This is a genomic window from Haemophilus haemolyticus (assembly GCF_003352385.1).
Lineage (GTDB): Bacteria > Pseudomonadota > Gammaproteobacteria > Enterobacterales > Pasteurellaceae > Haemophilus > Haemophilus haemolyticus_I.
In genome coordinates this window covers 1219900-1335242 of the sequence record NZ_CP031243.1, presented here as the reverse complement: position 1 = coordinate 1335242, position 115343 = coordinate 1219900, and the positions used below count along the sequence as shown (strand labels likewise).

The 115343-nt window shown below is 36.6% G+C and carries 119 protein-coding genes, 2 tRNA genes and 2 pseudogenes (2 of these 123 only partly in view); 40 read left to right on the top strand and 83 right to left on the bottom strand.

Features of this window, described 5'->3' with window-relative positions:
* Positions 1-804: the 3' end of a threonine--tRNA ligase gene (gene thrS / locus DV428_RS06620; protein WP_114909132.1), read on the top strand. It extends 1128 nt beyond the left edge of the window; 804 of the gene's 1932 nt are visible here — the last part of the coding sequence; its start codon lies beyond the left edge, outside the window; its stop codon occupies positions 802-804.
* Between the two features lie 178 nt (positions 805-982).
* Here thrS and DV428_RS06615 read toward each other — a convergent pair whose 3' ends face one another.
* The 6 genes and pseudogenes from DV428_RS06615 to ttcA form a co-directional block, all read right to left on the bottom strand.
* Complete coding sequence (locus DV428_RS06615) at positions 983-1192, bottom strand: TOBE domain-containing protein (RefSeq protein WP_005631673.1); 210 nt, start codon at positions 1190-1192, stop codon at positions 983-985.
* A gap of 78 nt (positions 1193-1270) precedes the next feature.
* Positions 1271-2295: pseudogene (locus tag DV428_RS06610) on the bottom strand (ABC transporter substrate-binding protein).
* A gap of 10 nt (positions 2296-2305) precedes the next feature.
* On the bottom strand, positions 2306-3094 hold the full coding sequence (locus DV428_RS06605) for an ABC transporter ATP-binding protein (RefSeq protein WP_114909131.1): 789 nt from the start codon (positions 3092-3094) through the stop codon (positions 2306-2308).
* Positions 3094-4080 (bottom strand): FecCD family ABC transporter permease, encoded by a 987-nt coding sequence (locus DV428_RS06600; protein WP_114909130.1) that lies wholly within the window; start codon positions 4078-4080, stop codon positions 3094-3096. Before DV428_RS06600 ends, DV428_RS06605 begins: the two co-directional genes overlap by 1 nt.
* A 142-nt stretch (positions 4081-4222) precedes the next feature.
* On the bottom strand, positions 4223-4552 hold the full coding sequence (locus DV428_RS06595; RefSeq protein ID WP_114909129.1) for a TusE/DsrC/DsvC family sulfur relay protein: 330 nt from the start codon (positions 4550-4552) through the stop codon (positions 4223-4225).
* A 1-nt stretch (position 4553) separates the two neighbouring features.
* Entirely contained in the window at positions 4554-5495 is a 942-nt protein-coding gene (gene ttcA / locus DV428_RS06590) for a tRNA 2-thiocytidine(32) synthetase TtcA (protein ID WP_114909128.1), read from the bottom strand.
* Positions 5496-5644: 149 nt separating this feature from the next.
* On the opposite strand from ttcA, the gene mukF reads away from it, so the two are divergent.
* The 6 genes from mukF to sbcB all read left to right on the top strand — a co-directional run bounded on the left by mukF (position 5645) and on the right by sbcB (position 15692).
* The gene (gene mukF, locus DV428_RS06585; protein WP_114909127.1) at positions 5645-6979 is read left to right on the top strand and encodes a chromosome partition protein MukF; all 1335 of its coding nucleotides are present in this window, start codon (positions 5645-5647) and stop codon (positions 6977-6979) included.
* Between the two features lie 149 nt (positions 6980-7128).
* The gene (gene mukE, locus DV428_RS06580) at positions 7129-7863 is read left to right on the top strand and encodes a chromosome partition protein MukE (RefSeq protein ID WP_114909126.1); all 735 of its coding nucleotides are present in this window, start codon (positions 7129-7131) and stop codon (positions 7861-7863) included.
* On the top strand, positions 7863-12395 hold the full coding sequence (gene mukB / locus DV428_RS06575) for a chromosome partition protein MukB (RefSeq protein WP_114909125.1): 4533 nt from the start codon (positions 7863-7865) through the stop codon (positions 12393-12395). The genes mukE and mukB overlap by 1 nt, the downstream gene beginning before the upstream one ends.
* Positions 12396-12470: 75 nt before the next feature.
* Positions 12471-13379 carry a DUF5655 domain-containing protein gene (locus tag DV428_RS06570; RefSeq protein ID WP_114909124.1) on the top strand — a complete coding sequence of 303 codons (909 nt, stop codon included), beginning with the start codon at positions 12471-12473 and terminating at the stop codon, positions 13377-13379.
* Positions 13380-13382: 3 nt separating this feature from the next.
* Entirely contained in the window at positions 13383-14258 is an 876-nt protein-coding gene (locus DV428_RS06565) for an EamA/RhaT family transporter (protein WP_114909123.1), read from the top strand.
* Between the two features lie 12 nt (positions 14259-14270).
* Entirely contained in the window at positions 14271-15692 is a 1422-nt protein-coding gene (gene sbcB / locus DV428_RS06560) for an exodeoxyribonuclease I (protein WP_114909122.1), read from the top strand.
* A gap of 854 nt (positions 15693-16546) precedes the next feature.
* On the opposite strand, the gene DV428_RS06550 is transcribed toward sbcB, so the two are convergent.
* From DV428_RS06550 to DV428_RS06525, 6 genes are all read right to left on the bottom strand, one after another.
* Positions 16547-16813, bottom strand: a complete 267-nt coding sequence (locus DV428_RS06550) for a DUF6953 family protein (RefSeq protein ID WP_239993698.1) — start codon at positions 16811-16813, stop codon at positions 16547-16549.
* Positions 16800-17021 carry a YodC family protein gene (locus tag DV428_RS06545; RefSeq protein WP_114909121.1) on the bottom strand — a complete coding sequence of 74 codons (222 nt, stop codon included), beginning with the start codon at positions 17019-17021 and terminating at the stop codon, positions 16800-16802. The genes DV428_RS06550 and DV428_RS06545 overlap by 14 nt, the downstream gene beginning before the upstream one ends.
* A gap of 98 nt (positions 17022-17119) precedes the next feature.
* On the bottom strand, positions 17120-17347 hold the full coding sequence (locus tag DV428_RS06540; protein WP_114909120.1) for a hypothetical protein: 228 nt from the start codon (positions 17345-17347) through the stop codon (positions 17120-17122).
* A 110-nt stretch (positions 17348-17457) separates the two neighbouring features.
* A complete protein-coding gene (locus tag DV428_RS06535) occupies positions 17458-17685 on the bottom strand; it encodes a hypothetical protein (RefSeq protein ID WP_114909120.1) in 228 nt (75 codons plus the stop codon).
* A 110-nt stretch (positions 17686-17795) separates the two neighbouring features.
* The gene (locus DV428_RS06530) at positions 17796-18023 is read right to left on the bottom strand and encodes a hypothetical protein (RefSeq protein ID WP_114909120.1); all 228 of its coding nucleotides are present in this window, start codon (positions 18021-18023) and stop codon (positions 17796-17798) included.
* Positions 18024-18133: 110 nt separating this feature from the next.
* Entirely contained in the window at positions 18134-18361 is a 228-nt protein-coding gene (locus DV428_RS06525) for a hypothetical protein (protein ID WP_114909120.1), read from the bottom strand.
* 141 nt (positions 18362-18502) lie between these two features.
* Here DV428_RS06525 and DV428_RS06520 point away from each other — a divergent pair, with 141 nt between their 5' ends.
* The 8 genes and pseudogenes from DV428_RS06520 to DV428_RS06485 all read left to right on the top strand — a co-directional run bounded on the left by DV428_RS06520 (position 18503) and on the right by DV428_RS06485 (position 24730).
* Positions 18503-19657: a phage/plasmid replication protein, II/X family gene (locus DV428_RS06520; protein ID WP_114909119.1), complete on the top strand. Its 1155-nt coding sequence runs from the start codon at positions 18503-18505 to the stop codon at positions 19655-19657.
* A 39-nt stretch (positions 19658-19696) separates the two neighbouring features.
* A complete protein-coding gene (locus DV428_RS06515) occupies positions 19697-20026 on the top strand; it encodes a DNA-binding protein (protein WP_102704449.1) in 330 nt (109 codons plus the stop codon).
* On the top strand, positions 20023-20289 hold the full coding sequence (locus tag DV428_RS06510) for a hypothetical protein (RefSeq protein WP_114909118.1): 267 nt from the start codon (positions 20023-20025) through the stop codon (positions 20287-20289). The genes DV428_RS06515 and DV428_RS06510 overlap by 4 nt, the downstream gene beginning before the upstream one ends.
* Positions 20290-20323: 34 nt before the next feature.
* Positions 20324-20554 (top strand): hypothetical protein, encoded by a 231-nt coding sequence (locus DV428_RS06505; protein WP_114909117.1) that lies wholly within the window; start codon positions 20324-20326, stop codon positions 20552-20554.
* Positions 20544-22244: a hypothetical protein gene (locus DV428_RS06500; RefSeq protein WP_239993697.1), complete on the top strand. Its 1701-nt coding sequence runs from the start codon at positions 20544-20546 to the stop codon at positions 22242-22244. The genes DV428_RS06505 and DV428_RS06500 overlap by 11 nt, the downstream gene beginning before the upstream one ends.
* An 8-nt stretch (positions 22245-22252) precedes the next feature.
* Complete coding sequence (locus DV428_RS06495) at positions 22253-22546, top strand: DUF2523 family protein (RefSeq protein ID WP_114909115.1); 294 nt, start codon at positions 22253-22255, stop codon at positions 22544-22546.
* Between the two features lie 8 nt (positions 22547-22554).
* Positions 22555-23598 carry a zonular occludens toxin family protein gene (locus tag DV428_RS06490; protein WP_114909114.1) on the top strand — a complete coding sequence of 348 codons (1044 nt, stop codon included), beginning with the start codon at positions 22555-22557 and terminating at the stop codon, positions 23596-23598.
* Positions 23595-24730: pseudogene (locus DV428_RS06485) on the top strand (type II secretion system protein GspD). The gene DV428_RS06490 and the pseudogene DV428_RS06485 overlap by 4 nt, the downstream one beginning before the upstream one ends.
* Positions 24731-25254: 524 nt before the next feature.
* Here DV428_RS06485 and DV428_RS06475 read toward each other — a convergent pair.
* Positions 25255-25605 (bottom strand): hypothetical protein, encoded by a 351-nt coding sequence (locus tag DV428_RS06475; protein WP_114909112.1) that lies wholly within the window; start codon positions 25603-25605, stop codon positions 25255-25257.
* 649 nt (positions 25606-26254) lie between these two features.
* Between DV428_RS06475 and ftnA (DV428_RS06470) the strand changes: the two genes are divergently transcribed.
* Entirely contained in the window at positions 26255-26740 is a 486-nt protein-coding gene (gene ftnA / locus DV428_RS06470) for a non-heme ferritin (protein ID WP_114909111.1), read from the top strand.
* Positions 26741-26757: 17 nt separating this feature from the next.
* The gene (gene ftnA, locus DV428_RS06465) at positions 26758-27255 is read left to right on the top strand and encodes a non-heme ferritin (RefSeq protein ID WP_005637808.1); all 498 of its coding nucleotides are present in this window, start codon (positions 26758-26760) and stop codon (positions 27253-27255) included.
* 188 nt (positions 27256-27443) lie between these two features.
* Here the strand turns inward: ftnA (DV428_RS06465) and DV428_RS06460 are convergent.
* Positions 27444-27529, bottom strand: a tRNA-Leu gene (locus DV428_RS06460).
* A 285-nt stretch (positions 27530-27814) separates the two neighbouring features.
* Between DV428_RS06460 and fnr the strand changes: the two genes are divergently transcribed.
* The 6 genes from fnr to trpA all read left to right on the top strand — a co-directional run bounded on the left by fnr (position 27815) and on the right by trpA (position 33603).
* Positions 27815-28588 carry a fumarate/nitrate reduction transcriptional regulator Fnr gene (gene fnr, locus DV428_RS06455; RefSeq protein WP_005644732.1) on the top strand — a complete coding sequence of 258 codons (774 nt, stop codon included), beginning with the start codon at positions 27815-27817 and terminating at the stop codon, positions 28586-28588.
* Positions 28589-28721: 133 nt separating this feature from the next.
* Positions 28722-29651 carry a universal stress protein UspE gene (gene uspE / locus DV428_RS06450; protein ID WP_114909110.1) on the top strand — a complete coding sequence of 310 codons (930 nt, stop codon included), beginning with the start codon at positions 28722-28724 and terminating at the stop codon, positions 29649-29651.
* A gap of 196 nt (positions 29652-29847) precedes the next feature.
* Positions 29848-30684, top strand: coding sequence for a DUF4198 domain-containing protein (locus tag DV428_RS06445; protein WP_114909109.1), 837 nt, complete (start codon positions 29848-29850; stop codon positions 30682-30684).
* Between the two features lie 140 nt (positions 30685-30824).
* On the top strand, positions 30825-31583 hold the full coding sequence (locus DV428_RS06440) for an SDR family oxidoreductase (RefSeq protein ID WP_114909108.1): 759 nt from the start codon (positions 30825-30827) through the stop codon (positions 31581-31583).
* Between the two features lie 17 nt (positions 31584-31600).
* Positions 31601-32797, top strand: coding sequence for a tryptophan synthase subunit beta (gene trpB / locus DV428_RS06435; RefSeq protein ID WP_114909107.1), 1197 nt, complete (start codon positions 31601-31603; stop codon positions 32795-32797).
* A complete protein-coding gene (trpA, locus tag DV428_RS06430; RefSeq protein ID WP_114909106.1) occupies positions 32797-33603 on the top strand; it encodes a tryptophan synthase subunit alpha in 807 nt (268 codons plus the stop codon). The genes trpB and trpA overlap by 1 nt, the downstream gene beginning before the upstream one ends.
* 50 nt (positions 33604-33653) lie before the next feature.
* Here trpA and DV428_RS06425 read toward each other — a convergent pair whose 3' ends face one another.
* On the bottom strand, positions 33654-34010 hold the full coding sequence (locus tag DV428_RS06425) for a DsrE/DsrF/TusD sulfur relay family protein (protein ID WP_065246195.1): 357 nt from the start codon (positions 34008-34010) through the stop codon (positions 33654-33656).
* Positions 34011-34035: 25 nt separating this feature from the next.
* Positions 34036-34989, bottom strand: a complete 954-nt coding sequence (locus DV428_RS06420; RefSeq protein ID WP_114909105.1) for an oxidoreductase — start codon at positions 34987-34989, stop codon at positions 34036-34038.
* A 58-nt stretch (positions 34990-35047) separates the two neighbouring features.
* Here DV428_RS06420 and ybaK point away from each other — a divergent pair, with 58 nt between their 5' ends.
* Complete coding sequence (gene ybaK, locus DV428_RS06415; RefSeq protein ID WP_005631703.1) at positions 35048-35524, top strand: Cys-tRNA(Pro) deacylase; 477 nt, start codon at positions 35048-35050, stop codon at positions 35522-35524.
* 45 nt (positions 35525-35569) lie between these two features.
* On the opposite strand, the gene recD is transcribed toward ybaK, so the two are convergent.
* From recD to DV428_RS06340, 16 genes are all read right to left on the bottom strand, one after another.
* Positions 35570-37492, bottom strand: coding sequence for an exodeoxyribonuclease V subunit alpha (recD, locus tag DV428_RS06410; RefSeq protein ID WP_114909104.1), 1923 nt, complete (start codon positions 37490-37492; stop codon positions 35570-35572).
* Positions 37492-41100 carry an exodeoxyribonuclease V subunit beta gene (gene recB / locus DV428_RS06405; protein WP_114909103.1) on the bottom strand — a complete coding sequence of 1203 codons (3609 nt, stop codon included), beginning with the start codon at positions 41098-41100 and terminating at the stop codon, positions 37492-37494. Before recB ends, recD begins: the two co-directional genes overlap by 1 nt.
* A gap of 93 nt (positions 41101-41193) precedes the next feature.
* Entirely contained in the window at positions 41194-41961 is a 768-nt protein-coding gene (locus DV428_RS06400; protein ID WP_114909102.1) for a tetratricopeptide repeat protein, read from the bottom strand.
* Positions 41962-42298: 337 nt separating this feature from the next.
* Positions 42299-42652, bottom strand: a complete 354-nt coding sequence (rplT, locus tag DV428_RS06395) for a 50S ribosomal protein L20 (RefSeq protein WP_005596075.1) — start codon at positions 42650-42652, stop codon at positions 42299-42301.
* Between the two features lie 65 nt (positions 42653-42717).
* The gene (gene rpmI, locus DV428_RS06390) at positions 42718-42915 is read right to left on the bottom strand and encodes a 50S ribosomal protein L35 (protein ID WP_005596065.1); all 198 of its coding nucleotides are present in this window, start codon (positions 42913-42915) and stop codon (positions 42718-42720) included.
* A gap of 210 nt (positions 42916-43125) precedes the next feature.
* Positions 43126-43587: a translation initiation factor IF-3 gene (gene infC, locus DV428_RS06385; protein ID WP_425269183.1), complete on the bottom strand. Its 462-nt coding sequence runs from the start codon at positions 43585-43587 to the stop codon at positions 43126-43128.
* 213 nt (positions 43588-43800) lie between these two features.
* On the bottom strand, positions 43801-44613 hold the full coding sequence (locus tag DV428_RS06380) for a D-hexose-6-phosphate mutarotase (RefSeq protein WP_114909100.1): 813 nt from the start codon (positions 44611-44613) through the stop codon (positions 43801-43803).
* A gap of 74 nt (positions 44614-44687) precedes the next feature.
* Positions 44688-46133, bottom strand: coding sequence for a sulfatase family protein (locus DV428_RS06375; RefSeq protein ID WP_114909099.1), 1446 nt, complete (start codon positions 46131-46133; stop codon positions 44688-44690).
* Positions 46133-47812 (bottom strand): solute:sodium symporter family transporter, encoded by a 1680-nt coding sequence (locus tag DV428_RS06370; protein ID WP_114909098.1) that lies wholly within the window; start codon positions 47810-47812, stop codon positions 46133-46135. The genes DV428_RS06375 and DV428_RS06370 overlap by 1 nt, the downstream gene beginning before the upstream one ends.
* Before the next feature lie 204 nt (positions 47813-48016).
* Positions 48017-50068 (bottom strand): AAA family ATPase, encoded by a 2052-nt coding sequence (locus DV428_RS06365; protein WP_114909097.1) that lies wholly within the window; start codon positions 50066-50068, stop codon positions 48017-48019.
* A 78-nt stretch (positions 50069-50146) separates the two neighbouring features.
* Positions 50147-52156, bottom strand: a complete 2010-nt coding sequence (locus tag DV428_RS06360) for a DUF262 domain-containing protein (RefSeq protein WP_114909096.1) — start codon at positions 52154-52156, stop codon at positions 50147-50149.
* Positions 52143-53108 carry a DUF7834 domain-containing protein gene (locus DV428_RS06355; protein ID WP_239993704.1) on the bottom strand — a complete coding sequence of 322 codons (966 nt, stop codon included), beginning with the start codon at positions 53106-53108 and terminating at the stop codon, positions 52143-52145. Before DV428_RS06355 ends, DV428_RS06360 begins: the two co-directional genes overlap by 14 nt.
* 71 nt (positions 53109-53179) lie before the next feature.
* Complete coding sequence (locus DV428_RS09745; RefSeq protein WP_239993696.1) at positions 53180-53503, bottom strand: DUF262 domain-containing protein; 324 nt, start codon at positions 53501-53503, stop codon at positions 53180-53182.
* 37 nt (positions 53504-53540) lie between these two features.
* A complete protein-coding gene (locus DV428_RS06350; RefSeq protein WP_114909095.1) occupies positions 53541-54293 on the bottom strand; it encodes a PP2C family protein-serine/threonine phosphatase in 753 nt (250 codons plus the stop codon).
* On the bottom strand, positions 54293-55138 hold the full coding sequence (locus DV428_RS06345) for an SIR2 family NAD-dependent protein deacylase (RefSeq protein ID WP_114909094.1): 846 nt from the start codon (positions 55136-55138) through the stop codon (positions 54293-54295). Before DV428_RS06345 ends, DV428_RS06350 begins: the two co-directional genes overlap by 1 nt.
* Positions 55135-55335, bottom strand: a complete 201-nt coding sequence (locus DV428_RS06340; protein WP_005637831.1) for a DNA translocase FtsK — start codon at positions 55333-55335, stop codon at positions 55135-55137. Before DV428_RS06340 ends, DV428_RS06345 begins: the two co-directional genes overlap by 4 nt.
* Positions 55336-55552: 217 nt before the next feature.
* On the opposite strand from DV428_RS06340, the gene DV428_RS06335 reads away from it, so the two are divergent.
* The gene (locus DV428_RS06335; protein ID WP_114909093.1) at positions 55553-56554 is read left to right on the top strand and encodes a virulence RhuM family protein/type II toxin-antitoxin system death-on-curing family toxin; all 1002 of its coding nucleotides are present in this window, start codon (positions 55553-55555) and stop codon (positions 56552-56554) included.
* 20 nt (positions 56555-56574) lie between these two features.
* Here DV428_RS06335 and DV428_RS06330 read toward each other — a convergent pair whose 3' ends face one another.
* From DV428_RS06330 to DV428_RS06280, 11 genes are all read right to left on the bottom strand, one after another.
* On the bottom strand, positions 56575-57291 hold the full coding sequence (locus DV428_RS06330; RefSeq protein WP_114909092.1) for a hypothetical protein: 717 nt from the start codon (positions 57289-57291) through the stop codon (positions 56575-56577).
* A gap of 10 nt (positions 57292-57301) precedes the next feature.
* Entirely contained in the window at positions 57302-57799 is a 498-nt protein-coding gene (locus DV428_RS06325) for an opioid growth factor receptor-related protein (protein WP_114909091.1), read from the bottom strand.
* Positions 57800-57911: 112 nt separating this feature from the next.
* Entirely contained in the window at positions 57912-58622 is a 711-nt protein-coding gene (locus DV428_RS06320; protein WP_114909090.1) for an SIR2 family NAD-dependent protein deacylase, read from the bottom strand.
* A 3-nt stretch (positions 58623-58625) separates the two neighbouring features.
* Positions 58626-59516: a 5' nucleotidase, NT5C type gene (locus DV428_RS06315; protein WP_114909089.1), complete on the bottom strand. Its 891-nt coding sequence runs from the start codon at positions 59514-59516 to the stop codon at positions 58626-58628.
* A gap of 58 nt (positions 59517-59574) precedes the next feature.
* On the bottom strand, positions 59575-60528 hold the full coding sequence (locus DV428_RS06310; protein ID WP_114909088.1) for a helix-turn-helix transcriptional regulator: 954 nt from the start codon (positions 60526-60528) through the stop codon (positions 59575-59577).
* A 65-nt stretch (positions 60529-60593) separates the two neighbouring features.
* The gene (locus DV428_RS06305; protein WP_114909087.1) at positions 60594-61079 is read right to left on the bottom strand and encodes an NlpC/P60 family protein; all 486 of its coding nucleotides are present in this window, start codon (positions 61077-61079) and stop codon (positions 60594-60596) included.
* A gap of 52 nt (positions 61080-61131) precedes the next feature.
* A complete protein-coding gene (locus DV428_RS06300; RefSeq protein ID WP_114909086.1) occupies positions 61132-61422 on the bottom strand; it encodes an integration host factor subunit alpha in 291 nt (96 codons plus the stop codon).
* A 1-nt stretch (position 61423) separates the two neighbouring features.
* Positions 61424-63811, bottom strand: coding sequence for a phenylalanine--tRNA ligase subunit beta (pheT, locus tag DV428_RS06295; protein ID WP_114909085.1), 2388 nt, complete (start codon positions 63809-63811; stop codon positions 61424-61426).
* Between the two features lie 33 nt (positions 63812-63844).
* The gene (gene pheS / locus DV428_RS06290; protein WP_005640625.1) at positions 63845-64834 is read right to left on the bottom strand and encodes a phenylalanine--tRNA ligase subunit alpha; all 990 of its coding nucleotides are present in this window, start codon (positions 64832-64834) and stop codon (positions 63845-63847) included.
* Between the two features lie 339 nt (positions 64835-65173).
* On the bottom strand, positions 65174-67669 hold the full coding sequence (locus DV428_RS06285) for an autotransporter outer membrane beta-barrel domain-containing protein (RefSeq protein WP_114909084.1): 2496 nt from the start codon (positions 67667-67669) through the stop codon (positions 65174-65176).
* A 308-nt stretch (positions 67670-67977) separates the two neighbouring features.
* Positions 67978-68658: a hypothetical protein gene (locus DV428_RS06280; RefSeq protein ID WP_239989695.1), complete on the bottom strand. Its 681-nt coding sequence runs from the start codon at positions 68656-68658 to the stop codon at positions 67978-67980.
* Positions 68659-68706: 48 nt separating this feature from the next.
* On the opposite strand from DV428_RS06280, the gene yfaE reads away from it, so the two are divergent.
* On the top strand, positions 68707-68955 hold the full coding sequence (yfaE, locus tag DV428_RS06275) for a class I ribonucleotide reductase maintenance protein YfaE (protein WP_044232385.1): 249 nt from the start codon (positions 68707-68709) through the stop codon (positions 68953-68955).
* On the opposite strand, the gene dapB is transcribed toward yfaE, so the two are convergent.
* The 6 genes from dapB to ribH form a co-directional block, all read right to left on the bottom strand.
* The gene (gene dapB, locus DV428_RS06270; protein ID WP_114909082.1) at positions 68950-69762 is read right to left on the bottom strand and encodes a 4-hydroxy-tetrahydrodipicolinate reductase; all 813 of its coding nucleotides are present in this window, start codon (positions 69760-69762) and stop codon (positions 68950-68952) included. The two genes, yfaE and dapB, sit on opposite strands and share 6 nt — an antisense overlap.
* Before the next feature lie 16 nt (positions 69763-69778).
* Complete coding sequence (locus tag DV428_RS06265) at positions 69779-70408, bottom strand: LysE family transporter (RefSeq protein WP_162790789.1); 630 nt, start codon at positions 70406-70408, stop codon at positions 69779-69781.
* Entirely contained in the window at positions 70408-70899 is a 492-nt protein-coding gene (locus DV428_RS06260; RefSeq protein WP_114909080.1) for a phosphatidylglycerophosphatase A family protein, read from the bottom strand. The genes DV428_RS06265 and DV428_RS06260 overlap by 1 nt, the downstream gene beginning before the upstream one ends.
* Positions 70896-71882: a thiamine-phosphate kinase gene (gene thiL, locus DV428_RS06255; protein ID WP_114909079.1), complete on the bottom strand. Its 987-nt coding sequence runs from the start codon at positions 71880-71882 to the stop codon at positions 70896-70898. The genes DV428_RS06260 and thiL overlap by 4 nt, the downstream gene beginning before the upstream one ends.
* Before the next feature lie 66 nt (positions 71883-71948).
* Entirely contained in the window at positions 71949-72383 is a 435-nt protein-coding gene (nusB, locus tag DV428_RS06250) for a transcription antitermination factor NusB (protein ID WP_114909078.1), read from the bottom strand.
* Between the two features lie 3 nt (positions 72384-72386).
* A complete protein-coding gene (gene ribH, locus DV428_RS06245; RefSeq protein WP_114909077.1) occupies positions 72387-72860 on the bottom strand; it encodes a 6,7-dimethyl-8-ribityllumazine synthase in 474 nt (157 codons plus the stop codon).
* A gap of 226 nt (positions 72861-73086) precedes the next feature.
* Between ribH and asnS the strand changes: the two genes are divergently transcribed.
* Positions 73087-74490 (top strand): asparagine--tRNA ligase, encoded by a 1404-nt coding sequence (asnS, locus tag DV428_RS06240; RefSeq protein WP_114909076.1) that lies wholly within the window; start codon positions 73087-73089, stop codon positions 74488-74490.
* Positions 74491-74565: 75 nt separating this feature from the next.
* Positions 74566-75255 carry a carbonate dehydratase gene (gene can / locus DV428_RS06235; RefSeq protein ID WP_114909075.1) on the top strand — a complete coding sequence of 230 codons (690 nt, stop codon included), beginning with the start codon at positions 74566-74568 and terminating at the stop codon, positions 75253-75255.
* Between the two features lie 27 nt (positions 75256-75282).
* Here the strand turns inward: can and DV428_RS06230 are convergent, their stop codons facing one another.
* From DV428_RS06230 to DV428_RS06215, 4 genes are all read right to left on the bottom strand, one after another.
* On the bottom strand, positions 75283-77226 hold the full coding sequence (locus tag DV428_RS06230; protein ID WP_114909074.1) for an ABC transporter ATP-binding protein: 1944 nt from the start codon (positions 77224-77226) through the stop codon (positions 75283-75285).
* A 93-nt stretch (positions 77227-77319) separates the two neighbouring features.
* Positions 77320-78705, bottom strand: a complete 1386-nt coding sequence (locus DV428_RS06225; protein WP_114909073.1) for an anti-phage deoxyguanosine triphosphatase — start codon at positions 78703-78705, stop codon at positions 77320-77322.
* 92 nt (positions 78706-78797) lie between these two features.
* Positions 78798-79493, bottom strand: a complete 696-nt coding sequence (locus DV428_RS06220; protein ID WP_005631777.1) for a CidB/LrgB family autolysis modulator — start codon at positions 79491-79493, stop codon at positions 78798-78800.
* A 19-nt stretch (positions 79494-79512) separates the two neighbouring features.
* A complete protein-coding gene (locus tag DV428_RS06215) occupies positions 79513-79944 on the bottom strand; it encodes a CidA/LrgA family protein (RefSeq protein WP_005628643.1) in 432 nt (143 codons plus the stop codon).
* A 119-nt stretch (positions 79945-80063) separates the two neighbouring features.
* Between DV428_RS06215 and DV428_RS06210 the strand changes: the two genes are divergently transcribed.
* The 5 genes from DV428_RS06210 to queF all read left to right on the top strand — a co-directional run bounded on the left by DV428_RS06210 (position 80064) and on the right by queF (position 83865).
* Complete coding sequence (locus DV428_RS06210) at positions 80064-80558, top strand: thermonuclease family protein (RefSeq protein WP_114909072.1); 495 nt, start codon at positions 80064-80066, stop codon at positions 80556-80558.
* The gene (locus DV428_RS06205) at positions 80548-81747 is read left to right on the top strand and encodes a cysteine desulfurase (RefSeq protein WP_114909071.1); all 1200 of its coding nucleotides are present in this window, start codon (positions 80548-80550) and stop codon (positions 81745-81747) included. Before DV428_RS06210 ends, DV428_RS06205 begins: the two co-directional genes overlap by 11 nt.
* On the top strand, positions 81744-82124 hold the full coding sequence (locus DV428_RS06200; protein ID WP_114909070.1) for a SufE family protein: 381 nt from the start codon (positions 81744-81746) through the stop codon (positions 82122-82124). The genes DV428_RS06205 and DV428_RS06200 overlap by 4 nt, the downstream gene beginning before the upstream one ends.
* Positions 82115-82900: a Zn-ribbon-containing protein gene (locus DV428_RS06195; protein ID WP_114909069.1), complete on the top strand. Its 786-nt coding sequence runs from the start codon at positions 82115-82117 to the stop codon at positions 82898-82900. The genes DV428_RS06200 and DV428_RS06195 overlap by 10 nt, the downstream gene beginning before the upstream one ends.
* A 125-nt stretch (positions 82901-83025) precedes the next feature.
* A complete protein-coding gene (queF, locus tag DV428_RS06190) occupies positions 83026-83865 on the top strand; it encodes an NADPH-dependent 7-cyano-7-deazaguanine reductase QueF (RefSeq protein ID WP_114909068.1) in 840 nt (279 codons plus the stop codon).
* A 49-nt stretch (positions 83866-83914) separates the two neighbouring features.
* Here the strand turns inward: queF and DV428_RS06185 are convergent, their stop codons facing one another.
* On the bottom strand, positions 83915-84166 hold the full coding sequence (locus DV428_RS06185) for a helix-turn-helix domain-containing protein (RefSeq protein WP_053465139.1): 252 nt from the start codon (positions 84164-84166) through the stop codon (positions 83915-83917).
* 137 nt (positions 84167-84303) lie between these two features.
* Between DV428_RS06185 and DV428_RS06180 the strand changes: the two genes are divergently transcribed.
* Entirely contained in the window at positions 84304-85056 is a 753-nt protein-coding gene (locus tag DV428_RS06180; RefSeq protein ID WP_114909067.1) for a YaaW family protein, read from the top strand.
* A gap of 34 nt (positions 85057-85090) precedes the next feature.
* On the opposite strand, the gene tyrA is transcribed toward DV428_RS06180, so the two are convergent.
* From tyrA to DV428_RS06135, 9 genes are all read right to left on the bottom strand, one after another.
* A complete protein-coding gene (gene tyrA / locus DV428_RS06175; protein WP_162790788.1) occupies positions 85091-86215 on the bottom strand; it encodes a bifunctional chorismate mutase/prephenate dehydrogenase in 1125 nt (374 codons plus the stop codon).
* Between the two features lie 89 nt (positions 86216-86304).
* Positions 86305-87225 (bottom strand): tRNA pseudouridine(55) synthase TruB, encoded by a 921-nt coding sequence (gene truB / locus DV428_RS06170; protein ID WP_114909066.1) that lies wholly within the window; start codon positions 87223-87225, stop codon positions 86305-86307.
* Positions 87225-87611, bottom strand: a complete 387-nt coding sequence (gene rbfA / locus DV428_RS06165) for a 30S ribosome-binding factor RbfA (protein WP_005628626.1) — start codon at positions 87609-87611, stop codon at positions 87225-87227. Before rbfA ends, truB begins: the two co-directional genes overlap by 1 nt.
* Positions 87612-87822: 211 nt before the next feature.
* Positions 87823-90357, bottom strand: a complete 2535-nt coding sequence (gene infB / locus DV428_RS06160) for a translation initiation factor IF-2 (protein WP_114909065.1) — start codon at positions 90355-90357, stop codon at positions 87823-87825.
* An 11-nt stretch (positions 90358-90368) separates the two neighbouring features.
* Entirely contained in the window at positions 90369-91856 is a 1488-nt protein-coding gene (gene nusA / locus DV428_RS06155) for a transcription termination factor NusA (protein ID WP_005645077.1), read from the bottom strand.
* 17 nt (positions 91857-91873) lie between these two features.
* Complete coding sequence (gene rimP, locus DV428_RS06150) at positions 91874-92329, bottom strand: ribosome maturation factor RimP (protein WP_114909064.1); 456 nt, start codon at positions 92327-92329, stop codon at positions 91874-91876.
* Positions 92330-92516: 187 nt separating this feature from the next.
* Positions 92517-92593, bottom strand: a tRNA-Met gene (locus DV428_RS06145).
* A gap of 103 nt (positions 92594-92696) precedes the next feature.
* Entirely contained in the window at positions 92697-92831 is a 135-nt protein-coding gene (locus DV428_RS09785) for a hypothetical protein (protein WP_275045336.1), read from the bottom strand.
* Complete coding sequence (locus DV428_RS06135; RefSeq protein WP_114909062.1) at positions 92831-93553, bottom strand: BUD32 family EKC/KEOPS complex subunit; 723 nt, start codon at positions 93551-93553, stop codon at positions 92831-92833. The genes DV428_RS09785 and DV428_RS06135 overlap by 1 nt, the downstream gene beginning before the upstream one ends.
* 73 nt (positions 93554-93626) lie before the next feature.
* On the opposite strand from DV428_RS06135, the gene DV428_RS06130 reads away from it, so the two are divergent.
* A complete protein-coding gene (locus DV428_RS06130; RefSeq protein WP_114909061.1) occupies positions 93627-94190 on the top strand; it encodes a YceB family lipoprotein in 564 nt (187 codons plus the stop codon).
* 111 nt (positions 94191-94301) lie between these two features.
* On the opposite strand, the gene fabA is transcribed toward DV428_RS06130, so the two are convergent.
* Together fabA and DV428_RS06120 are read right to left on the bottom strand one after the other, a co-directional pair.
* Positions 94302-94835 (bottom strand): bifunctional 3-hydroxydecanoyl-ACP dehydratase/trans-2-decenoyl-ACP isomerase, encoded by a 534-nt coding sequence (fabA, locus tag DV428_RS06125; RefSeq protein ID WP_005631615.1) that lies wholly within the window; start codon positions 94833-94835, stop codon positions 94302-94304.
* 169 nt (positions 94836-95004) lie between these two features.
* Complete coding sequence (locus tag DV428_RS06120) at positions 95005-96780, bottom strand: AAA family ATPase (RefSeq protein ID WP_162790787.1); 1776 nt, start codon at positions 96778-96780, stop codon at positions 95005-95007.
* A gap of 126 nt (positions 96781-96906) precedes the next feature.
* On the opposite strand from DV428_RS06120, the gene matP reads away from it, so the two are divergent.
* A complete protein-coding gene (gene matP, locus DV428_RS06115; RefSeq protein WP_005671410.1) occupies positions 96907-97353 on the top strand; it encodes a macrodomain Ter protein MatP in 447 nt (148 codons plus the stop codon).
* A 68-nt stretch (positions 97354-97421) separates the two neighbouring features.
* Here the strand turns inward: matP and cspD are convergent, their stop codons facing one another.
* From cspD to thiI, 5 genes are all read right to left on the bottom strand, one after another.
* On the bottom strand, positions 97422-97640 hold the full coding sequence (gene cspD / locus DV428_RS06110; RefSeq protein ID WP_005628872.1) for a cold shock domain-containing protein CspD: 219 nt from the start codon (positions 97638-97640) through the stop codon (positions 97422-97424).
* A 144-nt stretch (positions 97641-97784) separates the two neighbouring features.
* Entirely contained in the window at positions 97785-97943 is a 159-nt protein-coding gene (locus DV428_RS06105; RefSeq protein ID WP_005628875.1) for a YoaH family protein, read from the bottom strand.
* Complete coding sequence (gene truC, locus DV428_RS06100; protein ID WP_114909059.1) at positions 97936-98655, bottom strand: tRNA pseudouridine(65) synthase TruC; 720 nt, start codon at positions 98653-98655, stop codon at positions 97936-97938. Before truC ends, DV428_RS06105 begins: the two co-directional genes overlap by 8 nt.
* Entirely contained in the window at positions 98649-98969 is a 321-nt protein-coding gene (locus tag DV428_RS06095) for a YqcC family protein (RefSeq protein ID WP_114909058.1), read from the bottom strand. The genes truC and DV428_RS06095 overlap by 7 nt, the downstream gene beginning before the upstream one ends.
* Positions 98970-98983: 14 nt before the next feature.
* On the bottom strand, positions 98984-100441 hold the full coding sequence (gene thiI, locus DV428_RS06090; RefSeq protein ID WP_114909057.1) for a tRNA uracil 4-sulfurtransferase ThiI: 1458 nt from the start codon (positions 100439-100441) through the stop codon (positions 98984-98986).
* Positions 100442-100599: 158 nt separating this feature from the next.
* Here thiI and xseB point away from each other — a divergent pair, with 158 nt between their 5' ends.
* From xseB to dxs, 3 genes are read left to right on the top strand one after another with little or no spacing between them, the layout of a single operon-like run.
* A complete protein-coding gene (gene xseB, locus DV428_RS06085) occupies positions 100600-100854 on the top strand; it encodes an exodeoxyribonuclease VII small subunit (RefSeq protein WP_005656614.1) in 255 nt (84 codons plus the stop codon).
* Positions 100854-101744, top strand: coding sequence for a (2E,6E)-farnesyl diphosphate synthase (ispA, locus tag DV428_RS06080; RefSeq protein ID WP_114909056.1), 891 nt, complete (start codon positions 100854-100856; stop codon positions 101742-101744). The genes xseB and ispA overlap by 1 nt, the downstream gene beginning before the upstream one ends.
* Positions 101745-101798: 54 nt before the next feature.
* Entirely contained in the window at positions 101799-103676 is a 1878-nt protein-coding gene (gene dxs, locus DV428_RS06075) for a 1-deoxy-D-xylulose-5-phosphate synthase (RefSeq protein ID WP_114909055.1), read from the top strand.
* Positions 103677-103711: 35 nt separating this feature from the next.
* Here the strand turns inward: dxs and DV428_RS06070 are convergent, their stop codons facing one another.
* From DV428_RS06070 to rplM, 4 genes are all read right to left on the bottom strand, one after another.
* Complete coding sequence (locus tag DV428_RS06070; protein WP_114909054.1) at positions 103712-104164, bottom strand: ClpXP protease specificity-enhancing factor; 453 nt, start codon at positions 104162-104164, stop codon at positions 103712-103714.
* Positions 104164-104802 carry a stringent starvation protein SspA gene (gene sspA, locus DV428_RS06065; protein ID WP_053465567.1) on the bottom strand — a complete coding sequence of 213 codons (639 nt, stop codon included), beginning with the start codon at positions 104800-104802 and terminating at the stop codon, positions 104164-104166. Before sspA ends, DV428_RS06070 begins: the two co-directional genes overlap by 1 nt.
* A 173-nt stretch (positions 104803-104975) precedes the next feature.
* Positions 104976-105368, bottom strand: coding sequence for a 30S ribosomal protein S9 (rpsI, locus tag DV428_RS06060; RefSeq protein WP_005631594.1), 393 nt, complete (start codon positions 105366-105368; stop codon positions 104976-104978).
* 16 nt (positions 105369-105384) lie between these two features.
* The gene (gene rplM / locus DV428_RS06055; protein WP_005628896.1) at positions 105385-105813 is read right to left on the bottom strand and encodes a 50S ribosomal protein L13; all 429 of its coding nucleotides are present in this window, start codon (positions 105811-105813) and stop codon (positions 105385-105387) included.
* A gap of 310 nt (positions 105814-106123) precedes the next feature.
* On the opposite strand from rplM, the gene metF reads away from it, so the two are divergent.
* Complete coding sequence (metF, locus tag DV428_RS06050) at positions 106124-107005, top strand: methylenetetrahydrofolate reductase (RefSeq protein WP_114909053.1); 882 nt, start codon at positions 106124-106126, stop codon at positions 107003-107005.
* 75 nt (positions 107006-107080) lie between these two features.
* Here the strand turns inward: metF and bioD are convergent, their stop codons facing one another.
* From bioD to ftsH, 9 genes are all read right to left on the bottom strand, one after another.
* Positions 107081-107809, bottom strand: a complete 729-nt coding sequence (gene bioD, locus DV428_RS06045) for a dethiobiotin synthase (protein WP_005631588.1) — start codon at positions 107807-107809, stop codon at positions 107081-107083.
* Positions 107810-107910: 101 nt separating this feature from the next.
* Positions 107911-108177: a YcgL domain-containing protein gene (locus tag DV428_RS06040; protein WP_114909052.1), complete on the bottom strand. Its 267-nt coding sequence runs from the start codon at positions 108175-108177 to the stop codon at positions 107911-107913.
* A 75-nt stretch (positions 108178-108252) separates the two neighbouring features.
* Entirely contained in the window at positions 108253-108543 is a 291-nt protein-coding gene (locus DV428_RS06035) for a hypothetical protein (protein WP_114909051.1), read from the bottom strand.
* Positions 108544-108763: 220 nt separating this feature from the next.
* A complete protein-coding gene (sixA, locus tag DV428_RS06030; RefSeq protein ID WP_114909050.1) occupies positions 108764-109261 on the bottom strand; it encodes a phosphohistidine phosphatase SixA in 498 nt (165 codons plus the stop codon).
* A gap of 58 nt (positions 109262-109319) precedes the next feature.
* Positions 109320-110654, bottom strand: a complete 1335-nt coding sequence (glmM, locus tag DV428_RS06025; protein ID WP_114909049.1) for a phosphoglucosamine mutase — start codon at positions 110652-110654, stop codon at positions 109320-109322.
* A gap of 37 nt (positions 110655-110691) precedes the next feature.
* Positions 110692-111534, bottom strand: coding sequence for a dihydropteroate synthase (folP, locus tag DV428_RS06020; protein ID WP_114909048.1), 843 nt, complete (start codon positions 111532-111534; stop codon positions 110692-110694).
* Between the two features lie 144 nt (positions 111535-111678).
* The gene (locus tag DV428_RS06015) at positions 111679-114306 is read right to left on the bottom strand and encodes an autotransporter outer membrane beta-barrel domain-containing protein (RefSeq protein WP_162790786.1); all 2628 of its coding nucleotides are present in this window, start codon (positions 114304-114306) and stop codon (positions 111679-111681) included.
* On the bottom strand, positions 114270-115202 hold the full coding sequence (locus DV428_RS06010; protein ID WP_114909046.1) for a hypothetical protein: 933 nt from the start codon (positions 115200-115202) through the stop codon (positions 114270-114272). The genes DV428_RS06015 and DV428_RS06010 overlap by 37 nt, the downstream gene beginning before the upstream one ends.
* 134 nt (positions 115203-115336) lie before the next feature.
* Positions 115337-115343, bottom strand: the 3' end of a protein-coding gene (ftsH, locus tag DV428_RS06005) for an ATP-dependent zinc metalloprotease FtsH (protein WP_114909045.1). It continues 1901 nt past the right edge of the window; only the last 7 of its 1908 coding nucleotides appear in the window; the start codon falls outside the window, past its right edge; the stop codon is at positions 115337-115339.

Genomic DNA, 115343 nt, shown 5'->3' with positions numbered 1-115343 from the left:
CGAGGCTTTACTCAAGATGATGCACACATTTTCTGTACTGAAGATCAAATTGAGAGCGAAGTAACTAGCTGTATCAAAATGGTGTACGACATTTATAGCACCTTTGGTTTCACTAATATTGCAGTAAAACTTTCTACTCGTCCTGAAAATCGTATCGGTTCAGATGAAATGTGGGATCGTGCGGAATCAGGTCTTGCAGCTGCATTAGCACATAACGGCTTGGAATATGAAATCCAAGAAGGCGAAGGCGCATTCTATGGTCCAAAAATTGAGTTTGCACTACGCGATTGTTTAGGTCGTGAATGGCAATGTGGTACTGTTCAATTAGACTTCGCGTTACCAGGTCGTTTAGATGCAACTTATGTAGCAGAAGACAATAGCCGTAAAACCCCTGTAATGATTCATCGTGCGATTTTAGGCTCAATTGAGCGTTTCATTGGTATCATTACTGAAGAATATGCTGGTTTCTTCCCTGCATGGTTAGCGCCAACCCAAGCAGTTGTAATGAATATCACCGATAGCCAAGCCGACTACGTACAAAAAGTCGCGAAACAGCTTTCTGATGTAGGTTTACGCGTGAAAACCGATTTACGTAACGAAAAAGTGGGTTTCAAAATTCGTGAACATACTTTACGCCGTGTGCCTTATATGCTTGTTTGCGGTGATAAAGAAATCGCAGAAGGCAAAGTGGCAGTACGTACCCGTAAAGGTGCTGATTTAGGTACATTTACTGTGGAAGAATTTGCGGAAATCTTGAAAAATCAAGTAAGAAGTCGAGAATTAAAGTTATTGAATGAAGAGTAATACTTCTCGAAAATAACCAATATAATTTACTATTTAAACAGTGAGTTCAATTTAACGGTGATCGTTTAAGCGATTGCCGTTATTTTTTATCTAAAAATGTGTTGATTGGAAAAATAAGGCATAAAAAAACCGCACTTTAAAAGTGCGGTTATATTCAATTCTGTTTTTATGGAAGAAATTATTCTACGCCAACCATTACAGAAGTTGCTTTGATGATTGCGTACGCTTCTTTACCAACTTCTAAGTTTAATTCTTTAACTGCTGCTAAAGAAACAGTAGAAGAAAGCACGTTACCGCCACCGATATCGATGTGAACGATCGCATTTACTGAACCGTTTTCGATTGAAACAACTTTACCTTTTAATTGGTTTCTTGCACTAATTTTCATAACATTTCCTTGTTAGTTAGGGTTTAAAAGAGCGCACATTCTATCTATTTTTACAGAAAATACAAGAAAAACTTAATATTACTTCAACGGAGGCAATCCTTTTAGCATTTGTTGTGCATTTTCTGTGCTTAAATCATAGTGATAGTATTTTTTATAAAAAGATTTGGCTTTAGATACCATATCAACATCTTTAAATTGTGCTGGATGGAATAATTTTGCTGCCCATAAAACTTGTAAAGCTTCTTCAGCGCTATAGCGATCCCAAGGGAAAGTACCAGTTGGATTAACAAAAACACGGCTATTTTTTACCGCACTTACAGATTGCCAACTTGGATCTCGTTTAATTTTTTCTACTCCTTCTGGTGCATTGGTTCCGCCGATAATAATCACTTCAGGATTAATTTTTACCACTTCTTCCTGACTAATTTCGACAAGATTTGCTTGTTCTGGAAATGCATTTTTACCCCCAGCTTTATTAATCCAATCACCAATAATGGATTTTCCACCATCAATTTTGAGTAAATTTTTTCCATCAGCAATATGCAATACAGTTGGTTTGTCTTTTTCTTGGATTGATTTTGTTCTTGCTTCAACTAATGAAATGTTGTTTTCTAACTCTTTGATGTATTCCTTAGCTATATTGGGCGCGTTATCTCCAATCACTTCAGCAGTGATTAGAACTGTTTTTTTCAAGCCTTCAAAATCTTGGAAGCTCACTTTCACCCCAGTTAATCCTGCTTGTTTTAGTTCAGTCAACATGTTGTCATTGGAAAGTAAAGTCACTTGCGGATTACGTTGTAATAATTCTTCCATTTGGATCGTTTGACCATTAGTGAGTGCAGGCACTTTTTAATGTTTGGATAAACTTCACTAAACCACGGATTTTTTTGAATAACAGTGGTTGTTGCCACTAATTTATCTGCACCGCCAACTAATAAGACGATTTGGTTGTTGGCATGCCATAAATCGGCAATACGTTCTACATGGTTTGGGATTTCAATTTGATTGCCTTTTACATCTTCAATCATTTTTCCTTGGGCAGAAAAACTGAAACAAGAAATGAAAGCTAAGGCAACTGCGCCTTTTTTAAGGTTTTTCAACATAATTAACTCCTTATAGATGAGTGATAGCACAAATTTGACGTTGTAATTCTGGCACTTCAAGCAATCGGAGATCCGTATGATAAAGTGCGGTTAAATTTTCTTGAGTAATAATTTCAGGGGCGAAACCTGTTTGTAATCGGCCGTGCTCATTTAAAATTGCTACTCGGCTATTTGGTAAACTGCTATGTAACAACATGGGATGATCTGGATTGTGAGTTGTCATCACAATAGTAAAACCTTGTAAAGAAAGCTCTTTTATTAAACTCAAGGTTTTAAATACGTTACCGTAATCTAAGGCTGAAGTTGGTTCATCAAATAGAATAAGCGGAGGCTGTTGTACTAAAATCCGAGCAAGATTAACTAACTGTTTTTCACCACCGCTCATCTGCATATAAATCTTTTCTGCAAAATGACTAATTCCCAGTTTATCCAAAGCTTGATCGACCAATTCAAAATCGGTCTCACTTGGTTTATCAAACATTCCTAAATGTGCTGCTCGACCTAGCACAACATAATCCCGAACTTTATATTGATAAGTTTGCGGGCTTTGTTGTGAGACATAAGCTATCTTTTGTGCGATTTGTTTTGATGAAAGAGACGCTAGATTTTCATTTTGTAATAAAATTTGACCGCTCTTTGGTGCCAGTAAACCCGCTAAACAGTTCAATAAGGTTGATTTTCCACGGCCATTAGCGCCCAAAATCGTGAGTAATTCCCCTTGCTTAAGTGTTAAATCCACACCATTTAGCAGTGAATTTTCTACATTGTGCCAATAATAAAGATTCTTTACTTGCAACATTAGTCCACCACCTTTTGCTTAATTAATACCCATGCAAAGAATGGGGCACCGATAAAACCCGTGATAATACCGAGCGGAATTTCTTGAATGTAAAGATTGCGTGCCAATGTATCCACAAGCAGCAAGAAAATTGCACCAATTAGCGCAGAGAGCGGTAAACTTTTGACATTATTATCGCCTATAAATAGACGGGCTAAATGAGGAATCACTAAACCTAGCCAACCTATTGTTCCGCTTAGACAGGCTGCCGAAGCTGTCAATAAGGTCGCGGAACAGACCATTACGCCGCGTTCTAAACGAATATTTGCGCCAATTAATTTGGCTTCTCGATCGCCTAATGACAACACATTAATACGCCAACGCATAGCCAATAAGATGCCAGTGGTAATTAAGATGATTGGTGAGAGTAAAAGAAGATTGTTGTAGCTGGATTTGGTGAGACTGCCTAATTGCCAATATACAATATCTGCAAGTTCAGTTTCAGGATCGGCAAGGTATTTGATTAAACCTAATGTCGCCATCATAAAACCCGATACGATAATGCCTGAAAGCACTAAGACTATTGTTGAATCTCGTTGAATTAAGCGGGGGAGATTCATGGTAAGCAATACGGCAATTAATCCACCGAAAAATGCAAAAGTTTGAATCCCAAGCATGCTCGAGCCAAGCAAAATGGCGACAGCTGCCCCCACACAAGCACCATTTGATACGCCTAAAATGTCTGGTGAAACAAGGGGATTACGGAAAATGCCTTGATATACAGTACCCGCGACCGATAAGGCTGAACCAACTAAAATTGCAGCTAAGATGCGTGGTAAACGTAAATTGAAAATAACATTGTGTTGAATTTCATTTTGGCTTTGTCCGAAAAGTACATCTAACACATTCGTTAAAGGAATAGAAAATCTACCCCACGAAAGAGAAAACCAACTCAATCCAATAAGAAGCAAAAAAAGAAAAGGGATTAATAAATTTTTTTTCATCATTCCTTGAGAAAAATACGGTCATTTCTAGGTTAAATCATTATATATAAAAATATATTAAGATCTAGAGCTTCTTTCTTAAAAAGAAAAACGCTCAATCTAGAAAGACTAAGCGTTTAAAACTTTCAAAAAATTGACCGCACTTTTATAGGCATTTTGCAGGTTTCGGCAAGCCTGCTAATTTTGTGGCTTGTTTTGCCGGGCCTTCGGGAAATAAGCGTTGCAAATAACGACTATTACCTTTATCTGCGCCCAGTTTTTCAGCCATGGCTTTTACCAACATACGGATGGCAGGGGATGTGTTATATTCTTGGTAAAAGTCTCGCACAAAGTAAATCACTTCCCAATGTGCATCAGTTAATTCAATACTTTCTACCTGAGCAATAGCTCGAGCGACATCTTCGTTCCATTGTTGACTATTAAGCAAATAGCCATCTTTGTCAGTTTCAACTTCAATTCCATTGATATTCAACATATTAATTTACTTCTTTAAAGTTAATCATTTCGTTGTTTGAAAAATCAGTTTGATCTTCGTCTTCAAATTGCATTGGCGTGATTCGTTCTTCATCAAATGCTGTATCGCCTTCAATGCCATTAATTAGTTGCCCATGTTTGATGCCTTTGAAATCAAATAATTTTGGATCACACATATGTGACAATGTAATGTTTTGCATTGCGCTGAACATGGTTTCTAAGCGCCCTGGATATTGGCGATCCCAAGTATTAAGCATTTCTTTTACCACTTGGCGTTGAAGATTTGGTTGTGAGCCACATAGATTACAAGGAATAATCGGAAATTCTTTCGCGATGGCATATTTCTCAATATCTTTTTCTTTGCAGTAAGTAAGCGGACGAATCACAATTTGTTTGCCATCGTCAGAAATTAATTTAGGTGGCATGGATTTCATTTTGCCGCCATAAAACATATTTAAAAATAGTGTTGCTAACATATCGTCTCGGTGGTGTCCTAAAGCGATTTTGGTTGCACCAAGTTCTGTGGCAGTACGATATAAAATTCCACGGCGTAGGCGAGAGCAGAGCGAACAAGTCGTTTTTCCCTCTGGAATTTTTTCTTTCACAATGCCGTAAGTATTTTCTTGTACAATTTTGTAATCTACGCCAATACTTTCTAAATATTCAGGCAATACGTGCTCTGGAAACCCTGGTTGTTTTTGATCGAGGTTCACTGCCACGATATCAAATTTAATTGGTGCACTTTGCTGTAAATTCAACAAAATATCGAGAAGCGTATAACTGTCTTTGCCTCCGGATAAACACACCATGACTTTATCGCCATCTTCGATCATTCCAAAATCTGCAATGGCATTACCTACGTTACGGCGAAGACGTTTTTGTAATTTATTGAAATTATAGGTTTGTTTTTTTTCTTGTTGGGCTAAGTGGGTTAATTCGCTCATTCTATTATCTTTAGTTATTCATGAAAGGCGCACATTATACGTGAAAAATAGGAAAAGTGCGGTCAATTCAAAAGAAGATTTTTAAGATCCGCAAAAAATCCTGTATAATCTTTCCAATTTTTTGTTCAATTTTAACGCTTTGCAATTCAATGATTGAAACATCCCAAACTATTCCCGAACTCGTCTCTTGGGCAAAAGATCGCGAGTTTTCTTTGAATTTACCTACCGAACGCTTGGTTTTCCTGCTGGCGATTGCAATTTATAACAACGAACGTTTAGACGGCGAAATGTTAGAAGCCGATCTTGTAGATATTTTCCGCCACACGATGAATGCTTTTGAGCAATCCACCGATGTCATTGCAACACGAGCAAATAATGCAATTAATGAATTAGTGAAACAACGTTTATTAAATCGTTTTAGTAGCGAATTTACTGAGGGTTTGGCGATTTATCGTTTAACGCCATTAGGTGTTGGCGTGTCTGATTATTACATTCGTCAGCGTGAATTTTCCGCATTGCGTCTTTCAGTGCAACTTTCCATTGTGGCAGATGAAATTCAACGCGCTTCTGATTCTGCGGAAGAGGGTGTGGAGAATAATGAAAGTGAACATTATTGGCGTCGTAATGTGTTTGCGCCATTAAAATATTCCGTTGCAGAGATTTTTGATAGCATCGATCTTTCACAACGCATTATGGATGAAAACCAGCAAAGTATTAAAGATGAAATTGCAGAGCTTCTTACTAAAGATTGGCAAGCGGCGATTTCAAGCTGTGAACGTTTATTAGATGAAACATCTGGTAACTTACGTGAATTGCAAGATACGCTAAATGCCGCGGGGGATAAACTTCAGGCGCAATTATTGCGTATTCAAGATTGTGTGATCGGGCGTGATGATTTGTATTTTATCGATCAATTAATTACCGATTTACAATCAAAACTTGACCGAATTATTAGTTGGGGACAACAAGCCATAGACTTATGGATTGGTTACGACCGCCATGTACATAAATTTATTCGTACTGCCATTGATATGGATAAAAATCGCGTGTTTTCACAACGTTTACGTAATTCTATTCATCATTATTTTGATCATCCTTGGTTCTTATGGACCGCACAAGCTGAGCGTTTAGTCGATCTGCGCGATGAAGAAATGGTGTTGCGTGAAGATGATGCTTTAGGTGAATTGCCGGAAGAATTGCAATACGAATCCCTTTCTGATTTACATGATCAAATTGTAGAGCATATGCAAGGCTTACTGATTGCTTATCGTGAAAATAACCGTCCGATTGATTTGAGTTTAGTGTTAAAAGAACAACTGGAAAATTATCCACTTTCTCGTCATTTTGATGTGGCTCGAATCATTGTTGATCAAGCTGTGCGCCTTGGTATGGCAAATGATGATTTATCGGGTATTTATCCAGATTGGCAAGCAATTAATGAACGTGGCGCAGAAGTGCAAGCGCATATGATTGATAAGTATTGATTTTAAGATAATTTAAAAGCTAATTTCGACGGAATTACTTCTGTTAAATATGCCCAAACCTCTTTTTAGCAAAGAGGGGCTAGGGGAGATTTGGCAATAATGATTAACGAAGAAAGTAACTGAATAAAGTTTTAATAGAGAAATAACCTATGACAGACAACCTTCAAGATGTAATTTCCCCAAAACTCGCTGTGGCGATTGCAAATCCAATATTTCCAGCGGTGGATAGTCTATTGCGCTCAGGTCGCCATATCAGCACGGAGCATTTAGATAATCATGCCTTTTTAATGGATTTCCAAAATGAATTGGACGGCTTTTATCGTCGCTATAACGTGGAACTAATTCGTGCGCCAGAAGGATTTTTCTATCTTCGCCCGAAAGCAACGACATTAATTGCGCGTTCAGTACTTTCTGAGTTGGAAATGCTTGTTGGTAAAGTGCTTTGTTATCTTTATTTAAGCCCAGAACGTTTAGCCCAACAAGGCATTTTTAGCACGCAAGAAGTGTATGATGCATTATTAAATCTTGCCGATGAAGGAAAATTATTAAAAGCAGTTAATCAGCGTTCAAGTGGTTCTGACCTAGATAAACAAAAATTGGCAGAAAAAGTGCGGGCTGCAATTGGTCGTTTACGTCGTTTAGGTATGATTCAAACTGTTGGCGAACAAAATAGTGGGAAATTTACGATTTCTGAATCTGTATTTCGTTTTGGTGCGGAAGTGCGTAGCGGAGATGATCCATTAGAGGCACAAGCTCGACTCATTCGTGATGGGGAAGCGGCAACACCAGAATCCTTAGAGTTGGAAAAACAAGCGCAATTAATGGAAAACGATGCAGAAAGTGCGGATGAAATTGATGAAGAATTTGACGGAGAACAAGAATAATGTCTGATGTTTTTGAGTTAGAAAATGAAATCGAATTAGAGAACGATGAAGTCATTATGGAAAATGAAAACGTCGAAGAAATTGTTGAAGCACCTATGCCTTTTAGCATGACGGCACACAATGGTGTAGAGCGTGGTAAATTCCGTTCTTTAACCTTAATTAACTGGAATGGTTTTTTTGCCCGTACTTTCGATTTAGATGAATTAGTTACCACACTTTCTGGTGGTAACGGTGCAGGTAAATCAACCACAATGGCTGGATTTGTGACAGCATTAATTCCTGATTTGACCCTTTTACATTTCCGTAATACAACAGAAGCTGGCTCTACAGGCGGTTCTCGCGATAAAGGTTTACATGGTAAATTGCGTCCGGGTGTTTGTTACGCGGTATTAGATACCATTAACTCACGTCATCAACGTATTCTTGTCGGTGTGCGTCTGCAACAAATTGCGGGTCGTGATAAAAAAGTTGATTTAAAAACTTTCTCAATTCAAGGTGTTGAATTATCTCAAAATCCAACCGCACTTTTCACTGAAACCGTGGGTGAACGTCAAGCACGCGTCCTTAATTTAAACGAACTCAAAGATAAAATTGAAAATATCGGTGCGCAATTTAAACAATATCATTCCATTACCGATTATCACGGCATGATGTTCGATTTAGGTATTATTCCGAAACGTTTACGTTCAGCATCAGATCGAAGCAAATTCTATAAACTTATCGAAGCGTCTTTATACGGTGGTATTTCCAGCGCAATCACACGTTCTTTACGTGACTATTTATTGCCAGAAAATTTAGGTGTACGCAAAGCTTTCCAAGATATGGAAAGTGCATTGCGTGAAAACCGTATGACTTTAGAGGCGATTAAGGTCACGCAATCAGATCGCGATTTATTCAAACATTTAATTACTGAAACCACCAATTATGTTGCTTCGGATTATATGCGTAATGCGAATGAACGCCGTGGCAATATTGAAGCTGCATTAGAATCTCGTCGTGAGTGGTATAAAGCAAAAGCAGAGCAGAATTTATCTCAACATCGTTTGGTTGATTTAAGTCGAGAAGCGGCTGAATTAGCAGAAAGTGAACGTACTTTAGAAGTTGATCACCAAAGTGCGGTTGATCATCTTAACTTAGTGTTAAACGCTTTGCGTCACCAAGAAAAAATTACGCGTTATCAAGAAGATATTGCGGAACTCACCGAGCGTTTAGAAGAACAAAAAATGGTGGTTGAAGATGCGAATGATGCATTAGAAGAAAGCCAAGCCCAATTTGAGCAAACTGAAATTGAAATTGACGCTGTTCGAGCCCAATTAGCAGATTATCAACAAGCATTAGATGCCCAACAAACTCGCGCACTTCAATATCAACAAGCCATTGCTGCTCTTGAAAAAGCGAAAACATTATGCGGTTTAGAGGATTTAAGTGTTAAAAATGTAGAAGATTATCATGCAGAATTTGAAGCTCATGCAGAAAGTTTGACGGAAACCGTACTTGAGCTTGAGCACAAAATGTCTATTTCTGAAGCAGCGAAATCTCAGTTCGATAAAGCGTACCAATTGGTATGTAAAATTGCGGGTGAAATGCCTCGTTCTGCGGCATGGGAAAGTGCGAAAGAATTATTACGTGAATATCCAAGCCAAAAATTGCAGGCACAACAAACGCCACAACTTCGCACAAAATTACATGAACTTGAGCAACGTTATGCACAACAACAAAGTGCGGTCAAATTACTTAATGATTTTAATCAACGTGCTAATTTAAGTTTACAAACGGCAGAAGAATTAGAGGATTATCACGCCGAGCAAGAAGCATTAATTGAAGATATTTCTGCTGAACTTTCAGAACAAGTGGAAAACCGTTCTACGCTTCGTCAAAAACGTGAAAATTTAACCGCACTTTATGATGAAAATGCGCGTAAAGCCCCAGCATGGCTGACGGCTCAAGCTGCATTAGAACGTTTAGAGCAACAAAGTGGCGAGACGTTTGAACATAGCCAAGATGTGATGAATTTTATGCAATCACAACTTGTGAAAGAACGTGAACTCACGATGCAGCGTGATCAACTTGAACAAAAACGTTTGCATTTAGATGAACAAATTTCTCGTTTAAGTCAGCCTGATGGTTCAGAAGATCCTCGTTTAAATATGCTGGCAGAACGTTTTGGTGGTGTGCTGCTTTCAGAGCTTTACGATGATGTAACAATTGAAGATGCGCCTTATTTCTCCGCACTTTACGGGCCTGCACGTCATGCTATTGTTGTGCGTGATCTCAATGCTGTGCGTGAGCAACTTGCGCAATTAGAAGATTGCCCTGATGATTTGTATTTAATTGAAGGTGATCCTACCGCATTTGATGACAGCGTATTATCCGCGCAAGAACTTGAGCTGGGTGTTGTCGTGCAAGTTTCAGATCGTGAATTACGCTATTCAAGATTTCCTGAGATCCCGTTATTTGGGCGTGCAGCACGTGAAAAACGTTTAGAAGAATTACAAATTGAACGTGATGAAGTGGCCGAACAACATGCCCAAATTGCGTTTGATGTACAAAAATGCCAACGTTTACACGAACATTTCAGCCAATTTGTTGGATTGCATTTGGCGCTTGCGTTCCAGCCAAATCCAGAAGAGTTAATGTCTGAAATTAATCGCGAACGCAATGAAATTGATCGTGAATTAAACCAATTTAATAACGGCGAACAACAATTACGCATTCAATTAGATAATGCAAAAGAAAAACTGCAATTACTCAATAAGTTGATTCCACAACTCAATGTATTAGCCGATGAGGATTTAATTAATCGTATTAAAGAATGTCGTGAGCAATTAGATATTGCAGAGCAAGATGAATATTTTATTCGTCAGTATGGCGTAACGTTGTCACAATTAGAGCCTATAGCCAATAGTTTACAAAGTGATCCGGAAAATTACGAAGGCTTAAAAAATGAATTAACTCAAGCGGTTGAACGTCAAAAACAAGTACAGCAACGTGTATTTGCATTAGCTGATGTTGTACAACGTAAACAGCATTTTGGTTATGAAGATGCAGGGCAGGCTGAAACTTCTGAACTTAATGAAAAACTTCGCCAACGTTTAGAACAAATGCAGGCACAGCGAGATACGCAACGTGAGCAAGTTCGTCAAAAACAAAGTCAATTTGCTGAATATAATCGCGTATTGATTCAGTTACAAAGTTCTTACGATAGTAAATATCAGCTCTTAAATGAGTTGATTGGTGAAATTAGCGATCTTGGCGTGAGAGCTGATGATGGTGCTGAAGAACGTGCCCGTATCCGTCGTGATGAATTACATCAACAACTTTCAACGAGCCGTCAGCGTCGTTCTTATGTGGAAAAACAACTGACATTAATTGAAAGCGAAGCGGACAACTTAAATCGTCTAATCCGCAAAACTGAACGTGATTACAAAACTCAACGTGAATTAGTTGTGGCTGCTAAAGTGAGTTGGTGTGTGGTTTTACGTTTATCACGAAATTCCGATATGGAAAAACGCCTCAATCGTCGAGAGCTCGCTTATTTATCTGCAGATGAGTTACGTTCAATGTCAGATAAAGCATTAGGTGCGTTGCGTACAGCAGTGGCGGATAATGAATATCTACGTGATAGCCTAAGAGTGTCGGAAGATAGTCGCAAACCTGAAAATAAAGTGCGGTTCTTTATTGCGGTGTATCAGCACCTACGTGAACGCATTCGTCAAGACATTATTAAAACGGATGATCCAATTGATGCCATTGAACAAATGGAGATTGAGCTTTCTCGTTTAACCGCTGAATTAACTGGCCGTGAGAAAAAATTGGCGATCAGTTCTGAAAGTGTGGCAAATATTATGCGTAAAACGATTCAGCGCGAACAAAATCGTATTCGTATGCTCAACCAAGGCTTACAAAACATTGCGTTTGGTCAGGTGAAATCTGTTCGTTTGGTAGTGAATATTCGTGATACCCATGCCATGTTGTTGGACGCACTTTCTGGTCAGCAAGATGAATATCAAGATTTATTCAACGATAACCGTATCACCTTCTCGGAAGCCATGGCGAAGCTCTATCAACGCATCAATCCACATATTGATATGGGACAACGCACAGCGCAAACAATTGGTGAAGAATTGTTAGATTACCGTAATTATCTTGAGCTTGAAGTGGAAGTATTCCGTGGTGCTGATGGTTGGTTACGTGCAGAAAGTGGCGCACTTTCTACTGGTGAAGCTATCGGTACAGGTATGTCAATTCTCTTAATGGTTGTTCAAAGCTGGGAAGAAGAAAGCCGTCGAATTCGTGGTAAAGATATTGTGCCTTGTCGCTTGTTGTTCTTAGATGAAGCTGCGCGTTTAGACGGTAAATCTATTTCTACCTTATTCGAGCTTTGCGAACGTTTGGATATGCAGTTACTTATTGCTGCGCCAGAAAATATTAGTCCAGAAAAAGGTACAACCTATAAACTCGTGCGTAAAATCGCAGGCAACCAAGAGCACGTACATGTTGTTGGTTTACGCGGATTCGGTGCGACAGAATAAGAATATAAAGACCAGAGAAGTGTGGTTGAAAACTTCGGTGTTTTTGACCGCACTTAAGCCTTTAAGGAAGGAATAATGAAAATCTTTACATCCAAAAAAGGACAATTATCACAACTGAAGCAGCAAAAATTTAAGCTGGAAAAGGATATTCAGCGTTTATTTGAAGAAAATCTTACCTTATTAAGTGGCTATATTTTTATTCGCTCGGAATTTTCTATTAAAAATTCACGTATTGATACCTTAGCTTTTGATCCTGAAACTCAAGCCTTTGTCATTATTGAATATAAAAGACAACAAAATTCTAGTGTGGTTGATCAAGGGGTTTCTTATCTTAATTTGATGCTTGAATACAAAGCTGATTTTATTGTGGAATATAATGAAAAGCAAAAATTCCCACTTAAAAGAAATGATGTGGATTGGTCACAATCTAAGGTGATTTTTGTTTCACCTGCTTTTAATGATTTCCAAATTCAAGCCACGAATTTTAAAGATTTACCTATTGAATTATGGGAAGTTAATCGCTTTGATAATGATATTATTACGCTCAATATTATTAATAAATCAAAATCAGCATCGAATATTAAAGCTGTTTCTATTGAAAAAAATGAAGAATTTTCTACATTAAAAGAAATAAAAGTTTATCAAGAATCTGATCACTTAAGTGATAAATCAGATTTTATTCAAGAACTATACGAAGATTTTAAACAAGGCATTTTAAATTTAGATCCTGATATCGAAATTAATACCAGAAAACTTTACATTGCATTCAAAAAAGATCGAAATATTGCAGATATTCGTATCCAACAAAAGAATTTAAAAATTTGGATTAATCTTCCTTATGGAGAGTTAGATGATCCTAAAAATTTAGCAAAAAATGTATCTAATACTGGTCACTGGGGGAATGGAGATTATGAAATCACCATTGAAAGCACCCAATATCTTGAATACATTATGAGTTTAATTAAACAAGCTATTAAGGATTAATAAATGCACAATCTTATTCTTGCCATTCTTTGCAGCGTAGCGGTTTCAGTCTTGCTTAAAATAGCTCGTAAAAAAAATATCATTATTGAACAAGCTATCGCATTCAACTACATTACAGCCATCACTTTCAGTTATTTTTTACTCAAACCTGATTTTAAAGGTTTAGAATTTATTGATTACATCGTACAAAGCGAAAACTCACCCATTTTTTTAGCGCTAGGTTTATTGTTACCTAGTGTGTTTATTATTATGTCAAAAGCGGTGGAGTTTGCTGGAATTGTACGTTCAGATGCAGCACAACGTCTTTCGTTATTTCTTCCCATTTTAGCAGCGTTTTTAATTTTTCATGAAACACTAAGCCAATCTAAAATCATTGGCGTTGTATTAGCCTTTATTGGTTTATTTTGTTTATTAACTAAGCCAACCCAAGGGCAAAGTGCGGTCAATTTTAAAGGTGTTTTAGGATTAATCGGCGTGTGGTTTGGGTATGGCATTATTGATATTTTATTCAAACAAGTTGCGAAAAGCGGTGGTGCATTCCCTGCAACATTGTTTATTTCCTTCTCGCTTGCAGCTTGCGTTATGTTTATCTATTTATTCTTAAAACGTGTCCAATGGACAGCATCAAGTGTAATTGGTGGCATCGTTTTAGGTGTATTGAATTTCTTTAATATTTTATTCTACATAAAAGCCCATCAAAGTTTTGCTGGAAATCCGACGCTTGTTTTCGCGGGAATGAACATTGGCGTAATTTGCTTAGGTACGATAACAGGCGCATTAGCTTTTAAAGAAAAAATCAGTAAGCTAAATTGGCTAGGTATTATTTTTAGTTTATCGGCTATTTTCTGCCTATATTATTTAGATAAAATTATCGCGTAAAAGAGAGTAGTCATGGCAAAAGATTTCAGCTTTTTTATTTACGATTATGAAAGTTTTGGTGTAAATCCAGCAACAGATCGCCCTGCGCAATTTGCAGGTATTCGCACAGATGCTGATTTTAATATCATTGGTAAACCAATAATGTTTTATTGTAAACAAACCAATGATTATTTACCGGCTCCTGAAGCCGTAATGGTGACGAGAATTACACCACAAGAATGTAATGAAAAGGGGCTTTCTGAGCCTGAATTCGCCGCAAATATCTTAGCAGAATTTTCCCAACCCAATACTTGTGTCATGGGCTATAACAATATTCGCTACGATGATGAAATGACGCGTTATACGTTTTATCGTAATTTTATTGATCCTTATGAATACAGTTGGAAAAACGGGAATTCACGCTGGGATTTGTTAGATTTAGTACGAGCTTGTTATGCCTTGCGTCCAGAAGGGATTAATTGGGCTTATGACGATGATGGAATGCCAAGTTTCCGTTTAGAAAAACTCACTAAAGCAAATGGTATTGAGCATGAAAATGCTCACGATGCTATGGCGGATGTATATGCAACTATTGCTATGGCGAAATTAATTAAAGAAAAACAGCCTAAATTATTCCAATATTTCTTTGAAAACCGAGGTAAGAAAGAAATCGAAAAATTGGTTGATACAGGTGCAATGGCGCCTTTAGTGCATGTTTCTGGGATGTTAGGGAATTATCGTGGAAATTGCACTTGGGTTGCACCTTTAGCTTGGCATCCGACAAATCAAAACGCACTCATTGTTTGTGATTTAACTGGCGATATCGATAATTTATTAGCCAAAAGTGCGGATGAATTACGGACAGATTTATATACCAAAAAATCTGAATTAGAAGAAAGAGGAGTTTCATCTGTTCCGTTAAAGCTTGTGCATATCAATAAATGTCCTATTTTAGCGCCAGCCAAAACCTTGTTACCAGAAACAGCAAATCGATTGGGTATTGATCGTCAATTATGCTTGGATAATCTTGCAAAATTACGAGCATCTTTTGATATTAGAGAAAAAGTGACGGATATTTTTAATGAAGAACGCCAATTTGAATTGAATGATAACGTAGAAACTGAGCTATACAATGGCTTTTTCAGCAATGCTGATAAAAATAATATGTCTATTTTACGTAGTTTACCTGCAGAAAAATTAGCTGAACATGGTTTAGCTTTTGAAGATAAACGTATCCCTGAACTATTGTTCCATTATCGCGCTCGTCATTTTTATAAAACCCTCACACGCGCTGAACAAATTAAATGGCAAAAATACCGACAGAATAAACTTGAAAAAAGCACGGTAGATTTTGAATCAAGTTTACAACGTTTAGCAGAGGAACATTCAGATAATCCTGAAAAACTATCTTTATTACAACAAGTATATGAATACGGTATAAAATTACTAGGTTAGTCGATACGTTGTCACTTTTTATCTAAAGAGTATGTTTTAAGAAAAACGTGCTTTTTTTTGTGTTTTTTTCTGGGAAATTATCCCCAAAATTATTCAGATTTTACGTAGCGTAATCACATAGATTTAGTTTATTTTACCTTTACATTGTCTTTACATTTAAATTCATCCATTCAATAACTCTATAAAATAACGCGTTACAACGTGTTATTTAGCCTTATTTTGTCTTGTTTTGCTAGTACCTGTGACTTGTGCATAACTATGTGATTTATTTAGTTCGTAGCTTTCGCTAACCTGATAACTAATTTCGCATAATGGTTTTTCGGATTATGTTACAATTCGAAGCGCGGTATAATAGCGCACGCACCGCGCAAGAATTTACACATAATCCGCTATTATGCGAAATTGGTTATCTTTATTAAAATTTGTACACTTTTTTCAAAATCCGTGCACCTTTATGAAAATCTGTGCACCTTTATATTTAAACATTTGATTTTATGGCAAATATTATATTGAAAGATATAACACCTATACACTTTCTAAACGCAGTTAGGTTACTAAAGGCTGATGATTATAGAGTTTATTGCACGTTAGATACGATAGAGATCAGATTTGATACAAAACGATTTTATACGCCCGAAGAAACTCAAGCTAGGTTTGATCTTTGTGAGCATTTGGCTGCATTTTTGAAAGAGTTGAAGAATTCCACTGTGCCAATAGATAAAGATGAATTTATTAAGGTTTTTAGCCCTGTGGCATCAAGGCAATTTTATAGAAGGTGATAACCGGCAAATTGTCATTGCCGGTTATTTTTTATGATAGAATTTAATTTTATTTTTTATGAAATAGTCTAATATTTAACCTCTAGCTATACGCCCTGATTCATCTTCAGGTACTCTCCATCTCCAATAGAACCCACTTCTTACCCAAACAACATCATTTTTCGAGCATTTCTTAAATTCTTCTAACAATTCTCGATTAAGAACTAGATTTCCTTCGCTATTCTCAACTAGATATTGTTCAAAGCTATTTTTTACTAAATAATCAACAACATCATCTTGGTACAAACAGGTCTCTCTTTCTAGCTTAGAAAGCATCCACGAAATTATATTATTTATTGACACCTTCCAAAGACTCCTCAGGAAATCGCCCTTTTTCCAATTTTTTTCCGGCAAACCATTGACAGGTGTAATACCCACTGAATTCTCTTGATGCATCAATAGCTAAACTTGAGGAGCTTTTTTCGACAGCTTGCACAGTCATATCAGGTCCTCCTGATTTTAATTTGACAATATCACCGACATTAAAAAGATTTTTTTGTTTTTTAGTCATATTATATCTCCATATGTACTGTTCAAATAATGCTCTATGTAAGTTCGGGAGTTCTGTAACACCCGAACTTTGGTATCAAACTTGATACTTTTTTATATTTATTCTCTTTCTCTATATATAGCTCTTGAAATAAAAGCCTCTTTAGAATTTGGAGCAAGTTTTCCTATCATATCTAGCTTTGCTTCATTAAGATAGTTTTCTATCATAAAGTTAACAACGTCAGTCCATTTGGTCACTTTACCTGTTTTAGCGGTGATTTCAACTGCCACTCTTTCAATTCTCATATGTGTTTCGGCAGGAACACCTAGATTTTTTCGTTTATTCATACTTTTATTCACTCAAATAATGCATCTGTGATTCTATATCATAGCTCACAAAAATATTTTTTTCATTGTAACACCCGAACTTTGGTATCAAACTTGATACTTTTTTATATTTATTCTCTTTCTCTATATATAGCTCTTGAAATAAAAGCCTCTTTAGAATTTGGAGCAAGTTTTCCTATCATATCTAGCTTTGCTTCATTAAGATAGTTTTCTATCATAAAGTTAACAACGTCAGTCCATTTGGTCACTTTACCTGTTTTAGCGGTGATTTCAACTGCCACTCTTTCAATTCTCATATGTGTTTCGGCAGGAACACCTAGATTTTTTCGTTTATTCATACTTTTATTCACTCAAATAATGCATCTGTGATTCTATATCATAGCTCACAAAAATATTTTTTTCATTGTAACACCCGAACTTTGGTATCAAACTTGATACTTTTTTATATTTATTCTCTTTCTCTATATATAGCTCTTGAAATAAAAGCCTCTTTAGAATTTGGAGCAAGTTTTCCTATCATATCTAGCTTTGCTTCATTAAGATAGTTTTCTATCATAAAGTTAACAACGTCAGTCCATTTGGTCACTTTACCTGTTTTAGCGGTGATTTCAACTGCCACTCTTTCAATTCTCATATGTGTTTCGGCAGGAACACCTAGATTTTTTCGTTTATTCATACTTTTATTCACTCAAATAATGCATCTGTGATTCTATATCATAGCTCACAAAAATATTTTTTTCATTGTAACACCCGAACTTTGGTATCAAACTTGATACTTTTTTATATTTATTCTCTTTCTCTATATATAGCTCTTGAAATAAAAGCCTCTTTAGAATTTGGAGCAAGTTTTCCTATCATATCTAGCTTTGCTTCATTAAGATAGTTTTCTATCATAAAGTTAACAACGTCAGTCCATTTGGTCACTTTACCTGTTTTAGCGGTGATTTCAACTGCCACTCTTTCAATTCTCATATGTGTTTCGGCAGGAACACCTAGATTTTTTCGTTTATTCATACTTTTATTCACTCAAATAATGCATCTGTGATTCTATATCATAGCTCACAAAAATATTTTTTTCATTGTGATACATTTCACTTGCTCACAAATGATTTTTGATTTATTTTATTATCACTTGTGATACTGTGAGCGTGTGTAATGAATTTCTTTATTGACTGGTTAGAAATAGAACAAGACTTTGGAATTAATATTCCTAATGAAGTCTTACTTTCTATTTTTGATTTTGGTTTAGTGGGAATTCATTTAGATACAGGGGAAATGCAAAGTGGTATTAAGACTGGGACATATCATCATAAGGGCAGTTATTGCGACGAAGTAAGTTTAAAAATTTCAGGTTCAGTTATTCGTATGGCTGGCAATCCAAGTAGATGGGGGCGAGTAGAAAATGTTTTTGGTTTTGATACTGTAGATAGCTGCGTTTCCTGTTTTAATTCAATTCTTTCCTCTCTTAAATTACCAATCTTTACTCGCTGCACTGAAATTTTTTATCGCCAAGGAGAAGATGGTTCTAAGGTCTCAAAATTTTCTAATGGCGCAATCATTAAACGTTTAGATATTACTACTAATAAAGCTGTTGGTAAGGGTAATGAGCGTACATTTCTAAAAGCCTTATCACAGATGCGTTATAGAAATTCTATTGGCAGACTTCATACAAATGGTTGCACCACGGATTGGCTTAGTGAAAAAGGAAATGCCAATTTAATTTATCCAAGTTGTTATATAAAACACGAAGAAATGCAAGTTCATTCTTATGACAAGATTAAGCGTAAATTTGGTGAAGAATCACAAGAGTTTAGATATTTCAAAAATGTTTATGAATATTGTAAAGAAAATGGCGTAGTACGTTTTGAGCAGAAACTAAAAGCGAGATATTTACAGCGTGAAAATTTATGTTATTGGGGTATTAGTGATTTTTCTAAGCTAGAAACAATACATCAAGGGTTTATTGATATGTATAAAAAATTAAATGTTAGCGAAATTAAATTAGAAACAATAGCAGAGCAATTAGTATCAAATGGAGTTGTTGATTCTTTAAGAAAAGCTAACACATCAGCTTTTTATGCTATGCGTTGGTCTTCAGGTGAAGATTTGAGTAATTTGTCTTCCGCAACATTCAAGCGTCATCGAGCAAATCTTAGAAAAATCGGAATTGATATTGCAAATCCATGTGATATTGAGAAATTTCAGGCTGTTCGAGTTATATCTTGTGAAAATATCATTGTAAGACCATTTAAAGCCCCTGATTTTTATCAATTTCCAAGTAACGCTCCTCAGTTACGTTTTGTTGTTTAATAAATAAGTCTTTTCATCATTAATTAGGAGAAATTAATTATGCGTACCGGATTTTATATTGTAGGTATCTTAAAAGGTTATAAATCTTCATCTTTCACTAATCGAGAGACTGGAGAAGTAAAAGATCGTCATAACATGGGGGTTCAATTACAAGAACCTGATGGTTATGGCGGTTATAACACATCAATTCAAGAAATTAAGATTGATGATCGCTCTATGAATGATGCGTTAAGAAATACGATTAATCGCTTAAAGGATAAAGTGGTTATGGTACTTGTTTATCCTCGTGAATGGGCTATGGAAAATGGTCGTAAAGGTATTACTTATAATTTTGATGAAAGTTCGCTTATTGAAGAATTAAAACAATGAGCGATGAAATAGAAATTACAACTAAGTTTTGTCACCCTTATATGAATTTCGGTGGAGATGGTTGTAATGATGTGATTTTGAAAGTGCCAAAGATAGAGGCAGTAAAACTTCAATCCGTGGCACTTTCAGGAAATGAAAATCAAGACTTTTCAGTTGGTGATTTTATTCATCATACTGATAGTTTTGGCTTTTCATTTGGTATTGTGCTTATTTTTTACTTAATCGCTAAATCTGTAGGGGCAGTGATAGCAATTTTTAAATAAGCGCATCATTTTAACTCAATATAAGGAGTTTCTTATGTCAGATTTAAAAAAATATCTCATTGCTGCTGTAGCTTTTGGATCTTCCGTTGGTGCTTTTGCTGGTAGTGAATCGGCACAAAAAGTACAAATCGATGTTTCCGGTATGCTTAATCAAGTTGATTTTTCAACGGTGATTGCTGGAATTATCGCAGCAGGAGGTGTATTAATTGGGCCACGTATTGCAAAAATGGGCATTCGCTTTATTTTAGGGCTATTTGGAAAATAATAATAAGGGGATTGATATCCCCTTTATTCTTTGGATTGCGTATGTTATGGGATTTAGCTTATTTTCTACTGGGTGTCATATGCGGTTGGGTTGTGGTAATTGGATTAAACGATTAATTATTTTAAGTTTGATTCTTAATATTTTGTATTTCCCTTATCAGGTGTATGCGAATCCCGCGCTTGCTGCTCGAGTTATTACTCAAGTTTTTGAACGTGTTATAGCAAGACGAGCAGCTGTATCGATTGCGGGCGAAGCTGCCGCAAATGATGCTGCTTTTTTAGCAGCAAATGAGGCAGCAATAGGCATGCGCGCTGCACAAACTTATCGAGCATTAGGCACTGTTGCTGCAAATGATTCAACATTTGCGATAAGTGCTACATCAACATTGCGTCATGCAAAAGATATTTCTTGGGTTGCTTTGGCTTTAACATCTGGGGCGATTACTCTTAGTGATTTAAACGTAGAAAGCAATAGTAAAATTGGGGTCACTTTTGAACCCTCTGCTGTTCTTTTATCAGATGGGCGTTATGCAATAAATGTTAATGGAGAAACAAAAATTGTAAAGGCTATGCCTAGTTCCAAATCCCCTGTAATTTATCAGTATTCTAAAGATAAGGTACAGATTTCAGAGGGTAAAGATGATATACATAAATCCGATATATTAGATAATCACTATAAATATTATTACGAGTTAAAAACAGGGGAATATGCTCAATCAAATTCAATTTCGCTATTATCAGAATATGGTGTTCAAGAAGATTCTAGTGTTAAAAGTGAGGATAAATATACAGAGATAAGCATTGAAGGTAGTAAATATAGTTATTTAGAATCTCAAACAATTGTAGAAAATAAATATCTAAGACATAAATTAATTGGGAATACCATTTATGCAGATGTACGTAATACATGGACTTATAAATCTTTATCTTCAAATTTTAATCCTGTTTTAGAAGGAAACACAGGAACGAACACTATTTATTCTTTCAATCAACCTAAGCCATCAGATTATGAGGAGTTTACAAGAACAGATTCAAAATCTATTACAATTGAAATTAATAATAATTTTACTGGTGATACATCAACGGCATTAAAAGAAAAAGAATTAGGTTCAATTAGTGAATTAGATTTAAATCTCTATACTACTCCTTTAACAGCGACACAATTGGCACAGTTATATAACGCATTATTAATGTCAGCAGCGATGCAACCTGATTATTCAGGCATTCCATTTGCCTCATCCTATCCAATTACAGCAGCTGAAGTACAACAGGTTTTAAATAAGCTTGGCATTACTCCGACTTATGCAGATCTTTTTACTAAAGCAGGTAAAGGAAATCAAATAGATTTTCCAATGTCCTCTCCTAAACAATTACCTAATCCATCACATAATATACGACCTGATAAGAATGACGATGACGCTGAAGGGGAGCCTGAATATCCTGAACTTGAAGCACCTACCGCAATGCAAATTTTAGAGCCATTTAATCAGTTTTTTCCGCAGCTCAAGAATTTTCATTTAGCCGATCGTGCTGTGCAGTGTCCAACGTGGGAAGGGCATATTGATTATTTAAATATTGATGTTCGATTAGATAAGCATTGCCAATATGTAGAGCAAAATAAAGCCGTGATTACTTCCTTGATGCTGCTTATTTGGGGAATTGTCGCATTAAGAATTTTATTGAGTGCATAAGGAATAAAATGGGTAGCTTAATTTTACGTTTATTTAGTGGTTTTCTTGGGTTTGCTTTTAAAGGTATTGTTGCAAAATTTTTTGTTTTTTTCGCACTTTTCTTTATTACAACGGAATTTATTCCTGTGGTGATTGAGTTATTTTTGCCAAAAGAGATACCAAATTTAAATGCGTTATTTAGTGGTTTACCTGATTCTATTTGGTATTTTCTATCAATATTGCAAATTCCAACAGGAACAACATTGGTTATTTCGGCAATGTTGGCCCGTTTTATTATTCGTCGTTTACCGATTATTGGCTAGGGGGCATTATGGCTATTTCGGCTTATGTGGGGTTACCTGGACACGGCAAATCTTATGAAGTGGTGAAGTCTGTCATCATTCCCGCCATTGCTTCGGGGCGTAGGGTAGTTTCAAATATTTACGGATTAAACAAACAATTAATTGAAGAATATTGCCTATCAAAAGATAAAAAATTGTCGCCTGATAACTTAGGTGAATTGGTTGTTGTCGATAATGATTTATGCTTAGGTGTTGATTTTTACCCTTACAAGAACGCAATAGATAATAATATTGAAACCTTTTGTAAAGCAGGAGATTTAATCATTATTGATGAAGTGTGGCGATTTTTCCCAAAGAAAGAAAAAATCAATGATAACCACTTTTCATTTTTATCAGAACACCGACATTTTACGGATAGTAACGGCATTTCTTGTGATTTTGTCATTTTGAATCAAGATTTAACCAATTTACAAAAAGAGCTTGTAGAGCGAATTGAAACGACATTTAAAATGACAAAATTGGTTGCCGCTGGATTAAAAAACCGCTATAGAGTTGATGTATTTTCAGGTAATAAATGTTGGAAAACCGCAAAGACGGCAAGTTATCAGGAAAAGTATGACAAGGCTATTTTCCCACTTTATAAAAGCTATGAAACCGATAATGGACGGGAATTAGTCACAGATAAACGGCAAAATGCACTGAATAAATCTAGTATTAAATATTTTGCTGTGTTTGCCTTACTAATTGTCGGCTTTTCGTTATATAAGCTCATTCGATTTTTTACCCCACCTGAACAGAATGCACCCAAAGTAGAGCAGACATTAAGTGAAAACAAGGAAGTCGAAGCGATCCCCTTAAATAATCAGCCACAACTTCAAATGACGTCGCCGTTATCAACGCAATGGCGAATAACAGGGGAGTTACAAAAATCAGGAAAAGCCTTTGTGATTTTGGCTGATAACCAAGGCAATTTACGGCTGGAGCCGCGTTCTAATTTTAATTTCACGGGTCGAATGCTGGAAGGACTTATTGATAATCAACGGGTTAATTATTATTCTGGAGTAAAACAATGAAATTACAACGTAACATTTTATGTTTTGTTTTATGTTTTCTGCATGGCGTGGCGCAGGCAAAAAATGTTGATTTCAAGCTTGAAGCAGTGCCATTACCTAAAGCTGTTGGTATGATTTATGATGAAGTATTGGAAAAGCCTTATATGCTTGATCCAAAATTGGCGGCAGATACACGGTTAATTAGCTTCCATACTACGGAAAACCAAGATTTTAACCAGTTTATTACGCGCTATTTTGATAACATGAACATCAAAGTTTATGAGAAAAATGGCGTAGTTTATCTTGCGCATATTGAGCCAAAACCGCTCAAAATTATCAAACACAGTTTTGTTTATAATCCTGTTCATCGTGATACAGAATATCTTGCGCAGTTTTTACAAGGAGAGGGGCAAGTCTCGGCAAGTGGTGATAAGCTCGTTTATTATGGAACAGCGGAAGATATTGCAAGAATTAAATCGGTTTTAAAATCGGTTGATACGCCAAGCCGTGAAGTCGTTGTAACGGGTTATGTTTTTGAAGTACAGGACATTGCCAAAGAAGGAAGCGGAATTAATTTATTGGCAAAATTGCTATCGGGAAAACTGGGTATCGACATTGGTTATAAACAAAACTATGAAAATTTTATTACAGTTAATGCAGGGAATTTGGATGCAATGATTGAGTTATTTCGCACTGATGAACGCTTTCAAGTCGTTAGTAGCCCAACGTTGCGTGTGAAATCAGGTTCAAAGGGGAATTTTTCAGTAGGTTCTGATGTGCCTGTTTTATCAAACGTTACCTATCAGGACGGCAGACCTATTCAATCTATTGAATATCGTTCTTCTGGTGTGATCTTTGATATACAACCAACGATTAAAAGTAATGCGATAGACTTAAAAATCAATCAACAACTTTCTAATTTTGTGAAGACGGATACGGGCGTAAATCAATCGCCAACACTAATTAAACGCGATATTGTTACTGATGTTACGCTTAAAAGTGGTGATGTTGTGGTTTTAGGCGGACTGGCTGAAAACAAATTAACAGAGGGTGAAACAGGTTTTTCATTCTTGCGAAAGGCTTCTTGACGGGAAAATCTAAATCAAACACTAAGACAGACATTGTAATTTTATTGCAAGTTAAAATGATCTAATTGAATTTCATAAAGTAAAAGCCACAAAGGGTAAAGGAGTTATACTCCTGCGCTTTGTGGCTTTTACTTTATTATGTTTTACTTGAAGAACTAGCTAGACAAGAGTCATTATATTTCTTCAAAAATAAACTGCTCCCATTCATCAATAACAGGCAATTTTGAAAGCTTAGTTTTCTGAATCCTATCAGATAAAGATAATCTACTATATGAAGTATTTGCGGAACATTGCTTTAATTGAGAAGAGTTTAGTTGGCAATCTGTTTTTTTAAGTATTTCAGTGGTTATAGCAGCATTCATTGTTATAGCACCGTTAGGGTGGGGGTGTTGGGGGGAAATGCTGTGCATTTTCCCCTGACGGTAGGCGCAGCGGCTGCAGCGCCGGTATCAGCGATATTGATTTGAAAAAATGAACATCTTGCGCGTGCTATTTTTCAAAAAATCACCACATTAAATTCGCCCCTGTAAATAACAAAGAGATAGTGAATTACTTACAGGACTTAATGCGAAACGCTCGAATACATATTTTATTTAGGCATTTTTCTATAGAACATCACTTTTTTTCTTGCATCAGGGCTTCTGACATAAATAAGCAAAATGTACATAGATAAAATAAACAGAATAAATGCAAGAATGCCAAAAAGGCTAAAGCCTGCAGATCCACTTAGATTTTGTATAGACGTAAAAATATGTTCACCCAAGAAACGTAAGGTGAAATAAGCACCTATAACGCTGATAATTAATGAGATGATGAAATAAGGTATTAAACTTTCACCATACTTAACTGTAGCTTGGCAACCTCTGCAAACCTTAATACCTCTTTCTGATTCTGTAAAACAGAATGGGCATTTAATAATTTCATTTTTATTATCAGTCATGCTGACTCCTTTCTATCTAACTAAGTTGGAATTATATATAAATGTAGGTTTTTCTATCAAGTTACAAGCTCAGGCTTGAACATAGATAATCTTTACATTTCATTGACATTTTAACCTAACCATTCAATAAAACGATAAAGTATCGCGTTACAACGTGTTATCTAGCCTTATTTTGTCTTGTTTTACTAGTATCCGTGACTTGTGCATAACTGTGTGATTTATTTAATCCGTAGTTTTCGCTAACCTAATAACTAATTTCGCATAATGTATATTATGTTAAATTATATAAGTATAAAAGTAACTTTTGTGATGTGGTCAAAAAGGGATACTCTGCTTCTTCTCTATTCAAAAGTTAAAGCAATAATATTTAACTCTGAATTTGGATTGCGCTATGTGAAATCTGAATAAATTGATAGAAGATTTGCTAGTAGATTTAACATCTTTAGTTTTAATTGTGACATTGTAATTATTTTATGCGCCTAAGATTACTCAAATGAGAATAATTACCTTTAAATTTTCTTTTTAAAATTAATTGGTTATATGAATTTTATTTTAATAAAAAACTTGCAATTCTCATTTGTAAGCTTAAAATGAGAATTGCAAGTCAAGTTTTATTGCACTTTATCAATCAAATGGAAAGGAATTAGTTATGCTTAATCAAATCATCACAAACAAGCTGAATGACCAAATAAATTTAGAGTTCTACTCTTCTAATGTATATTTACAAATGAGTGCATGGTGCTCAATTCATGGCTATGAAGGTGCAGCAGCATTTTTACTTCGTCATGCAGATGAAGAATTAGAACATATGCAAAAATTGTTCAATTATGTAAGTGAAACTAGCGGTATGCCGCTTCTAGGAAAAATCGATGCACCTAAACACGATTATTCTTCATTAAAAGAAGTATTTGAAACAACTTTAGAACATGAAAAATTAGTAACTTCCAAAATCAATGAATTAGTTGAAGTTACTTTTGAAAATAAAGACTACTCTACTTTTAACTTCTTACAATGGTACGTAGCAGAACAGCACGAAGAAGAAAAATTATTTAGTGGAATTATTGATAGATTTAACCTTGTTGGCGAAGATGGTAAAGCATTGTTCTTTATTGATCGTGAGTTAGCAACTTTATAATAGATAGGAGAAATAAAATGTTATCAGCAAATGTAGTAAAACTATTAAACGACCAAATGAACTTGGAATTTTATTCTTCTAATTTATATCTACAAATGAGTGCTTGGTGCGAGCAAAAAGGTTTTGAAGGTGCTGCAAAATTTTTATCAGCTCATGCTGCTGAAGAAATGCAACACATGCGTAAATTATTCACTTATTTAAATGAGACAGGCTCAGTTGCTCTAATTTCTGCAATTGAAGCTCCATCACACGAATATAAGTCATTAAAAGAAGTGATTGAAATTACTTATGAACATGAGAAATTGATTACCAGTAAAATCAATGAATTAGTAGGTAAAACTTTTGAAGAAAAAGACTACTCTGCATTTAATTTCCTACAATGGTATGTAGCAGAACAACATGAAGAAGAAAAATTATTCAGCGGTATCTTGGATAAATTGAATCTTCTTGGCGAAGATGGTAAAGGTTTATTCTTAGTTGATAAAGATTTAGGTAATCTTGCTACTGAAGCTTAGTCTAAGAACATAAAATATTTATGAGCCTAGTATTACACTAGGCTTATTTTTATACGTCAAATTTACGTCAAAGTCATCATTTGATACGTCAAATGTCATTGCAGAAAATGACAAAGTTAGCAAAAAAAGCACAAATAAAAAAGCCGTAAACCATTGATTCCCCTCGTGATTTACGACTTCATTTACATTGGTGCCTAGGGTCGGACTCGAACCGACACGTTTATTCAACGGCGGATTTTGAATCCGCTGCGTCTACCAATTTCGCCACCCAGGCTTAATGGTGTTGAATTATACGTATATATAAATGTGTGACAAGTAAAATTTATTAGAAACAATTCATTTGTTTTAAAAATGAGCAAGGATTTTCTGGTTTTTTAAAAATATCGCCAAACAAATGCAATAACTAAAATACATAACATGATTAAAATCTGAATCAGTCTTTTTTTTGTTAATTTTTCTGCTGCCATAATGCTTTACTCTTCTTAAAATGACTATTTAGTGGTATAATTATTGAGTTAGATCAATTTTACACTAATTTTTCGAAATATTTGAGGCTTACATGAAAAATTTCGTTACAGAAACCAAGGCAGGACGCCGGGTTCAATCGGGAGGTTGTGCTATTCATTGCCAGGATTGCAGTATTAGTCAACTTTGTATTCCTTTTACGCTGAACGAACATGAATTAGATCAGCTTGATAATATTATCGAACGAAAGAAACCTATCCAAAAATCACAAGTTCTTTTTAAAGCAGGTGATTCCCTCAATTCAATTTATGCAATTCGCTCTGGTACGATCAAAAGCTACACTATTAGCGAATCTGGCGAAGAACAAATCACTTCATTTCATTTACCTGGTGATTTAGTTGGCTTTGATGCAATTACTCAAATGCAACATCCTAGTTTTGCTCAAGCTTTAGAAACCGCAATGGTATGTGAAATTCCTTATGATATTTTGGATGATTTAGCAGGTAAAATGCCAAAATTGCGCCAACAAATTCTGCGCTTAATGAGTAATGAAATTAAAAGTGATCAAGAAATGATTTTATTACTGTCTAAAATGAATGCTGAAGAACGTTTGGCTGCTTTTATTCATAATCTTTCTAAACGATACTCTGCTCGTGGTTTTTCAGCTAAAGAATTCCGTTTAACGATGACGCGTGGTGATATCGGCAACTATCTAGGGTTAACAGTTGAAACTATCAGTCGATTATTGGGACGCTTTCAAAAACTAGGCGTTCTTACAGTGCAAGGAAAATATATTACAATTAATGATCTCAATGCTTTAATTGAATTAACTGGCACGAATAAAACCAAAATAACATTAGTTGAATAATTTTTGAGGCGTGAATTTTACGCCTTTTTTGTATTCATTAAAAATAAATTTTGCACTAGATCACCTTTTTGAAAATCGCACCTTGCCATTCAAAAGATTCTTTCTTATTCTATGGTGAATTTTGGAGGTTGTTATGAAATTTAAAAATATCCTGGTTGTTCTCAATCCTGAAAATGAAAAACAATATGCTCTTGCGCGTGCCGTGCGTTTGGTGAAAGAACAAAAAAATGAAACTAAGGTAAAAATCACCGCACTTTTATCTGTATATGACTTATCTTATGAAATGTCGGCTTTACTTTCTTCTGAAGAACGTTCAGAAATGCATCAACAAGTAATCGAAAAACATCGCAATGCGGTTCAATATTACTTAGATAAATATGCAGATCCGGAAATTGAATTGCAATCTCACATTGTTTGGAATAGCAATGAAGCTGAGGCGATTAAAGAAGAAGTCGAAAGTCACAATTATGATCTTGTGGTGAAATATACTAAAGATGAGGAAAGTTTTACCTCACTTATTTTCACACCAGTGGATTGGCAGCTTCTTCGTAAATGCCCTGTTCCTGTTTTGATGGTTCGCGATGGCGATTGGAAACATCAACGCCGTATTCTTGTGGCAGTAAATGTTTCAGGTGAGCAAGACTATCAAGATGAATTTAATCAAGAATTAGTGGAAACAGGCATGTCACTTGCTGAAAATCTAAATCGTGGTAATGTTCACTTAGTTGCAGCTTACCCTTCTGCTCCAATCAATATGGCGATTGATTTACCAGAATTTAATACTTCAGGCTATGAAAATGGTATTCGTGGTCAACATCTCATTAATATGAAAGCATTGCGTCAAAAATTTGGTATTAGTGAAGACCATACTCATGTGCGTGAAGGTTTTCCAGAAGAAGTGATTCCTGAAGTCGCAAAAGAAATTGAAGCTGAGTTAGTGATTTTAGGTACAGTTGGTCGTACAGGTTTGTCAGCTGCATTATTGGGAAATACTGCGGAACATGTGATTAGTAAATTAAGTTGTAATTTATTAGGTATTAAGCCATCTAAAAAAGACGAGTAATAACAGCCATCTACATTTAGAAATTCCCTAAGTACTAAGTTTTTAGGGAATTTTTTTATGCGTTATACAAATGTTTTGTGATCTTGATCACAAATTTGAAATTTTCTCTAAACCACTATTTAAATGATAGTTATTTTCATTTAATATTTGCGCTCATTTTATAAATGCTCACCTCTATTTTTTATTAAGGAAAGGTATGAAAAAAACATTAATTGCAAGTTTATTGGTTTTAGCTGGTGCAGCGCAAGCTCATGAAGTTTGGGTTCAAGCGCCTGCAAAATTGGCATCTGGTTCTGTATTAAAAGCAGAATTAGCTTATGGGGACTACCCTTACGTAGAAAAAATTCCTGAAGCACGTTTGAAAATTTTTGCACCAATGGAAATTATTCGTCAAGATGGTGAAAAACAAACCTTAGTTCAAAAAGGTGAAAACTATCAATATCAATCAGAGAAAGCATTGTCTGATGGTTCTTATTGGGTGACGGCGACTTACAAACCAACTTTTTGGTCACAAAATGCTGAAGGTTGGAAAATGGATAATTTGAAAGGATTAGAAAATCCAACTTATTGCGAACAAACTCAAATGTTTGGTAAAAGTCTTGTTACAGTTGGTAAAAAGCCATTAAATGCAGAAATGGCAATGACAAGAGTAGGTTTACCGCTTGAAATTGTTCCTCTGCGTGATCCAAGCAAAGCGAAATCAGGTGAACCGTTCCCTGTTCAAATTTTCTACCAAGATCAGCCATTAGCAGGCGAAACTGTAATTGCAACCGCTGATACTATTGTCGTGAAAGATCTTGAAGCAAGTACAAGCCATCGTGAACCACAAGGTTTTTCAGGTAAAACAGATAGTCAAGGACGTGTGAATATCATTCCATTAATTGATGGTATTTGGAAAATTAAAGTCATTCACAAAACACCATTTGCAGATCAACAAATTTGTCAGCAATCTGCAAGCTATAGCACATTAATTTTACCAGTTGGTAAAGGATTGGCTAAACTCCCACCAAAACCAGAACACCATCATCATTAATTTTGAAAGTGCGGTGGAATTTCACCGCACTTTTTTGCTTTTATTTTCCTGTCTTTTTCTTCAAATTTCTTCAGAAACTCCTATATTTTTTTGTACTAGCGTAGTAGTATAAAGATATCGTAAATAAAAAGGAGAGAATGATGTCTAAAATTGCCCTTATTACTGGTGCTACCGCAGGATTTGGTACTGCAATCTGTAGAACGCTTATTCAAGCTGGATATTTTGTAATTGGTACTGGCCGTCGTACCGAACGTTTAACTTTACTAAAAGCTGAATTGGGTGAAAAATTTCTTCCTCTTGCTTTCGATATATCTGATCGACTAGCCACTGAAGAAGCAATTAAATCTTTACCTACACAATGGAAAAATATTGATTTACTCGTTAATAATGCAGGATTGGCTCTTGGCTTAGAATCTGCCGATAAAGCGAATCTTGATGATTGGGAACAAATGATTGATACCAATATTAAAGGATTGGTGAATATTACTCGATTCGTTTTGCCTCAAATGGTAGAAAGAAATACGGGCCATATTATTAATTTAAGTTCAATTGCAGGTACCTACCCTTACCCAGGCGGTAACGTATATGGTGGTACAAAGGCTTTTGTGACACAGTTCAGCTTAAATTTACGTGCAGATTTGGCGGGTAAAAATATCCGTGTTACTAGCGTAGAACCAGGGCTTTGTGGCGGAACAGAATTTTCTAATGTGCGTTTTAAGGGCGATGATGATCGCGCGGCAAAAGTCTATGAAAACGTACAGTTCGTCACACCACAAGATATTGCAAATATGGTTTTATGGCTCAATCAGCAACCAGAACACGTTAATATTAATCGCATTGAAGTGATGCCAACAGCACAAACTTTTGCACCACTTAATGTGGCAAGAAATTCAAATTAAAATAATAAGGAAACACAATGTCAGAAACTCTTTTAAATCCCTATTTTGGTGAGTTTGGTGGTATGTATGTACCAGAAATACTCGTGCCAGTGCTTAAACAGCTTGAGAAAGCCTTTGTCGAAGCGAAAGACAATCCTGAATTCCAACGTGAATTTCAAGATTTACTCAAAAATTATGCCGGAAGACCGACCGCACTTACCCTTTGTCGTAACCTAACAAAAGGTACTAAAGCGAAAATCTATCTTAAACGTGAAGATTTATTACACGGTGGCGCTCATAAAACCAATCAAGTTTTAGGACAAATATTATTGGCTAAACGTATGGGCAAAACGCGTATTATTGCCGAAACAGGTGCGGGTCAGCATGGTGTTGCTACTGCCCTTGCTTGTGCTATGTTAGATATGCCATGCCGTATTTATATGGGCGCAAAAGATGTTGAGCGTCAATCGCCAAATGTATTTCGTATGCGTTTAATGGGTGCGGAAGTGATTCCTGTACAAAAAGGCTCTTGCTCTTTAAAAGACGCTTGTTGTGAAGCTATGCGTGATTGGTCAGCAAACTATGAAACCACCCATTATTTACTTGGAACCGCTGCAGGCCCTCACCCCTTCCCGACGATTGTGAGAGAATTTCAAAAAATGATTGGGATTGAGACTAAACGCCAAATTCTCGAACGAGAAGGTCGTTTACCTGATGCGGTAATTGCTGCTGTTGGCGGTGGTTCGAATGCAATTGGCATGTTTACTGACTTTATTGATGAACCAAATGTACGTTTGATTGGCGTTGAACCTGCTGGGAAAGGTATTGAAAGCGGTGAACATGGCGCACCATTAGGTCATGCAAAAGTTGGCATTTATTTCGGGATGAAATCCCCTTTAATGCAAACGGAAGATGGTCAAGTTGAGGAATCCTACTCTGTTTCAGCCGGGTTAGACTTCCCTTCTGTTGGGCCTCAACATGCTTATTTACAAAGTATTGGACGAGCAGAATATCCAAGTATTACCGATGATGAAGCATTGAATGCTTTCCAAGAGTTAGCTAAACATGAAGGCATTATTCCTGCATTAGAAAGCTCACACGCTCTTGCTCAAGCCTTAAAAATGATTCATCAAGAACCTAACAAAGAACAAATTTTAGTCGTGAATCTATCTGGCCGTGGCGATAAAGATATTTTCACCGTAGATAAAATTTTGACAGAAAAAGGAATGAAATAATGAGCCGTTTTGAAACTCAATTTGCTGCGCTTAAAGCAAAAAATGAAGGAGCATTTGTTCCTTTCGTCACCTTATGTGACCCTACTTTTGACCGCTCTTTTGAGATTATTTGTACGCTTGTAGATAACGGTGCGGATGCTTTAGAGCTTGGTTTTCCTTTTTCAGATCCGCTACTTGATGGCCCGGTGATCCAAGCTGCGAATAATCGTGCTTTAACTGCGGGTCATAGCACTGAAGATAGCTTTAAGTTATTAGAAAAAGTGCGGTCAAAATATCCAGAAATTCCGATTAGCTTATTACTTTGTGCCAATTTAATTTTTGCTAAAGGTTTAGATGCTTTTTATCAACGCTGTGCAGAAGTTGGTGTTGATGCTGTGCTTGTAGCAGATATTCCGTTACTGGCAAAAGAAGATTATGTGCAAGCAGCTAAAAAACACGGCATTCAATCAGTATTTATTTGCCCGCCAAATGCAGACGAAAAAACGATCCAAGGTGTAGCCGAAAATAGCGAGGGCTATACTTATCTAGTCTCACGCGCAGGCGTAACCAGTGCTGAAAATCAAGCTCACGCAGCAAATTTAGATACCCTTGTAGAACAGCTTAAGGCGCATAATGCCCCGCCAATTTTACAAGGCTTCGGCATTGCTCAACCAGAGCAAGTGAAAGAAGCGTTGTCTTTGGGGGCTGCGGGTGCGATTTCAGGTTCGGCAACGGTGAAAATTATTGAGCGAAATTTAGATAATCACGAGCAATGTTTAGCTGAATTAGCTGAATTTGTTCAAACAATGAAAGCTGCAACAAAATAAGCAAAAAAGAACCCGCACTTGTGGCGGGTTTCCTTTATCTATCGAGAAAATTAAAAATTTAATACTTTATCGGCTTCCATTGTCCAGTCTGCCAGCTCTGCTAACGTGCCGATTTCCACGCCCTCCGCCAACGGCAATTCAGTGATACCACGAGCATTTGTACAGGTTTTACAAAGTTTAATTGTTGCCCCTTGTGCCGTTAAAATTTCCAACATTTGTTGTAAATGATACCCTTCTGCTGGATTTTGTTTTGCTAAACCGCCAGTTACCGCATCAGACATTAAAAATACTTTTAAATTAACCGCACTTTTATGCTGCTCTTGCAACTGTAACGCCAAACGTAATGCACTAAAAAAATGTTCATCACCATAAGGGGATGAATGGATAATAAATAGAATATTTTGCATACTCTTCTCCTTAATTTTCTTGGTATTAATAACCTTGCTGATAAATTCCTTCCAACAATTTCACTGAAAGTAAGGCGAGATTAAAGTGTTGTTCATCTGCCACAGACCAAAATTCTACGCCATTTTCTACCGCACTTATTTGGCTTAAATGAAGTTTTACTGATTCTTCGCCATTTTCTTGTTCTCCATTAAGTACAGGCGTAATTAAGGTTTCTTCTAAAGCAATAAGCTCGCTATTTTGAGGCTGATAGTCGAAATCATAATCTGAAAGTGCGGTGACTTTTTGTGCCAATCCATAAAATACAGGTACTTGGATTGCATGGAATGTGGCACGCTCTAATTGCGGAAAAATTCGTTGTAATTGATTCGATAAACTAGGTGCTTGATACGGATAAACATCAAATGCTAAGCGCGTTTCTTCTTCGTCTAATGGAATACCATTTAATAAACGGGCTGTTTGTCCCGCAAGTTTCGTCACGGTTTCAGCATCCGTATAAGAAGCCGGCAATAAAGAAGTGACAAACACTTGATTAAGATTCGTCTCTTGTAAAATCGGGGCAAGGGTTAAAGCAAGTTGGCTTACTTGTGGATCAGGCAAGCTAACAATGTTACGTTGTCTCAGTTCAAATAATTGTGATTCATTTACCGTTGGGACAACAACGGGCACATCCGAAAGCGCGCTGCAAACGCCTAACATATCAATGACAATACAGCCTTGCTCTGCTGCTTGCGCAATATGGGCAACTTGCTCAAGTTTTCCTGCAAAAAAGACATAATTAAAATCAGCCCACTCAACTTCATTTGGAGAAAGTTGTTCAACGCCTTTATTGCGAAAACGAATATTTTGTTCTTCTTCAAAAGGTATCATTTCAACAATAGAAATTTTACTAATTTCAAGCGCACTTTGTTCTAAACGCTCTACAATTTTTTCACTTAATTCAAATTCTGCTGCTATCGCAATATTTAAGGTTGCGTCCATTTTTCTCTCCGCTGTAAAATAATCGGCATTATTTTACACCAAAACCAGGAACGAAATAATGACACCTGCAATTGATTTACTTAAAAAACAAAAAATTCCTTTTATCTTGCATACTTATGATCATGATCCAAACAATCAACATTTTGGTGATGAAGCGGCAGAAAAATTAGGCATTGATCCTAACCGCTCTTTTAAAACCTTACTTGTAGCGGAAAATGGCGATCAGAAAAAACTCGCTTGCTTTGTGCTTGCAACGGCCAATATGCTGAATTTAAAGAAAGCAGCAAAATCTATCGGTGTGAAAAAAGTGGAAATGGCGGATAAAGATGCGGCGCAAAAAAGTACAGGTTATCTTGTGGGGGGGATTAGCCCTCTCGGTCAAAAGAAACGCGTTAAAACCGTGATAAATTCAACCGCACTTGAGTTTGAAACGATTTATGTTTCAGGCGGAAAACGTGGGTTAAGTGTAGAAATTGCGCCACAAGATTTAGCAAAAGTATTAGGTGCAGAATTTACTGATATTGTTGATGAATAACTGATGGATTTATAAATTTAAAGGCGGATTCATTCCGCCTTTTGACTACTTTAACTCTTCCAATAATTTACCCAATCCACTCTGGCGTTTTACGGTCTGGCGAATTGCTGTTTTCCATATTTTTTCATCGGCAAATACAGTGAGTTCTTTTTTCGCACGAGTGACACCCGTGAAAACTAATTCTCTCGATAATACTGGATTTACTTCTGTTGGAAGCACCATGACGGTATGTTCAAATTCGGAACCTTGAGATTTATGAATCGTCATCATAAAAGCGGGTTCATGTGCTGGAATTCGGCTTGTCAGCACTTCTCGATTGCCAAACCATACTTTGCCATTTGCCAAGCACAGTCCAATATCGCCGTTATAAAGGCGAACATTATGATCGTTTTCAGTAATCATAATTGGCTTGCCGATATACCAATCTTGTTCATTACGGAACCAAAGCAATTTTTCCTCTCGCAACGCTAATGCGATTTCTTTATTGAGATTTTCAACACCTAAATCGCTATTACGAAGTGCGGTTAAAAATCTCACAGAATTAAATTGCGCTTGAATAGCTTCGGCATAGGAAATGCCTTGTTCATTTTTAGCGTTAGGAGCAATTTTTTGTTTACGTAAATCATCCAACATTTTTAAGAAAGTGCGGTAATTTTTCACCGCACTTTTCACCACTTGATTGACCGCATCGCGTTCATCATTTAAGGCATTAAAGTGCAATTCTTGAGGATAATGTTCAAATAACCCAAGGCTATCGTCTGCTTTGCCTTTTTGAATGAATTCAGCCAACTTGCCAATACCTGAATCTTTATCAAAACGGCGACTTTCTGTTAGATGGCATAAACAATCACGTATTAGATTTGAACAATCAGAACCTTTTACTTCGTATCCTGTCGTCGCTTGCAAATACGTAGCTTGTTCATGACTATAAGGTTGAGTAACAAATTGAGCTAATTCTCCCAATACTGCCCCCGCCTCAACAGAGGCTAATTGCGCCTGATCGCCTAATAAAATTAATCGAGTTTCAGGCTTTAAGGCATTGATAAGTTTTGCCATCATTGGCAAATCAATCATTGATGTTTCATCAACAACTAATACATCCAACTGCAAAGGGTTATGACTGTTATAGCGCGTGTAATCATTAAAAGCATTCACACCCAGTAAACTATGCAAAGTACTGGCTTTTTGTGGGATCGCATTGAAAAGTGAATCGGATAAATTCATTTTTTCTTGCATAAAACCTAACGCATTTTTAATCGACTCTTCCAAACGAGAGGCGGCTTTGCCAGTCGGTGCAACCAATTTGATGTGTAATTTACAATCAAATAATTCTTGTAGAACGAGCAATAAACGCGTAACTGTCGTGGTTTTTCCTGTTCCTGGGCCGCCTGTAACAATCGAAAATGGACTTTTAATCGCTGTTGCCACCGCCACTTTTTGCCAATCTATTTTTTCCTGTTTTTCAGGGAAATATTTATCTAATTTTTGACGAATTTCATCATAAGAAAAGGCTAAAGTGCGGTGTTTTTTTAAAGTGTTTTTTATATATTGCGCGATACGATATTCATCTTGCCAAGCGCGATAGAAATACAACGCGCCAAATTGAAATGCCATTGGCGCAATTTGATTGACGGGATCTTGCGTAAATGCCATATGCCCGCACAACGCATTTTGCCAATCTTCCACAGGTAAATAACCAATTTTTTTGCGAATTTCAGCTAAATAATCTTCTTCCGTTGTACGATAAGCCAAGCCAAATAAATTATGTTCTAAATAGCGATCTAATTGGCTGCAAGTATTTCCCTGCGTATAACGCCAGCTACAAAGTGCGGCTAATAATATGGCTAAATTTTTGACTGGTTCCGCATAATCCGTATGACATTGTTTATCAGCTATCAACTTAGCAAAATAATAATCACCTTGAGAAAGAATGCCCTGCTCTTTAAGTTTGTATAATACAGATAACATTAAAACACCCCGTCTAATTCTGTGATTAATTCAACGCTTGGACGATCGTAAAATACGCCAGATTGTGGCTCACCATTCATTCCACGTAAGAAAAGATAAAATACCCCGCCGAAATCTCGCGCATAATCGTAATGAGGCACAACGCTTTGCAAATAACGATGTAATGCCAGCGTATAAATTAAATATTGCCAATCATAGTGACTGTGTAACATTTCTTTTTTCAATGCCTCTTGATTGTAATCAGTAAGGCTTGAACCTAAGAAATTAGATTTATAATCAACAAGATAATATTTCCCATTATGACGGAAAACTAAGTCAATCGAACCTCGCACCATGCCTTGAATTTGTTCAAATTGAAGTGGATCGCTTGGCAAATGATGATGGGCTTTCAACGTGCGATTAAACGCATCAACATCAAAATGTTCCCGAATAGCCAGATAAAATGGCATTTCTTTAATGCAATCTTTATTTACCAAATCAGCTAATGCTATTCCTATTTCATGAGAAAGTGGCGTATGTGAAATCTGTTGTAGCCAATTTTGTAGCGGTTCTGTAAGGGTTTCATCTAACTGTAAGGATTGTCTTAATTTGTCAATTTCTTCTGTATTTGCTAAATCAGAAAAATAGCAATTTTCAAAATGGCGATGCAATGCAGTCCCGACTTGTTTACCTCGTGGCAAATCTAAAATGTTTGATTCATTTTCGTTTAAAAGCGCGGTTGAAATTTCAATAGCATTTTGGCTATCGTAATCTTTTACGTCATCAAAAACAGCGTGTTTTTTACCCGCACTTTCAGCGAAATAATTTTGTCGACGATGACCTTGTTCAATTGAAGTAAAACTGATTATTCGCCAATCTTGCTCAATATTACCCGTAAATTCTGCGGCTTTAAGATCATCATTTTTTGTATTAATTGATAAAGCCGTCAAAGCCTCTAAATTTGGCTTAGTGCAGATTTCCACATTATCTTGCATTTTTTCTTTAAAGGTTTGCAACAACGTCTCGGTATTTTTAGAATCTGACAAATTTATTTCTTTGCCTATTTCGCCTTGGCTTAATACATAATGTAAGGCATTCCATTTTTTATCAAATTGCGTAGGCAAAGCGAATGCCATTTGATATTTGGCACGGGTTAAAGCCACATAAAGTAAACGTAACTCTTCCGCAAAAGTTTCTTCATAAAGTGCGGTCAAATTACGATTTTCCATATCCCATAAGGTTTCATCTCGTTCTTTAGAATAATAAATATTGATGTCTTTTTTACTTGGATCTTTGCTCGGCACCGCTAAAAATGGTAGCCAAACTAAATCATATTCTAAGCCTTTAGATTTATGGATTGTTACTATTTTTACCAACTGGCGTTCACTTTCTAAACGAATTTGAGCCTCTTGACGACCTTCGCCTTGAATTTGTTTTTCAAACCAACTGAGCAATGCCGCTTCACTTTCGTGTAGCGTGGCAGCTTGTTGTAAAATTTCTGCCAAATGTAGGAAATCCGTTAAATCTCGCTCGCCCGTGGCTTGGCTTAATAATCGCTCTGAAATGCCTTGCTCCAATAAAATTTGGTGGAGCATGACCAATATTCCTTGGCGTTGCCAAGTTTGTTGGTATTGAGTAAAGCTATCTGCCCAACGTTGCCAGTCTGCCTCATTTTGCTGAATTTGATGAATATCCGCTGCATTTAAGCCAAAAAGTGCGGTCGCAATTGCGTTCAAAATTGGACGTTCTGCCACATTCAAACAGGCTTTAAGCACCCAAGCTAATTCTTTCGCAACATTGCTATCAAATACGCTATTTTGATCAGAAAGATAAACTGACGCGATCCCCAATTTTTGCAATTCATTTTTTACTAAAGCCGCTTCATTTTTATCACGCACCAACACGGCAATATTCGCCGCTTGCAATGTTTTACAAGTATCTTCGTTTTGAAAAACTGCCTGATTTTCTGCCGCACTTTTTAGCCAATGTTGAATAGAAATAGCACATATTTTTGCCATTTCAGTTTTATTCACTTTGTCACTTTCTGTCAGATAAAAACGATAAGCTGGTTCGGCTTTGCCATTTAAATAAAATCGAAGATGATCATCACGAGAATCAACAGCAGTAAAGTTAATATTTTGATAAATAAATGGCGATTGAGGAAAATCAAACAACGCATTGACGCCATCAACCAGATTCTTCTCTGAACGATAATTTTTAGTGAGTTCAAAGCGAGATTGGGCTTCATCCGATGCTTTTAGATAAGTAAAAATATCTGCGCCACGGAAACGATAAATCGCCTGCTTCGGATCACCAATCATAATAAAACCAGTATTTTTTTCGGGATTATCACGATAAATTTTTGAAAAAATAGCGTACTGTTGTGAATCCGTATCCTGAAATTCATCAATCATCGCAAAAGGATATTGGAAACGAATCATTTCCGCTAATTCATCTCCTTGCGCACCTTGCAAGGCTTCATAAAGCAAACGCAATAAATCATCAAAGGATTTTTCTTGGTGATTAAGTTTATAGTCTAAAAGTTTTTGTTGTAAGCCTTGTCGATAATGATAAAGAATAACTCGACGAAGTAAATCTGGAGACATTAAAGCATTTGCACGATCTTCTAATTCAGTAAAAATCGGGGCAATAAAGGGGGATGCGCCCTCCTCACCTTTTTCACCTAAAGCTGATTGAGTGAAATACGATATCAAGGTTTCATTCAGTACATAATCACGGGGATCATTTGCCCAGGCGTTTACTTGATCAATCCATTTCGCTAAACGTGATGTATTATAACTTCGACGGCTTAAGGATTTAGGCTCGCCTTTTGCATAATCTTTATTCAATTCTTCTGTAATTAATTCAGAAATTTTACCCGCACTTTCTAACCAAAAGCGTTTTAGTGCCTTGATATCTTTAAAATACTCACCAAGATATTGGTGTAAAAATTCTGTGATAGAAATAGATAATGCCTGTTGGTTCTCCAAATCAACAATTAAATTTTTGCCTAAATCAGATTTTAATAGGGATAACACGTAATCTGGTGAACCTAGTTCATTCGCAATAAAGTCAGCCATTTCAAAAGGCAATGGATAAAAATGTTCTCGCCAAAATTCATTAGCAAAACGAACCAACAAGTCCGATTGATCTTTAATTAATTCTAAATTGAAGTGAATGCCAGAATGGAAAGCATATTGCATCAACATACGGCGACAAAAACCGTGAATGGTATAAATCGCCGCCAAATCCATATTTTGTTCAGCTAACTTTAAGCGATGAATTGCCTCAAAAATGTTCAAATTATCACAAAGTGCGGTAAGAAATTCATCATTTTTAAATGCGGATTTATCTTGGGTTTCTGCAAAGGCAATGAGTTTATCAATCGCATCTGTTATACGCTCACGAATTTTTTTCTTGAGTTCTTCTGTCGCCATTTCCGTAAAAGTTACCACCAGAATTTCTTCCACATTTAACGGACGAGAAAAGTTATTTTCCCCCGCCTTTAATAAAAGTCGGAGATATAAAGAACCAATAGTGTAGGTTTTCCCCGTACCAGCAGATGCTTCGATTAAGCTAATTTGATTTAAAGGCAACGTGATAGGATTCAGTGGGATTGTTTCGGTCATAGATTTTAACAGATGAGAACTAATGGCATTATTTTACAAAATTTGAAGCCATAAATGCAAAAAAGGACGCTTTTCAGCGTCCTAATTTAAAAACTATTTCTCTAACTTCCTTAAATCATCACAAGCATATTGAGAACCGTTATCACAAGCCTTACGGAACCATTCTTTAGCTTTAGAAAGGTCTTCTTTTATAACATCAACAGAGAATGTTCCACTATAAAAAAGCCCCATAGCATGTTGAGCCGTTGCAGAGCCTTGTTCAGCTGCTTTGCGATACCATTTCACCGCTTCTGCATCATTTTGTTTGACCCCTATTCCAGAAAGATATACTTCCCCCATTGCATTTTGAGCATCAATATTTCCTTGTTCAGCCGCTTTGCGATACCATTTTTCCGCTTCAGAACGATCTTTTTTTACGCCTTTTCCAAGGGTATACATCACACCCAAACGAAATTGAGCATCTGCATCACCTTGTTCAGCCGCTTTGCGATTCCATTTAGCCGCTTCCGTATAATCTTGTTTTACGCCATATCCCTTGGAATACATCAACCCTAAATCAAATTGAGCATCTGCATCACCTTGTTCAGCCGCTTTGCGATACCATTTCACCGCTTCAGCATCATCTTGTTTGACACCTTCTCCCCTGCGATACATCTGACCCAAATTATATTGAGCAGTTGCATTGCCTTGTTCAGCCAATGGCAGCAAAAGTTTGAAGGCTGTTTGATAATCACGTTTATTGTAGGATTCAACGACTTGTTGAAACTGCTGTTCTGGCGTATCTGCCCAAGCAGTAGATTGAAAAGAAAAAATTGAAGTAGCTAATAATGCGCTAGTGAGAAGTGTTTTTGTCAGTTTCATAACATACCTATTAATTAACCTTAATTGAAATACCAAATTTTTTTGTTTAGCAAGATGTTTTGTTGTTATCTCTGTAAAGAGATAACAACACCCAGTATACTGGGTGCGAAAAGGTTAAAAATTAAACTTTAAATAACTAACAAAAATGCTTTTTTCTTATTTATATTTAATCATTTAAAAAATAGAAATAGGCTAAAAAACACACACTGGTTTTAGGAGGACAATTTAGCGAAATTATCAATTTAGAATGTATAGAAAAGATAGACTTATCTATCATAATAATGAAAAAAGGACGCTTTTCAGCGTCCTAATTCTTCTTTATCTAAACTTTAAAAAATTAAAGTGCAGATTTTGCTTTTTCAACTAATGCAGCGAACGCTACTTTGTCGAATACAGCGATATCAGCAAGAATCTTACGGTCGATTTCAACAGATGCTTTTTTCAAGCCGTTGATGAATTTGCTGTAAGATAAACCATTTTGACGCGCTGCAGCGTTGATACGTGCAATCCATAATTGACGGAATTGACGTTTACGTTGACGACGGTCACGATATGCGTATTGACCAGCTTTGATCACCGCTTGGAAAGCAACGCGATACACGCGTGAACGTGCACCATAATAACCTTTAGCAGCCTTAAGAACTTTCTTATGGCGTGCTCTTGCAATAACACCACGTTTTACACGAGCCATTATTTAATCTCCTATGTAATATTTTTCTAAAATGAACTAATCGTACGTTTTGCTTAAATAACGGCTTATGCGTATGGTAAGCAAGCTACTACTAAAACTTGGTCTGCTTTCGCAACCATTGATTTATGACGTAAATGACGTTTACGTTTAGTTGTTTTTTTAGTCAAAATATGACGTAAGTGAGATTGTTTACGCTTGAAACCACCAGAAGCAGTTTTTTTGAAGCGCTTCGCTGCGCCGCGTACTGTTTTGATTTTAGGCATTGTTAAAATAACTCCGCATTTTTCGTTTAAAACAACATAATCAGGCGAACTTAAAAAGTTACTTGGAAGCACTGATCATTTCCATCATAAGGCAAATTAAATTGCCTTTTCAAAAGCAGTTAGGCTGCGTAGTGTGCCCAACGTGCAGTTGTCTTTTCATTTAAGTCAAACTTAAACAAAAAGATTTGCTGAGAAATCTCAGCAAAATTCTTATTTTTTCTTCGGTGCTAACACCATTACAGCCTGACGGCCTTCTAATTTACCCGGTGCAGATTCAACGACAGAAATTTCAGCTAAATCATTTTTTACGCGCTCCAACACATCAAAGCCAATGTCTTGGTGAGCCATTTCACGACCGCGGAAACGCACGGTAATTTTTGCTTTGTCACCGTCTTCTAAGAAACGGATTAAGCTGCGTAATTTAACTTGATAGTCACCTTCGTCTGTGCCTGGACGGAATTTAATTTCCTTAACTTGCACAACTTTTTGTTTTTTCTTTTGTTCTTTAGCGGTTTTACTTTTCTCGTAAAGGAATTTACCGTAGTTCATAATGCGACAAACCGGCGGCTCTGCATTTGGGCTAATTTCAACAAGATCAAGCTCTGCTTGCTCTGACATTTCTAGGGCTTGTTGAATAGAAACAATTCCTGCTTGTTCACCATCTTGGTCAATTAAACGAACTTCTTTTACACGAATCTCTTCATTGATACGGTTTGGGCGATTTACTGCCGGCGCTTTTTTTACGGTTTTAATAATCGTATTCCTTCTATTGGTTAATAGTAAAAATCTTTTCGCTAAAAATAAAAGATTTCAAATTTGTTGCCCGTAAGGAACGGGAAAAATCCCGCGAATTCTATAGTATTCACACCACTTATGCAACAAAATTTAGCCTTTAAGCGAAATTTCTACGCTTAAACTTTCGCCAAATTCAAGCAAGTGATGGATACGCGCAGTTTCCAAGCACAACATCGTTTGATAGCCAGTTTCACTCATTCCACTAGTCTTTTTATGCCAAGGATTCCAAAGAACAAATTGACTTGCATTATGATGATGCAGTGCAATTGTACGATTGAAACTTTTATCTACGATTTGATTCTGCATTTTTTCTGCGGAATAAATGCAATCAACATTTTCAGAAATGTGACGCGGTGACGGGGCTTCTTCTTGTTGTTGGGTTAAGCTATTAAAACAAGTTTCAGGTAAACCTTGTACTTCCACTTGATTAATATCCCCAATATTGAAATAGGTATGCAACGCTGCTTGTGCAGGTTCTTCGCCATAATGTGTGAAAGTTAAATGACATTTGTCTGTGAACACCATTACAATTTTAGCTTCGATAATATTTAAATCAGAAAACAACTCAAATTCTAACCGCACTTTATGGGCTGAAATATCATAATGACTTAACTGCCATAAACGAATACGAGCTGTACCGTGCGCAGGTTGTTTTACGCCACCAAACCAAGGATAACAAATCGGTACGCCACCACGAATAGCATTGCCATTTTCGAATAATTCAACTTCACTTAACCATAATACATCTTGAGCTGTGCCTTGTGGTTGCCAGCTAAGAAGTTGTGCGCCTTGTAAAGCGATTTTTGCTGTGCCAACAGCGTGTTTTAGATGAAGAACTGGAATATCATTATGTTGAATAAGATGAAGTTCTGGTGTCAGTATTTTTAGTAATGTTATTTTCATATTTATTCCTATAATTTTAAAGGTTCAGAGATAACAAAGGGCGTATTAGATACGCCCTTAATCTACGACTTTGGTTAAATTTCGTCAATAATTCGATAAACCCAATTTTCCAGTGGGTCATTCAGACGTTTCATCTCAGCGCGCATTTCTTCTAACATCTCTTTTTTGATGCTGTTATATTGTGAATCATAAAATAAATTGTGCATTTCTTCCGGATCGTTACGGATGTCATAAAGTTCACACACATCGGTCGCATTAAATACGAGTTTGTAATCTTTACGACGCCACATACGTTGTTCAAAATACACAAAATGCCCCGCAAGCTGACCAAGTACACCTTTTCGTTGGTTATCTTGGTGCTGGCGCATAATCGGAAGAACGCTCTGCCCTTCAAAACTTTCTGGCACTTTTTGATTGGCTAAATCGAACACCGTTGAAGTTAAATCGTGAAGATAAACAAGGTTATCATCTTCTTGATTGACGCGGTCTGAATTTGGATCTTTGATAATCATCGGAATGTTGTAGGTGGCATCAAACATAAACTCCCCTTTTTCAATCATTCGATGTGCGCCCATTGCATCGCCGTGATCTGCTGTAGCCACCAAGAAAGTGCGGTCATAAAGACCGTTTTTTTCTAAGTAATCAAATAATTCACCGATTGCATCATCAATTAAGGTGATATAACCCCAGAATTTTGTGATGACTTCTTTCCAATGATCTTCGCTTGCTTCCCACATTCCCCACATTTTTGAAATTGTGCGGAAATGACCTGGTTTGCCCTCTAATGGTTTAAAGAAACTTTTATCCAGTACCACATCTTCTTTTCGATACATGGAATAATAAGGTTCTGGCACAATACAAGGCGTGTGCGGCCCCCAGAAGTTTATCCATGCAAAGAACGGTTTGCCTTCATCTAATGATTCTTGAATATATTTTTTCGCTTCATCAATGATGAAATAAGGAATCGTTTGATCTTTCGTACCTGAAAGTAAACCGCAAAGTTCTTGTACTCGTAAATGTGGGTTATCACCAAAGTAGGCACGGCTTACTTCTGGGATTTCATATCCCTTTTCTTCTAACCATTCTTTATAACGATTGGAATGTGTTGGCGGTTGGTTGAAGACTAAATTTTTATATACTCCACTGCCAGGATAGCCATAACCATCAAAGTTATGGCCTTTAATCCCGTAATCTTCGGGGACAGATTTAGTACCTACGTGCCACTTCCCTACAACATAAGTATTATAGCCAGCCAATTTACCAATATTCGGTTTTTCTTGGCTAATTTCACCTGTACCGCCTTTTTCCCCATTTTTAATAATGCCGTGAGAAGACGGCATTAATCCAGTAAAAAGTGAAGTACGTGCAGGACCGCAAACAGACGCTGGAGTGAAGGCGTTATTAAAGCGAACGCCATCTTTTGCCAAACGATCTAAATTCGGGGTTTTCACAATTTGGTGACCATAAGGCCCCAACATATCTTTACGAATTTGATCCAGTAGAATATAAATAATGTTCATTATTTAGCCTCTTTATCTCGTACAACAAATAACACGATAATTTGTAACACCGCCCATACGCCAAGCACCATTGATGGATTGCCATATTCTGATGCCATACCAAGTGGTGAAAGGAAAGTGTAAAGCGCAAGTAAACCTAAGATTAAAGACACGCTGGTTACTTTTAAGTATTTCCAGTTAGTTAAATCTACGTTACCTAAGTTTTCTTTGTTTTCAATGTAAGGTTCGCGGCGTAAGAATTGTCCTAAGATGAGCATTAATACGACATCAAATACGAATAATCCGCCCATAACATACACAAAGTTGATTTTGACATTAAACACCCAAACGATGCAGAAGTACAAGATAACGTGAGCAAGTAAAGCAATACGTGCTGCTTTGCCAGATACCGTTTTGTTAAACATACCTACGGCAAATAAAGCAACGATTGGAATATTCACAAATCCTGCGAAACGTTTAGTAATTAAGAAAATACCATCTGTACCAAACATGAGTAGCGGTGCGAAAATCATAGTGACAATCGCCATAATGGTAGAAACTTTTTTCGCGTAAGAAATTAATTCTTCTTCTGACCGAACTTTTTTGCTGATAGAAGGCAATAAGTCTTTACAGTAAATGGTTGCTGCTGAATTTAAGAATGAGTTAAAGGTACTTAAAATTGCGCCAAATAGTGCAGCAATAAAGAAACCTTGTAACCAAGTTGGCAATACTTTGTTTACTAATAATGGATAAGACGCATCAATTGGATTTACGCCTTCACCTAAAATATGGAAACTCAATAAACCAGGAAGGTTTAAAATGATCGGTAAAGTTAATAAGAATAATGCCGCAATCAAAATACCTTTTTGACCTGATTGTAAATCTTTCGCACCTAAGCAACGTTGTACGATAGCTTGGTTAGTTGTCCAATAGAAAAAGTGAACAACCATAATACCGGTGAAAATCGTTGGCCAAGGTGTGGCATCTGTTTCGCTACCAATCGCATTCCATTTTTCAATGTGCGTTGTTGTGATTGTGTGTAAACCTTCAGAGAAACTGCCATCGCCTAAATACATCAAGGCAAAGAATGGAACAAGCAATGCACCAATGACTAAAATCACTGCATTGATCGTATCTGATACCGCTACTGCTTTCAAACCACCGAAAATGGCATAAATCGCACCGACTACACCGATGGCAATCACCGTGTAAGTAATCGCTGCACCATAGCTTAAGCCGAATGCCGTTTCAAGGTTGAAGATTTTATTGAAGGCGATTGCACCAGTGTAAAGTGCGGTTGGAATTACGATGAAGAGATAAAACACCAAGAATAATGTTGACATAATCAAGCGTGTTTGACGGTCAAAACGGCTTTCAAAAAACTCTGGCACTGTTGTGTAACCGTTACGCAAATATTTCGGCAACATATAAAGTGCCAAGAAACAAAGCGGAATAACCGTTGGAACTGTCCAAGCAATCACAGAGAAATTACCTTTATAAGACACCGCATTGACACCGATTAGTTGTTCAGTTGAAAGCGATGTGAGCACCATTGAGCAGCCAATTACTAAACCGCTTAATCCGCGACCTGCCAAAAAATACCCTTTTGAAGATTTTAAATCATCCCCTTTTGTTTTTAACCAAGAAACATACGCAACCACACCAGTTACAATGAGGAAGCTGAGTATCGTCATAAGCATATATTGTTCTCCTATATCGACTAATACAGAGTAAAGATAATATAACGCTCTCTAAAGGGTTATGATAATTGTCATATTAAGATTGTGAGGTGGATCACAGAAATCATAATTGAAGATAAATTCAATGTTTTTTATTTTCTGTCAGTTGAAAAACTAATAAAAAAATGCGGTCAAAAAAACATAAAAATTTTGACCGCACTTTGATTAGAATCCTATTCGTCTTGTTGTTGCAGAAAACACTGGTTTCACTTCACATTCACCTTGTAATGCGTTCAGCCAATCTTGCACCTTTTGAAAAGTGGAAAATTGGTGACGACGAGCCACTGCAGCAAAATCGCCTGGAGTCAGCAAATTAAGCGATTCAATTTGTGTAAAATCCTCTTCCGATAACAACGGCAATCCTAAAATTTCCGACTGTTGTTTAGCAAAATCTAAGCGTTGTTTGAGCGTTAAATAATCAAACTTCAATTTTAAATCAAAACGGCGTAAGGCTGCTGGATCGAGTACTTCAATTAAATTTGTTGATACCACCATCAAGCCCTCAAAGCGTTCAATTTGTGTCAACATCTCATTCACTTGAGAACGTTCCCAGCTTCGATTGGCGCCTTCTCGAGAAAATAAGAACGTATCCACTTCATCTAACACTAATAATGCGTTATCGGCTTTCGCTTGTTCAAAGGCTTGAGCAATATTTTGTTCTGTACCACCCACATAAGGATTAAGTAAATCTGAGCCTTGTCTTAGCAACAACGGCATATCCAACTGTTCCGCAAGCCATGCTGCCCAAGCTGTTTTCCCTGTTCCTGGCGGACCATAGCAACAAATTCGTCCTTTTTTCGACTGTTTTAACCCTTCACTAATACGATGAATATTGTCATTACAAGCCACATAATTCAAGTTGTAGTCGGCTTTGCCTAAAACAAGCGGTTCAATTTTCGGTTTATTTTGCGATTTTAACGTTTGATTAAACATCATGAGCAAAGTCTCAGCAAAATTTGATGTATTGAGTTCCTTTGCCACCCGAATTGTGCGGCTTAAAATCGCCGGCGTTAATGACCGCACTTTAGCAAAATGCTGCACATAGGCTGGACTTAATTTTCCCTCAGTCAGTTGCGTAATCAGTGCCGACTTATTTTTCAACGGTAAATCTGGCATTTCTAAAATAAGATCAAAGCGGCGTAAAAAAGCAGGATCTATGCCCGAAACAGAATTCGATAACCAAATCATCGGCACGTTATTGTTTTCCAATAACTGATTCATCCAAGCTTTATTTTTCTGCGCTACTGAACGTTCAAAAAAACCGGCACGAAAAACATCTTCTATTTCATCAAAAATCAATAACGAAGATTGCCCTTCTAACACCTTTTGCGCAAAGCGACATTTATTCAAACGATCTTCAGCGCTAATCACATCCCCATCTTCATCCATGTAGGTAATATTATTTACCGAAACGCTCAACACTTTCCCCAACAAAGTGGCCAACTCCGTTTTGCCTGTACCTGGCGCACCATAAATTAAAATATTCGCCCCCTTTCTATGAGTAGCAAATGAGGACTGAAGATAATCCAGCATCATTGTTTTCATCTCGTTTAAATAAGCAAAATCTTCTAAACTCAAACTAGGCTCAATAGCTGGTTTTGTACAAACTTTTAATAACACCTGTTCATTTAATGGTTCTGAGATGAATTCATCAAAATCTAACATTTTTCCCCAATCCAAATAGTCATGGAACCTATCTGGATTATAGTTTCGTTCAAGCAAGCCATAACCTAATAGTTTTCCCTTATCTTTTAAGGCAGAAATAATGTCCGATTTTGGCAAACCAAATAAATTTGATAATAACTCACTTACCCCTACCAAATTAGATTTTGGTAATGCCTCGCTCAATTTTTTCAACGGCTCATCTAAGCGTAGCTGAACCGATAAACGGAAAAGCGTCTGCTCAGTAGTATTCAATGATAATAATTGGGTCAGCGTATCAATATTTTGTTGAATAATTGGATTCTCGTTTACGCAAAGAGTGGTCAATTTTGGCAACGTTTTATTTCGTGCTTGTAATAATTTTTTTACTTTCGAACGAAAATCATCGCAATGCTCCATTTCACTCGGTAAACCTAAAGCCGCTGCAATATCGTCATAGTGCCAAACATTTTCATTAAAAACCTCTGCAAATCCTCGATATTCTAATAAAAGTTGCAACATTAATTTTTCGGTATAAGGGGAAACTGATGGTGGGTTAAGTTTGAATTTAGACATAATCATTACTCCAATAAAAAATGCTCAAACCTAATAGGTTTGAGCATAGTTTAAGAAGTATAGCGACAGATTGTGTCGTTAGGAATCTGCTTTGGATAAAGGTTGATTTAGAATTTCGATCATTTTTTCTCCATGTTCTTTTATCTCCCTTTCAGTCCACTCATTATAGTTCATCATGATAGCTTGTTTCAGACTATCGTATTCATTATTACGATAATGCTTTTTTTTCTCTTCAGGAGAAGAATTACCTAAGCTAGAATTTTTACTTTGAGAAAGTAGATACAAATTACCAAAATCATTTAATCCTGACTCTAATTCATCTCCAACACTAGGATGCTGTGGATAATGATGCTCTACTGAACTTCTAAAGGTAAATCTAAACTTTTTCCAAATAGCATCTTTAGTATTATCAGTTAACCACTCATCATTCTTTAACAAATTTTTTACTTTTTCATTAGGCAGTTCCCATAATTGATAATCTAGTCGATTAAATACAAAGTTAGGAACATTTACCCCTCTATCCCAATATTTTTTATATTCCGAACTTTCTTTACTTCCTAAGTTAAATTTAAATTCCACTTCTACTTTATCTAATATAATCTCTGTAATATCCTTCCCTTGACAGTTATTACCAAAATAGAATTTATCACAAAGATCTTTTAGAAAATTAACATAGTTACCGTAAGTTATATTATCCTTATTATTAAATAACCAACGTAATACAGCATACAACCAGTTTTTATAAATACGAGATGGGTTAGAAACATGGAACATTGAAAGTAACATCACGGCTTTTTTTGTAGGATCTGCATCATTAAGTGCTTCATCATCATTTTTATCTAAGCTATTGTCGACAGACACATTTTTATAAATACCAAATGCATTTTTATAGTAATAACCTGATTTTCCTTTAACTATTTTCCATAACGACCAGTTTTCATAATCAGTTCGAATCATATTAGATTTAATCACATATAAATCAAATAAATAACGACAAACCAATAATGTATAAATAAATATTCTAACTTTTTTAGGTTTTCCTTCAAACTTACCTTCAAATGATTTTAATAGTAACTTTTCATCTAATGACACATTGCATGGATCATTTTGGGTAGAATATTTACACTTATCAAATCTTTCTAAATAAATTCTTAAAACATGCATTAAGAAATTAGGAAAATCAATTACTGAAGTAAATTCGCCATCATATTTATCCTGTGATTGTTCTTCAATTTTTTCTATTTTTACCTTGGGATCATCAATAAGTTTTACGATACTATTTTCAGGTTCTTCAGAATTTTCAGGTTCTTCAGAATTTTCAGGTTCTTCAGAATTTTCATTCAAAATACTCTTAAAAAATCCACGTACTTTTCTCCAATCACCAGCTAAAATGACTTTTCTTAATTCAGAATCCAATCCCATCACAACATAACGACTCATATCTGAGCATGCATCCCAGATTTTTGCAAATAATGATTGCTCAATAGCTGTTGGCAACTCCTTCATCAAACGAGCTTTTAGAATTTCATGCTTTTCAAGCTGCTCTCCACGGGTATTCATAATTTCGAAATAATGGTTTAAATCTGTGCCTTCTGGCACTTCAGTTCGGATAATTTCAACGTTATCCAAAAGGAATTTTACAATTTCATCTTTATTATTCCCCCATCCATCAATTACTTTTTTAATTGTTTTTAATGCTTGTGAAAAATTACTTGGTAATTTTTCAGAATTAAGATTGGATAATGCTTGTTCAGATTCATCTCGATGTTCAAAACAAACATTTCTAAAAACTAATTTGTCAAGATGATGCATTATTAACGTAAGTGTTGTTAGTCTTTGCTGGCCATCAATCACTTCAAAATCATCATTTTCTCGGCGATAGACAACTAAGCTTCCAATATAATAATTTTTATCTTGTTCTTTATTTTTTTCACAAGTATTTTTTATATCTTGAAGTAATGAACTAACTTCATCGTCACCCCAAGCATAATTACGTTGGTAGATTGGAATAATATAGTTACATTTATTCTCATTATCAAATAAATCGGATACGGTTAATGTCTTTACATATTCTTTAGCGTTGCCCATTGTTCACTCCAAAAACTTCCCTTATTTTATTGTCTATGTTATTAAACTTATCTTCACGTATTGCTGAGGTATATCTCAGCACTTGTATTGGTGTAGAAGATTTCTCTATATGATTAAACAATCCATTTTTTGAGTGAGCCTCATCTTCTACAGTTTTGAAAGTAATACGCTGATATTCAAAACGAATTCGGTAAACCCATAAAAATGCTTTATTTATAAATTCATCTAAATGTACTTCACCAAACTTATCAAAATAGAATAACACTATGCATTCAAATAAATTTTTTAAATACTTATCCCCTACTCTATAACAATAATCTTGATTATTAAGAAAAGTATTTACGCCTTTTCCTATATCTTTATTGTTAATTTTTTTCACTTTATCAACAAGCCCACTTCCTTCTTTAAATAATTTTTCATAGATTTCAACATAATACTGAACATAATCAAAAAATTGCTCACCATTTATTAACGTTTGTATCGTTTGAAAACTTGTTCTCACAAATCTTGGATGATAAAACATAGGATTTTGTTGTGCTAATTTCTCTACAACCTTTGTTGCAAACAGAGGACTAAGATAAGGATAGTTAGTACTTTCTGATACGCCTTTAAATGTCTCTAGCTCGTCCGATGTAAAAACCTCTCCGCTTTCTTGATAGTGCCATCGGCGTAATCTAAAAAGAATATAGTTGATAATTTTATCTAAATTATTGATTTCTTGAGAAAGTGCAGATTTCTCCCAACGTTCAACACAATGATGAATAATCTCTTTGGGTTTATCATTCATTTCTCTTAAATGATACGCTTTAAGCAAATCATAAGACTCTAAAGGCTTCCCTTTTGAATTTTGCGAGTCAAAAAATTGGAAGGCTTCGTCTAAATCATCTAATTCAACATAAACCATCTCACAAGTTTCTAAAATATAGTTTTTAAATTCTTCCTTATGGGAAATAGAATAATTTTTAATAAAATTATAATTATTAATTATATTACTCTTGCTAAGAGTATGTGCTACACTCTCATCTAATAAAGCCTTATCCGTGAATTTTTTTCATTATTCAAATAATAAAGTAATAATGAAAGCGTAATTAAACGTTGCTGACCATCAACAATATCTAACTTTTCTTCAATTTTTTTAGTTTCTTTGTTTTCTTCATTATATTTATGTATTACCACTGTTCCAATTCGATAAACTTGTTGTTGATTACGGAAATGCGTCAGTAAATCATCAAGTAATTGTTGAACGTGCTTTATTGTCCATTTATATGGTCTTTGATAATCTGGAATACTCAAATTTAATTTTAATACATCATCAATCTTGAGTATTTTTGCTTTTTCTTCGCTCATAATAATTAAGGTTCCTTAGAATATTTCTAAACATAAATCAAAACATACAAATTATAACCGATAAATCATCATAAAACCCTTGTCTCGCAATTAATTTACGACACACCGTCAATCTTGATTTATCATTATCATATTGTTTCCAAATCTTTTCTCTTACTTCAGCAGAAAGTCCATCTGTTAATCCATCAGAACACAGTAATAAACTTTCCCCTTGTTGAATTTCAATTTCTTGATAAAAAATTTTATCTTGGAATTCGGAATAATCGGCGACTAAACAAGAAGAAACGCCGCCATAAATCGTGGCAAAATCTTCTTCTTTTTTATCGGGAAAATCAGCCAACAATTCAGAAAGAATAGAATGATCTTGGGTAATCTGTTGCCATTTACCCTGAGCATCAATTAAATAAGCACGGCTATCGCCTACGCTGAGAATTTTGGCTTTACGAGTTATTTGGTCAATCTCAGCTGCCACAAACGTGGTTGCTGAGCCAAAATAATCCTCTGCCAATTCTGCTGATAAACTGGGTTGTAAATCGTAGATCGTTTGACGGTTTATGCTTTCCATTTGGCTTAGTAATTGCATTGCCAACTTGCTCGCTTTTTCAGGTCGATTGCTATTGGAAATACCATCTGCCACGCCCACAATAAAGTGCGGTCGGGTTTCAAGGCGTTTTTCAGCCGTTTTGAGTTTATATTGAAACACAGTCTCGCCATTAAAAAGGGCATCTTGGTTGTGTCGCTTGTTGCTGCCAATTTGTTGGCAAAAGGTAATTTCGCAAAAATTTTCCATTATTCAACCGCTTGTTGAGAAGGATTTAGAAGACAATCAATCGCTTTTAGCGCATCTAACGCCTTCATTTCTAGACTTAAAAAGTGCATTTTCGGCACGCCTGCATCTTGTGGGTTAATACGGATAAATCCCCCTTTTTTTGCTTTCGCCGTACGTTCAGAAAAGCGACGCACAGTTGGAATGGCTTTCCCCGCTCCCAGTTCAATGACGACGAGATTTTGCACTTCTTTTAACCACGATTCTAACCGCACTTTTTTAAAATCCTGATATTGACTTGCATAACTCCAATCATTAAACATTAGTACATTTTGACGAGCAAAGCCCCCACAATAAGGACAATGTGGTTTTTCACTGGTTAAACATAAGTTTTCATTATCCACGACAGGTTGAAAACTTGATGCAGACCAACTTAATCCTCGACAATTATTGACACACTGAAGACGCTCCAAAGTACCGTGTACTTCATAAACATGGCTATCATCAAAACCAGCCTTTTGAAAATGCCCATCAACATTACTGGTAAAAACAAAATATCCATGAGGTTTATCTCCCGCCCAGCGTTTTAAAATCTGATACCCTTCGTGAGGAAGAGTATTTCGGTATTGAACTAATCGATGTCCATAAAACCAATAGGCAAGTTCCTGATTATGCTTATAAGCTAGTGGCGTCACGATGTCTTCAAAAGATATATTATGTTCTTTAAACATAGGATAAGCATTCCAAAATCCGCCAACGCTGCGAAAATCGGGCAACCCAGAATCCACGCTCATACCCGCACCAGCTGTAATTAAAATACCATCCGCTTTGCGAATAAGCTCCACTGCATAATTCAAATCATTTTTCATAATACTTTTCTCTGTCCATTTTTCATTGATGAAATAATACCCGCTTGTTCCAACTGTTCTAAAATTTGTCCAGCTCGATTAAAACCTAACATAAATCTGCGTTGAATCATCGAACAAGATGCAACTTTTTGTTGTTGCACAAATTTTTTTACATCCTCAAAAAGTGGATCTCTTGCCATAATTACTTTCATTGCCATTATTTGCTCCTTTTATTAATTAAAGGCTTGATAGATATGTAAGAAGTAAAAAATCTCCCTTTATGGAAAAATTATATGAAAGGAAGCGACAACTTGTGTCGTTTGAGAATATTGAAAGTGGTTATTTTTAGAAGATTTTTTGCAAATAAGATTATCTGTATTGCAATATGCATATTTATCTGGTTATATATACATGCAAATTATTAAGGAAAATAATATGAATAACCAAAACCCGATTGAAATTTACCAAGCTCAAGATGGCACAACGCAAGTGGAAGTGAGATTTGAAAATGACACCGTTTGGCTTTCCCAAGCGCAGATGGCCATGTTATTTGATAAAGATATTCGCACCATCAATGAGCACATTACCAATATATTTGATGATGAAGAACTTGAGAAAGAATCAACTATCCGGAAATTCCGGATAGTTCGCCAAGAAGGTAAACGCCAAGTCAATCGTGAAATTGAGCATTATGATTTAGATATGATTATCTCTGTTGGTTATAGAGTAAAATCTAAACAAGGCATTAGTTTCCGCCGTTGGGCAACTGCACGTTTAAAAGAATATCTGACTCAAGGCTATACTATTAACCAAAAACGTTTACAGCAAAATGCTCACGAATTAGAACAAGCACTTGCGCTTATTCAAAAAACGGCAAATTCATCGGAATTAACGCTAGAAAGTGGTCGTGGATTAGTGGATATTGTCAGCCGTTATACACATACGTTTTTATGGCTACAACAATATGATGAAGGTTTACTTACCGAACCACAAACACAGCAAGGCGGTACATTACCGACTTATGCAGAGGCTTGTTCTGCACTAGCAGAGTTAAAATTACAGCTAATGGAAAAAGGTGAAGCAAGTGATCTGTTTGGACGTGAACGAGATAAAGGCTTATCTGCGATTCTAGGTAATTTAGATCAAAGTGTATTTGGTGAACCTGCTTATCCAAGCATCGAAGCAAAAGCGGCGCATTTACTTTATTTTGTCGTCAAGAACCATCCTTTTTCAGATGGTAATAAACGTAGCGGTGCATTTTTATTTGTGGATTTCTTACATAGAAATGGGCGTTTGTTTGATCATAATGGGCATCCAGTTATCAATGATACGGGGCTTGCAGCGCTCACTTTATTAGTTGCAGAATCTGATCCGAAACAAAAAGAAACGCTTATTAGGCTTATTATGCACATGCTTAAATATAAGCAAGATAAGTAATGATAAACTTAATAAAAAAATTATTTACATAATTCTTTTACTGACTCTACTAATGCTTCCATTTTGTCGTAAGAATTAATGCCACTTGGGCCACCAAAAAATGGGCAAACACAAATTAAAGTATCATTGTACTTGCGATAGAAGATATTAAATTCTTTCAACGCTTTAGTTTCATATACGGCTTCTCCAGTAAAAAACTTAAAGAAGTTATCTTTTTCTGTGACTCCCGTACAAATAATCACTTTAGGATTACATTCATCTATAAGTTGACGATAAAAAGCACCACGATTTTCAACACACCATTCTCTATATTCATCGAATGTTTCAAATCCTGTCATCTTAATGAATTGTTCATTCCATTGAATTGATGCTCTATTTTTGAAATTGATTGGTAACATATTTAGTTTAAAACCAATACCCTGTGGATAAAGCACATTATAAGTACTAACAAAATACTCATAGCTTTCACCACTTTTCCAATCTAAATTATAGTAATACCACAAAAACCAACATAATTTTTGATTATATTGCGTAGTCCAACTACCATCAAAATCGTCCTCTAACCAAGAGTGCGGTATTAATTTAGGGCTTAAACTAAATTTCTTATAAAAATCATCAGGAGAAGCTTCATCACCAATCCCCCATTCTAACCCACAAAACCAAACATCTGAGTTAGGATTTCCGCCATCTCCTCCAGCGAAGGATACTGCCACTTTTTTAAAATCTTCTGTTACCATCATTTTATCCTTATTGTTTAAGTAGATTTGCCCAAATTTCCATTGTTTCTTCTTGAATTCCGCCTTTTTCTTGACCTAATTTTATTGCCAGTTGCTGTAAACTTTTAGCCAACTCAGGATGACCGCAATAATTTAAACTACGAATGATGCGGGAAATCTTCTTACTTTCATGCCCGATATTACGTAGCCAAACTTTACGTTCACTCAATTCTGTTTTTGGGAATATTTTATTATCTTCACGATATAAACAGAAGTAATCCAGAATAATATCAATAGAATGTAAATATTTATTTTGAATTACTTCATCTCCAATAAAAATAGCTAGATCTTCTTCGTTAAAAACCGGTACTGAACGATTCCATTTGGAACTTTCAGTAACAGGTAAAAGCCAAGGAATATAAAAATAAGCATCGCCAATCATTCTTTTGGGCATCGCCCAAACATCTTGCAAAGATAAATTATATTGGTTTTTTCTTTGCTCTAAATAAAATTCAATTACGGGGTGCATACATTTCTCGTTAATTCATAAACAATAAAATAGCACAGCATAGCAACAATTCGTGTCGTTAAAAAATAACAACATAAAAGTCGCTATTTGTTTAAAAAGTGCGGTCATTTTTCTATGTGTTTTTAACGTTCTCCAATAACTCAGCGACCACTTTCGGAACGCCCTCACCCGCTTTTTCTTTTATTGCGATAACTTGCTTACGAACAAATCCTGTATTGGGATTAGGATCGATCAAATAGATAAGTGAACCGTATGGAGCTAGATTTACCAATTCATTAGCTGGATAAACTTGTAATGAAGTGCCAATAACAATCACAATATCTGCCTTTTTCACTAACTTTTCTGCTTTAGGAAACATGGGTACATTTTCCCCAAAAAAGACTATATGTGGACGCATTGGATGACCGTGATTATCCTTATCCTCTAGTAGTTGATCACCCAAACATGGAACAATGTAATCGGTATTAAAACTGCTGCGAGCTTTATTCAATTCTCCATGTAAATGGAGTACGTTAGTACTTCCCGCTCTCTCATGTAAATCATCCACATTTTGAGTGATTATATGAACTTCATAAAATTCTTCCAGTTCAACTAAAGCCAAGTGTGCTGCATTAGTCTCTGCAGCTTGAGCATTACGACGTCGTTCATTATAAAACTCTAATACTTTTGCACGGTTTTTCTTTAAGGCTTCGGGCGTACAAACTTCTTCTATTTTATGCCCTGCCCACAATCCATCTTCAGCTCTAAAAGTAGGAATACCACTTTCAGCACTAATGCCAGCACCGGTTAATACTACGCAAATTGGTTTCTTTTCCAAAATCATTTTTCAGGCTCCTTTTTGTCCTAAAATTTCATCAATCTGTCTATCTCTCGCCATCATGCCAAATATATTCCCTGCTTTATAAAGCGGTTGATAAGTATAGGTTTCAATGTGCAAGAATGGCTTATCTGAAAGGCGTTGGAAATATTGCTTTAGCTGTGATTTTGAGCGTAATAACACTTCATATTCCGCTTGAATATGAGCGCACATGGCATCAATACGCAATTTAAATTCATCACTGTGATAAGGGCTGATAATTAAATAGACAGTTTTCTGTTCGGTTGTTGTTTCATCCGCATAAACACATGCCAAATTAAACACTTGCCATTTATAGCGATCTGCAAAAGCACCAATGACTCGGCTTTGCTCCTCATTTTCAACTTGCACAAGGGCGGCTGGCTTCTTCAAACAATCTTGCAAAATATCACTTGGTGTAAAAGTCCCGCAGCCTAAGTAAGATAATACACAATTCCAATTAGCAAACTGTTCTGTACCAAAATGAACATGTTCGCCTTGAAATTTGCCATCACCATTTTTAGTGCGATCATCAATTAAATAATCGCCTTGGTTAAGATTTTTATGATGGGATAAAATCAATCGTTTGTATAAGGCTGAACCTTTTTCTTCACCGAAATAATGTTGAATCCATTTTACTTTATCACTCCAAGCGGAAGGATTATGCCAAGGCGCAGTAGAAAGCACATAAATATGATATTTCTTCATCAATTTATGAACGGCAGAAATCGCGTTTGGCATTGGTTCCATTAAGCTAAAAATGCCCTCGACTTCATCATATCGACCTTCATATTCTCGCTTGGTTTTATCATCTAGTTTTGCAATACCTGATGGAAAATCTACCATCACATTATCCATATCAATGTACACAATCTGTTTCATTTGAATGTCCTCTCTTCAGATAGATTTATCATAAAGCGCAAAGCGACAATTTATGTCGTTATACTGTTTCTTCTAAATATACACGCTCAATTTCTTGATAATATTCACCAAAGTGAGCTATCCACCACTCCAGCATTTGACTTTCGATCACCGTTGCTGAAATTTCATAATCATCCCCAGAATCTTTTACTGTTTGATCTGTTGATAGTGGTGTTTCTGTTAAAAATCCACCAATATCTTTATTAATGCGGAAAGTTAATCGAATTTTTCGACCATAGGTAAAACCAAACTTTTGGCTTTCTACATAAGATTTCAAATTGAAATTAGGGCGTTCAAATATCATTGTACTCACTGTTACCTTAAGCAAACGATGCAAAGCCAAGTGTAAAATATCGCCATTCTCATATTGTGCGACTAAATAGCTACTTGGCCCTTGTTGTACCAAAGCCAATGGCTTGACCTGTGCCTTATGTTCTTTACCGTGAATACTCCGATAATGCACCTGTAAAAATCGATTTTGATAAAGTGCGGTACTAATTTGAGAAAAAATTTCTGGATTGATTTTGGCAGGTAATAACGGCTGACTAGTTGGCGCAATAGCAACTTTATTAAGCCATTCTGCCCCTGATTTTTTATGGCTGTCATAAACCAAATTATATTCGGCCTGTTGAAAGAACGCCTCCATTGAGCTCATAATACTAGAAGGCAAAATGCCATTGAGATATTGTTTAGCAAGCATAAGCACAAGTGATTGCTGTTCATTTAGAATCGGTAAATCCAAGCCTTTAGCATTTGATTTCCATCGGTAGCCATAAGGTTTATCACGCATATCACGTTCAATTTCAAACTGTTGAGATAAGCTTTCTAGCTGGCGTTGGATTGAACGAATATCACGTTGAACGCCAATATCAGCAAGTTTTTGTAAGATTTCTTCTGCAGTGATAAAACGTGTTTTTGGAATAAGGCGTAAAATTTCAAGTTGAATTTGAAGTGCGGTTAAGTTTGAGGACATTTTATCTCCCAAATTTGAAAAAAATCATGATAAAAAAATGCTGGAAAATTCCAGCATTATACTTTCTAAATTCGTCTGACTTGCCAGAAGGCTTTCGACCAATAAGGGTTATTCATTGAAGAATAAACAACGCCCCCTCTGGTGGAAGCATGAAGGAATTTGTCTTCTTTTACATAAATTCCTACATGATAACCATTAGGACCTCGGCCAGTTTTAAAGAAAATTAAATCACCCGTTTGAATATCTTCTTTGCGGACATGTTTACCATAATTGGCTTGTTCTATTGTACTTCTTGGCAAACGAAGATTAAAACGATCGAAGAAAGTTTTCTGCACAAAACCGGAACAATCTATGCCACGACGAGAAACACCGCCGAGCACATAAGGTGTACCTGCCCATTCATGTTGTTGTTCGCTCAACATGGCTATGGCCATAATAGGATCGCCGATTTGACCTTTATAGTTCATCGCATAATCATCATTTTGAAAACTAGAACAAGCGAATAAAAACAACGAAGCAGTAGCGATTAAAAATGATTTATATACTTTCATACCTTTTCATATGAAAAGTGCGGTAGAAATTCACCGCACTTTTTGTTGCTTACTATTTAGTTTTTTCCACACGAGCACGTAACTTTTGCCCTGGTTTAAATGTCACCACCCGGCGCGCAGAAACTGGCACAACATCACCTGTTTTTGGGTTACGCCCTGGGCGAGATGACTTATCTCGTAGTTCAAAATTACCAAATCCTGATAATTTCACATCATGACCAGATTCTAGCGATGAACGAATCTCTTCTAAAAAGTTCTCCACCACATTTTTAGTATCGTGTTTAGATAACTGATATTTATCACTTAAATATTGAATAATATCAATTTTGGTTATCGTAGCCATATTAATCCCTTAATTCAGCATTAAAGCGTTGTTTTACCTCCGCTAATACTGCTGAAATCACTGCATTAATTTCTTCATCTTCAAGTGTTTTTTCATTATCTTGGACAGTCAAGCTAATCGCTAAACTCTTATAGCCTTCAGAGACGCCCACACCTTGATATACATCGAACAAATTCACTTGCACCAATTTTTCACCGCCAGCTTGTTTACAGGCTGCGATTAATTCCCCTGCTGGTACTCTATCCGCGACAACTAAAGCTAAATCACGACGGTTTGCTGGGAATTTAGAAATTTCTTTTGCTTGCACCACATTACGTGCCGCAATTGCATTCCAAAGAATTTCAAATACAAAAGTTTTGCCATTTAAGCCAAGTTTTTGGCTAATAGATGGGTGAATTGAACCAATAAAACCAATTTCTTGACCATCTAATTCAATAGCGGCAGATTGTCCAGGGTGTAATGCATCAAATTGTTTTGCAACAAAACGAACTCTATTACCACCTTCTGTTAAAGAAAGTACTGATTCTAAATCACCTTTAAGATCAAAGAAATCAACAGACTCTGCTTTACCAGCCCAATGTTCCGATTTTGCCGTTCCAGTAATCACCGCACTTAAAACAAATTCTTGACGCACACCAAATTCCGCATTGACATCTGGCACAAAACGCAATCCAGTTTCAAATAAACGAACACGAGATTGTTGGCGATTTTGGTTATAAAGTACAGCACCTAACAAACCACTCATTAAAGACACGCGCATTGCTGACATTTCCACAGAAATTGGGTTTGGCAATACAAGTGCTTCTTGCTGTGGATGTAATAAACTTTGAATTTTTGGATCCACAAAGCTATAAGTAATGGCTTCTTGATAATCTGCATCCACAAGTGCGGTCTTAATTCGAGCTAAATCTAAATCAGATTCTTTATGCTCACGCATGCGGAGATGCGCTAATGGCACATTGTTTGGAATGCTGTTATAGCCATAAATACGCGCCACTTCCTCAATTAAATCTTCTTCGATTTCAATATCAAAACGCCAGCTTGCAGAAGTTACCGTCCAAATATCATTTGCATAAGTAACATCGAAACCAAGACGATAGAAAATTTCTGTTACGCTTTCTGTTTCAATATGATGACCTAAAAGTGCATCTAATTTACTACGGCGAAGTTGAACTGTATTGACTTTAGGAAGATGAGTTTCACTGCTTGCTTCACAAATCTCACCCGCTTCACCACCACAGATTTCAAGCAGTAATGAGGTTGCTCGTTCCATGGCTTTACGGGCTAATTCAAAATCCACACCACGTTCAAAACGGTGTGATGCATCCGTATGTAAACCATATTGTCTTGCTCGCCCTGCAATCGCTAATGGAGCGAAAAATGCGGATTCTAAAATCACATCTTTCGTTTCACTATTCACGCCACTTGCAGCACCACCAAAAATCCCAGCCATTGCTAAAGGCCCATTTTGGTCGGCGATTAATAAAGTATTAGATTGAAGTTTTGCCGTTGAACCATCTAATAATACTAATTCTTCACCCTCTTTCGCTAAGCGAACTTGAACCGGTTGTGCAACTTTAGCCGCATCAAACGCATGCATTGGCTGACCAAGCTCAAGCAAAATATAGTTAGTAATATCAACAATAGGATCAATAGAACGAATGCCACAACGACGCAATTTTTCTTGCATCCACATTGGCGATTGCGCCTTCACATTAACGTTTTTCACCACACGTAATAAATAACGTGGGCACGCTTCTGGCGCTTGTAAATCAATTTGAACTTTATCAGAAATTGTTGCTGGCACCGCTTCAAAGTGCGGTTGATTTACCGGCTGTTTATTTACCACGCCAATTTCACGCGCAATACCCGCAATGCTCAAACAATCCGCACGGTTTGGCGTTAAGCTAATTTCGATGGCATTATCATTTAAACCTAAATATTCACGTAAATCAGTACCGATTGGTGCATCAAGTGGCAATTCAATAATACCATCCGTTTCAACATCAATACCTAATTCAGAAAATGAACAAAGCATCCCTTCTGATGGTTGACCACGTAATTTCGTTTTCTTAATTTTGAAATCGCCAGGTAATACAGCACCTTCTGTTGCGCAAGCCACTTTTAAGCCTTGACGACAATTTGGTGCGCCACACACGATATCCAATAAACGATCACCGCCTACGTTCACTTTAGTTACACGTAATTTATCTGCATCTGGATGTTGTGCACATTCCACCACTTCACCCACAACGACACCATTAAATGTACCCGCAACGGCTTCTACACCATCCACTTCTAAGCCAAGCATGGTAATTTGCTCGCATAATTGCTCGGTTGAAACGGATGGATTCACCCATTCTCTTACCCACTGTTCACTAAATTTCATTTGTTGTTATCCTTTTAATTCAAATCCGAGAAATTACTTAAATTGTTTTAAGAAACGTAAGTCATTTTCAAAGAACGAACGTAAATCTGTTACGTTATAACGTAACATTGTTAAACGCTCAACGCCCATTCCCACTGCAAAACCAGAATATTCATTTGGATCAATACCAACGTTACGCAACACATTTGGGTGCACCATACCGCAGCCCAACACTTCTAACCATTTACCGTTTTTACCCATCACATCCACTTCGGCTGAAGGTTCGGTGAATGGGAAATAAGATGGACGAAAACGAACTTGTAAATCTTCTTCAAAGAAAGCGCGTAAGAAATCGTGTAATAAGCCTTTCAATTCTGTAAAATTTGCTTTTTTATCCACATAAAGCAATTCAATTTGGTGGAACATTGGCGTGTGCGTTTGATCGTAGTCATTACGATATACACGTCCTGGAGCCATAATGCGAATTGGTGGCTGCATTTTTTCCATAGTACGAATTTGCACGCCAGAAGTTTGAGTGCGAAGTAATAATTCTGGATTAAACCAAAAAGTATCGTGATCGGCACGCGCGGGGTGATGTTTAGGAATATTTAAAGCATCGAAGTTGTAATAATCACTTTCAATTTCAGGACCATTTTCAACTGAAAAGCCAAGTTCTGAGAAAAATTTTGTTACACGATTAATCGTCATGGTAACTGGGTGTAAGCCACCTGTTTCAACTTTGCGACCAGGTAAACTGACATCTACACGTTCTTTTTCTAATTTTGCGTTAAGTTCAGCCTGTTCCCACTCCGCTTTTTTTGCATTTAAAAATTCTAACGCAGCTTGTTTTGCTTCGTTAATTTTTGCACCCATAGCCGGACGTTCTTCTGCTGACACATTACGCAATTCTTGCATTAATTGAGTAAAATGCCCTTTCTTACCAAAATATTCGACACGGATTTCATCCAAAGCCGTTAAACTTTTATCCTGAATGGATTCAATCGCTAATTTCGCTTTCTCAACAAGCTCGTTCAGATGTTGCATAGTTTCCCCTGCTTCTCTTTTCTCTATAAAATAAAAAACCGAGTAATGATAATACCAAGTACTTAAAAAGTAAAAGAATAATATGAAAAATCATTGGTTTATCGCAGTAACCGAGCAAATGTTGCCCTGAGGAAATTTTGCTTTTGATTATACCTTCTAGGATCTGCTAAGTCATTGAAAAAAGCAAAAGCTATTCATACTTCCTCAAAATACAGTATTAGGTGGAATTAATGGGAGCTTGCCCTAGATTTCTGATAAGGAGGAATGGAAAAAAGCGGTGAATTTCACCGCTTAGATTACAAGATTGTGACGATTTACTCGGGTTTTTAGCTCGAATGATTAAAACTCAAATTTCAAGCCCATTTGACCTTGTTTATTTTTGTCACGATGTTTGCCTGATTGCGTAGCGAATGAAGCCCAAAGTTTAACCTTATCTTCCAGTTTAACATCGGCACCCATTTCAAACTCAAACGCTTTCTTATTATTATCAATCAATCGTTTTTCGCCGTCCATTGATACGCCAAAACCTTTGTTTTGGTAGAGGCTATTTATCGCCACAAAAGGCGCAACTTCGATATGATTCATAAATTTAGCGTCTAAATACGCTTTAATTCCAGCCCGACTTTGTAAATTATCTTGTCCGAGTGGTTTTATTTGCGTACCGTTTTGCTCGACATGCTGACCTTTTACTGCCATATAGCGCGTTTGCAATTGAGGCTGAATATAAACGCGATATTGGTTACCGTTTGTCGCAGTTTTATCTAATACTAAGAAATTATAACCTGCTTCAATGGAGGCAGTGAGACCGCGGCTACCATATTCTTCGCGGAATTTATTGCCCGAAACACGGTTTTTAAACCAATTGTAGTTTAACCAGCTATCGACATAAGCACCCGTGTGGTTTTCATTATTTTGATACCAAGTGCCATATACACCAAGACTATAACCTTTCACTTGACCGTTTGCCACGATATCGGTTTCATGATTAACTGCCGTTGATTGATATTTGGCATAGCCTGCCATTAATCCCGCTAACACATTGCCGTGAGGCGTTTGTTTGTGGTAGAGATTGCCACCAAGTTGCACACCATTCCGCGCGCCTTGAAGCGTACTTTCTCCACCGATGAGTTGTTGGTCATGGGTTGAGCGAATTGTACGAAGCCAGACTGCTTGGCTTTTACTAGGTTGCATAAATACATTGCCGAGACGGTCATGTAAACGCAGAGTAAACATGTTATTTGCTGCCTCTGAATTTGCCGCATAAACCACACTTTCTGTACGTGGTTTTACGTAAGTACACCACCCTGTTGGGCATTTACGCAATACTAATTCCTCAACGCCTTTTAAGTGGCGACGATAGAAAGTGGCATGGGCATCATTGTTTTGAGGGATATTAATAAGTTGTTTGCCATTTGCTTTTTTAAAGGAGCCATCGCCCACATCATAGATTTCAACTTCAAAATTCCCCTCCCAGCCTTTTTGAAATGTAAGGGTGTTTTTGGCTAGATTAACATCATCCGTGCTTAAATCTGCATAAAGCCCAAATATTCCATTGCCACTGACTTTATCTATAACTTTTAATCCTGCTCCTTTTTCTGCAAAGTAAACTTTACCCTCATTTAAGATTATTTTTTTTACTGAATTTTGTCCTATACTCCCCTTGACTTCCCATTCTGAGTGAGATTCTAAGCGAAAACTAAAATTCGGAATTATATTTGCAATATGAGATATACTACCAGAAAATTTACTCTTATTTTTACCGATAAATCCATAATTTTTTGGATGTGAATTACTACGATTTATATATTTGGCTTTATCTGTCATTTTAGTATTGTTTAGCTCAATCACCCTTTCGAAATCTTTTAGGGGAACTGCATCAACAACATTAGATTCGTCCTCTAACAGGGATTCGGTATCAATAATAGAGTCATTGATAGTTACTTTAGATGGCCGCGTGTTGTTCTGAAGAGTATCGTTGCGTGTGCCTGCAGTCCATAGAAAAGATGACATAATAGCAGAACCATTTCCTCTCATAATTGAGCGATTAATATTTATGTCTGTATTATATTCATTCACCCGAACAATAGTCGGATGTGTTTTTGAGGAGTTATTTTCTAGTACTGAATCGTTAATAGTAAGCCGACCCCTCGTTTCATTTGTTAAACTATCGGAACCAGTAAGTAAGATAAGCGAAAGAGCTTCAGGAGAAATTAGCTTTGCATTGTTAATCGTAAAATCAAGTTTACCTACTCCGTGAAACACGGTCTTACGTCCTCCTATATAGGTTCCTCCATTAATTTCACCTTTAACAACTCGAATCACTCCGCCTTCTTTACTTTCAAGGACATGATCTTTATCGTTTTTAATAAAAACGCTTACTTTTTCTTTATTCTTATAATCAATTAATTGACCTTTTGATGTAATAGATACGTTGTTTAAGTGTAGCTCATGAGATTCATCACTCGTTGCTGAGAAGATAGCCTTAGTTTTGTCTTGTTCTTCACTAGTTAAGTGATAGTTTTCAATTTTAACGATGGATTTATTATCACCGAAAATCACTTGATCTGAACCATCAGCAAAGTTGATACGACCGGGTGCTGTTTTTTCTGCCTTTAATTCCAGCGTACCCCCATTTAAGCGGGCTAAATGCTCATTTGCGCCTAAATCTATATCAGACGCGCCATTAACAACCGCTGATTTTCCACTTTCTATCTTGAAAAGCGGATCATCTGCGTTATCTTGTCTTGATTTATGAATTGCCGCGTGCTCACCTTCAGTAATTTGAGGGATTTGCGATGCGAAAGAATAATTGGGGGATATTGCAAGAAAAGCCATTGCAACGGGTGAAAGTTTAATTAAAATTTGCTTGCTTGCTTGCTTGCTTGCTTGCTTGCTTGCTTGCTTGCTTGCTTGCTTGCTTGTCAAATTGTCTCATTTTTTCTTCTTTTGTCTAGTGTTAAAAGGGACTTAATTCTAATCCTATTTTACACGGAATGCAAATACTTATGACTGCCGGTAAAGGGGTAATCTGTACATAAGCATTTCTTTTTTGTTTAGATTAATTTTGACATGCCTATTCTAAGTGAGAATCTCTCACTTTTTATTATAATTTGTCAGATTAGATCTGATCTTCTACATAAGCTCTATAACCAACAAAATCGTTCATTCACAAAATTTTCCGACCGCTCTTTTTGCCATTTTTCTTTATTTTTTGGATTAGCAAAAAAACGTGCTTGTTCCTGTAAACGTTGAACTAATTTTTCTTCTGCTTCTTTTAACGCTTTTTGACGATCTGCAAATTTTGCGGGTAATGCTGGTAAGAAAATGACTTCATAAGGATGTGTAATTGTCCATTTCACCGCATTTTCGGCTGCAAGACTCTGTTTATCAAAATTGCAAAACGCATAAGCATTAACAAACTGCTCTACAACATGACTGAACCCTGTATTATCCTGCACCGTTTGTTTTGGTAGATCCAACACATAAAGTGCGGTGATCAAGCGATTTTGCCCACGATAAAACCAAGTAACAGCTTCATCTCTTAAGCCAAAATCGTAAGCCCGAGCGGCTAACGTGAACATCGTAATTGGTGAAATACGAGCCGGATTTTCTTCTACAAATTTCACCGCACTTTCATAACCTTTTATCGTATTTTCACGTAGCATAGGATCAATTTCTTTATGTACAAATACATTTCCTGCTTTTCCATTTTCCGCAGAATAATAAGGTTTGATATAAACATCCACCGTCTTCACTGGTTCTTTGCTAATAGAACTACAAGCCGTAATAAAAAGTGCGATTATAAAACACAGTATTTTTAACATATGGATTTTCCTTATATAATGCCCAGCAAATTTCACTGCATTGTTATTATGAAAATTCATCTAATCTACAGTAAAACCACATTAGAATTCAATAATGAAACAAGTTTACTTGATCATCTCGAGAAAAATAATATTCACCATGAATATCAATGCCGTAGTGGCTATTGTGGTTCTTGTCGTGTGAAAATCAAAAAAGGCAAGGTATCCTATAAAGATACGCCCCTTGCCTTTATTCAACCTGATGAAATTTTATTATGCTGTTGTCACGTAGAAAGTGACATTGAAATTGATTTATAAATTATTTAAATCTAATACATCGGTCATATCAAATAAGCCATTCGCCTTATTTTCTAACCATTTACCAGCACGCACTGCACCATTAGCGAAAGTCATACGACTTGATGCTTTATGGGAAATTTCTACACGTTCGCCAATATCTGCAAACCAAACCGTGTGTTCCCCTACTACATCCGAAGCACGAATAGTTGAAAAACCAATTTCATCGCGTTTACGTTCGCCTGTGATTCCTTCACGGCAGAAGACCCCATGAGTTTTTAAATCGCGACCTAAGGTTTTCGCGATATGTTCCCCCATAGAAAGTGCGGTGCCAGATGGCGCATCGACTTTATGACGGTGATGTGCTTCGATCACTTCAATGTCGCAATAATCCCCCATCACTTTTGCCGCTTTTTCTAAAAGCTTGAAGACTAAATTCACGCCAACACTGAAATTTGATGCAAACACAATAGAAATTTTATCTGAAGCTGCTTTAATCGCTGCTTTACCATTTTCATCAAAACCTGTTGTACCGATCACCATTTTTTTATTATTCGCTACGCAAAATGCAATATGTTCAAGAGTGCCTTCTGGTCGAGTGAAATCGATTAATAAATCGAATTTATCTTTTTGGCTTTCAAGATCGCCCGAAACTGTTACACCAATTTGTCCAATTCCTGCCAATTCTCCCGCATCCGTCCCGACCAAAGATGATCCTTTGCGTTCAAACGCCGCACCTAGCTCTATGTCTTCCGCTGAATGAACCGCTTGAATTAATTGCCGCCCCATTCTTCCGCCAGCACCCGCGATTGCAATTTTTAATGTCATGTTACTTCCTTTTTTATTAATGAATTATTTCGTTGATGCCGTTATAAACAAGCACACAACCAAAAAATAAAAATACAATGCCTGCCATATTATCAATATAGCGGCTGTATTGACTGTATAAACGCTTGGCAATATTACGTGAAAAAATCAATGAAATCACATAAAAATAACAAAATGTTTCTACCACAATCACCATAAAAGCCAATATAATTTGCCACATTTCAGTGATATTTACCAAGACAAGCGACATCACGCTACTAAAATACACCACGACTTTTGCATTGGATAAATTCACTAAAAGCCCTTTCATAATTTCTTTTTTAATCGTGGTTTGTTGATTAAATTCAGTATCAGCGTGCGGTTCAAATTGAGCGTGTTTTTTGCTGCGGGCCATTAAAAAACCGATATATGCTAGGTAACTACCGCCTAGCAACATAATAACGCCATGTAATGCTGGGATAGTGACAAATAACACCGCTAATCCCAACATAGAAAGCATTCCCCAAAAGGCGATGCCAAGCGTTATACCTAAAATGCCACAAACTGTATTACGACGAGAGTTACTTGCCGCCATTCGGCTTACATAGAAGAAATCAGGCCCAGGCGTCATTAAGCCAAATAAATGCACAATGATTAAATTCAGCATCACAACATCCAATACTGAATAGCAAATATGACAATCACTGCATAAATTGCCGCTAATACATCATCGACCATAATGCCAAAACCACTTTCGAGTTTTTCATCAAAATAACGAATTGGGAACGGTTTTAAAATATCAAAAAAGCGGAATAACGCAAAAGCAGCCAAAATCCATTGCCAAGATAATGATGGGATCGCCGCTAATACAATAAATACACCGACAAATTCATCCCAGACGATAGAACCATGATCATGCACGCCCATATCTGCTGTGGTTTTTTGACAAAGGTAGCAGCCGAGTAGAAAACAAAGTGCGGTAAAAATCAAAAAGGTTTTTACACCTAACAAAGAAAGCAAAATCACGCCTAACATTGTTCCAGCCAAGCTACCCCAAGTACCGGGAGCAGGATGAATTAAGCCCGAGCCAAAACCAACGGCAAGCAAATGAATAGGATTTAAAAGAGAGATTTTTTTAAGAGGATTATTTTCTGTCATTTTGATTCCTTAAAATGATCGAAACCGCTTGAAAATGTAATATTCACAAGCTTTCCATCCCGTAAAAAACGGGGCGAAAAGTCGCCGCACTTTTCATTAATTTTACCAATACAAGTGCAAGGCACGTTCAGTTTTTTCAAGCGTAATTCTAATTCATCTTTATATTCGGGCGGTATGGTAAAACAAAGTTCATAGTCTTCGCCACCACTTAAGGCAAATTGTTCCGCTTGAGTGCGATCATATTTATTTAAAATCGATGATGAAAGAGGTAATGCAGTAAGTTCAACTTCAGCACTACATTGGCTTCGCTCAAGAATATGCCCTAAATCAGAAATTAACCCATCGGAAAGATCAATGGCTGCATGAGCGATGCCAATTAACGCCCGCCCAAGTTCAATTCTAGGCGTAGGTCTAAGATGTCGTTGTTGCAAAAAAACATCATCAGAATCAACCGCACTTTTGCCCGATAAAATTTGTGTTAAACCAGCCGCACTATCGCCTAAAGTGCCTGAAACATAAATTAAATCGCCTATTTGTGCTTTATGCCTACAAATCCCTTTACCTTTTTCGACAAAACCTTGTGCCGTAATGGTAATAGATAAATTGCCTTTTGTAGTATCGCCACCAATTAATGTGACGTTGTATTGTTTTAACGTGTGTAATAAACTTTGGCTAAATGTTGAAATCCAATTTTCATCTACATTTGGCAAAGTTAATGCCAGTGAAACCCATTTGGGCCGAGCCCCCATTGCAGCAAGATCACTTAAATTTGTTGCAATGGTCTTATAAGCTAAATCTTCAGGTGAAATAGTTGGTAAAAAATGCGTATTTTCCACCATTGTATCCGTCGTAATGGCAAGCTGATAATTCTCTGGCACGGAAACCAGCGCACAATCGTCGCCAATAGATAATTGAACGGAATCATCAACTAATATTTGTTGCTGAAAATATCGTTTAATTAAATCAAATTCACCCATTGCCATTTTTCACCTATCTTATAAAAGAAAAGGCACGCGTTAAAAACGCGCGCCATTTTCAGTTTAAAAGGATTATTTACGCCCTAATGCTGGTGCGATTTTATCAAGTACGCCATTGATATATTTATGGCTTTCGTCTGCACCGAATACTTTTGCCACTTCAATCGCTTCATTGATAACCACTTTATATGGTACATCTAACTCGAAGCGCAATTCATAAACGGCCAAACGCAAAATTGCAGTTTCAATAGGATCAAGCTCATCAAAAGCGCGGTCAATATAAGGCGAAATTGAAAAATCAACGGTTTCAATATTTTCTACTGTTTGACGAAATAATTTACGGAAGTAAGGTTTATCTACGCCATCCATATCTTGATCTAACACAAAGGATAATTCCACTTGTTCTGCAGTATTGCCAGATACCGCCCAAGAATACAAGGCTTGAACGGTACATTCACGCGCACGACGACGAGCAGAAGGCTTTTTAACTTGTTTTTGTTCTGTCATGATTTATGCCGCATCAATTTGTTGAATAAGATTAACCATTTCAAGTGCGGTTAAGGCTGCTTCTGCACCTTTATTTCCTGCTTTAGTACCAGCACGTTCAATCGCCTGTTCAATATTTTCTGTGGTTAATACACCAAAAGCGACCGGGATTTCAGCATCCATTGCAACTTTTCCTAAACCACTGCTTGCTTCCCCTGCTACATATTCAAAGTGCGCAGTACCACCGCGGATAACTGTACCTAATGCCACAATCGCATCAAATTTTTTACTTTCAGCTAAACGACGAGCAACTAATGGCAACTCATACGCACCCGGAGCACGCACAATAGTGATATTTTCATCTTTCACTTGGCCGATACGTTTTAATGCATCAATTGTACCTTCTAATAAACTTTCATTAATAAAACTGTTAAAACGAGCAATTGCTACTGCAACTTTTGCATTAGGTGCTGCGACCGAGCCTTCTAAAACTTTCATATTTTTTCCTATTATTAGCCATAATGATTTTGGCCCGAGATTTTAGCATAAAATCGCGTATATTCAATATTAATAAGGCTTTACCCTATTTTATTTAGGGCTCATTTTTAAGGCGATTTTATTGTTCATAACCCGCACCAACACTATATTTTTATGGAAAATTTCCTTCATTAAGGTAAACTATCGGCAATTTTATGTGAATTACATTCAGTTACAGAGGTTTAATATGTCTAAAGTGGCATCAATTGTTGATGTATTACAAGGAAAAGTGGCGATTGGTGAAACCGTCACTGTGCGTGGTTGGGTACGTACCCGTCGCGATTCTAAAGCAGGTTTATCTTTCTTAGCGGTTTATGACGGTTCTTGCTTTAATCCAATTCAAGCAATTATTAATAACGATATTGAAAATTACGAAAGCGAAATTTTACGTTTAACAACAGGCTGTTCTGTGATTGTAACGGGTAAAGTCGTTGAATCACCTGCAGAAGGACAAGCCGTTGAATTACAAGCAGAAAAAGTAGAAGTGACAGGGTTTGTTGAAGATCCAGATACTTACCCAATGGCCGCAAAACGCCACTCCATTGAATATTTACGCGAAGTGGCTCACTTACGCCCTCGTACCAATATTATTGGTGCAGTCGCACGTGTTCGCCATTGCTTATCTCAAGCAATTCACCGTTTCTTCCATGAGCAAGGTTTCTACTGGGTGGCAACCCCATTAATTACTGCATCAGATACTGAAGGCGCGGGTGAAATGTTCCGTGTTTCTACACTTGATTTAGAAAATCTTCCACGTGGTGAAAATGGAAAAGTGGATTTCAGCCAAGATTTCTTCGGTAAAGAATCATTTTTAACGGTTTCAGGTCAGTTAAACGGCGAAACCTATGCTTGTGCATTAAGCAAAATTTATACTTTCGGCCCAACATTCCGTGCAGAAAACTCGAATACTACCCGTCACTTAGCTGAATTCTGGATGGTTGAACCTGAAGTTGCATTTGCAACGTTAGCGGATAACGCAAAACTTGCAGAAGATATGTTGAAATACGTATTCCGTGCAGTATTAGCAGAGCGCAAAGACGACTTACAATTCTTTGAAAAACATGTAGATAAAGATGTTATTACGCGTCTAGAAAACTTTGTAAACTCAGATTTTGCGCAAATTGACTATACTGATGCCATTGATGTGTTATTAAAATCTGGTAAGAAATTTGAATTCCCTGTTTCTTGGGGTATCGATCTTTCTTCTGAACACGAACGTTTCTTAGCGGAAGAATATTTCAAATCACCAGTTGTGGTGAAAAACTATCCAAAAGACATTAAAGCATTCTATATGCGTTTAAATGATGATGGAAAAACAGTGGCAGCAATGGACGTGTTAGCTCCAGGAATTGGTGAAATCATCGGTGGTTCACAACGTGAAGAACGTTTAGACGTGCTTGATAAACGTATGGAAGAAATGGGATTAAATCCAGATGATTATTGGTGGTATCGCGATCTTCGTAAATACGGTAGCGTTCCACATTCTGGTTTTGGTCTTGGTTTTGAACGCTTAATCGTCTATGTAACTGGCGTGCAAAATATTCGTGATGTAATTCCATTCCCACGCGCGCCAAGAAATGCGAATTTCTAATTCAATTTAACTTTAATATTGACCGCACTTACGCTAAAGTGCGGTTAATTTTTTAAAAATTTTAAGGAAAGCAAAATGGATAAAATTAAACAACTCTTTGCCAACAATTACAGTTGGGCGCAAAGAATGAAGGAAGAAAATTCAACTTACTTCAAAGAACTTGCAGATCATCAAACACCACATTACCTTTGGATTGGTTGCTCTGATAGCCGTGTACCTGCTGAGAAATTGACGAATCTTGAACCAGGTGAATTATTTGTTCATCGTAATGTTGCTAACCAAGTAATTCACACAGATTTTAATTGCCTTTCTGTTGTGCAATATGCCGTCGATGTACTTAAAATTGAACATATTATTATCTGTGGACACACCAACTGTGGTGGTATTCATGCGGCGATGGCAGATAAAGATTTAGGGCTTATCAACAACTGGCTTCTTCATATTCGTGATATTTGGTTTAAACACGGTCATCTTCTCGGTAAACTTTCTCCAGAAAAACGTGCCGATATGCTGACGAAAATTAACGTAGCGGAACAGGTTTACAATCTAGGTCGCACGTCCATTGTGAAAAGTGCTTGGGAACGCGGACAAAAACTCTCATTGCACGGCTGGGTATATGACGTAAATGATGGATTTTTAGTGGATCAAGGCGTAATGGCAACCAGCAGAGAAACCCTTGAAATTTCCTATCGAAACGCTATCGCTCGTTTATCAATACTTGATGAAGAAAATATTTTGAAAAAAGATCATTTTGAAAATACATAAAAAAAACGCCCTTTCGGGCGTTATTTTTTAAGCTTTACCGTCAGACAAATTTTTCTTTTCTTCTAATTCTTCCCAGCGTAAAAATGCTGTTTCTAATTCGGCTTCAGTATCCGCCAATGCTTTTAATTTAGCATCGGTAATATCATGAGCCTGTTGGAAAAATACTGGATCGGTAATTTCAGCTTGCAGTACGGTGATTTTAGTTTCCAACTCTTCCAATAGTTGTGGCAGCTGTTCTAACTCACGTTGTTCTTTATAAGAAAGTTTTACGGATTTCGGCTTAGAAGTGCGGTCACTTTTTACCGAATTTTCTTCTTTTAGTGATTCAGTTTTCTTCGCTTTAGCCTGTTCTTCCACTGCTTTGCTTGCCCAGAAATTGGCTTGTTGCTGTTTAGCATCAAAGAATCCACCCACATACTTATTCAAACGCCCTTCACCTTCGAATAAATAACATTCTGTGGCAGTATTATCGATAAATTGACGGTCGTGGCTCACAATTAACAATGTGCCTTGATAATCAGTCAAAATTTCTTCTAAAAGCTCTAATGTTTCTACATCAAGATCATTGGTCGGTTCGTCAAGAATCAATAAATTATTTGGTTTAAGCAGCAATTTGGCGAGCAATAAACGATTTCGCTCTCCCCCCGATAAGGCTTTAACTGGTGTCATTGCTCGTTTTGGCGGGAATAAGAAATCTTGCAAATACCCTAGCACGTGGCGTTTTACACCATTGATTTCAATATCTTGTTTACCATCTGCCACATTATCCATTACGGTTTTTTCGGGATCTAAATCAGCACGATATTGGTCAAAATAAGCAATATCTAATTTGGTACCACAACGAATTTTTCCTGATGTTGGCTGAATTTCACCCAACAATAATTTAATGAACGTGGTTTTTCCACAGCCATTTGGCCCAACAAGCGCAATTTTGTCTCCACGTAAAATCGTTGTTGAAAAATCTTTTAACAAGGTTTTTCCTGCGATTTCATAGCTCACGTTTTCCATTTCAAAGACAATTTTGCCTGAACGACTTGAGGTATCTAACTGTAATTTGGCTGTTCCCATTACGTCACGGCGTTGGCGGCGTTCCTCACGCATCGCTTTTAATGCTCGCACTCGCCCTTCATTTCTTATTCGACGAGCCTTGATACCTTGGCGAATCCAGACTTCTTCCTGTGCAAGGCGTTTATCAAATAATTCATTCTGCAAGGCTTCAACGCGTAGATTTTCTTCTTTTGTTGTTAAATATAAATCGTAATTGCCAGGATAAGACACCAATTGACCGCGATCTAAATCCACAATGCGTGTTGCCATTTTTCGAATAAAAGAACGGTCATGGGAAATAAATACAATGCTACCTTGGAAATCCAATAAGAAATTTTCCAACCATTCAATAGCTTCCACATCCAAGTGGTTAGTTGGTTCATCAAGTAATAACACATCAGGATCGCACACTAATGCGCGTGCTAATGCTGCTTTACGCAACCAACCGCCCGAAAGTGCGGATAATTTTGTGTTTGGATTCAAGCCTAGTTTTAACAACACTTCATTGATTTTATTTTCAAATCGCCAGCCATCATCGTGTTCTAATTTAGCCTGAACTTGCTCTAATTGACTTAAAATTTGATCACTGTAATTTTCTTCCAATTGAACAGAAATATGATGATATTCTTTCAATAAATCCGTTAAATGCCCTACACCTTCCGCGACATAATCAAAAATATTGCCTTGCGCATTACGCGGTGGGTCTTGTTCTAAACGAGAAACCACAAGATCTTTTTCGTATTGGATTTTGCCATCATCCATGAGCACATCGCCTGCGATGATTTTCAATAAAGTTGATTTACCTGCGCCGTTACGCCCAACTAAACAAACACGTTCATTCGGTTCAATATGTAGTTCTGCGTGATCTAACAAAGGTGCATCGCTAAAGGAAAGATATCCATTGGTTAAACTAATTAATGCCACAACTGCCCCATAAAAATTCAGTGAAAATTAACCGCACTATTCTATACGGTTTGCATAAAAAATCCCATCAATTCGATGGGATTCTCTCTTAAATCAAAGTTGTTGATATACCCGCAGTGCGTGTGCATCTGACATGCCTGCAATATAATCGCAAATAATCCGTTTTTTCCCTTCTTCTGGTGCATTACGCCAACGATTTGCAGTATTTCGCGGTAATAAACGCTCCGGATCAGATTCAAAAATCTGGAACATTTCTGTCAACATTCTCTGCCCTTTATATTCGATTCGTTGAGTATCCACATTACGAATAACATAATCCCAAACGAATTTTTTAAATACACCAAGTGCAACAATCACTTCTGGTGGCAACTCTGCGTTATAACGTAACAACGGTTCATCAAAATTTGCCGTTAATTTCCACCGCACATTGGTAATAAAAAAGTTCACCAATGCGCCAATAGCTTGTTTGCGTTCAAAATGTTTATCAGAGAAAAGTCGTTGGCTAATTGAATCAATATTTTCATGCAACCAAGCTGACGGAATTTGTTTTAATGCAGAATGAGCCGCTTGCCATTGATGAGGATTTACCACGCCAGTCACAATGGCATCTTCTAAATCATGCACGCCATAGGCAATATCATCCGCCAATTCCATAATGCTGCAATCCAGCGATTTAAACCGAGTATGTAAAGATTCAGCTGGATTTTCCCGCACTTTTTTAAATTGACAGAATAAAGTGCGGTCATTTTCAGAAAGATTTTCCAGCAACCAATTAAACATTTTTAAATCATCGCGGAAAATGCCTTTTCCTGGAATCCAATCGTGAATACGCACAAAGCGAGGATCAATGTTGCGAGAAAAATTAAATTCTGAATACTGAGGTGAGGCCACATCTAACAACGCGGGATATTTCACTACACCCAATAGAGTTCGACGCGTTAGATTCATCCCTGCATTTTCAGTATAAGGCTCAAGTTTTGTTAAAATTCTAAAGGTTTGTGCATTGCCTTCAAAACCGCCCTGCTCTGCCATCATATAATTTAATGCCGTTTCGCCACCATGCCCAAAAGGCGGATGCCCAATATCATGAGCAAAACACAAACTCTCAATAAGATCATTACTTGGCAATAAAGGTTTTAATTGTTTTTGCAACTCGTTTTTATCAATATTTAATGTTTGCGAAAGGCTTTCAAAGGTTTCTAAAAATTTAAGCTGTGCAACGAGACTACTGCCAATCTGGGCGACTTCCAAAGAGTGAGTTAAGCGAGTGCGATAAAAATCATTTTCGCCAATTGCGTGAATTTGAGTTTTCGCTTGCAAGCAACGAAAAGCGGCAGAATGTAGAATCCGCCCACGATCACGACGAAATGGTGGGCGATTATCTTTTTCGCGTGGAGGATCGGGGAGAAAACGTTCTGTCCAAGAAGAATCAATGATAAGTGGTTTCATATCGCTTTGTTTTATTTCGTTTTTCTGCATTATCTAATCATTTAGCGCAAAAAACAACCGCACTTTATCAGGAACAAACAAAATCTAGAATGAATAAAGTGCGGTTTAATTTTTATTGATATTTAAACAAAGAAATAAATGAGCTTAAATACAAATGGCGCGAGAATAGAGCTAATAATCCCACAAAGCACGAGAGAAATAGAACTGTAACTGCCTGCTGTTGGATTAGTTTCCATACAGCTTACTGTGCCAAGTGCGTGGGATACCGCTCCGACAGATAATCCAATCGCTTCTTGATGTTTAACGCGTAATTTTTTCAACACTAAATAACCAAATACAGAGCCTTGCAAACCTGCAACAACGACGCCAACTGCCGTGACGGCAGGGATTCCCCCTAGATTATGCGAAACTTCCATCGCGATTGGTGTGGTGATTGATTTTGGTAATACCGTCGCCACCATTTCAGGCGATGCACCAAGTATGAGCGCTAAGACCGCTCCGCTTAGCATCGAGAAAAAAGACGCGATCACCACAATAGATAAAATAATCTTCCATTGTTTGGCAATTTGGCGAAGTTGTTCATAAAGAGGTAATGCAAGAGCGACGATACTCAAGCCAAGTAGATTATTAATAGGCGCATTTCCTGCCATATAATCATCATAAGGAATCTTGCCTATCACTAAAATCACAACCAAAATTAATACCGTTAAAATAAAAGTATTAAAAATCATTGATTTCCAACGTTTGCTAATTTGCAGTGCGAGCCAAAATCCGAAAATTGTCAAAAATGTATAAAGATAAATAATGTACTGCTGCATATAAAATTTTCCCACTATATTAAGCTGATTCATTCATTTGTTTGGCTTGATTCTCACGGCGTTTAATCACTTTTTTACGCTTGTGTGTAAAAGATTGTAAATGGAATAAATGATTCCCTAACAAACCCATGACGACCAAAGTTACGCAAGTGCTGACAACATTAGGAATCAGTAAAATATTCACTTGTTCTATTAATAAATCTGAATATTTAATGATTCCAACACTTACCGGCACAAAAAGCACCGCCATAAAACGAATCAATAAGCTCGCGCCTAAATAAATCCAATCTAAATGAATTAATCGTGTCGTTAAACCTAAAAAGAGCAATAACAATCCCCAAATACTTCCAGGTACGCCGGCTGGCACATAATGAGCGATGAGATTTCCGAGATATAACATAATGTACAAAATGACCAACGAACGGGCCAATAAAAATGATTTTTGAATCATATACAACCTTTTTTTTCAACTTTTTTCATAATGTTTCAAAATTATTTTACGCTTTTTTTTTCTGAATTGACCAGTTTTTTTCGGTAAAATAACCAGACTTAGATCAAGAACCTTGCAAAATGATAAATCAAAAAATACTATCGACGAGTTTATTACTCATTTTCACCGCTCTTTCTGCTTGTTCTCGCGAAAAAAATACGTGTCGTGTGGTTAAAATTAGTGATGGCGATACGCTTACCTGTCTTGCTAAAAATAATCGACAAATCAAAGTACGACTAGCCGAAATTGATGCACCAGAGAAAAAACAAGCTTTTGGACAAAAATCTAAAAAAGCGTTGTCTGATATGGTCTATCTTCGTGATGTGCATCTTTCTTTAAAAGGTCAAGATCGCTATCAACGCACATTGGCGATTGTTTATTATCAAGATAAAAATATTAATTTAGAAATGGTTAAACAAGGTATGGCATGGGCTTATAAGCAATATTCCCATGATCCGATTTATCTTCAAGCGCAAGAAAATGCACAAGCCAAAGGAATTGGTCTTTGGGCGGACAATAATCCGATTGAACCAAGTCAATGGCGCAGACAGGAGAAAAATCAATATGGCTTTTGATTATCAAACTTTCCGTCAAGAATTTCCCTATTTCCAACGTGAAGATGCGGTTGTTTATTTAGATAACGCCGCCACCACGTTGAAACCTCAAGTGTTAATTGATCGCACCGCCGAATTTTATGCGTCTGCAGGTTCGGTGCATCGTAGCCAATATGATGCTGTGCAAACGGTGCAATATGAGCAGGCTCGCACACAGGTTAAAGAATGGGTTAATGCAGAAGATAAATGCGCTGTTATTTGGACTTCAGGTACAACTCACGCGATTAACTTAGTGGCAAATGGATTGCTACCGCAATTAAATGCAGAAGATGAAGTTCTGATTAGCCAAGCAGATCATCATGCTAATTTTGTCACTTGGCATGAAACGGCGAAAAAGTGCGGTGCAAAAATTCGAGTTTTACCGATTTTAGATAATTGGCTAATTGATGAAAATGCGCTTATTTCTGCCCTTTCTGAAAAAACAAAACTGGTTGCACTAAATTTTGTTTCAAATGTCACTGGCACAGAACAGCCGATTAAACGACTAATTCAACTTATTAGAAAACATAGTCATGCGTTGGTTTTAGTGGACGCTGCACAAGCGATTAGTCATATTAAAATCGATTTACAAGATTTAGATGCCGATTTTCTCGCATTTTCTGCCCATAAAATTTATGGCCCAAATGGGCTTGGCGTTTTAACAGGAAAATTAACCGCACTTTCTCAACTTCAACCGCTCTTTTTTGGCGGAAAAATGGTTGATCGTGTATCAAATGATCGTATTACTTTTGCCGAATTGCCTTATCGTTTAGAAGCTGGCACACCCAATATAGCTGGGGTTATTGGCTTTAATGCCATATTGGATTGGCTACAAAAATGGGATTTTACCGCAGCAGAACAGTACGCTATATCTTTGGCTGAATCCGTCAAAGTGCGGTTAAAATCTTACGAAAATTGCCGATTATTCAATTCCCCTCAACCAAGCACCGTTGTTTGCTTTGTATTTGACGGCATTGACTGTTCCGATCTTTCTACACTTTTGAGCGAACAAAATATTGCGCTCCGTGTGGGCGAACATTGTGCCCAGCCTTATTTAGCACGCTTAGGCGAACGCACCACATTACGCCTTTCTTTTGCGCCTTATAATACGCAGGAAGATGTAGAGGCATTTTTTACCGCCTTAGATAAAGCACTGGATTTATTACAATGAGAGAACAATTAAAACAAGCTAAAAATTGGGAAGATCGCTATCGCCTGATTATTCAAGCTGGCAAAAATTTATCTCGCCCAAGCGATGATGAACTTGCTCAAATGCAACCCATTACTGGCTGCGAAGCACAAATGTGGTTTCAAATTATTCCTAAAAATAACCGCACTTTTCAATTCAACGGATTTAGCGAAGCCAGAATTATGAATGGCTTGCTTTGGATTTTACTCAATCAAATCAATGGTAAAACAGCGGATGAATTGAATACATTTGATATTACTGTATTTTTTAGCGAACTCGGCATTTCACAACGTTTAAGCGAAACACGTTTAAACGGCTTAAACCAAATCGGACAGCAATTAAAAAATTTATGTATTTAATCGAAACCTATTTTCGCCTGACTGCCCTTGAAAATAATATTGAATCACAAAGTCGTTTACTTAATGCAGTAATCGATCAATGGCGGTATAACGGGCAAATTATCGGACGTGAAATTCCTTTATATTTAGCGGAGGAAGATAGTGCACAAGGCTTTGCTATGCGTGTCATTTGTCCTGAGCAAGATAGTCTTTTCCCGCAAAATAATAACGTAGAAGTGAATCGAGCATTACAAGAAGCCGAAAAGTGCGGTGTAATTTTTGATGGTTTTCAACTTGTGGGCGATGATTTCAATTCAGATCAAACTGCAGAAAATGCATCGCCAGCTTGGCAAGTGCTTTACACAACTCATTTACAAAGCTGCTCGCCGATTCATAGCGGAGAAAATTTCGCACCAATTCCGTTGTATAAACAGTTGAAAAATCAACCGCACTTAAGCCAAGATCTGATTAAATGGCAAGAAAATTGGCAAGCCTGTGATCAACTACAAATGAATGGTTCTGTATTAGAACAACAATCTTTGGCAGAAATTTCTGAGCATCAAAGCACGCTTTCAAAACACGGACGATATTTAGCTCAAGAAATAGAAAAAGAAACGGGCATACCGACTTACTATTATTTATATCGTGTAGGTGGACAATCTTTAGAATCTGAAAAATCCCGTTGCTGCCCTTCTTGTGGTGCAAATTGGGCGTTAAAATACGCGATTTTTGATACCTTTCATTTTAAATGCGATACCTGTCGATTAGTTTCGAATCTATCGTGGAATTTTTTGTAATTTAAGTCTATGGCTCAACTCTCTGTTGGAATGATAAAGTCTTAGCCCCCTTCCGACGCTTCGCGCCACCTTCCCCCGCAAGCAGGGGAAGGCAAATTATTGTTTAACATATAAAGGAAAAATAAATGAATTACCAAGACAACAGCTTAAAATCCTTAAAACTCGGTCAAAAAACAGAATACGCCTCTCAATATGACCGCACTTTATTACAGCCTGTGCCACGCGCGTTAAATCGCGATGGGTTGGGAATTACTCAAAACCAACCATTTACTATCGGCGCCGATATTTGGACGGCTTATGAAATCTCTTGGCTCAACGAAAAAGGCTTGCCACAAGTGGCTATCGCAGACATTTATCTGGATTATCAAAGCCAAAATTTGATTGAATCAAAAAGTTTTAAACTTTATTTAAATAGCTTTAACCAAAGCAAATTTGCCGACTTCAACACCGTTCAACAAACTATGCAACGCGATTTAAGCGAATGTGCACAAGGCGATGTAAAAGTGCGGTTAAATCCAGTGGCAGTTTATGATGCTCAAAAAATTGAGCATTTACAAGGCGATTGCATTGATGAACAAGATATTGAAATTAGTAGCTACGAATTTAACGCTGATTGGCTGAAAGATTGCGTATCGGATGAAATTGTCGAAGAAAAATTAGTCACCCATTTATTGAAATCTAACTGCCTCATTACCAATCAACCAGACTGGGGAACGTTACAGATTCACTATATTGGTAAAAAAATCAATCACGAAAAATTATTGCGTTACGTTGTATCGTTCCGTCAACACAATGAATTTCACGAACAATGTGTCGAGCGCATTTTCTGCGATTTAATGCACTACGCAAAACCAGAAAAACTCACTGTTTACGCGCGCTATACTCGTCGTGGCGGATTAGACATTAATCCATTCCGCTCTAATTTTGAGAATTTACCTGAAAATTTAAGATTAGCGAGACAGTAAATATAAAAATCTCCTAATGGTGAGGGATACCTCGCCATTAAATTCATAACTATAAGAAATTTTTATCAAATTCTTCTTTTAATAATTCAAATAGTTCAATTTCTAGCGTATCTGCTATTTTACCCATTATATCTATTGATACAGCTCTCTCGCCTCTTTCAACTTCTCCGATATACGTTCTACTAACACCTGCTGTTAAAGCCAATGTTTCTTGAGATATATCTTTCCAGCGACGAACCTTTCTCATATTTTTAGCAAAAATATAACGCTGTTTATGTGCTGATTGTTTTACATTATTCATTTTTTTAGTTTGTAAAATTCGGCAACAAACAACAACAAACTAAAAACGAATAAAAGATAACTATAATTGACTTTTATATTTACATAATATAGGATTTGACTATTAAAAACATCATTAATTATATAAGGAAAATAATTATGGCTTATAGATATGATTCAGATCTTGAATTTTTATCTAAATGTACAGATGAAGATCTTAATGATCTTGTGTATTGTCTAACACACGATAAAGATGGTAGTAAAAGACTAACTGAGGAATTAACATTAAGTAATGCATATAAAACGCATTATCCTTTTCATAGTCTATATTGGGAGGAAATTGCCGCAGAAATTCAATGTTTTGGTGGAAATACTTTCGTAACTATGTTGTGTGGTGGTAAAGGAGTGCTTTATAAAAAAGTACTCTGCGATGTATGCGATAAAATGAAAGTTAATTACAACAAAAATTCTCCTGTTGAGAGAATAGAAAATGCACTTCTATCAAAAGTATTGGAGGATGCATTGGAAAGAATGTCTCCTGATGAAATAAAACAACTTGCTGAAGGAATCGGAATCCAACATATAAACATCACTAAACAAGTTTTACTCGGTTCATTCCAAGCTATTTTTAAAGCTGGTGGGTTCAAATCTTACCAATTAACTGTCATTGTCGCAAATGCAGTTTTAAAAGCATTAATTGGAAAAGGGTTATCTTTTGCTGGAAATGCTGCAATAACAAAAGCTTTTGCTGTATTAAGTGGCCCTATTGGATGGGTTATTACTGGATTATGGACTGCGTTTGATATTGCTGGCCCAGCATATCGAGTCACTATTCCTGCTGTTATACAAGTAGCTGCTTTAAGACAAAAAATATTATACGCTAATACAGCTAACGAAATTTCCTTTAAATAAACAGAAAACTGCGGTGAGATTTCACCGCATTTTACTACCCTTGCTTCAAATCATTTGCCTGCTGCAATAGCTGACGGCTTTCTCTTAAGAATTGTTCTGAATAATCGCCAAACCAGTCACGCACCTTATGGAAAGCATCAATAAAACCTTGACGATCATTATTTTCAAAGAAAGTTAAAGCTTCTTCGTAAGTTTTTTTTAGCGTTTCGATTACCACTAAATTTTCTGGCTTATCCATAATAATATCGGCGTAAAGCTCTGCATCTTGCGCAAATAAACGACCAATCATCGCAAGTTCTAAGCGATAAATAGGAGAAGAAAGCGCCAATAAATTAGCAAGATTAACAGGCTGTTTGGAAAGGTGTAAACCATTCGCGAAAGTTGAAAAATGGCGCAAGGCTTGTATATAAGTCATATTGTGATCGTGTTCTGTGGCATCTATTTGATAAATCTTTGCGCCCCAAATTTGAATTTGCTCAAGTAACCATTCGTAACGTTCAGGAAAACGTCCATCACAACGCACAACCACTTGTTTTGCCATACTTGCAATGTCTGCACCAAACATTGGATGTAAACCTAAAACAGCACCAGAATGAACTTCAAGCATTTTCGCTAGCGGTTCACGCTTAACAGAGGTTAAATCTGCAAGTAGCATGTTTTCCGTTAAATAAGGTTTTAAGCGTTCAATTGTTTCTAAGGTGAGATTAATAGGGACAGACACGAGCACGACATCAGCATTCGCTAAAATACTTTCAGCTACCGCCCAATCTTCGCGATCCAAGATAGAAATTGGGTAACCAGATGCACGTAAATAACGGGCAAATAAGCCACCTAATTTACCATAGCCACCCACGATAACAATTTTGTGAATATCAAGATTGATGGTTTTAAAGCCAAATTGGTTTTCATTGGCATAGGATTCGCGCATAAAACGGCGTAGAACATCTTCAATCAAATCGGCTGAAATGCCTGCTTTTTCAGCTTCTAAACGACGCGCTTGGAGCATTGCTATTTCACGCTCAGGCGCATAAATAGGTAATCCATGTTGATGTTTAACTTCACCGACTTGAGAAACCAACTCAAGACGTTTAGCAAAAAGTTGGATAAGTTCGCGATCAAGCGAATCAATTTCAGAACGTAAATCCTTAAGGGCTTCCATAAAACTCACCTGCAAAATTTAATTTACATATATTGTAAAAAATTAATTACAGATGAGATTACTAGAATTTTATAGGAAAGGCAATGAAGTTATGCGGATTGCGTAATTAACCGTTGTGGGCGAATAATATTTCCATCGATCAATGCCACGCCTAAGAATAAATTCTCCACTGAAAATAACCGCACTTGGCCAGTTAATTGCTGATCGTTAGCAAATTTCACTCGCTGACCAAAACCAATGGCTTTACTCTGCTCTGCATCTAAATACAAAGCGGGCAATTTACTTACTGCGGTATCGGTTGGCAGTAATAGACGATCTAATTCACTTAATGGGAAACTTTCAGCGAGCACTTGTAGCTCATCGATTGGCATCATTTCTGCTACAGGATAATCCGCTACGGCTGTACGGCGTAACATTGTCACATGCGCGCCACAACCTAGCACTTCACCCAAATCATCTACTAAGGTGCGAATATAAGTACCTTTTGAACAATGCACTTCTAAGGTTAAATAAGGCGCATTATATTCAATAAAATTAAGTTCAAAAATCGTAATTGGACGTGCCTCACGCTCAACTGTAATACCTTGTCGAGCATATTCATAAAGCGGTTTACCGTTATGTTTTAGTGCAGAAAACATGGTTGGCACTTGCAAAATATCACCACGAAATTGTTCAAGTGCGGTCAAAATTTGCTGAGTTTCAACATGAACTTCACGCATTTCCACGACTTGCCCTTCCGCATCGGAAGTATCGGTACGTTCGCCTAATTTTGCCGTAACAAGATAACGCTTATCTGCATCAAGCAAAAATTGTGAAAACTTAGTTGCTTCACCCAAACAAATCGGCAACATTCCCGTAGCCAACGGATCGAGTGCGCCAGTATGCCCGGCTTTGTTCGCTTGAAATAAACGCTTCACCTTTTGCATGATGTCATTTGATGACATGCCTTGTGGCTTATCCAACAAAAACACCCCATCAACATCACGCCAGCGTTTACGAGGTCTAGACATTAGTTGCTTTCCTCAACGTGTTTTTTCTCATCTTCACGCACAACATTTGTCACAAGATTTGACATCCGCATCCCTTCCACTAAAGATTGATCGTAAATAAAGCGAATCTCTGGCACGATACGTAAACGCATCGCTTTGCCTAGTAATGAGCGAATATAAGGCGATGCTTTTTCTAAGCCTTTCATGCCTTGCTCAATTGCCGTTTCATCGTGATCGAATAAAAAAGTCACGAAGATTTTTGCGTAAGATAAATCACTCGACACTTCCACATCAGAAACGGTTACCATCCCAATACGGGGATCTTTCACTTCGCGTTGTAAAATGACTGCTATTTCTTTTTGTATTTCTTGAGCGACGCGATCGCTACGTTTAAATTCTCTTGCCATAGTTATTCCTTATTTATAAAATCGCCTCATTCTACTGGAATTCATTGAATTTAGCACGCAAAAATCCCTTTCGACCTGATACTGTTTGTAAAGAAATTGAATATAACTATAAGAGATACTTTTATCGAAAATAAGATTATTTCATAAGGCGGATACAAAAAGGGCGGTTAAAAACCAGATGATTTTTAACCGCCCTTTATTTTGTTAAAAGTTATATTGAACGTTTAACTTCAACCACTTCAAACACCTCGATTTGGTCGCCGACTTTTACATCGTTGTAGTTTTTCACGCCGATACCACATTCCATACCGTTACGAACTTCAGATACGTCGTCTTTGAAACGGCGAAGAGACTCTAATTCCCCTTCAAAGATAACGACGTTGTCACGTAATACACGGATTGGGTTGTTACGTTTCACTACACCTTCGGTTACCATACAACCTGCGATTGCACCAAATTTCGGATGACGGAATACATCACGAACTTCAGCTAAGCCAATAATTTCTTGTTTAAATTCAGGCTCTAACATACCGCTCATTGCTGCTTTAATTTCATTCAACAATTCATAGATGATTGAGTAGTAGCGTAAATCAATGTTTTCAGCTTCAATGACACGACGCGCAGATGCATCAGCACGAACGTTAAAGCCAACAATGATGGCATTAGATGCTGCAGCTAAAGTTGCATCAGTTTCAGTAATACCACCTACACCAGAACCAACCACTTTAACTTTTACTTCATTGGTAGAAAGTTCATTTAACGCTTGAACAATCGCTTCTACAGAGCCTTGTACGTCTGCTTTCACAATGACGTTCAATTCAGCCACATCGCCTTCAGACATATTGCTAAACATATTTTCAAGTTTTGCTTTTTGCTGGCGAGCTAATTTCACTTCACGGAATTTACCTTGACGATATAACGCCACTTCACGTGCTTTTTTCTCATCACGTACAACGGTTGCTTCATCACCCGCTGCCGGAACGCCTGAAAGACCTAATAATTCAACTGGAATTGAAGGACCTGCTTCATCAACTTCTTTCCCGTTTTCATCACGCATTGCGCGCACACGGCCATATTCAAAACCACAAAGTACGATATCGCCTTTACGTAGGGTACCTGATTGAACCAAGATAGTTGCCACAGGGCCACGACCTTTATCCAAGTAAGATTCAATGACTACACCACTTGCCATGCCGTCTTTTACAGCGGTCAATTCAAGCACTTCAGATTGAAGTAGGATAGCATCTAATAAATCATCAACCCCTGTACCTTTCTTCGCAGATACTGGAACGAATTGCACATCACCACCGAATTTTTCAGAAATTACATCATGTTGTAATAATTCTTGCTCAACACGGTCTGGATTGGCTTCTGGTTTATCGATTTTATTTACTGCAACCACTAAAGGTGCCCCTGCTGCTTTTGCGTGTTGAATCGCTTCGATAGTTTGAGGCATCACACCATCATCGGCAGCAACAACAAGAACAACGATATCTGTTGCTTTTGCACCACGTGCACGCATAGAAGTAAACGCAGCATGCCCTGGAGTATCCAAGAAGGTGATCATTTTGCCATCATCCATTTCTACGTGATACGCACCGATATGTTGGGTAATACCACCCGCTTCACCTGCTGCAACTTTCGCTTTACGAATATAGTCAAGTAAGGAAGTTTTACCATGGTCAACGTGTCCCATGATGGTTACAACTGGGGCACGCGTTACTTTTTCTGCGTTTACATCGCGATCACCTAATACCGCTTCTTCAAGCTCATTTTCATTGCGAAGAATTACTTTATGACCAAGTTCTTCCGCTACTAATTGAGCGGTTTCTTGGTCGATAACTTGGTTGATAGTCACCATTTCGCCCATCTTCATCATCGTTTTGATGATTTCAGTCGCTTTTACAGCCATCTTGTTCGCTAATTCAGCTACGGTGATGGTTTCACCAATGACAACATCCGCTTTTACAGCTTGAACTGGTTTAGTAAAGGCTTGTTGAAGTGTGGCACCTTTTTTGCCGTTTTTACCTTTACCAAACTTAGCGTCTTTTTGATTTTTACGATTAGATTCGCGCTCGTTTTTCGAGTTTTTGCTATTTTCATCGTCGCGACCGCCTTTTTTCGCTTTCGCTACTTTATTTTTGCCACGGCCACGATTTTCGTTACGACGATCTTCTTCATCTTCTGCTTCAAGTGCATATCTTGAACTTAAGTTGTAATCAGAATAGTCTTCTGAAGAAGATTCATTGTCTGAATCATCAGCTTCAGCATAACGTTTCGCTTCTTCTGCTGCACGGCGAGCTTGTTCTTCTGCTTTTTGACGAGCTAATTCTTCAGCTTTACGACGAAGTTCTGCTTCTTCTGCTTTACGTTTCTCTTTTTCAGGATCAACAGATTTAGCTTTAGAATCTACCGCACTTTTTGCTGGCTTAGCAGTTTCAGGTTTCGCTTTTTCAGCTTTTGCTTTTTCATCAGCTTCTTTCTTAGCTGCCACTTTTTCAGCTTCTAAACGAGCTTTCTCTTCTGCCGCTTTTTGTTCAGCAATTTTTTTCGCTTCCGCTTCTTGCTGTGCTTTTAATTTTGCTTCTTCTTGTTGAGCAATATCAGTTTTTACTGTGCGTTTTTTACGTACTTCTACTTGAACTTCTTTGCTTTTACCGCCAGTTGTGGTACTGCTCACTGTTGTTTTTGTTCTGCGTTGAATGCTTAATTTTTTTGGTGCATCAGCCTTAACATCTTCAGTCATTACTGCTCTCCTTATTCTTCGCCAAACCAACAGATATTACGTGCAGCCATAATTAAATCTGCTGCCTGTTCTGCTGTTAATTCTTCAATATCTGCTAAATCATCTACACCCTGTTCGGCGAGTTCTTCGAGAGTAGTAATTTGTTTTTCAGCTAATTTGAATGCCACATGGCGATTCATGCCATCTAAATTCAATAAGCGATCTTCAATATTCGCTTTTTTCAATGCTTCTTCTTCAGCAACCGCTGCGGCTGTAATCGCATTTTTAGCACGAGTTTGAAGCTCTTCTACAAGATCTTCATCTTCTAAACCATCAATTGCTGTCAATTCATTCATTGGCACATAGGCAATTTCTTCTAAACTTGTGAAGCCTTCTTCTACAAGGATTTGTGCAAATTCTTCATCAAGTTCTAATGCATTCATAAATAAGTTTAAAACTTTGTTATCTTCTGCTTGATGTTTTGCATTTAAGTCATCAGTAGTCATTACGTTTAGTGTCCAACCTGTTAATTGTGTTGCTAAACGCACGTTTTGACCATTACGACCAATTGCTTGCGCAAGATTAGCTGCTTCAACGGCAATATCCATAGAATGATTATCTTCATCAACGATGATAGAAGACACATCAGCTGGTGCCATTGCATTGATCACGAATTGTGCTGGATTATCATCCCAAAGCACGATATCTACGCGCTCACCACCAAGTTCATTGGTAATGGCTTGAACACGCGCACCACGCATCCCCACACAAGCACCAACTGGATCAATTCTCTTATCGTTTGATTTCACTGCAATTTTAGCGCGAGAGCCGGGATCACGAGCCGCACCACGAATTTCAATCATTTCCTCGCCAATTTCAGGCACTTCAATACGGAATAATTCGATCAACATTTCTGGTTTAGAACGTGTCACAAATAATTGTGCAGTTTTGCCTTCAGGATTTACTTTATAAAGCACACCACGCACACGGTCACCTGGACGGAAATTTTCACGTGGCAACATGTCTTCACGAGCAATCATCGCTTCTGCTTTATTGCCAAGATCTAAGATGATGCTGTCACGACTTACTTTTTTCACAGTACCCGTTACAATTTTGCCTTCTTCAGCGCGGAACTGTTCTACAACTTTTGCACGCTCAGCCTCACGGATTTTGGTGCTGATTACTTGGCGTACAGTTTGCATTGCAATACGGTCAAATGCGATAGATTCGATTTGATCTTCTACATAATCGCCTAGTTGAAGATTTGGATCTTCAAATTGTGCCGCTTCTAAAGTGATTTCTTTCGTTGGCACTTTGACTTCATCAACAATTAACCAACGACGGAAAGTATCAAAATCCCCTGTTTTTGGGTTGATTGATACACGAATATCAGTTTCGTATTCGTATTTTTTCTTGGTAGAAAGCGCAATTGCACTTTCTAATGCTTCAAAAATTTTCTCACGTGGTAATAACTTTTCATTGGATACGGCTTCTGCCGCCAGTAAAATCTCTTTACTCATTTTTTCTTTTACTCCTTTTAAAATTTTGCAACAACATTCGCTTTTTGAATGTTACCAAAGACTAAAACTTGTTCCTGTCCATCAACGATTAAAGTCACCATATCGTTTTCAATACGCGCTAACTTACCTTGCCATTTACGGCGTTCAATCACTGGAATTCGCAAATGCACTGCGATATCTTGCCCAATATAGCGTTCAAATTGCGGCAAGGTAAATAGTGGACGATCTAAACCTGGTGACGACACTTCTAGATTGTATTTATCCGCAATTGGATCTTCTACGTCTAAAATTGCGCTCACTTGGCGACTTACATCTGCACAATCATCGACAGTTACACCACCTTCTTTATCTATAAATAAACGCACTGTCATAAAACGACCCGCGCGCTGACATTCAATGCCCCACAGTTCACAGCCTAAATCTTCTACTGCGCCTTGTAGCATTTGTTGTAAATTTTGTTCTAATGTAGCCAATTTCTACTCCTATACTGTACTGTCAGTTTTTAGTCAAAATAACTTCTTTTAATTAATCTAAAAACTTCTACAAAAAATTTTAGGCATAAAAAAAAGGGTTAGGTTCACAGGAACCTAAGCCCAGTTTTTATTAAATTTCTTATAGAAAAAAACCCCAATACTGGGGTTCTTTTACTGAACTTATTATTGGTTGCGGGGGCCGGATTTGAACCGACGGCCTTCGGGTTATGAGCCCGACGAGCTACCAAGCTGCTCCACCCCGCGTCCGAAATATGGGGTGCATTATAGTGATAAAAATTTAAAATGCAAGAAGTTTTACTAGGTTCCTTAAAAACTTTGCTAAAACTTACCGCACTTTTCATCATCACTAGAATCGAATACCTGAACCAATCCCTAGTCCTAATCCAACACCGTTGCTTCCGCCACCAGCGCTGACGCCGCCACCTACAGTACAAGCAGCTAATATGCTTGATAATACAATAATAAAAAATGTTTTCTTCATCATTTTTCCTTTATTAATAAAATTTCAAATAAGCGATAAACTGCAATTAAATCTGTCTTTGCAATAGGTTTAAAAGGTAATAAAAGATAGTAAATCCAGCGAAAACGCTTCAAGTATACAATCATATTATGCCAATTTTGTACCTCACAATGTGCTTTATAATACAATGCCACTTTTTGAATAAAATCATCTGAAATATCTTCTTCTCGACATAAACTATCAAAGAAAAATAGCATATCTCGAACAATTAACCAATTTTGATTTTGGCTACTTGAACGAGATTCAAAATCAAGAAAAGTAACCTTTCCCTTATCCCAAGTGATATCTCTAATAGCAGGACGACCATGCACCAAATTTTTAGCATGTAAATTAATCAAAGCAAAACAAACGTCATAAATAATCGAAAATTTTTGCTGATTATCGATATCCTTATTACATAGCCATTGCGATGAAGTGATTCCCGCATCTTCTAAAACAAAAAAATCCTCATCATAATAAGAGACTATTGGAACAGGTGCATTTTTTTCAGTAAGATTCAATAAAGTTTGTAATTCATTTTTAAAAGATTGCTTAGGTCTAGGTTTTAATAATAGCCAAATCCCTTTCAATTTTTCAGGTTGCTTCAACCAAAATTTCTTGCCTTCATATTGAAAAGGATAAATTCGTTCATCACGATGCTCTATAACTAATTGATTAACATATTCTTTAAACTCAGGGCTCATTACGACATCACTCCATTGCTATTTATGGTATATTAATCCACCATTTTGCTTTTAATTTAACTAAAAATTAGATATGAAAAAAATTAAATTATTATTTCTTACGTTAACGTCTATTTTAGGGGTATCCCCTAATATATCGGCCTCACCTTTTTCAATAACTGAATCTCAAATCAATCAATATCTACAAGAGAAAGGTGCTATTGCGGATAAATTTGGCTTACCAGGATTATTTTTTCTTGATTATCAAGTAAGAAATTTGAGTACCCAAATTGGGCAAACTAATGATAAACGCGTAGAAATGAGCGGTACTTTAGAGGGTTTATTTCAATTTGGCAATAAAAAATTGCCTGGAAAATTAAATCTGACCTTCGATACAATTCCTTATTATAATCCCGAAGAAGGCGCCGTTTATTTAAAGAAAATGCGTATTTTACGTTGGTCAGGAGAACCACAGCAATATATGCAACAAATGCAAACAATCATGCCTTTTTTAAATGAAAATGTCGCTAGATTACTGGAAAATATTCCTGTTTATACATTAGATAAAAACAATATGCGTGATGTGCTTATAAAAAAATTTGCTAAAGAAATCCGTATAGAAAAAGGACAACTTTCCTTAGACACTAGCATGTTCTAATAACATTTATATGATGTAATTGAACGTTGCTTATTGATAGAAGGATAAAAAGAGCGGTGAAAATCTAAGAAAATTTTTCACCACTCTTTTGTATGAATTAATAAAGAAAAATTAAAATGCAGAGGTATCTTGGAATAGTCCAACTTTTAAATCTGTTGCTGTATAAATAACTCGGCCATCTACTTCAACTTCACCATCAGCCATTCCCATCACTAGTTTACGATTAATAACTCGTTTCATATGGATTCGGTACACCACTTTTTTAGCCGTCGGCAAAATTTGCCCTGTAAATTTTACTTCGCCAACCCCTAATGCTCGCCCTTTTCCTTTGCCACCAATCCAGCCTAAATAAAACCCAACAAGCTGCCACATAGCATCCAATCCCAAACAACCTGGCATTACTGGATCGCCAATGAAATGACAACCAAAGAACGGCAATTCAGGTTTAATATCAAGTTCAGCTTCAATATACCCTTTGCTAAAAGCACCTGTTTCCTCATTCATTTCAATAATGCGATCCATCATCAACATGGTCGGAGCAGGTAATTGTGGCCCTTCTTTACCGAATAATTCGCCGCGACCTGACGCGAGCAAATCATCATAAGAATAGCTACTTTTTTTATTAGGTGTACAAGTGTTTTGCATTTTAGGTTCCTTTATATATGATAAATTCAGTTTTAAACTGATATAAAACATTCTAAATAGAACATAGCAAAGTGTAAATAGCTAACACTTGTTCGCAAAACTTGTCGGAGCAGTCACTTTGATAGATTATAGAAAAAAGAAAAGCGAACAAATGTTCGCTTTTTATCTATTAAGGATGGAAGAAATTCCAAAAACCTTTTCTTTCTGAGTCAGCTCTCCCCTCAATTCGACGTTGAATGAGACGAGATAAAGGCTCAGTTTTTTCTGTATAATCTTTGCTTTCATCTAGCAAATCACGATTAAATAATAATTCGCAAGCTTGATAAATATCTTCCACAGGATAAATAAAAAATTCACTATTTTTTACCGCACTTTTCACTTCATCAGACAAACTCAGTTGCTGAATAGTCGTCATTGGGATGATTACACCTTGTTTTCCGGTCAAACCACGACGTTGGCAAATAGTAAAAAAGCCTTCAATCTTATCATTTACCCCACCAACAGAATGAACAAGTCCAAATTGATCAATCGATCCTGTAATTGCGATATTTTGAGGCAAAGGCAAGTCGGCCAAAGCACTTGCTAGCACACAGAAAATCGCCAAAGATGCACTATCACCATCAATTTCACCATAAGACTGTTCAAACACTAATGAGGCAGAAAATGGCAATTGCGATGGCAAATCTAATATATTGGAAAGACAAGCTTGCGCAATCATCATGCCTTTACCATGAATATTTCCCGCTAGTTCATTTTTTCTTTCAACGTCGATCACTTCCCCTTCGCCAAATTGCACAATGCAACTAATACGCGAAGGTTCACCAAAACATACGGGCGTACCTGGATATTCAATCACCGAAAGGCCATTAATTTGCCCAATAATTTCACCTTGAGTTTCAACATAAACTTGCTCATTTAAAATATCGGCATAAGTTTGTTCTTTTAGGAAACCATATTGCGCCAATTTTTGTTGAAAAATATCCTCAAAATCCTCCGCACTTAATGTTGTTTTTTCAGCAAAAGTTGAAGCATCCTGTAATGTTTCTTTTAATTTTAGAGGAGAGGCATTAATTAAAAAGCGATCTTCACTTTCACGAACTAATAATTGATAGAGTTTATTTAAAGCAGGAAAATCTAGCTCAATATTTTGCTCTTGAGCCATTTGTTGTACATAACCTGCCCAAATTTTTTGTTCTTCCACTTCAGCTACAGAAATATAACTTTCAATTTCAGCATAATCGGCGAAAGAATAAAGGTTTTCTTCTAACTCAGCCAAAGTAGCTAATTCAGTACGATTACCAAGTACAATCACTTTTAAGTTCAGCGCATAGCTTGGTATATCACAAGGTAAATTTTTAAATGGATGGGCGGAATACCAATCAAAAGTTTGGGTTTGCAGAATTTGTTTTAATCGCCCCCATAAATCAAATTGAGATAACAATGTTGCCGCACTTAAAATCAAAACACCACCATTGGCTTTATGCACTAATCCTGGTACTAATTGAATATCTTGTGAACTTGGATGAATCCGAAAACTACCAAAAAGCTGGAATTGATCGCAATACAATGCACTCAACGCCTCCCCTTGACTGGCAAAATTATCATCTAAAGATTTTGCTGGCTCAGTATAAACATGAGGAAAAGAAAAAGAGTCGCCTTGCTCTATCACATAATTCACACCGAAAATTGACCGCACTTTATGATGTTTTTGCGATATAAAATTTTGTAATAACTCCGCATATTCAACCGGCTCACCGACTTTCATCATCAATAAGGAACGCGTTGGATGGCGTAAAAATAAATCGATAGCCTGTGTGGCATTCGGTTGTAATGCCCAGAAATCCACTGGTTCTAAAGGAAAATCTTGAATGGCCAAATCAGGTTGTAATGCCTGCCAATTTAAAGATTGCTCAATAGCTTGTTGTTGAGAAAATAATGAACTCACGGCTGGTCTCTTTCTAGTAAAATTGACTATATTATCGCATATTTAATAGCCTTGTGAAAATCTACTAGAAAATCAGCATAAAAACACGTATATTAATGCAGTTACCACGTCACTCAATGATAAAAAATGAAATACCAAAAACTCGAAAATCAAGAAGCTAATTGGAAATGGATTTACCTAATTCGTAAACATCGCGAAGGGGAAAATATCACGCGTTATGAAGAACGCAGTTTGCAAGAAGCTAAAGCCCAAGAATTATTAGAATCCCAAAATTATCCAGAAAAAATTGAAGAATGGATTAAGAATCATCTTTCTCCTACTCTACCAATTAAGCTTGATCAAGCCATTCGTGCACGCCGTAAACGCTTTTTTAATGGTGAAAAACAACATACCAAGAAAAAATCCATTGATTTGGAATATGCTGTTTGGCTACGTCTTTCTAAATATTCTCGAAAAATGAAGATGACGCTTTCAGAAACAATTACCTATATGATTGACGAAAGAGAAAGCAAAGCACAATTTGAAAATCAAATGGCGGCAATGAAAACCAGTTTAAAGAATTTATTAAAATAAAAAAGACAAGCTGCAATTCTTGTCTTTTTGAGTTAGGACTAATAGAGAAAAAATTTAGAGTATTCGCATTACTCTTGATTATCCACAAGTGGAATTATTTTCGTGGCATGAGATCCTTTGTCTCCGTGGATAACTTCAAATTGCACCTTTTGACCTGCTTTTAATGAACGATAACCGTCCATTTCAATCACTGAATAATGTGCAAAGATATCGGCATCCACGCCTTCTGCGGAAATGAAACCAAATCCTTTTGCATTATTGAACCATTTCACAACACCAATTTCCATAAAAGACCTCTCTAGGCTTCGCCTACTAAAACAATAAATCAATAAGACTATCGCCTTATCACCTCGTATGGACGTTATATTCAAATATTTTGATCGGTTATGCAATGAGCAATATTCAAAAATGATAAGTAGATCACAAAAAATTTAATTTTCTGGAGTTTTTTTATCATTTTTATGAATTTCTCGTAGTGCTTTCGCCACTATTTGAATCGCTTCTCCGCTACTAATCCCTTTTGCCATAAGTTCTTGAATTTGTTCAACTGCTTTTTGTTGCTGTTCATGTGTTAAGTTAATATCAAACATTTTCCCACCCAAATTGATTCATTAATTGATGCCATTGTTCATCTAAACCTGCTGTAATTGTTATTTGCTCTTTCATTATTGGATGAATAAAAGACAAACTATTAGAATGTAAAAATAATCGAGAACAGCAAAGATGCAACGTTAATGCACGATTTTGATGCAAATCACCATATTGCGTATCCCCTAAAATTGGGTGAAAAATATGTTTCATATGGCGACGTAATTGGTGTTTTCTGCCTGTATGAGGGATTAATTTAACTAAAGAATAACGCGCCGTTTGATAACGCCCAGCAGGATAAGGCATTTCGACTATTTTTAATCCTTCATAATCAGTAATCGCTTCTTGAGGCTCTTTATCTTCTTGAGAAAATTTATCTGCGATTTTATCCAATTGAATTTTTAGTGGATAATCTATCCGCTCTTTTCCCTGTAGATACCCTCGTACTACAGCCAAATAAGATTTCTGAACGCACTTTTGTTCAAACTGTTCACACATTAGATTCGCAATTTCACTGCTCAATGCAAATAACAACACGCCAGATGTTGGTCGATCTAAACGATGAATAGGAAATACATGTTGGCCAATTTGATCTCGCAAAGTTTGCATCACAAATTGAGTTTCGTGAGGATCTAACCAACTGCGATGAACTAACATACCAGCAGGCTTATTCACCGCAACTAGAAACTCATCCTGATATAAAATTTCTAACATTCTTTCTTGTTCAGAAGTTCTTCTAAAGCAACCAAAGGAGTTAATAGTTGTTGTAACTCATCAAATTCCTTCATTGCTTCTTCAATATAAGGAGAAATAGCAATTTTATTTGGTAAAGTAGCACCGCTTTCTAACAATGCCTGCATGCGTGGAATAAATACCCACTGTAGCCACTCTTCTGCAGACATCGTATCAATTGAAAAAGGCTCCTCACTTAAAAAAGCCTCTGCAGCAGGGGGGATCGTTTGCCATAGATTAAGCTGCTGCATTGTAATTTGAAGCTGTTCAAGATGCTGTTTAGTTTGATTACGCATATTTTATGTCCTAATTAATGAATGTTTTTTGCAAATACACGCACATTTGAAAAACCATTTTCTTTCAAATATAAGGCCTGTAATTTGCTCATCACACCACGTTCACAATACAACACGTAATTTTTACTTTGATCAAGGCTACCAAATTGAGAGGAAAGTTTGTAGAACGGTATTTGAATGACTTCATGTGTATCCGATTCAAATGGATTTTCATCCGTTTCTTCTGGGCTACGAATATCCAAAATCACTTCATTTTTACCTAATACAGAAATTGCCTCAACTTCTACGACTTCTTTTTCTGTTTCTTCTGCGATCTGGCGAATATCTAAATATTTCGCATTTTGTACCGCACTTTCAAGAATCTCAAAATTAAAATGCCCTTCTTCTTCAAGAATCTTTTCACGAACAGCTTTGATCGTAGGATTTTTTGAAATCACCCCACAAAATTCAGGCATAGATTTTGCAATATCGTCAGTACCAATTTCTTTCGCCATCGCGATAATTTGTTCTTTATCGTGCGTAATTAACGGGCGTAATACTAAGGCATCAGCGGCCTCATCAATCAAGCGTAAATTGGTTAAAGTTTGGCTAGAAACTTGTCCTAATGCCTCCCCTGTCACAATCGCTTCAATATTAAAACGTTGAGCGACTTTACTTGCTGCTCGCACCATCATCCGTTTTAATACAACGCCCATTTGGCCGTTATCGACTTTCTCTAAAATCTCACCGACAACCCCTTCAAAGTTAATCGCAATAAAGCGTACTTTATGTGAAGCGCTATAGCGTTGCCAAATATGATAAGCCATTTGTTTAACGCCAATTTCATGGGCTGCGCCACCAAGATTAAAGAAGCAATAATGAACTCGGGAACCACGACGAATCAACATGTAACTCGATACGCCCGAATCAAATCCCCCCGAAATCAAAGAAAGCACATCCTCTTGCGTCCCGATCGGATAACCGCCAATGCCTGCATGACGTGCTTTAACTAACATCATTTTGTCATCTTCAATATCAATACGAACTGTCACATCTGGATTTTTCAACTGCACTTTTGCGCTTTCAATATGTTGATTTAATCCACCGCCGATATAACGTTCTGCTTCAATCGAACTAAATTTATGTTTTCCCTTACGTTTTACTCTAACGCAAAAGGTTTTGCCTTGAAGTTGTTGTGCGACATCAGCAAGCGTCAATTCAAAAATATGATGTAAATCGGTAAACGGTTTTTCTTCAACTTCTAAAAAATGATGAATACCAGGAATACGTTGTAACAAGGCAATTAATTCTTCACGATTTTCTTCATTTTTTGACCGCACTTCAATGTAATCCCAGTGACGCACAACTGCAGTTTCTTCATCATATTTCTGTAAAATATTGCGGATATTAGAAGTTAAAATTTTTGCGAAACGTTTACGAACAGTTTCGCTCTTAATCATAATTTCAGGAAAAAGTTTAACGATAAATTTCATATAAATAGCTTAGGTATTTCTTGGGTATTTAAAGTGGCGAGTATTTTACGCAAAGATAGTGAAAAGTCCACTGGTCCTAGCTTGAAATAAATTTTTAACAACTCAAGTAAAATACAGTACAATGGCAAGCAATTTTTACCGTGAAAAAGGACGATTAAATGGCGCGTAAACCTGCATCTTCACAAGATTTTGAAACAACGTTAGCGCAGTTAGAAAATATTGTTACACATTTAGAAAATGGCGATTTACCGTTAGAAGAAGCGTTAAAAGAATTTGAACAAGGTGTGCAACTCGCTAAGTTAGGACAAGAACGTTTACAACAAGCAGAACAACGTATTCAGATCTTATTGCAAAAAACAGAAGATGCCCCACTGAATGATTATAAAGGGAATGATTATGAAGGGAATGCTTAATGGGTCACTTTTCTGAAGAATTACAACAGGTTCAAAATCGTATTAATCGCTTTTTAGAAGCTCAATTTGAGGGCATTGAAAGTCATAATGCACCTTTGCTTGACGCGATGAAATACGCATTATTACTTGGTGGTAAACGGGTTAGACCTTTCTTAGTTTACGCAACAGGTCAAATGCTTGGCGCAGAGAAACAAACCTTAGATTACGCCGCTGCCGCTATTGAAGCCATTCATGCATATTCCTTAATTCACGATGATTTACCAGCAATGGATAATGACAATTTGCGTCGTGGGCATCCTACTTGTCACATCCAATTTGATGAAGCTACGGCTATTCTTGCGGGCGATGCCCTTCAAAGTTTTGCTTTTGAAATGTTAACTAAAACGCCAAATATTTCTTCTGAACAAAAACTGGCTTTAGTTCAAATTTTAGCGCAAGGCGCTGGCGTACAAGGAATGTGTTTAGGGCAAAGTTTAGATCTTATTTCTGAGCATAAACAAATTAGTTTAAGCGAATTAGAATTAATCCATCGTAACAAAACGGGCGCATTGCTGATTGCTGCATTAAAATTAGGTTTTATTTGTTCTCCGCATTTTGCCGACAAAACGTTAGAACAATCCTTAACACAATATGCGGAAGCCATTGGCTTAGCCTTTCAAGTTCAAGACGATATTTTAGATATTGAGGGTGATAGCGCAGAAATTGGCAAACAAGTCGGCGCCGATCTTGATTTAGATAAAAGTACATATCCCAAATTACTTGGGTTAAGCGGCGCAAAACAAAAAGCGCAAGACCTATATCAAAGTGCTTTGTCTGAATTAGAAAAAATTCCTTTTGATACGACCGCACTTCGTGCATTAGCTGAATTCATTATTACTAGAAAAAGTTAATACCGACCGCATCAATGCTCACAAAGTGCGGTCAAAAATTATAACGTTTTTAAAATGACTAACAATATGAACAATTACCCCTTATTATCTTTGATTAATTCACCAGAAGATTTGCGTCTTTTAAATAAAGATCAGCTGCCACAACTCTGCCAAGAATTACGCGGTTATCTTTTAGAATCTGTTAGTCAAACTAGCGGGCATTTAGCATCAGGTTTAGGCACCGTAGAGCTAACCGTTGCACTACATTACGTGTATAAAACCCCATTTGATCAGTTAATTTGGGATGTTGGACATCAAGCTTATCCCCACAAAATTTTAACGGGTCGTCGAGATAAAATGTCCACAATTCGCCAAAAAGACGGTATTCATCCTTTCCCTTGGCGTGAAGAAAGTGAATTTGACGTATTAAGCGTTGGCCACTCCTCTACTTCTATTAGTGCTGGATTAGGTATTGCTGTCGCCGCAGAACGAGAAAATGCAGGTAGAAAAACGGTATGCGTAATCGGTGACGGTGCAATTACTGCAGGAATGGCTTTTGAAGCGCTGAATCACGCAGGTTCCGTTCACACTGATATGTTGGTCATTTTAAATGACAATGAAATGTCTATTTCAGAAAATGTTGGCGCGTTAAATAATCACCTTGCTCGTATTTTCTCTGGTTCTATCTACTCCACATTACGAGATGGAAGTAAAAAAATTCTCGATAAAGTTCCACCTGTAAAAAACTTTATGAAAAAAACCGAAGAACATATGAAAGGAGTGATGTTTTCGCCAGAAAGTACATTATTTGAAGAACTCGGTTTTAATTATATTGGCCCGGTGGATGGGCATAATATTGACGAATTAGTGGCAACACTTACGAATATGCGTAATCTGAAGGGACCACAATTCTTACATATCAAAACGAAAAAAGGTAAAGGATACGCTCCAGCAGAAAAAGATCCAATTGGTTTCCACGGCGTACCCAAATTTGACCCAATCAGTGGTGAATTGCCTAAACACAATACCAAGCCAACTTATTCGAAAATTTTTGGTGATTGGCTATGCGAAATGGCAGAAAAAGATTCCAAAATTATTGGTATCACACCAGCAATGCGCGAAGGTTCTGGCATGGTGGAGTTTTCTCAACGTTTCCCAGAACAATATTTTGATGTAGCGATTGCTGAACAACACGCCGTCACGTTTGCCACTGGACTTGCTATTGGCGGATATAAACCTGTAGTCGCGATTTACTCGACATTTCTACAACGTGCTTACGACCAATTGATTCACGATGTTGCCATTCAAAATCTGCCTGTATTATTTGCGATTGATCGAGCGGGTATCGTAGGCGCTGATGGCCCAACACACCAAGGAGCATTTGATCTCAGCTTTATGCGTTGTATTCCAAATATGATCATCATGACACCAAGTGATGAAAATGAATGCCGTCAAATGCTCTATACAGGTTATCAATGTGGAAAACCAGCGGCAGTGCGCTATCCTCGCGGAAATGCCATTGGTGTTGAACTAACACCTTTAGAAATGCTTCCTATCGGTAAATCACGTTTAATTCGAGAAGGTCAAAAAATTGCGATTTTAAATTTTGGTACCCTTTTACCGTCCGCTTTAGAGGCAGCAGAAAAACTCAATGCAACAGTTGTCGATATGCGTTTTGTGAAACCGATTGATATTGAAATGATTAATGTGCTTACACAAACTCATGATTATTTAGTCACATTAGAAGAAAATGCAATTCAAGGTGGAGCAGGATCTGCGGTTGCTGAAGTACTAAATTCATCTGGAAAATCAACCGCACTTTTACAGCTTGGTTTGCCCGATTATTTTATTCCACAAGCAACACAGCAAGAGGCATTAAAAGATTTGGGATTAGATTCAAAAGGAATTGAAGAAAAAATTCTCCACTTTATTGAAAAGCAAGGTGATTTATAAAAATAAACGCGATGATAACTTCATCGCGTTTTTTCTTAATCAACAATTCTTAAATGAGAAACTGATTTTGTTTTCTTTTTTTCTTCTCGTTTTCTAGGGCTATCTACAGCCTCATGAAAACCAGTTGGTTGTTCAGTATCTGGCTCAGAATTAAGTTCATCGTAAACCTCTTCTGGCTCAAACATCACGCCATCACCATTTTCACGAGCATAGATCGCAAGCGCTGCGCCCATTGGAATATACAGTTCACGAGAGACACCTTTAAATCGGGCATTAAACTGGATGAAATCATTTGTAAGCTGTAAATTACCCGTAGCATTGGCAGATAAGTTCAATACAATCTGCCCATCTTTTACATATTCGACAGGAACATTCACACCTAAGTAAGTCGCATCAACAACTAAATAAGGCGTAAAACTATTATCTACGAGCCAATCATAATAGGCGCGTAATAAATAAGGGCGCTTAGGGGAAGCTTTGTATTCCATTACTTATCATCCATTAAATTTTTTGGTGCAGCCTCACCTACAGACTGCAAGAATGAATCTCGACTAAATACACGATCCATATATCCCTTAATCGGTTTACTACCTGGACCTGTAAATTCTACGCCTAAATGTTTTAATTTCCATAACAATGGAGCAACATAACAGTCCACTAAACCAAACTCTTCATTCATGAAATAAGGTGTTTGCTGGAAAACTGGTGTAATCGCTAAAAGTTCTTCTTTTAATTGTTTGAGCGCTTCAGCTTTTTCACTTTCTGTACCATTTTCTGCTTTCTTGAGAGTTGGATACCAATCTTGTTCAATTCGTAACATCAAAAGACGATCTTTTGCTCGAGAAACTGGATACACTTGCATTAATGGTGGATGCGGAAAACGCTCGTCAAGATATTCCATAATAATTCGCGAACTAAACAAAGCAAGATCACGATCAACTAACGTAGGCACTGTAGCATACGGATTTAATTCCATTAAATCTTCTGGTAATGCTTGCAAATCAACTTCTTCGTTCTCATAAAGTACACCTTTTTCAGCTAAAACAATTTTTACCTGATGACAGTAAATATCATCTTTATTTGAAAAAAGAGTCATTACTGAACGTTTACTTGATGCGCTGGACATTTATTCCTCCGAAGATCCAAAAATATTCTATATTTTACAAGGGGTGTGTATTCTACCACAAAGCGTAAGTCATTTGCCAAATAATTCTTTTTTATTGTTTTATAATCAATAAGTTAGATAACAAAAAAGCAGAGATTTCTCTCTGCTTTTCTTTTTCGAAACGAAAATAAAAATTAACGTTTTGAGTATTGTGGACGACGACGTGCTTTGTGTAAACCCACTTTTTTACGTTCAACGCGACGTGCGTCACGAGTAACGAAACCAGCTGCACGAAGTGCTGGGCGTAATGTTTCATCGTATTCCATCAATGCACGAGTGATACCGTGACGGATTGCACCCGCTTGACCAGAAATACCACCACCTTTAACAGTGATGTATAGGTCTAATTTATCAGTTAACTCAACCAATTCTAATGGTTGACGTACTACCATGCGCGCAGTTTCACGGCCGAAGTAAACGTCTAATTCACGTTGGTTGATAGTGATTTTACCACTGCCCGGTTTGATAAATACACGAGCTGAAGAGCTTTTGCGGCGACCTGTGCCGTAGTTTTGATTCTCTGCCATTTTCTAAACCTCGTGATTAAATATCTAATACTTGTGGTTGTTGTGCAGCGTGTTGGTGTTCAGCACCTGCGTACACTTTTAATTTACGGAACATTGCACGGCCTAATGGACCTTTTGGCAACATACCTTTAACCGCAATTTCAATCACTGCTTCAGGACGGCGAGCGATCATTTCTTTGAAAGTCGCTTGTTTAATACCACCTACATAGCCAGTGTGCCAGTAGTAAAGTTTATCTGTTTCTTTACGACCAGTTACTGCCACTTTGTCTGCGTTGATAACGATGATGTAATCACCAGTATCTACGTGTGGAGTGTACTCAGCCTTGTGTTTACCACGAAGACGACGTGCTAATTCAGTCGCTAAACGACCTAAAGTTTTACCTGTCGCATCTACTACGTACCAGTCGCGTTTAACCGTTTCTGGTTTTGCTACAAAAGTTTTCATTAATTAATTACCAAAAATTAGTTTGATACCCAGTGTTCTTATGAACACAACCATTGATCTTAATCGCCACCCCTTCGAGTGAGATCTCGATAAAATAATGTACGATGGGAATTCGCACATTTACAGGGTCGGAGTATTATACATATTTATTTCATTAATGCTAATTTTTTATGCAATATTTTAGTATTTTTGCTGAAACCTATTTACATTAACTAAATTAATGTTTTTAATGAATTTATTAAAATTGACTCATACATAAAGTTATTTTATTGTTAACTCAAATATCATCATACTAGCTATAGGAATTTTTATGAGCTACGCTAAAGAAATTGACACGCTTAATCAGCACATCGCTGACTTCAATAAAAAAATTAATGTTTCTTTTGAATTTTTCCCACCAAAAAATGAAAAAATGGAAACGCTTTTATGGGATTCAATTCATCGTTTAAAAGTGTTAAAACCTAAATTCGTTTCTGTTACTTACGGCGCAAACTCTGGCGAGCGTGACCGCACTCATAGTATTGTAAAAGCAATCAAACAAGAAACTGGCTTAGAGGCTGCTCCGCATTTAACTGGTATTGATGCTACTCCTGAAGAATTAAAACAAATTGCTAAAGATTACTGGGACAGTGGTATTCGTCGCATCGTTGCGTTACGCGGTGACGAACCCAAAGGATATGCTAAAAAACCATTTTATGCGTCAGATCTGGTGGAATTACTCCGTTCTGTCGCTGATTTTGATATTTCTGTAGCAGCTTATCCAGAAGTTCATCCAGAAGCAAAATCAGCACAAGCAGATTTAATCAATTTGAAACGTAAAATTGATGCGGGTGCAAATCATGTTATCACTCAATTTTTCTTTGATATTGAAAACTACCTTCGCTTCCGTGATCGTTGTGCATCAATTGGTATTGATACTGAAATCGTGCCGGGCATTTTACCTGTAACTAACTTTAAGCAATTACAAAAAATGGCTTCTTTCACTAATGTAAAAATTCCTGCATGGCTTGTTAACGCTTATGAAGGATTAGACGATGATCAAACTACTCGTAATCTTGTAGCTGCAAGTGTTGCGATGGATATGGTGAAAATTTTATCTCGTGAAGGAGTGAATGACTTCCATTTCTATACGCTAAATCGTAGTGAATTAACTTATGCAATTTGTCATATGTTAGGTGTAAGACCTCAATAATTTAAACTTTCTTCCACAAAATAAGGGCGTTATTTACGCCCTTATCTAAATATAAAAAACTTTAACCGCACTTTATTATTTGACTAACTCTGTTTGCATATACATTAATCGATCAATATCCGTCAAATAATGTCCCAATTCTTGCTCTTCTGGTTTATGCAAATAAGGAATTTTACCTAAAAGCGGCGCATCAATATGCTCAACAAGCAAATCAACAATTTCTGCATAATGGCTCAATAATGGATTAACACGGTTAGCTATCCAGCCCAATAACGGAACGCCTAGCTGTTGAATCGCTTGCACAGTTAACAACGCGTGATTCACACAACCATCTTTAATACCAACCACAAGAACCACAGGCATTTTTCGTTGAGCAACCCAATCAGCAAAACTTTTTCCTTCCGCCATTGGAGTCATTAAACCAAACGAGCCCTCAACCACCACAGACTGATAATTTTGATTTAATCGAGTTAAATCATGATTAATTTTATCTAACTTAATACGCGTCCTATCTTGTGTCAGCATCGGTGCGCTATGGCTAAATGTATAACTATTAATATCCTTGTAGGACACATTTTCTTTGGTAGAATCCATTAATGTTAATACATCTGAATTTGATAAATTATCATAATCTGATGTATTTTCTTCTTGCATCGCAGGGTAAATACTTTCCTCACCGCAACAAGCAATGGGTTTATAGCCAACCACTTGCACACCTTGTTTTTGCAAGGCTTGAATAATCGCGCGGGTTGCCGTGGTTTTTCCCACATTCGTATCTGTCCCCGCAACAAAAAAGCTACTCATTTTTCTCTCCTTTAAAAAGTGCGGTGGATTTTAAAAGAATTTTTCCTTTAAAAATTTGAGATAACGCAAATTTTCTCTTTTTCGTATCAAAAATAAACAATTTATTTGATCTCACTCAAGCTATTAAATAAACCATCATCTTGTTTTGGTATTTGCAAATAAAATCCTTGTTGTTTAATTTTTTCCAATACCTCATTACTATCTACATTATGTAGCGGCTTATTCCCAAGTAAATTAAACATCATGACTAATTCTGGTTTTCCAAAGTGGCTCAGTAACACTTCTGGCACTTGAGAAAAATCGTCTCTTTTCGCAATATACAGATAGCTTCCCGGTTTCTTTTTACTTTTATAAATTGCACATAACATATTTTGTTTTCCTAAATAAAAAATCCCTATTAAATTTCTTTAACAGGGATTTTATCATTTAAATTGATTAAAGCATTATTTTGCAGCTTCTTTTACTGCATCAGCTGCTTGAGTTGCTTTTTCAGAAATTGCATCTTTAACTTCAGTCATTTTAGAAGTAGCAGCATCTTTTACTTGTTCAACTTGTGCCATTGCTGCATCTTTAACTTCAGCGGCTTTCTCTACTGCAGTGTTTTTCACTTCAGTTGAAGCTTGTTTAGCTGCGTCAACTTTTTGTGCAGCTTCTTCTTTATCGAAACAACCAGTTACCGCTAAAGCTGAACCTAAAACTAATGCTAGTGTTAATTTTTTCATAATTTTCTCCATAGAATAAATCTTGATTACGGCAAAGCCCTATTGCTTTGATGTGGCGTAGTTTACGGAAATTTTATTAAAAGAAAATAGCTAATACAAAAATTTACATTTCTGATAAATAAACAAGTGCAAAAAGAGCATTAACATATTGATATTAAATATATTTTAAAAAAAGTTCCATAGAAAAACTTTATTTTTTGTAAAGAAATGTATATGAATATATGTTTTAGATTTAATCAATTTTATGAATTTCTCTAGATGCTTGATGTATCAATATTTCTGATTTATTACCATCCCATAATAATTGAGCAATCGTTGCAGGATAAAATGGTATTGGATTTCGTTTTCCATACAGTTCAGCAACGATTTCTCCCACTAAAGGTAAATGAGAAATAATCAACACAGATTTAACCCCATCATGTTTCAGCACTTCTAAATAATCAATGACTGAATGCGCATGGCCATAAGGGGTTATTCCCTCCCAAGTTTCAAGTTTATTTTCTAACTCCAAATCAAAAGCTTGATTAACTTGATGAAAGGTTTCTTGAGCTCTAACATAAGGGCTAACTAAAATACGATCTAGTGAATTAATTAATAGTGTACTTAAATGCTGTTTTAACCATTCTCCTTGAGAAAAAGCTTGTTTAATACCATAAGCAGTTAAGCGACGAGCTTTATCACTATTAGCCATTACTTCAGCCTCGCCATGACGCATAATAAAAATATTCATTTGCTTTCCTAAGTATTTGATAAAAATAAACCGCACTAAATAAAGTGCGGTTAAAAAATTAATGAGATTTAACTGCTTCTGCAATTTCTTCTGCACATTGTTGTGCAAGTGTAGCGTCTTGGCATTCCACCATAACTCGAATAAGTGGTTCCGTACCCGATTTACGCAATAAAATACGACCTTTGCCTTCTAAACGTTTTTCAACGTCTGCGGCAACAGATTTTACAGCGTCACTTTCAAGTGGATTATCCCCACCTGCAAAACGTACATTGATTAACACTTGTGGGAATAATTTAACCGCACTCGCTAATTCATTTAATGATAATTTATGCTGTGCCATCGCCGCCAATACAGCCAATGACGCAACAATGCCGTCACCCGTTGTATTCTTATCCGCAATGATAATATGTCCAGAATTCTCACCACCAAGCGTCCAATCGTTTTCAACCATTTTTTCCAATACGTAACGGTCACCTACATTTGCACGTAAGAAAGGAACACCAAGCATTTTCAACGCAATCTCTAAGCTCATATTACTCATTAATGTGCCAACGACACCGCCTTTTAATTGGCCTGAGCGCAATGCTTCACGTGCAATAATAAAGAGAATTTGGTCGCCATCAACTTTATTTCCTAAATGATCGACCATCATAATGCGGTCACCATCGCCATCATAAGCTAAGCCAACGTCAGCTTTCATTTCAACTACTTTCGCTTGCAATGCTGTCACATCCGTTGCGCCACATTTTTCATTAATGTTCAAACCATTTGGATCTGTACCAATTTCAATGACTTCCGCACCAAGCTCTCTCAACACGTTAGGCGCAATATGATAGGTCGCACCATTTGCACAATCTACCACGATCTTATAACCTTCTAGGCCTAAGTGAGCTGGGAATGTGCCTTTACAAAACTCAATGTAGCGTCCGGCTGCATCATTAATACGACTTGCTTTACCTAATTCTGCAGATTCCACACAATCCATCGGTTGCTCTAACATCGCTTCAATGGCTTCTTCAATTTCATCAGGTAATTTAGTCCCTTTTGCTGAAAAGAATTTAATGCCATTATCATAATAAGGATTATGAGAGGCCGAGATCACAATACCCGCTTCAGCACGGAAAGTTCTGGTTAAATAAGCAATAGCGGGTGTAGGCATAGGGCCGGTAAATGCAGCAGATAACCCCGCAGCAGCCAAACCTGCTTCAAGGGCTGATTCCAACATATATCCAGAAATGCGAGTATCTTTACCGATTAAAACCATTTTAGAACCTTGAGAAGCTAATACTTTTCCTGCAGCCCAACCTAATTTTAATGCGAAATCTGGTGTAATTGGATAAGTACCCACTTTTCCACGCACACCATCTGTTCCAAAATATTTACGATTTACCATAACACAATTCCTTTAATTTTTTATCGTTATAAAATCATCAGGCATTTTCTGTTGCCTGCCAAACTTTGAGCATATCTGATGTTGCAGCAACATCATGTACGCGTAAAATTTTTGCACCTTTTTGCGCTGCAATAAGCGTGCCTGCCGCACTGCCTATCACTCTCTGATCGACGGGTTTATCAAGCACCGCACCAATCATTGATTTGCGAGATAATCCCGCTAACACAGGATATCCACTATGACAAAATTCATTCAGATTTTGTAATAATTGATAATTATGCTGTACAGACTTACCAAAACAAAATCCCATGTCCCAAATTAAGTTTTCTTTTTTAACACCAGCAGAAAGACATTCATTAGTACGTTTCTGTAAAAAAGCGAATACATCTTGTACGACATTCTCATAATGAGGATTTGCCTGCATCGTTCTAGGTTGCCCTTGCATATGCATGATACAAACAGGTAAAGCTAGTTTTACTGCGGTTTCTAACGCATTTGGCTCTTGCAAAGCACGAATATCATTAATCAAATCCATTCCAACACTTGCTGCTTCACGCATCACAACTGCTTTTGAAGAATCGACAGAAATCCAGCAATCAAAACGGCTTCGCACCGCCTCCACTACTGGCACAACACGATGCAATTCTTCTTGTTCAGAGACTTCATCCGCATCATTATAAAGGAATGACGGACGCGTAGATTCACCACCAATATCAATAATTGTCGCTCCTTCTTCCAACATTTTTTCAACTTGAAAAAGCGCTTTATCCAAGCTAAAAAACTGTCCTCTATCAGAAAAAGAATCAGGCGTAAAATTAAGGATTCCCATAATTTGAGGCACGCTTAAATCAAGACATTTATTATTCGCGTAAAGTTTCATAAAGTGCGGTTAGTTTTTAGAGTGATTTTGGTGGGCGATTATAGCGGAATACGCTCAAGAAAAAAATCATTAGGAAAAAATAAAGCCTTTCCGAAGAAAGGCTATTAACATAGAACGTAGAATGATTTATCTCAACTAGTTAAATTAGAAGCTGTATCTTAATCCTAAATTAACTTGCCAATCTTGTCGAATTAAATGTTTATTAGAGCGTTGAACATCCAAGTAAATCTGTCTTCCTTTTTTCTTATTTTCATGGCTGATACCTACTCCGTAATTAAACCAATCATCCTTATTATTCATTTCTATTTTAGCTGTATTTAGATCATTAAGGACTGAGCCTAAAAATTCCTTATTATACATAAGCTTAATATAAGGGCTTAACACACTATCGCCATAAAAATCTAATCCAGCTCTAAATCCAATACGTCCAATTAAACTATTTGAATTTTTAGTCATTGATTTCAAACCATTTGAAGAATGAAGTGTATAATCATCTACAAATTGATAAATCAATTGCATTTCAGGTTGAATATAAAATGCTTTTTCTTTTTTCTGTAAAAGATAAGATCTTTTTCCAGTCTCAATAGATAATAAGTAAGAATTAATACTTGCATTATTTGATTTAATATTTTCATTAGAATAATTCACAATGTCGTATTTTCCTTTATACCGCATCATCTTACCGACTAAATCGACGTAAATATCATTATTTTTATTTAACCAGGTAGAATAAATACCAATGCCTTTACCGTATATTTTTGTTTTACCTTCAAAACGTTTAGGGTATGTGGAAGCATTTAGATTTTCAATCGAAATCCCATTATAATTAACCCAATTATTTCTTAAACTCAACCAATCAAAACCGGCTTTAATTCCCCAATAATGAGTACTAAAACTACCGATGGTGTCATTGGCAAAACTTGTATATTTTCCATTAACATGTTTAATCCAAGCATTATGAGGTTTTAAATCTGTTTTATCAAAATGGATTTCCCCAAGTCGCTGAACTAATGTTTCTGTATTTAATAAGTTAATTTGATAGATTGTGTTACTAAAACTTAGGCTACTTTCTGCCCCTGGCGTCAATTTGCCCTTACCATCGTCCTCATAAGGGAATAGATACCAGTTATTTACATTCGCATCAGTAATAGAAACAATTTTAGAGTCAGTGGCTCTACCTAATGTATATAGGTATGCACCTTTTTCTATGACAGCTTTAGGATGGCTAGGCTTTTTATCATCTGTAAGAACCGATACATGATTATCTTCATTAAGTAATGAAAATACCGCCTTGTAGTCTTTTGCCTTACCTGAACTTTCCACTAATTGCAACACTTCCGTTCCCGTAGATTTGGAATCTGCCATATTTTTAAACTCTATATAGTGATTTCCTTCACTACTAGTTTTTATAGACAGCAAGTCTGTTTTTCCAGCCTGAACATTTCCTTGCATTTTAAATATTCCACCATTACCTTTTAAATTATCAACAGATAATGTTGCCGTATTTTCTGTATTTGAAAAATGAACTGTTCCCTCAGAAGAAATATCCAATGTATTTATTTTTGAATCATCAGTCATTAACCAATTACTAGAATTAGCCAACTTCATATCTATAATTCCAGTATCATTATTCTTAGCAAGCCCTACTAAATAAGAATTTTTATTTAATAAATTTAAAGTAACTTTCCCTTTATTTGATGTAAAAATATTGCCTAATATATTTACATCATCTTTACCTGCAACAGTTATTTCAGCATTTTTTCCACTAGAGACTAATGCAGGATCTGTTGGCTCTCCATCAATAGTTAATTTCTTATTAAATGATATTATACTTTTTGAATCATCTGGTGTAGTTTCTGGAGTTTCATTATAGACTGCCATTTTTCTTCCATTACCATTTATACGAATAACAGTATCATTATTAAACACTGTATTAGTAACATTATTTTGTTTCTTATGGCTGTGATATACTCCATATCCTTGATCATTTGTAGAAACATCTATATTTACTTTTCCATTAAATGTAGTATTGGCTTTATTATTTTCTTCTTCATGAGATAAATAAATACCATGGCTAACAGTATTTCCCTTAGATACTATATTTAAAGTTGAATCTTGATCAGACGTTATTTTTGTTCCTTCTCCTCTGTTAACTTTATTTTTTACTATTCTAAATCCCCAAGCACTTTTTCCTCCTGTTGAATTAAAAGTATTTTCTCCTTTAAAATTTATAGTATTTTCTCCACTACCATTATTTTTATTACTACTTTCTATATTAATCCCATAAGAATAATTACCTACTGTGTTAATATTTGCATTCTCTAATTCAAAATTATTTTTACCAAGATTTTCATCAGATATTTCAATACTTCTTGCAACATAATTAGAATTAGTCGTTATATTAGTGTTTTTTAACTTGATATTATTTTCTCCATTTGTAGAAGAAGTTTTAATTCCATATACCCAAGCACTAGTTCCATCATTACTGGTTTTTATTTCATTTTTATCTCCATTGAATTCTAAAATATTTTTACCATTTTCTTCTGCATCAAGAAACATACCCCAAATACTTCCATTCTTATTTGAAGTAATTAAATTCATATTTGAATTAAATAGTAACTTACTTTCTCCATTTGTAGTAGTCTTTGAATAAAGGTTAAGACTCTCAGCGTTGTTATCAGTAGAAGTATTTAATATTTCTGAAGTAAATGTTTTTCCTGCTTTACTTGTAACTTTTACCCCCCCCCAATTTGAGTATTTGATAAAAACCACAATTTTGTTGTTGTGTTTCCAGTCATCGAACTACCTACATTTCCTTCAAAAGTAAGTGTTGATCCTCCATTTTCTTTGTCAATAGTGTCTTTTTCTGAAACTTTTTTAAAACGATTTTCATCTCTATTTTCTAAACGGAATCCAGTTAATTGTAGATTATCTTTAGTAGATTTACTCTCCATTGTTAAATCATCCTTAAAAGTAAGATGCGATTCTCCACCGCCATTACTTTTAGCCAAAAATACATTAACCCTTCTTTCAGGTAAACTTAAATCTGTTTTTTCTGGTATAGATTGTGCAGTAGTTTTTACAGTCGTTTTCTTTAATAAATTGACAATTGAAACTGGTTTTGTTACATCTCCAGCACTATTACCTTGTCCATCAACATCAAAAACATTAAATATAGAATAATAACGACTAGAATAATTTCTATGTGTAGTTATATCAACATTAAGCTCTGTATCAAAATTAAGTATAGTTTCAGATCTTTCAACATTCTTATTATTAGAATTATACACCTGTACTCCATCTTGCCAGCTAATTGGAGTGCCATCATCAACATGTATAATATTCAAATTTCCCGGAGTTTTTATTGTTGTTTCTGTTATATCTTTTTTTAAGGCATCTGTTGATGATGTTCTATTCCTAACATCAATTATCTTATTTATTGTACTTCCACCGGAATGTGGTTGCCAATTTTTTGTACCAATAATATCTCCGTCCTTATAATTAAATTCATACTTAATTTTATCAGATGTATCCTCAACTTTTTTACCATGACTATGTATATCTACAGTATCCCAATTATTTACAGTATCCGTATTTGCATCAAACGCCTGAACATGACTCCCTATTGTAACCATCGATAAAAAAAATAATGGACTTCTATTTTTCATGTGAACTCCTTATAAATTACATTACCTGAAAATAATCATTGCTGTTTGGTTATAATCATTCTATGCCTAAATAATGAACAGATCTATCTATTTCTGATAAAAATAAAGCCTTTCCGAAGAAAGGCTTTGATAAGTTAAACA

What these genes read in the sequence shown, in the direction of transcription:
- DV428_RS06615 (WP_005631673.1), bottom strand. Translation starts at nt 1,192, where the DNA reads ATGAAAATTAGTGCAAGAAACCAATTAAAAGGTAAAGTTGTTTCAATC.
- DV428_RS06605 (WP_114909131.1), bottom strand. Translation starts at nt 3,094, where the DNA reads ATGTTGCAAGTAAAGAATCTTTATTATTGGCACAATGTAGAAAATTCA.
- DV428_RS06600 (WP_114909130.1), bottom strand. Translation starts at nt 4,080, where the DNA reads ATGATGAAAAAAAATTTATTAATCCCTTTTCTTTTTTTGCTTCTTATT.
- DV428_RS06595 (WP_114909129.1), bottom strand. Translation starts at nt 4,552, where the DNA reads ATGTTGAATATCAATGGAATTGAAGTTGAAACTGACAAAGATGGCTAT.
- ttcA (WP_114909128.1), bottom strand. Translation starts at nt 5,495, where the DNA reads ATGAGCGAATTAACCCACTTAGCCCAACAAGAAAAAAAACAAACCTAT.
- mukF (WP_114909127.1), top strand. Translation starts at nt 5,645, where the DNA reads ATGATTGAAACATCCCAAACTATTCCCGAACTCGTCTCTTGGGCAAAA.
- mukE (WP_114909126.1), top strand. Translation starts at nt 7,129, where the DNA reads ATGACAGACAACCTTCAAGATGTAATTTCCCCAAAACTCGCTGTGGCG.
- mukB (WP_114909125.1), top strand. Translation starts at nt 7,863, where the DNA reads ATGTCTGATGTTTTTGAGTTAGAAAATGAAATCGAATTAGAGAACGAT.
- DV428_RS06570 (WP_114909124.1), top strand. Translation starts at nt 12,471, where the DNA reads ATGAAAATCTTTACATCCAAAAAAGGACAATTATCACAACTGAAGCAG.
- DV428_RS06565 (WP_114909123.1), top strand. Translation starts at nt 13,383, where the DNA reads ATGCACAATCTTATTCTTGCCATTCTTTGCAGCGTAGCGGTTTCAGTC.
- sbcB (WP_114909122.1), top strand. Translation starts at nt 14,271, where the DNA reads ATGGCAAAAGATTTCAGCTTTTTTATTTACGATTATGAAAGTTTTGGT.
- DV428_RS06545 (WP_114909121.1), bottom strand. Translation starts at nt 17,021, where the DNA reads ATGACTAAAAAACAAAAAAATCTTTTTAATGTCGGTGATATTGTCAAA.
- DV428_RS06540 (WP_114909120.1), bottom strand. Translation starts at nt 17,347, where the DNA reads ATGAATAAACGAAAAAATCTAGGTGTTCCTGCCGAAACACATATGAGA.
- DV428_RS06535 (WP_114909120.1), bottom strand. Translation starts at nt 17,685, where the DNA reads ATGAATAAACGAAAAAATCTAGGTGTTCCTGCCGAAACACATATGAGA.
- DV428_RS06530 (WP_114909120.1), bottom strand. Translation starts at nt 18,023, where the DNA reads ATGAATAAACGAAAAAATCTAGGTGTTCCTGCCGAAACACATATGAGA.
- DV428_RS06525 (WP_114909120.1), bottom strand. Translation starts at nt 18,361, where the DNA reads ATGAATAAACGAAAAAATCTAGGTGTTCCTGCCGAAACACATATGAGA.
- DV428_RS06520 (WP_114909119.1), top strand. Translation starts at nt 18,503, where the DNA reads ATGAATTTCTTTATTGACTGGTTAGAAATAGAACAAGACTTTGGAATT.
- DV428_RS06515 (WP_102704449.1), top strand. Translation starts at nt 19,697, where the DNA reads ATGCGTACCGGATTTTATATTGTAGGTATCTTAAAAGGTTATAAATCT.
- DV428_RS06510 (WP_114909118.1), top strand. Translation starts at nt 20,023, where the DNA reads ATGAGCGATGAAATAGAAATTACAACTAAGTTTTGTCACCCTTATATG.
- DV428_RS06505 (WP_114909117.1), top strand. Translation starts at nt 20,324, where the DNA reads ATGTCAGATTTAAAAAAATATCTCATTGCTGCTGTAGCTTTTGGATCT.
- DV428_RS06495 (WP_114909115.1), top strand. Translation starts at nt 22,253, where the DNA reads ATGGGTAGCTTAATTTTACGTTTATTTAGTGGTTTTCTTGGGTTTGCT.
- DV428_RS06490 (WP_114909114.1), top strand. Translation starts at nt 22,555, where the DNA reads ATGGCTATTTCGGCTTATGTGGGGTTACCTGGACACGGCAAATCTTAT.
- DV428_RS06475 (WP_114909112.1), bottom strand. Translation starts at nt 25,605, where the DNA reads ATGACTGATAATAAAAATGAAATTATTAAATGCCCATTCTGTTTTACA.
- ftnA (WP_114909111.1), top strand. Translation starts at nt 26,255, where the DNA reads ATGCTTAATCAAATCATCACAAACAAGCTGAATGACCAAATAAATTTA.
- ftnA (WP_005637808.1), top strand. Translation starts at nt 26,758, where the DNA reads ATGTTATCAGCAAATGTAGTAAAACTATTAAACGACCAAATGAACTTG.
- fnr (WP_005644732.1), top strand. Translation starts at nt 27,815, where the DNA reads ATGAAAAATTTCGTTACAGAAACCAAGGCAGGACGCCGGGTTCAATCG.
- uspE (WP_114909110.1), top strand. Translation starts at nt 28,722, where the DNA reads ATGAAATTTAAAAATATCCTGGTTGTTCTCAATCCTGAAAATGAAAAA.
- DV428_RS06445 (WP_114909109.1), top strand. Translation starts at nt 29,848, where the DNA reads ATGAAAAAAACATTAATTGCAAGTTTATTGGTTTTAGCTGGTGCAGCG.
- DV428_RS06440 (WP_114909108.1), top strand. Translation starts at nt 30,825, where the DNA reads ATGTCTAAAATTGCCCTTATTACTGGTGCTACCGCAGGATTTGGTACT.
- trpB (WP_114909107.1), top strand. Translation starts at nt 31,601, where the DNA reads ATGTCAGAAACTCTTTTAAATCCCTATTTTGGTGAGTTTGGTGGTATG.
- trpA (WP_114909106.1), top strand. Translation starts at nt 32,797, where the DNA reads ATGAGCCGTTTTGAAACTCAATTTGCTGCGCTTAAAGCAAAAAATGAA.
- DV428_RS06425 (WP_065246195.1), bottom strand. Translation starts at nt 34,010, where the DNA reads ATGCAAAATATTCTATTTATTATCCATTCATCCCCTTATGGTGATGAA.
- DV428_RS06420 (WP_114909105.1), bottom strand. Translation starts at nt 34,989, where the DNA reads ATGGACGCAACCTTAAATATTGCGATAGCAGCAGAATTTGAATTAAGT.
- ybaK (WP_005631703.1), top strand. Translation starts at nt 35,048, where the DNA reads ATGACACCTGCAATTGATTTACTTAAAAAACAAAAAATTCCTTTTATC.
- recD (WP_114909104.1), bottom strand. Translation starts at nt 37,492, where the DNA reads ATGTTATCTGTATTATACAAACTTAAAGAGCAGGGCATTCTTTCTCAA.
- recB (WP_114909103.1), bottom strand. Translation starts at nt 41,100, where the DNA reads ATGACCGAAACAATCCCACTGAATCCTATCACGTTGCCTTTAAATCAA.
- DV428_RS06400 (WP_114909102.1), bottom strand. Translation starts at nt 41,961, where the DNA reads ATGAAACTGACAAAAACACTTCTCACTAGCGCATTATTAGCTACTTCA.
- rplT (WP_005596075.1), bottom strand. Translation starts at nt 42,652, where the DNA reads ATGGCTCGTGTAAAACGTGGTGTTATTGCAAGAGCACGCCATAAGAAA.
- rpmI (WP_005596065.1), bottom strand. Translation starts at nt 42,915, where the DNA reads ATGCCTAAAATCAAAACAGTACGCGGCGCAGCGAAGCGCTTCAAAAAA.
- DV428_RS06380 (WP_114909100.1), bottom strand. Translation starts at nt 44,613, where the DNA reads ATGAAAATAACATTACTAAAAATACTGACACCAGAACTTCATCTTATT.
- DV428_RS06375 (WP_114909099.1), bottom strand. Translation starts at nt 46,133, where the DNA reads ATGAACATTATTTATATTCTACTGGATCAAATTCGTAAAGATATGTTG.
- DV428_RS06370 (WP_114909098.1), bottom strand. Translation starts at nt 47,812, where the DNA reads ATGCTTATGACGATACTCAGCTTCCTCATTGTAACTGGTGTGGTTGCG.
- DV428_RS06365 (WP_114909097.1), bottom strand. Translation starts at nt 50,068, where the DNA reads ATGTCTAAATTCAAACTTAACCCACCATCAGTTTCCCCTTATACCGAA.
- DV428_RS06360 (WP_114909096.1), bottom strand. Translation starts at nt 52,156, where the DNA reads ATGGGCAACGCTAAAGAATATGTAAAGACATTAACCGTATCCGATTTA.
- DV428_RS09745 (WP_239993696.1), bottom strand. Translation starts at nt 53,503, where the DNA reads ATGAGCGAAGAAAAAGCAAAAATACTCAAGATTGATGATGTATTAAAA.
- DV428_RS06350 (WP_114909095.1), bottom strand. Translation starts at nt 54,293, where the DNA reads ATGGAAAATTTTTGCGAAATTACCTTTTGCCAACAAATTGGCAGCAAC.
- DV428_RS06345 (WP_114909094.1), bottom strand. Translation starts at nt 55,138, where the DNA reads ATGAAAAATGATTTGAATTATGCAGTGGAGCTTATTCGCAAAGCGGAT.
- DV428_RS06340 (WP_005637831.1), bottom strand. Translation starts at nt 55,335, where the DNA reads ATGGCAATGAAAGTAATTATGGCAAGAGATCCACTTTTTGAGGATGTA.
- DV428_RS06335 (WP_114909093.1), top strand. Translation starts at nt 55,553, where the DNA reads ATGAATAACCAAAACCCGATTGAAATTTACCAAGCTCAAGATGGCACA.
- DV428_RS06330 (WP_114909092.1), bottom strand. Translation starts at nt 57,291, where the DNA reads ATGGTAACAGAAGATTTTAAAAAAGTGGCAGTATCCTTCGCTGGAGGA.
- DV428_RS06325 (WP_114909091.1), bottom strand. Translation starts at nt 57,799, where the DNA reads ATGCACCCCGTAATTGAATTTTATTTAGAGCAAAGAAAAAACCAATAT.
- DV428_RS06320 (WP_114909090.1), bottom strand. Translation starts at nt 58,622, where the DNA reads ATGATTTTGGAAAAGAAACCAATTTGCGTAGTATTAACCGGTGCTGGC.
- DV428_RS06315 (WP_114909089.1), bottom strand. Translation starts at nt 59,516, where the DNA reads ATGAAACAGATTGTGTACATTGATATGGATAATGTGATGGTAGATTTT.
- DV428_RS06310 (WP_114909088.1), bottom strand. Translation starts at nt 60,528, where the DNA reads ATGTCCTCAAACTTAACCGCACTTCAAATTCAACTTGAAATTTTACGC.
- DV428_RS06305 (WP_114909087.1), bottom strand. Translation starts at nt 61,079, where the DNA reads ATGAAAGTATATAAATCATTTTTAATCGCTACTGCTTCGTTGTTTTTA.
- DV428_RS06300 (WP_114909086.1), bottom strand. Translation starts at nt 61,422, where the DNA reads ATGGCTACGATAACCAAAATTGATATTATTCAATATTTAAGTGATAAA.
- pheT (WP_114909085.1), bottom strand. Translation starts at nt 63,811, where the DNA reads ATGAAATTTAGTGAACAGTGGGTAAGAGAATGGGTGAATCCATCCGTT.
- pheS (WP_005640625.1), bottom strand. Translation starts at nt 64,834, where the DNA reads ATGCAACATCTGAACGAGCTTGTTGAGAAAGCGAAATTAGCGATTGAA.
- DV428_RS06285 (WP_114909084.1), bottom strand. Translation starts at nt 67,669, where the DNA reads ATGGCTTTTCTTGCAATATCCCCCAATTATTCTTTCGCATCGCAAATC.
- DV428_RS06280 (WP_239989695.1), bottom strand. Translation starts at nt 68,658, where the DNA reads ATGTTAAAAATACTGTGTTTTATAATCGCACTTTTTATTACGGCTTGT.
- yfaE (WP_044232385.1), top strand. Translation starts at nt 68,707, where the DNA reads ATGAAAATTCATCTAATCTACAGTAAAACCACATTAGAATTCAATAAT.
- dapB (WP_114909082.1), bottom strand. Translation starts at nt 69,762, where the DNA reads ATGACATTAAAAATTGCAATCGCGGGTGCTGGCGGAAGAATGGGGCGG.
- DV428_RS06265 (WP_162790789.1), bottom strand. Translation starts at nt 70,408, where the DNA reads ATGCTGAATTTAATCATTGTGCATTTATTTGGCTTAATGACGCCTGGG.
- DV428_RS06260 (WP_114909080.1), bottom strand. Translation starts at nt 70,899, where the DNA reads ATGACAGAAAATAATCCTCTTAAAAAAATCTCTCTTTTAAATCCTATT.
- thiL (WP_114909079.1), bottom strand. Translation starts at nt 71,882, where the DNA reads ATGGCAATGGGTGAATTTGATTTAATTAAACGATATTTTCAGCAACAA.
- nusB (WP_114909078.1), bottom strand. Translation starts at nt 72,383, where the DNA reads ATGACAGAACAAAAACAAGTTAAAAAGCCTTCTGCTCGTCGTCGTGCG.
- ribH (WP_114909077.1), bottom strand. Translation starts at nt 72,860, where the DNA reads ATGAAAGTTTTAGAAGGCTCGGTCGCAGCACCTAATGCAAAAGTTGCA.
- asnS (WP_114909076.1), top strand. Translation starts at nt 73,087, where the DNA reads ATGTCTAAAGTGGCATCAATTGTTGATGTATTACAAGGAAAAGTGGCG.
- can (WP_114909075.1), top strand. Translation starts at nt 74,566, where the DNA reads ATGGATAAAATTAAACAACTCTTTGCCAACAATTACAGTTGGGCGCAA.
- DV428_RS06225 (WP_114909073.1), bottom strand. Translation starts at nt 78,705, where the DNA reads ATGCAGAAAAACGAAATAAAACAAAGCGATATGAAACCACTTATCATT.
- DV428_RS06220 (WP_005631777.1), bottom strand. Translation starts at nt 79,493, where the DNA reads ATGCAGCAGTACATTATTTATCTTTATACATTTTTGACAATTTTCGGA.
- DV428_RS06215 (WP_005628643.1), bottom strand. Translation starts at nt 79,944, where the DNA reads ATGATTCAAAAATCATTTTTATTGGCCCGTTCGTTGGTCATTTTGTAC.
- DV428_RS06210 (WP_114909072.1), top strand. Translation starts at nt 80,064, where the DNA reads ATGATAAATCAAAAAATACTATCGACGAGTTTATTACTCATTTTCACC.
- DV428_RS06205 (WP_114909071.1), top strand. Translation starts at nt 80,548, where the DNA reads ATGGCTTTTGATTATCAAACTTTCCGTCAAGAATTTCCCTATTTCCAA.
- DV428_RS06200 (WP_114909070.1), top strand. Translation starts at nt 81,744, where the DNA reads ATGAGAGAACAATTAAAACAAGCTAAAAATTGGGAAGATCGCTATCGC.
- DV428_RS06195 (WP_114909069.1), top strand. Translation starts at nt 82,115, where the DNA reads ATGTATTTAATCGAAACCTATTTTCGCCTGACTGCCCTTGAAAATAAT.
- queF (WP_114909068.1), top strand. Translation starts at nt 83,026, where the DNA reads ATGAATTACCAAGACAACAGCTTAAAATCCTTAAAACTCGGTCAAAAA.
- DV428_RS06185 (WP_053465139.1), bottom strand. Translation starts at nt 84,166, where the DNA reads ATGAATAATGTAAAACAATCAGCACATAAACAGCGTTATATTTTTGCT.
- DV428_RS06180 (WP_114909067.1), top strand. Translation starts at nt 84,304, where the DNA reads ATGGCTTATAGATATGATTCAGATCTTGAATTTTTATCTAAATGTACA.
- tyrA (WP_162790788.1), bottom strand. Translation starts at nt 86,215, where the DNA reads ATGGAAGCCCTTAAGGATTTACGTTCTGAAATTGATTCGCTTGATCGC.
- truB (WP_114909066.1), bottom strand. Translation starts at nt 87,225, where the DNA reads ATGTCTAGACCTCGTAAACGCTGGCGTGATGTTGATGGGGTGTTTTTG.
- rbfA (WP_005628626.1), bottom strand. Translation starts at nt 87,611, where the DNA reads ATGGCAAGAGAATTTAAACGTAGCGATCGCGTCGCTCAAGAAATACAA.
- infB (WP_114909065.1), bottom strand. Translation starts at nt 90,357, where the DNA reads ATGACTGAAGATGTTAAGGCTGATGCACCAAAAAAATTAAGCATTCAA.
- nusA (WP_005645077.1), bottom strand. Translation starts at nt 91,856, where the DNA reads ATGAGTAAAGAGATTTTACTGGCGGCAGAAGCCGTATCCAATGAAAAG.
- DV428_RS09785 (WP_275045336.1), bottom strand. Translation starts at nt 92,831, where the DNA reads ATGAAGAAAACATTTTTTATTATTGTATTATCAAGCATATTAGCTGCT.
- DV428_RS06135 (WP_114909062.1), bottom strand. Translation starts at nt 93,553, where the DNA reads ATGAGCCCTGAGTTTAAAGAATATGTTAATCAATTAGTTATAGAGCAT.
- DV428_RS06130 (WP_114909061.1), top strand. Translation starts at nt 93,627, where the DNA reads ATGAAAAAAATTAAATTATTATTTCTTACGTTAACGTCTATTTTAGGG.
- fabA (WP_005631615.1), bottom strand. Translation starts at nt 94,835, where the DNA reads ATGCAAAACACTTGTACACCTAATAAAAAAAGTAGCTATTCTTATGAT.
- matP (WP_005671410.1), top strand. Translation starts at nt 96,907, where the DNA reads ATGAAATACCAAAAACTCGAAAATCAAGAAGCTAATTGGAAATGGATT.
- cspD (WP_005628872.1), bottom strand. Translation starts at nt 97,640, where the DNA reads ATGGAAATTGGTGTTGTGAAATGGTTCAATAATGCAAAAGGATTTGGT.
- DV428_RS06105 (WP_005628875.1), bottom strand. Translation starts at nt 97,943, where the DNA reads ATGTTTGATATTAACTTAACACATGAACAGCAACAAAAAGCAGTTGAA.
- truC (WP_114909059.1), bottom strand. Translation starts at nt 98,655, where the DNA reads ATGTTAGAAATTTTATATCAGGATGAGTTTCTAGTTGCGGTGAATAAG.
- DV428_RS06095 (WP_114909058.1), bottom strand. Translation starts at nt 98,969, where the DNA reads ATGCGTAATCAAACTAAACAGCATCTTGAACAGCTTCAAATTACAATG.
- thiI (WP_114909057.1), bottom strand. Translation starts at nt 100,441, where the DNA reads ATGAAATTTATCGTTAAACTTTTTCCTGAAATTATGATTAAGAGCGAA.
- xseB (WP_005656614.1), top strand. Translation starts at nt 100,600, where the DNA reads ATGGCGCGTAAACCTGCATCTTCACAAGATTTTGAAACAACGTTAGCG.
- ispA (WP_114909056.1), top strand. Translation starts at nt 100,854, where the DNA reads ATGGGTCACTTTTCTGAAGAATTACAACAGGTTCAAAATCGTATTAAT.
- dxs (WP_114909055.1), top strand. Translation starts at nt 101,799, where the DNA reads ATGACTAACAATATGAACAATTACCCCTTATTATCTTTGATTAATTCA.
- DV428_RS06070 (WP_114909054.1), bottom strand. Translation starts at nt 104,164, where the DNA reads ATGGAATACAAAGCTTCCCCTAAGCGCCCTTATTTATTACGCGCCTAT.
- sspA (WP_053465567.1), bottom strand. Translation starts at nt 104,802, where the DNA reads ATGTCCAGCGCATCAAGTAAACGTTCAGTAATGACTCTTTTTTCAAAT.
- rpsI (WP_005631594.1), bottom strand. Translation starts at nt 105,368, where the DNA reads ATGGCAGAGAATCAAAACTACGGCACAGGTCGCCGCAAAAGCTCTTCA.
- rplM (WP_005628896.1), bottom strand. Translation starts at nt 105,813, where the DNA reads ATGAAAACTTTTGTAGCAAAACCAGAAACGGTTAAACGCGACTGGTAC.
- metF (WP_114909053.1), top strand. Translation starts at nt 106,124, where the DNA reads ATGAGCTACGCTAAAGAAATTGACACGCTTAATCAGCACATCGCTGAC.
- bioD (WP_005631588.1), bottom strand. Translation starts at nt 107,809, where the DNA reads ATGAGTAGCTTTTTTGTTGCGGGGACAGATACGAATGTGGGAAAAACC.
- DV428_RS06040 (WP_114909052.1), bottom strand. Translation starts at nt 108,177, where the DNA reads ATGTTATGTGCAATTTATAAAAGTAAAAAGAAACCGGGAAGCTATCTG.
- DV428_RS06035 (WP_114909051.1), bottom strand. Translation starts at nt 108,543, where the DNA reads ATGGAGAAAATTATGAAAAAATTAACACTAGCATTAGTTTTAGGTTCA.
- sixA (WP_114909050.1), bottom strand. Translation starts at nt 109,261, where the DNA reads ATGAATATTTTTATTATGCGTCATGGCGAGGCTGAAGTAATGGCTAAT.
- glmM (WP_114909049.1), bottom strand. Translation starts at nt 110,654, where the DNA reads ATGGTAAATCGTAAATATTTTGGAACAGATGGTGTGCGTGGAAAAGTG.
- folP (WP_114909048.1), bottom strand. Translation starts at nt 111,534, where the DNA reads ATGAAACTTTACGCGAATAATAAATGTCTTGATTTAAGCGTGCCTCAA.
- DV428_RS06010 (WP_114909046.1), bottom strand. Translation starts at nt 115,202, where the DNA reads ATGAAAAATAGAAGTCCATTATTTTTTTTATCGATGGTTACAATAGGG.